This is a genomic window from Halorientalis sp. LT38 (assembly GCF_037031225.1).
GTDB lineage: Archaea > Halobacteriota > Halobacteria > Halobacteriales > Haloarculaceae > Halorientalis > Halorientalis halophila.
In genome coordinates this window covers 2439156-2550656 of sequence record NZ_JAYEZN010000001.1, presented here as the reverse complement: position 1 = coordinate 2550656, position 111501 = coordinate 2439156, and the positions used below count along the sequence as shown (strand labels likewise).

Sequence of the window (111501 nt, the reverse complement as noted above, 5' to 3'; positions counted from 1 at the left end):
CCTTACGACAGCACCAACACCGCACCCGCACACGATGTCTCAGTTGTCAGCTTCCGTCTACGACTCTATCGACGCGGTCGACGCCAACCAGTGGAATCAGGTCGTCGAGCAGTCCGACCGCGGCAGTATCTATCAGCGAACGGAGTGGGTCGAGGCGATCGAGCGAGGGCTACATCTCGAAGGAAAACACGTCGTCGTCGAGAAAGACGGGAATCCGGTCGGTGTGTTCCCGAACGTCGTCGCTCCCGTTCGTCTCCCGGGCGGCGTTCGAGATCGGATTCCGGACCCGCTGGTCGACCGGATCGGAGAACTCGCCTCGACGCGGCCAGGGTTCGGTGGCCCAGTCCTGACGGGTCCAGAGCAGGACGCGCTCGCACTCGCGCTCGATCGTCTCGAGGAAGCGTGTGGGGGAACGGTGCTCTCCCACTACGTCAGTGCGCCCGACGTAGACTACGTCCGCTACGCCGAGCAGTTCGAGGCACGAGGCTACACGCCGAACGTCTCGCGTTGTCGGCCGGTCGTCGATCTCGGTCGGGAGTACGACGACATCCTCGGCGACATGCACAAGGACCGTCGGTACAGCCTTCGGAAAGCCAGAGAGAACGACGCGGCGGTCGTCGTTCAGTCACCGACAGCAGACGTGCTCCGATCGTTTCATTCGACGTACGTGGAGACGATGGAGCGCGTTGGGGCCGAACCACAACCCGTCGAGATATTCCGTGAGATTGCGGATCGGCTGGAAGATGCGGTCCGGGTCGTCGCCGCCGAAATCGACGGCAATACCGTCGGCCAGCACCTGTACCTTCTCGACGAGTCACAGGCCACCGTTCGACACGAGTTCTCCGCAGTCAGCGCGGCCGACTTCGAGTACTATCCGTCGGAGCTCATCCACGAACACACGATGCAGTGGGCACAGGAGGAAGGATTTCGAACGTACGACTTCGGACCGACACCCTCGAATCTCGAGGACGGACTGTTCTCGTACAAACACCAGTACGGCGGAACGGCCCTCCCGATCCTTACCTGGGAGCGTGGGCAATCGCCCCTCTGGTGGGTGTACAGCAACGCTCGGACGCTGTACAAGCGCTACGGATGAAGCCGGCGAATACGGCAGATTATAAACCACTGGTTCGAGAGACACGGATATGACCGAGGGTGACGTCCTGGCGGTCGCCATCGACGGGGCCTGCTGGCCGTTGGTCGACCAGTGGATCGACGACGGCCAGTTGCCCAACATCGCCCGGTTGCGAGACGAGGGCGTCTGGGGCGACCTCGAATCGTGCGTCCCGCCAGTCACCTGCCCGGCCTGGAAGTGCTACTCGACGGGAAAGAATCCCGGGAAGCTCGGCGTCTTCTGGTGGGAGAATCTGGATCTCGACCGGCAGGAGTCCACGATTCCGACCGCCAGGGATTTCACCGAACCTGAGCTGTGGGATCTGCTGAACGATCACGGAATTTCGACGGGCGTCGTCGGGATGCCGCTGACGTATCCACCGAAGTCCCTGGACGGATTCATGGTTGCGGGCGGTCCCGGCGTCCCAGACGAGGGGTTCGCACGCCCCCAGTCGGTAGAAAACGAGCTGAAGACGGAGTTCGATTACACGCCCCGGCCGACCTACCCCAGTACCGTCGAGGAGGGCTCGAAAGAACAGTTCGTCGAGGAGAGCATCGAACAGATCGATCGCGACTTCGCCGTCGCCGAGCACCTCTTCGAGGAGTACGAGGTCGACTTCCTGCAGGTGTGTACCTTCGAGATCAACGGTCCGCTCCAGCACCTCTTCTACGACGGCGAACCGACGAAGCGGGCCTGGCAGGTTATCGACGAACACGTGGGAACGCTCGCCGAACAGTTCGAGACCGTGGTCATCCACTCCGATCACGGGACCAGCGAGATGGACAAACAGTTCTACGTCAATAGCTGGTTGGATCGGGAGGGATACCTCAGCCGCAACCGATCACCGTTCGAGCGGCTGGCAGACTACGGGGTGACACGGGACAATATCCGTGGTGCACTGGATCGAGTCGGGCTCCGGAAACGGCTGAGCAACGTCGGGTTTCTCAGGTCGATTGCACAGCACATCCCCGACTCCTCGGGCCAGTTCGGTGAGACAGAGGGCACCGCGATCTTCGACAAGATCGACTGGGACGAGACCCGCGCGGTCGGTCTCGCACAGGGGCCGCTCTACGTCCACGATGCGGAGATGGACGCTGAGACCTACGAGGGGTTCCGCGAGGAGTTGATCAGAGAACTCGAAGCGCTCGAAGACGACGAAACCGGCCAGCATCCTGTCCAGCAGGTGTTCAAACGAGAAGAGATCTACGAGGGCCCCTATCTGGACGACGCGCCCGACCTGGTCGCACTCGACGCGCCCCGCTATCACAACAAAGGTGGGATCGGCAAACGGACGCTGTTCGGCGAGTCCGAGTGGCGCGGCAACAACGCTCGCCAGGGACTGTACGTCCTCGCTGACGACACCGAACGCGGAGCGCGGGTCGATGCCGAGATCTACGACCTCGCGCCGACGATCCTGCGATTGTTCGATCTGCCCGTTCCCGACGACATGGACGGAACGGTACTCGACCCCGTCGCTCAGACGTAGCCGAGGTCTTCGAGGTGTTCCCGGACTGCGTCTGCGTCACCGCCGCGGCCACCGGACGGTTCCACGATCCCGTACTCACGGAACTCGATCTCGCGGTCGTCCCGATAGGCAGGTTCGAAGGCGTCCTTGATAACATCGCCATCCATCCCGGTCGGGATCGGAACGTTCTGGGAATACAGGATGGTCGGTGCGATATCCAGCAGGGACGCCCTGGCACCGCTCCCTGAAGCGGCGCCCTCACCGGCGACGACGAAGATCCCATCCCGCTTGTGCCCGCCGCTACGCGACGGCGAAGGCGGTCGTTCGATCAGCACCTCGTCGGTCGGCGACCGGTTGGCCTGGAGCGCATACTCGAAGTCCTCGATGGTGTAGAGGATATCGGGCGCCAGGTCGATCGCCGGCCCCGCGTAGAGGTCCTCGGGCGCGAATATTTCGTACTCGAGGTCGTGATCCTCGAACAGCCCGCCGAGTGCGTCGACGACCCGCTCCCGGTCGGCCGGGTCGTCCGAGAGCATATGGATGAACCCCTTGTCGGTCGCACAGGCGATGCTGCGGTCGATATCGACGGTTTCGGTCGGTGTCGGTTTCATCGACCGGCCGACGGACGTCGCTAGGTCGTTCAGGACCGGAACGCGTTCGACGACCGGCTCGGCGATTCGGCGCACGTGCGGGAACAGCAGGTCCCGCGCCCGGCCGAGCTTTGACTGTTTGGCCGGGACGCGAAAACCCTCGGCTTCGAGCCAGTCGTTCACGTAGAAGGTCCCGTCGAAGGGACCGAAACCGTGATCGGAGATGAGCAGTAGCGTCGCATTGCGCTCTCGTGCGATCCGGTGGACCGTCCCGACGAGGTCGTCGACCCGTCGCCAGAGTTCGCGGTAGTGTGACTCGCCGTCGATTCCCTCTGGGTCGTGCAGGACGTGTCGATCGTCGGCGTACTTCCAGTAGTAGTGTTGCATCCAGTCGGTGACGCTGACGACCCCACAGAACACGTCAGTTCGCCGTTCGGTCAGCAGGTGATCGATCACCGCTTCCCGACCGTCGAGGTGCTCGAGCAGCGTCGTCGCCAGCTCCCCCGGGCGACCGGCGTACTTCGGATCGGAGAAGGGGATCTTGATCTCGTACTCGCCGGCGACAACTTCGAGCTCCGCGGCGAGGTCCGACGGGTAAGTGAACTCCTCTTTCGGCGCGCCGAAGCCACTCACCATGTACCCCTCCATCTCGTAGGGTGGGTGGAGCATCGGGAAGTTGAACACGCCCGTCGACTTTCCCTCTCGGCCGAGTACGTCCCAGAAACTCCGCCCCTCGAAATCGCGGCTACTCATCGATTCGAACTCGAAGGAGTCGGGATCGGTCCGGTTCAGAAAGTAGAAGACACCGGTCTTCCCCGGGTTCATCCCGGTCGCCATCGAAGCCCACGCCGGTCCGCTCGTCGGCGGGTATACGCTTTCGAGTGCGCCCGAGTATCCCTCGTCCCGGACGGCGGCGATGTTGGGCAACTCGCCACCCTCGATGAGGGGATCCAACACGTCCCAGGTCGCACCATCGAGACCCAGGACAATCGTCTCGGTCATTGCCGTCGATAACAGGTGCTACATGTTATCTTTACTGTTCGAGCGGAACGACAGCTTCATACACGCTCCGGTCGCCCCTCTCGATATAACGCCGCCTTGCAATAGATGACCGACGATGGGATCTGCGTGCTGGTCGTCCTGAACGAAGCCGGAGAGGCTTCGATCCCACTCGAGGTCGCGGCCAACATGGACGCATCCGACATCTCACTGGAGGTCTGTGCATTCTTCGAACCCGACGAAGAAACTTTCGGCGTCGACGTACACTCCCTCGATGCGTCATCACAGCTAGATCCGCGTCCCTACGTGCGGCTCCTTCAGCTGATCCAGGAGCGTGATCCCGACCTCGTCCACGTCCACCCGAACGCCACCGGCTCGATCGTCAGAGTCCTCGTGAAAATACTCGGGATTCCACTCCTCTCCACACAGCATCATCCACACGAGGACTTCGGACTCGCCAAAAACGTCGTCAACGGGAGTACCAACTGGCTCAACGACGTCATCGTCTGCCCGTCGAACGTGACGGCAGCGAGCTTCCATGACCTCGAATCGGCGTTGATACGCCTCTCCGGGACGGAGAAGCTCGTCATCCCGAACGGCGTGGACCTTGCCGAGATACGACGCGCGCGAGAGGTAACGCCACCGGATCTCCCGGACGGGCCTCTCGTCGGCACGGCGAGTCGACTGGTCCCACACAAACAGGTTCACGAACTGCTCCGGGCGGCCAGGAGGCTCGAGGACTCGGACGTCGACGCCAAGTTCGTCGTCGTGGGTGACGGACCCGAACGGGAACGACTGGAGGGGCTCGCGGAGCGACTAGAGATCCGTGATCGCGTCCTCTTCACCGGCTTTCTGCCGACGCGAGCCGAGGTTCACGCCGTGATGGATCGACTCGACGTCTTCGCCTTCCCGACTTGCTCGGAAGGATTCGGCGTCGCCGTCGCGGAGGCGATGGCACTGGGGACGACGGTCGTCGTCAACGATATCCCGATACTCCACGAGGTGGTCGGCGACGCCGGCGTCTTCGTCGACGCCACGGATACCGACGAGTTTGCGAACGCTCTACAGTCACTGCTCGAGGATGAACCGCGACGTGTCGAACTCGGAGCAGAGGGAGCGACCCGTATCGAGGAACAGTTCAGTCTCGAACACACCACGACGGAGTATGTCGACCTGTACCGTCGTATGACAGCCGAGCAGTGAAACAGCACACTCGATGAACCATTCCGAATCGGAACAACCCCGCGGGACCGTCGAAGAGTCGGATCCGACCCCGGTGTTGGCTGCACTGGCACTCGTCGTCGGAACGAGTGCGCTGCCGTTCACCGGATATCTGCCGTCGTCGGTATCCTACATCGTCGTCCTCGCCGCGTATCTGGTCTTTGCTTGCGTCGTCGTCGCGAGCGGCCAGCAACTGCGACTCGCCGTCCCGGGGTGGGCCCTTCTCATGCTCGGGTCCGTCTGGCTGATCTACCTCGGCCACCTGTTCGTCGACATCGTTCAGGGACCGATAAACACCGAGGCGCTGGTCCGTGTTCCACCGTTCGTTCTGCTGACCGGGGTGAACCTATTTTTCATCCCGCAGGTCGTGACTCGCCGGGGCTTCTTTGCAATCATCGCGAGAATATCTGCGGCGCTGGTCGTTATCGGCCTCCCTACCCTGTTCGTCGATAGTTACACACTCCTGGTGATCGACGTCGTGAGCATCAGGGGCGAGTCGATCCCGTTCACGTCGGCCGGACGCAACGTCGTCAGTTCGATCTTTCTGAACCCGAACACGATGTCGTACGTGACGCTGCTGGGATTTTTGACTGCCCTCGGGGAATTCGTCGAAACTCATCGACGAGTGCCAGCGATGCTGACGGTGATCAACGGGTCAGGACTGTATCTGGCACACGGTCGATCGAGTATGCTCGCTGGCGTCGCCGGCGTTTGCCTGTTTGGCCTGTACATGTTGGGCACGAAACGAACGTTCAGAGCCGGATACATTCTAGGCGGGATCAGTGGTATCTACGTGATACTAGCCGTGTTCGGGTACATTCCGGGCCCGAGTTTCATCACGAATGTAAACGTCACCGGACGGCCCGTGATCTGGGCTGGGGGAGTGCGCGCCATCCTCGAACAGCCAACGTTCGGGTACGGTGCTGGCGAAACTGGAGAGTTCTTGGCCCCATTTATTTCGGGGAAGTATTCGGGATACACACCCCACAATTCGTATCTCAGAGTGTTCGTAGAGACGGGGGTCGTCGGAGGTATCGCGTACCTCATGCTCGTCGGGCGAACACTCTTCTCTCGGCTGTTCGGAGAGCTTTCGGTGAGTGATCTGACGACACTCGTGCTTTGCTCTGCGATCGCCGTTTCGATGATCTTTCGAGGATACACGCTGTTCGGTTTCAGTATCGCATCGCTGATCGCGGCCATCACCTTCGGATACGGTATCAAGCCGACCGACTCCGGTGAAGATCAAGGCATCGGAACCGACGAGGTGAGCACCGGTTCGACGAGGACACCTCATGCAGAGTAGAGCGGGGCCGGGATGTAGACGGTCACGATAGGAGTCTTCATGTGTCCCGTCCGATCAAAAAGAGGCATGTACTCTCTCACGCAACTTCGACGGGGAATACAGAACCCGACGCTTTTCTTTCGGGAGTTCAACCGACTCTACCATCGTCGACTGTATCGACGATCGTATAACACCGACGGTGTCGATATTTTCGCGGAAGACTGGGACAGCCTCCTCATCCTCGACGCGTGCCGCTACGACATGTTCGCGAACCACGCGACCCTGCCAGGGACGCTGGAACATCGAATATCGAGAGGGTCGAGTACCACCGAGTTTCTCCTCGCGAACTTCGACGGCCGCGATTTACTCGACACCGTTTACGTAACGGCAAACCCGCAACTGTACCGGAATCGAGACCGCATCGACGCACAGTTCCACGAGGTGATCAACGTCTGGAGTGAGACCGACTGGGATGCGGAAACGGGGACCGTCCGTCCCGAGACGATGACCGAATACGCACTCGAGGCCGCCAGAAAGTACCCCGACAAGCGGATCCTCGCACACTACGTCCAACCACACTACCCGTTTCTCGGTGCCGAGACCGACTTCGACAAGGATCACCTGGACAACCCAGACGACGCGGGACTCAACCTCTGGAATCGACTGATGACCGGTGACCTGTCGATTGATCGAGCGGAGGTGTGGGAACTCTACACTGACAACCTGACACGGGCGCTCCCTCACGTCGAGCAGTACCTGAACGAAATAGACGGGAAGACGGTCGTCACGGCCGACCACGGAAACATGGTCGGCGAACGCTCGTTCCCGATCCCGGTTCGCGAGTGGGGCCATCCACGTGCGACCTACACCGAACACCTCGTGAAGGTCCCGTGGCACGTCCACGAATCCGGGGAGCGACGAGCGATTGTCGCCGAAGAGCCGACCGGCGAGCGCGAGTCGGTCGCGAGTGAGGTCGTTTCTGACCGACTGGAGCAACTCGGCTACGCGGACTGACCGACCCGAAGTCGGCGCGAGATCTTCCGGATGCTCTCGTAGCCCCAGGGACCGAGACAGGAAGCGAACAGGTAGAGGGCGGTCTTCACCTGGAATCCGTTCGAGAGGGACGTCGAAAAGTGGGATCGAGCCTGGGCCGTCTTCCCAGCCTTCGCGTATCGCCGGCCAAGGATGAAGTGGTTGTTTCGCTTGAACTTCCGCGTCAGTTCCGCGTCGTACTTTTCACGGTGCTTCTCGTGGATTTTCATGATGTACCGCTCGGCGAGCTCAACGTTTCTGGACAGCCCTTCCGGGTTGTACTCTTTCGTCACCAGCGGCTCGGGAACTGCCGCAGCTTCGGTCACCTGTAGGAGCCGAACGTAGAACTCCCAGTCCTCGCGCACGGGGAACGCTTCGTCGAAGCCCCCGACGGCTTCGGCGTCTTCACGACGAACGAGAACAGCCGATGGCGATCCGATACCGTCGTTTACGAGGATCGATTTCGCGTCCGGAGCAGCGGTCGGACACGATCGGTTCGTGACGGTTCCGTCGAGCCGGACGTTCTCGATACCACAGAAGATCAGTCCAGCACCGAGTCGATCGTACGCGTCCAGTTGAGTTTCGAGTTTCTTCGGATGCCAATGATCGTCGTCGTCGAGGAAGGCGACTAATTCGGCGTCAGTGGCTTCGATACCGATGTTTCGAGCTTCAGAGGGGCCACCGTCGCCATCTTGGAGAGTGTAGGTACAATCAAAAGGGAGATTCTGATCTGAGACGAGCGGCTTTGCTGCCCCGTCGTCGGATCCGTCGACGACGATCATCGAATCGGGGAGCACGGTCTGCGCTGTAACGCTCTCGATAGCGCGACGAAGGCGTTCGGTCCGACCCAACGTCGGAATGACGACACTGACAGAGACCATGAACAGTCCTAGAAGCGGACGGTTAAAATAGAGCGGTTGGTCGGACGACGTGCCGGGACAAAAGTGTACCATCACGAACACGAACTGACGCACAACCACAGCAGTTGCCCGATCCGGAGCTAGTTACGAATTCGACGAGTAGGGGATCATTTATATTCGCACCCGAAGTCACACAGAACATGTTGCAGAAACTCCCCGGTTTTCTCTCCCGGACGGGGTCTAGAATACGGACTGACGGCCTCTCTGGCCTCTCATGGGCCGGCGTAATGCTCTACGATCGGTTGCTCCTCGGAAGTCGGTTCGGTGACCGATTCGGACCAGACGTGACGCCGGTTTTCACTGCTGACTGGGACGTTCTCGTGCTAATGGATGCGTGTCGCGTGGATTTACTGGACGAGGTTCGACATGACTACGATTTTCTCGCCGACTTCGACACGATCTACTCGACTAATGGGACCTCGAAGGCCTGGATGGAGACGAACTTCGCCAACCAGTATCGGGACGAGATGGCCGAAACAGCGTACGTCACCGGAAACCCGTTCTCGTCCGAGTGTGCCGACGAAACAACGTTCGGCCATCTCGACGAGGTGTGGCGGTACGCCTGGGACGACGAACTCGGAACTATCCCTGCGCGCCCGATCACGGATCGAGCAATTTCGACCGCCAGAGAACTCGATCCCGAACGGATGATCGTCCACTATATGCAACCACACTTCCCATCGGTGCCCGTTCCCGATATCGGATCCGCGATTGATCTGGACGACGTCGGGGGCGAATGGACCGATTCGATTTGGCACCAACTACGAGCGGGTTCGGTATCGAAATCCGAAGTCTGGCAGGCTTACAAAGCCAACCTTGAATACGTCCTCAAAGACGTTGAGCTGTTGCTCAAGAACATCTCCGCGGAGACAGTCATGGTGAGTGCGGATCACGGGAACGCGATGGGGGAGTACGGGTTCTACGGCCATGGACGGTATCCGCTCCGGTGCGTCCGGGAGGTCCCTTGGTGTACGACGAGCGCCGACGATTCGGGCAACTACGAACCGAATACCGATTTCAGCTCCGGGGACGGTGATATAATAAAACGGTTACAGGCACTCGGATACCGTTCGTAGGCTATATGGCAAAACGACGTGATGCAAATCCAACGACGACTGTGAGATCGTATGGTTTCAGCTAATTCAGACGGATCTGGCGTTCTTCGGGTTGCAGTTGATCCCGAAGATCTATCCGACGACGTCTCGACGCGGTTCGTCATATCAGACGAACTAGCCGACGTTTCGATGGCCGATTGGGACAAGTACTACTATCCGCTCGCAGCCTACGAACCGGAGACGGACTCTCCGATTCCACTCTACCGAACGATGTGGCGACACTTCGTCGTTCCACATCTTACGGAGGGTGATAGTTCACTGATGCGGGTTGCGTTTCTTCACAGCCGACTCAGTGACCGGGTGAAATCGGAGGATGTAGAGACGATTCGTTGTCACGAAAACGTTCCAGAAACGGATCGGAAAATAGTCGCAGACGTGGCATCACAGTACGATATCTCAACCCAGTTGACGCCGGATTCCCGAGATAGAACGGATTTACTCGCGTTCTGTTGGATGATCGCCGGACTCGTTCCGTTCTTTCTCGATCAGGTCCTGTCTATGTTACTTCGCCCCCTCGTTGCGCTTCCAGAACAAGCTGACACGATTTTCGTTCCAGCCGTTGGCCGGTTCGAGAGTATGCAACCGGTAATCGACCGCTTCGACAGGGACCACGTGGTACTCGCGACGCCACTAACGATCGTCTGGTACCTGAAGAATCCGACGCCAGAGATGAATGCCTACGATCCGATCCCGGCAAATCTACTCTCGACGCCGCGTAACATCGTTCGACAACTCACCTTTCTGAAACGGGTCTGGACCCAGGAAGTTCGGGGCCGGGAGTTGGCTACTGATCTGAATGACTTCTTTCAGCGAGAGTGGGGGATCAATTCACCCCGGGCGATTCAGCACACTGTCTCGCAAATTTACCAGGCAGACGTCTTTCGGCGTATCCTCGTCGGAATTCAAATCGAGAATTCGATCGAACGGTTCGGTTCCAAACAGGTCACTACCGGCACGGGATCGATGCTGGGACGTGCAATCCTCAACGCTGCCGAACGCCGAGGATGTACTCCGTATTACATCCCACACAGTGTAACAGCAGGTCACTTCGCTCCGATCCAATCGGAGCGAATCCGGTTCTTCCCAGGGACCCTCGCTGAACATCATCTCCGAAAGTCGGTCCCCGATGTTGGATCGCAGGAGGAATTCGACAACATGAAGCCAGCGGGCCGGCCGTACCTGACAGACTTGCGATCGTGGGTGGATTCCAATAACCCAGGTGAAGATATCGACGACCGACTGCGCGTCGTAATTGGAACGCAAACTTACGACGATTCCGTCCGAGAACGCTTCGTTTCGCTCGCGATCGCGGGCCTCGGTAGGCTCGATGTGCCAGTGCGGGCGATCATTAAAGTACACCCCGGAGAGGATCCGGAGTTCTACAGTGACGTAAAGGGGACCGATTCGGTAACTGTGACTGTAACTGATGCGAACCTCTGGGCAGAACTCGGCGCCGCCGATCTCCTCTTGACGGTCAACTCGAACATCGGTATCGAAGCCGTGCTCGCCGGGACACCGTGCGTGTGTATCAACCTCTGGGAGCCCTTCATTCTCGATATGCTGTACGCCAGACACGGCCCGTTCCCGGTTCTCGAGTCCGAGGAGAGTGTCGAGACGTTCTTCTCCGAGTTACGAGTCGAGGACCTCGATTCGATCCTAAACGACGAGAAAGCGTTTGTGAACAAATATTTCGTCCTGGAAGAGGACACGGTCCAAAACGTCGTCGACGAGATGTATCGCGATTTAGACGAAAGGGCACACTGAGCCTCCTTACGGCCAGGAAGGAGTCGACGATCGTGGACTACTGCGGGGTAACAAAGTACAGAATTTCGGCCGCTGGGTCGTCCCTCTCCAGCTCGAACATCGGTTCACAGAGTGGTTCTAAGAGTTCCTCCCACAGGTCGATCCACTCCGACTTGATTTTTCGTCGTTGGCTGTTTCCTAGCGCGTTCGCCATTTTGATCGTGAGGGGCGAGATCGGCCGAAGCCCGACATCCCAGATCCCGGCGTGCGTCGTACTGATGACGGACCGCTTCTCGCTGATTTCGAGCCCGGCCGCTTCGAGTTTCCTGTCCCACCCTTCTTCAGTGTGGAGACTCGGATAGTGTTCCGACCGGCCCCGGTCGATCATGTCGACGAATTCTTCGCCGAGGACGTCTTCACGAGCGTGAAGATAGTCCAGAAACTGATGGACGTGTGGGGTACGTAGCACGAGGAGTGCTTCGCCAGAATCGTCGAGGACGCGAGATATCTCTTCGAGATGGAGGTCCACGTTCTCGACCCAGTACACGGCGTTGCTGAAAATAGTCCTGAACTCGCCGTCGTCAAACGGGAGTGGCTCGTTGTTGTCGTGTTGGAGTAGTTCATCGTAGAAATCCAGTTTGGCGGCTTTGTCCAGGAGAGCCTGTTTGTGATCCAGCCCGACAGAGATAGAATAATTGGGACGCTGAGATATATCCGGATCGTACGTGTCCGGTGCGGCGTCGTAGATGTCCTCGTCCTCGAAGAATTCGTCGAGATTCCCGACCCCGGTAAAGATGTCGAACGACGTTTCAAAATCGCCGCCCGCCCGAATGAAACTCGTTATTCCGTCACCGCATCCCAGGTCAAGTGAGGGTTCTTCGTACTCGAAGTCACTCATCGCACGAGAACTGACCGTTCGCCACATGACGTTTTCCGGGCGGAGCCACCGAACGTTGAGGTAGCGGCGGAGGTAATCGATTGCCATAGTATGTCCGCCCTCCCATCTACGGGATAGACTTTTCGGTCTATAAACCCGAAAACGGAGCACAGTACGCAAGTTAGTTACACTCGATTCGCGGATAGGATGATGTCGGCGAGCCGAAGTTCTTCCTCCGTGTCGATGTCGAGATGGTACCGAGGGTCCATTTCGTAGAGTACGGGCTCACCGGCCTGCAGATCCATCTCGGAGCGAAACCGGTCGACGTCAACGATATAGACCGCACCCACTTCGACGAATTCGGCGTCTGTTGTCAGACGGCGCGCACTCCCCCCGGTTTCAGTCCATCGGGGCTGCCGAGATTGGCACACAGATACCAGAGAGTCGGCGCCTGTTCTGTGATAGCGTACCACCGCTTCGTCGATATGAAACGGCCGCCGAAGCGGTGTCGGCGGTTGTAGCAAGATCAGTTGATCGTAATTTTCACCTGCCGCCCGGAGCGTTTCGATTGCGTGCCTAACGACGGGCACCATGGGTGTGTCGTCCGCAGCGAGCGGTCGCGGCCGTGAAAACGGAACTCGGGCACCATATTGAGTGGCGATCGCCTGTATTTGCTGGTCTTCAGTGGAAACGACGACGGAATCGACTGTATCGGCCTCGCGGGCGGCATCGATCGAGTGCGCGATGAGTGGTTTTCCACCGACGTCACGGACGTTTTTATTGTATACTCCTTTCGATCCCCCCCGCGCCGGAATCAGTGCCACCGCATTCCCGTCACATTCCTGGGGACTCGTCACACGACACCACCCGAAGCCTCACCGTGTGGGAACTCATTGCAATCGTAGCGTGGGAGTTCGTTTCTGAAGTTCGTCAAGTCATCGTCGGTAACGTCCCGAGATTCAACGCTGAACGCGAACTCACAGTCTGCGTCGCTGAGGAGTGACAGCGTCGTATCGTCGTACGTGTGGTCGCCGCCATACGGGTAGCAGAAGGTGCGTAAATCCAACCGACCGAAGGCCGATCCGAGGAGAGAAAACGAATCGAAAATCTCCCGTTTCTGCTCCGTTCGATCCAGTTTTGAGAACACTCGATGAGTAACCGAATGTGAACCGATAATCATGCCGTTGTTTTGCATTTCTTCGAACTGACTGAGTGATGCGTAGACGTCCGGAACGTCACGAGTAGAACCGGACAAGCGATTTTCGAGTGTATTCAGGACCGAAGAGCGATGCTCGTAAGAGATATAGTAATTGAGTATCCGTTTTACTTTGGTCGTCGCTTCGGTATTGTCCTGGGATTCGTACGTGTATGTCCGGAAATCCTGACGGCGTTGATCTGGAATCATGTCAGATGTAACGATATCTTTCAGTTCGTCGAGAACCTCCGAGCCGAGAAACTGGCCGAGTAACCCATGAATCCTGTGAACATCTAGGACAGACCCCGTTTCGTATGGCCCGGTCGGAACGTAGAAAATACCCCATAACCCACGTTTTCGGAGTTCTGGATAGACCCAGTCGAAATGGTCCCGGAGGCCATCATCGAACGTCAATACGATATCGTTTCCGGGATCGGTACCCGTCCGGATAGCTTCGACGAAGGACTCGCGGTCCAAAAACCCGTAATTAGATTCGAAGTAGTCGAGTTGGCGACGGAAATCCGAGAGATCGAGGTAGTAGTAATTCCCGTCACTCGAGGGGGGCCGGACGTAGTGATACATTATCGCCTTCATTGAGCCAGAACCGGATTTTCGACGATTGGAGCGGCTTCGATCCGTTCTTCGCGCTCCGCTAGGTACTCCGGGATGAGGCCGGAGTCGAAGTTCTCGTACAGTTTTCGCGTCGCCTCGGTGGAGTAGTCTGACTTCTCATAATATTTCGCCTCGTCGGGTTCCGGGACGTTTTCGACCGGTTCTAGCTCGTCGAATTTTCTGATTACTTCCGGATAGACAGTCGCGACATCGCTAATGAGCCGATTTCCGATTTCGTGTGGCGAATCTCGGGGATGAATCCGTGCTCTCAGTTGGTGGATCACCTCTCCTGTGTCGATCCCATCGTCGAGATGCATGAACGTCGCACCGACGAACTCCGGTTCACCGTTAACCAGCGGCCAAAAATTCGTTCCCGTTCCCCGGTAATACGGTGACAACCCGAGGTGTACGTTGAGAAACCGACCTTCAAAGGCCGAGAGGAGTGGATCCTCGACGATTGAACAGCCATAGGCGACCAGCAGATCCGGATCGAGGCTCGTGATCTCCTCGAAGACATCCGAATCGTTGATCGCACCTCTGTCGACTGATTTGGGATTGGATTCGTCTGGAGCCAAATCTACGAACGGGCCGAAAAAGTCACGTTCCGACCGATCACGTGCTTCAAGATGTCGAACCTGAATCTCGTCGCCCTCCTGCTTCACCTTGTCCAGTGTGGTCCCGGAGAGCCCTTCACAGTACGTTCGAACGACATCGATTCCATCCGCAAGTGCGATAGCTTTGCGAAGAAAGTCGTGTCGCAGCTCCGAGCTAGTGAGAACGACTATTCGTTTCACCTTTGCTGGTAGCTCCCGTGATCCTATTAACGCTTATCCGCCTCACTTATATCCGAGCGCAGCAAGTTTCTCTTCGACGTTCCCGCGGCTTTCCACGTCGTATTCCGGCGGCTCATACTCCCCGGTGTCGGTCGCTGAGGTAATACACCACGGAACCTCCCGGAGGGCTCTGATCGGGATGTGGCCCGGGTGTCGGTAGAAGCCGTGTTCACCGAACGCGTTGCCGTGGTCTGCAGAGATCGCGACTCGTTCGGCGTCGATGTTCTCTAGCAGGAGTGCCACGTCATCAAGGACGTATCGGAGGTTCTCGACGTGTGCTCCCCATGCTTCGTCGATCGATATCTCACCGTTCTGGACGTGTTTCCAGGCGTCCAACCACCGGTCATCGATGGGTTCGTCTTCGCCGTGGTTTCCGGACACGTACGGGATTGGGGGCATGTGAGGTTGCATGTAGTGGACGATCAGACGGTCCGGGTCATGGTTCCTTGCTGCAGTGATCGCGCGATCGGTAATAGGCCTCGCTGGCATGACCCCATACTCGTCGTCCCAGGCGTACTCCCAGACACGATCGAGCTGGAGAAAGTCCTCATCGGATAATACTCTCCCCGAGAACGTGTTCCCGCTCACGAGAACCGTTCGTGCCATCTCGTCGCTGTAAACGGAGTTGAAGTTACGCTCGTGCCAGAGTCGTGAATTGCTCGCATTCGAGATAGTGGAGTTTTCAGACACGAACGGGTAGTCGCCTTTGACCTCAGACATGAAATCCGCACGACAGGCGTCGAGGATAATCAGTACGTCCCAGTCGCGCTCGTAAATCGGCCTACCTCTGAAATTGAATACCCCATCGGAGACTCGCTTCATGAAAAACTTCCCGTAGAACTTAATGACCGCCCAATAAAGTCCGTCGAGACCGTCTTCTTTGATTCGATCTATCGCCTTACGCGTCCAGTTCGCTATCTTTCCGAGTGCGCCATTGCCCATCCTTACGGCGGTAGCAATGGAAATTATTTGGATGTTTGGGTTATGCAGACCGACGGATTCCGTTTCTCTGACTCAAAAATATCCTAGATCCTGTAACTGTTGGACTGTCTCATCGTCAACGTCACCATCGAGGTCGATACAGAGCCCGGCGTCCTCGAACATTTCGAGGAAGCGATTCACTCGATCGTCCCCTCTAGAAGACAGTTTGAAGGGCCAGAACCCGTCCGGGAGCGAAATCGTCGCCGCGTCATCGCCCCACGTTGCGTGTTTCTGTATGGAGTTGTCAACCTTCGTATAAATCGCGTGAGCCCAATCTTCGAACTTCTCGAAGTCATTTATACCAATTTCCTTGAGTTCACGCTTGTCCTTATAATCGATGTTCGTCGAGGTAGCGAGGACAGGACCGTCTGGACAGAACCGCTCCCGATCTCCCTCGCCTTCAACCGCCGAACGAACCGCCGCCGGGAATGCCGTCAAAGTGGACAGATCCTCGATCACGGCTCCCTCAGTTTGATTGGGATGTTTCGTGACGAGTGGAACGTGCAGTAACGTTTCGTGGATGCCGATTCCGTGTGTCGTCAATCTGACCCCAGGTCGAACGAGACTTTGTTCCCCGAACGTTTCCCCGTGGTCACTCGTGATCACGACGAGCGTCTCATCGAGATTGCCTCGGTTCTCCAATTCAGTTAGCAACCGCTCTAATTGGGCATCGACCTGATGTATCGCGCCATCGTACATTGCCTCCAAGGCCGCCACTTCCGACCAGGCCTCCGTGTCTGTATAACACGTCCAAGAATCGTACTGGCGAGCTTTCTGGCGAACCCATTCATTCCCCCACTTGTCGTGTTTAGCTTTGGGTAGGTATCGCGCGTGAGCGTCCATGAAGTTGAGACAGGCAGCCCACTGCTGATCTCGATCGTCGTGCCAGTCGAGGAAATAATCGGTGTAGACGTCCGCAGTATTACCGCGTCTGGCTTTCGCTCCGTCAGGAAGATACTGGGAGGGTACCACCGTCGCGACCCCATTCAGGAGTGAGCGTACGGGATGGTTACTCGTCACGGCCTTGCGGAAGGAGCCGGCATAATTGCCACCACTGATACCCCTGAAGTCGAGTGCTTCCGGGAAGGGGAGATCGTCTGGGAGTGGTGGTCCGTTGTTCCTCGTTTCAAACCCCGATGCAAGGCCAAACGCCTCATCAGTAATGAACGTATTTTGTGAAAAGACACCAGTCTCGTATCCGTATTCATTCCGGAGTTCGTCCCAAATGGTGTGGCCAGGTTCCAGACCGTATTTCCTGCTTGGGACGCGATGTTCTACGACATGATGTCCTGTAAACATGCTCGCGTGACTCGTCAATGAGAACGTCCCTGGGGCGCGAGCCTGTGTATAAACCGTCGCGCGATCGCTGAATTCGCGAAGAAACGGAGTCGTGTCGTGCTCGTGACCGTAGAGACTTAGATTGTGGGCGCGGACACTATCCATAACGATCAGCAGAATATTCGGTTTCATTAACTGATAAGAGAGGAGAGTCAGCTATTAAAAGCACCGCATATTCTCGCAATACCGGCGTTTAGAAACACGTTCAAGGGATCTAACAACTGGAACAATTCATCGCTCGCTAGCTACATTCCCGGGTTCGTTGATAATAAATAGGAGTTATGAACTCGTTGTCCAAGTCGTTACCAGTATCGTATGCCAAGACATACATTCAGCCATCTGATCGTTCTGTGCCAACGATGTGTTCCTCCAGTCGATTACGGAGGACCGAGGATTTGAGCGAAATGGAGCCAATTCAACGGATTGGTTAAGTGAAACGTGTTCTGTCCCTATTAAGAGAGAGCGTGGGCTTAAATACATACAATCTCTAGCAGATTCGTCGACGGAAACGGACCTGATCGTTGTTTCTCGGGATGAGGTCCGTAGATTCGAACGGTGGCTCGGTGCACCAGCGTGGCCGGCGAGCTCTTTTCCCGAATGTGGAGTGTGTAGCGTCTGGCGCTACGGCGCCAGTGATACATCCGAGTCGATAGCGATCATCAACTGCTCCATCACTACTGCGATCGCCGTGCGAGAACGTGTTTCTCGTTGTCTCGGTCAGTGATCGACAACTCGTATCCGTGCGTCCGTAGCGTCCGTTTCAATTCGTCGAACGATCCCCCGAAGTCTTCGATCGACGGCCGATCACTCGACGAGAGGTGTACTTCACAGTAAATTGTCCGACAGTTGCCGCTCGATAGCGTCTCCGCCAGACCGTCCAAGACGTCCAGTTCCGCACCTTCGACGTCTATCTTCAGCACGTCGGGTGGAGCGATGCCGTCGTCGTGAACGAGCGAGTCACCAGGGACGACCTCGCACGGCGATTCGGCACCGCTATCGACAGCGGCGGACCCGTCGACCCCTTCTTCGGAGGTGATGTCGAATCCGATCGTGCCACGAGTGTCGCCGAGTGCTTTCTCTACGACGGTCGCTGAGATATCGTTGTAGTCGAGATTACGCCGGAGTGAGGCAGCGTTCGGTGGGTACGGTTCGAAACTCACCACAGACACGTCCGCCGAGTTCGTCCCAGCCAACAGCGAATATATTCCGATGTTCGCACCGACGTCCCAGAACACGTCACCGGATTGCAGTTCGTCCTCGATGGCGTCGAGAATCCACGCTTCGTTTCGAGTGCAGTACGTGATCTCGGTCATCTCCGCAGTTGATGGGGTCGTAAGCGAATACGAAGAGTCCCCAATACGCACCGGCCAAGAGCCCCTGAGAGAGTAGTACCTGAACAGAACGTGCGTTCGAATCAGATATCGCAGATGCCGGTAAGTTCGTGAAACCAATTGCCAAAAGCCGTTTTCGTCGTATATTGTCAGTGCTTTCGACAGCTTCTCTACGGCCATCTGGGAGTTGTACTGTTCGAGTTCGTATATGACTTTGGGCTGATGGTAGGGAGTATTCCGAAATGAGTGAATAACGACGGTCGTTATTGTTGGCGTTTAATCGATAGAGGGCCTCGGGTAGTGATGATTATTCGCGACGCAGATCGTCAGGCTGGAGTACCGTGTCCGGTTCGATATCCCGAATTACCGTCTTACCGAGTACGTCGAAGAACTCCGACGCAGGAATACCCGTCCCGGGGCGTTTCGTCGTGACGTTCCGTTCGGTCAGTTCGTCCCCTTCTTCGATTCGTTCAGTCGCGACGACGCTGTGGTTGGCCCACTCCTTGATAGAGCGTTCCTCGGGAAGCAGCCCTTCGTCCAGACCGCGCGTCTCGTCTACGAGGTCGGCGTAGTCCACGAGCGCCGCCAGTTCGTCTGGCTCGATGGACACCTCCTGATCACCGCCGGGGAGTCGTCTGTCGATGGTGAAGTGTTTCTCGACGATGTCCGCACCGCGAGCCATTGCCACGGCGGCTGCCTCGATACCAGTCGAATGGTCGGAGAAGCCGACGGGCACCCCGAACTCCGACTGCATCTCCTCGATCTGGTCGAGATTCAGGTCCGACGTCGCCGTCGGATACGCCGAAACGCAGTAGAAGAGGGCAAACTGGTCGGTTCGGTCGGCGACGAACGAACAGGCATCGCGGACCTCGTCCGAATCGCTCATTCCCGTAGAGATCAGGAGCGGTTTTCCTGTTGCCGCCGCCGCATCCAGCAGATGGTAGTTCGTCAATTCACCTGACCCAATCTTGACCGCTGGTGGCTCAAGTTCGGCCAGCCTCGATACGCCCTCGACCGAGAACGGCGTCGAGAGGAAGTCGACACCGTTGTCTGCACAGTGGGCCTGAAGCTCGCGATGCTCGTCAAGACTCAGCTCCTGTTCTCGCAGCCGTTCGTAGAGATCGCCGAATCCGAGTTCCTGCATGCCGGGCTCGGACATCTCCGCGTCCCGGATGTGTGTCTGGAACTTGACTGCATCTGCGCCCGCTTTCGCCGCTTCTTCGATGAATCGCTTTCCGAGTGTTACGTCGCCACGGAAGTTCGTCCCTGCTTCCGCAATAATGTAGGGCCGAGCGTCGCCACCGATCGTCAGTCCGTTGATGTCGAGCGTCGTCATCTCACTTGTCCTCGTACTCCAGTAATCGTTCCGCGAGCCAGAAGTCGAACTCGGTGTCGATGTCGACGGATGACCGTTGGTCCATCACGTACAGTTCCGTCGTCCCGACCTGTAAATCGGCCGTCCTGCGGAACCCGTCGCAATCGGCGATGTATATTGCACCGTTTTCGACGTACTCCGGCTGCTTATCCTGTCGTCGTTTTCGGTCACCGGCGTAGTTCTTCCTGACTGCACCGTCACTGGTTCGTTCCCAGCGATAACTGTGGTCTTCGTAAGTCGAGACCAATGAGTTGGCGTCTGTGTCCCGATATCGATCGAGGGCCCCATTGATATCCGCAGCGGTCCGCAACGGCGACGTCGGCTGTAAGAGCACAACCGTATCGGGATCACATTTCCGCTCCCACTCGGACGTCACGAACTCGATCGCATGCTCAATAACAGGCTCCATCGCGGCCTCATCTGTCGCGAGGTGGTCCGGTCGTAGAAACGGTACCTCGGCTCCGTAGTCCTCTGCGACACCTTCGGTTTCCTCGTCGTCGGTCGAGACGACTACGGCGTCTAGCCGTGAGTTGCGTGCTGCGCGGATGGTGTGCGCGATCAGCGGGTCCCCGGCAAGCTCTTTGACGTTCTTTCCTGGGACACCCTTCGATCCACCACGGGCGGGAATCAGACCGAGGGCGGTGTCACTAGACATTCTCACTGGTAAGGGAGAGCCGGTTCGGAAACTCCGAGGAGATTGGGATCCATCGACCCCTTCATTTCGAGGTCGATCTCCTTGATCCGTTTGCAAATCTTTTCGCCAGCGTCACCGGTACCGTACAGAGAAGATGAAGAGTACTCGTCGACAGCAATCTGTTCCCGGACCGCTTCCCGAATAGCGTCCGTCTCACAATCGACATCGGTGACGTTTTCAGCACGTTCACGATGTTTCTGACGGTCGCCGATATTGACCGACGGCTGCCCGAGGAACGAGCATTCTCGAATACCGACGCTCGAGTTGCCGACCAGACACGCTGAATTGTTTACCAACGTCAGATAGTCTCGCGGTCGAAGGTTGATGAAGAACCGGACGTCGTCGGGGTCGCGAATGTTCCGATACTCCCGGATTGCTTTGGAGACCTGATCCGTCCCAGCGTCCATGTTGGGCCAGAACCAGAATGCTTGCACCTCAAGTTCGTCTATCGCGTTGATCAGTTCCCACGTCTTGTCGTATTCGGACTCGTACTCCGTGACAACGGGGTGATACTGTACAACGAGGTAATCATCTGTGACATCTACATCGGAACCGACACCACCGTATTGATCCTGTGGGTCGTACATCGAATCGCCGATGTCCTGGATTTCCGCTGCGAGATCCATAGACGGACAACCAGTATTGAATATGCGCTCCTCGTATTCTCCCAGTCTATTGACGATCTCGGCGCTACGTTCGGTAGAGACGAAATGATAATCGGCGAACTTCGTCGTCGCGTGGCGGACACGTTCGTCGATAGACCCAGTAATCTCTCCGCCTTGCGTGTGAAGCACGGGAATGTTGAGATACGATGCAGATAGTGTGATTGCCATCGTCTCGTACCTGTCGGCAATCGTGACGACACCATCTGGATCGATGTTACTCAGGACGTTCGTGAACTCCACAATCCCAAGCCCTGTCGTCTTCGCCGAACTGACCGGATTACCACCTTCGATGACGTTATAGAGTTCTTGAGATATTTCGAGTCCATCTTCGCGAAGAATTTCGGAGAGCGTCCCGTACTTTCGCAGCATCGACGCCCCTGCGACGACAATGTCCAGATCGATTTCTGGATCAGCTTCCAGTTCGTGGAGAACAGTCCCAATACGAGCGTAATTTCCACGGCTAGTGAGACATACAACTATATTACGGGTCATCATTTCGACACCTAGGCAGCACCTTACTTAAATTCACGCTCTCCTTTTATGATGTGTTTTTGACTTGATTCGGCTCACTCGCTTCGGGATTGTAACGCGTACAACTTGGCGTACTGTCCGTCATTTGTGATGAGTTCCTCATGATCTCCTGTCTCTATAATCGTTCCCTGGTCGACGGTGTAGATACGGTCGGCGTTCTGCACCGTCGAGAGCCGATGCGCAATGCCAACCATCGCGTAATCTCGGTCCATACTCTCGATAGACTCTTGAACCTCTTTTTCCAGACTCGAGTCGAGGTCACTTGTGGCTTCGTCTAAAACAAGCACATCGGCGTCTTTCAGTAACGCCCGCGCAAGGGCGACACGTTGTCTCTGCCCTCCAGAGAGACGAACGCCGTCGTCGCCGAGCTGTGTGTCGTATCCGTTCGGAAGATCGTCGAAGAACTCGTCGACTTTGGCGATACGGCAGACCCGGCCGAGTTTCTGTTGCGAGACAGCCCGGTTTCCGATGGTAAGGTTGTACCGGAGCGTATCGTTGAAGATGAACGGATCTTGTCTGACGACGGCGATCCGCGACCGCCAATCATCAATGTCCATCTCGTGAATCGATCGACCGTTAGCTCGGATCTCTCCGGATTCCAGTTCGTACATCCGAGCCAGCATCGAGACGATTGTCGACTTGCCGGCGCCAGACTGGCCAACAAAGCCGATGAACTCACCCTTCTCAAACCTAAAGGACACACCTGCTAATGCGGTCTCCTCCTGACCCCGGTAAGAGAACCGAACCTCATCGAACTCAACCTCCCGGACTTCGTCGGGTACGGGTTCGGAATCAGCTACCGATTCGCTATTACGCTCAAGTTCATCGATAAATTCCTGTGTCCTGACTAAGTGGGGAAGGTTGTTCTCGATCTGATACAACTTCGAGTTCAGGCCACTCGCCTTCGGGCCAAGTCTAAACATCGCGAACAAAAAGATACCGAGCGCCCCAAGAGACATTTGGGCGAACGTGATTGCCATATAGATGAGTATGAATACGGAGACTGCTGTCAAGAGATTGTAGAAGTTTTGGATAGCTTGCTGATTGCGTTGTTGTCTAATCCCCGCTTGGGCGTATTGGTCTACGGCGTCTAGAAAGTCGTCGAATAACTCCTGCTTCAAGCCGAAGAGTTTCGTATCCCGAATCCCTTGGGTCCCTGCCTGAGCAGCCTGCTGGACTCGTTCGTTCGCGTCCGCGACTTTGTCGCCGAGTTCGTATCCCGGCTCGACGACGTACCGGAACAGGACCGAGAATCCACCGAGAAACACGAGCGCGAACAGCGTAAGAACGGGAGCCAACACGAACGCGATTCCGAGATACATTAGTACCAGAAATCCCTGTTCGACGAAATTAACCACGAATCGGATCACCCGTCCGGCATATTCTGCCTGTGTGACGATGGCATTGAGTATGTCGTCAGAACCCTCACGGTCGAAATACTCTATTTTCGCATCGAGCGCGTTATCGAACGACTGCGTCTGAATTTCACGTGTGTAGTCCACTACGAGCGCTTCCCGCAGCCATCGGACCACAAACGTCAGCGTCCACCTGACTGTAAGGACGAGACTGACACCGATGACGACAGAGCCAAGCGTAAACGGAATCCCGAGAATCTGGTAGGCCGATACGAACAGACCCATCACGCCATCTGCCTGCTGGGCCGGATCACCAGGAGATTGTACGATATCGACGATCGGCAAGATAAAACTCAGGCCGACGCCTTCTAGCAGCGCAGCGAAGACACCGCCGACGATAATTGCCACAGTAAGAACCGGTCTGTATCTGGCAACTCGTATCAGCGCACGGAGTTGCTGTCGACGACCGATTTCCTCGGTCTCACTCATTGTCTGTCCTTGTACCGGCGCCGTTCATAAACACTGCGAGGTGAGCAGACAGAAGCTCATCAGTTACTGTATCAACACCATCAATATCCCCCTTTCGGGAGTGAAATTAAGCAACGGGGGAAGGTGATTTTGGCTCAAGAGACTAGACTTACGGCCCTTTACTCAGCAGGCGAATCGACGGAGGCGTCTGCTCAAGAACAAACCAAATTAGAGGGGAAAACTGCCGACCTACCGATACACCCGGACCAGATGTCGGGACGGCCGTACATCGGGATCCGTCCGATAAAGGCGCCACTGGTACCAAAATCGGTCAACCGAGTGACGGACATGCTTGTGACGGGCTTTCAGGACGCCACGCAGAACAGACTGCGACACAATCTCACCGGCTCGGTCCAACAACCCGTCGTGGGGTAAGTTCTCGTCAGTAACGGGCGACCGAATATGTCGACCCGCAATCTCGTCGGCGCTGGGAAAACCAAAGTCTTGCCGGACGTCGAAACCGTCCTGCGGACCGCACTACAGGACACCTACGAACCTCGGGAGACCGTGTGGCATCCGTGCTGGATCCACGAGAATGTATCTGTCCAGACTAACGAAGAAACAGTCACGTCCCACCCGTCGATCACCGCCAGCGCGCCGTACGTCGCCGGTGTCGAGTACCGGGGCTACACCAAACGCCGCTCCGATTGGCAGGCTCCAGTAAAAAGCTTGTTGAGGATATTTAAACTGGAAATCAAGTAGCTGCTTGCCCCCTGGCGCCGAGGGTACACCTGCTCTCATCGGAACCGCCGCTCGTGGTGCGGCGAGCCGTCGTCGATCACCGACCATCCACCCACGCCGCCGATCAATCACCCACACACCGCTCACCAGCTAGCCACTCACACAGCCGCCTGACCAATTCAGACCCTGGCGGACTGAACGGGCGAGGGGCGCTTGCGGCGACCGCAGGAAGCGCATGTGCTCGACACCCCCTCCCGTGAGCGCTGCGAACGGGATGGTGGCGAGCGTGCGCGAGCGCCCCGAGGGCGTTCGCCCTCTCCACCGATTCTCCATCACGGCCACCCCGCTCGTACCACCGCTCAAAAACAGATCAGTTGTGACCGGGCCGAACAAAAGTCCCGCAAAACCACCCGACATGAAGGTCGTAGTGAATACGCAACACGTCTGTGTGGACGACGCCTCGCGACGAAGTACATTCGCCACGCGCAATTTGACGAAATCGAGCTCGCGATTCCAGCTCTGTGACCAGAATCGCTGTGTGCGGGGCCAAGACAGGATTTAGGCCAAAGTCACCCTCGTTTCCGGAGAAAGGTACCCATCAACAGAGATCGGCGTGTGGTCGGACCGGCTGTCATCCACTACGGTCCCGAGCAGCCTCGATTTTCGGTTTTCGTCGGAAGTGATGCCAGTCAGCCCGAAATGACGTCTGAAGCAGTCCCATTGATCACCACAGCCGGTTTCTGGCCGCAAGTATGGAGCACAAAGACAGTCTGCGGGACGTGTGGTGACCCGATCTAGTCGTGGAGACCGACCCCGGATCACTCCCCGGATGGGACACAGTGCCGATAGATGGGCTCTAAAGCCAAATTTGGCGTGTGGAGAACGAGAGCGCTTGTGCAGCGTGATTGGTGCAATTTCGACGATGAGTGAAACCACGAGAGGTCGGCGCTGTGTGGACAGCGACTCGGCCAGATCCGAGTGTCAGCAGTGCGCGTTTCCATTTCCAGTTCCGTCACCAGATGCCGCTATAAGCGTCGTTGAAGCGTGATTCCCACCGGTTCGAGGCGATAGTCGACAGCCAAGAGTGCAATTGCTCGTCCCCCAGTTCCAGTCGAGATGGCCCACAATGGGTATTCTAGCGGCCGAAAACCGGCTGTGTGGAGATCCGAACACGGTCTGAGCGCTTCGAAACGGTTCGTATCCCGCCGTTAAGCTCGCTATTCGCTCTGTGGACCGAGTGATGAGTAGCCCCCGTCAGACGACGGAATCCACAGAGCTGGTAGCGCGGGTATCTCGCGATCGTCAGTCACACCGCATCGACCAACCGAAGCCATAAGTGCCTTCTCCGGCCATCACTACCGAGGATACGAGCGGGACACCGCAATCGAAACTCAGCGGATACGCAAACGTCCCGACCAGTCCCACCCGCTGGCCGTCGACACAGGAGGGGATGGAACACAACGAGGACGAGAAGCAGGATCGACCTGGTGGAGTGACTCAGAGTATCGTACCAGGAACGAATCTCGATTGAAGGCGGTGGTTTCATAATCGATTTGCTACCGAGAGAACGCGGTATATGGATCCTCGTGCCGTCTCAGGTCGTCAAGCGAAGTGTATAATCGGCTTCAGAGTCCGCTAGAATGTGTGTGAAACGGGCATGAAGACTGGATAGAACACCGACAGCATCGAATCGCGGGAACGGCGTCACTCGTCAACGTCGAGCAGGACTCTCGCCCCGGATTCAGGTCCGGTATGCGGTAAATGTAAATTTCCAGATAAGAAGTATAATCGGACCTAATCGCATTACTGAATCCAATTATACAATTTAATGCCCGGACGATAATACGCTTCTTTGATACGAACGTCGTCCCCAGTTGCAGAAACAGGTGGATCACGCCATCTCTATGCCGAGTCTATCACGCCTCGAGCGACTCTCGCAGTTCTAGTTCCGATTCGATTCCATCGAACCCGTTACTTGCGGACGTTCGATGCCGGTTATAACCGTCTGTGACCAGCAGAGCTAGTTCTAGCACACGGCTGGGCCACAATAAACGCCCGAAGCCGATTATACATCTTGTCCCAACACGGACTGGTTAGTCACAGCGATGCCGTCAGCCGACCTGTATCATCATCTGGAACATCAGTGAGAGAACCAGCGTGGTCGCCGCCCTCGTCATGGACGCAACGTGATATCCAGATCATGCGGTCGAGCTACCTCCTGGAAGTGGAAATCTCATAATTGGGCCACGGATCGCTAATCTCTGTAGCGCCTGCCTCGGAGAACGAGCGGGCGTCACGTGGCGATCATAACCAGTCTTCAGCCCCGCAAGAACAGCAGAAAACGAGCTATGAAGACTGCAGATCCAACGGTCGCGATCCGCGTGGGAGATCCCGTGTGCGAATAGCCGCGAGCGCGTTCAGGTCCAGGGATCCGTATCGAACGATAGACATCCCTCGAGCGTCCGAGACAATTCATAATCGGATCCAATCACCATACGGAAACCGATTATGAAAATACGCGTTTGCCTTACCACTCGAAATTCCGATGCAACCAAGTATCGCGTCGGCTAGACTGGCGTCTGCACGTCGCTCCCGCTCGATTCCAGAACACGGCGATAACCAATGGGCTTCCTAGTTCCGAATCAAACCACTATCACCACTACCTTGCGGATGCTCGTATCGATTATGACTCGTCAGGACGACCCTAGAGAGTCCGAGAGCGCCGTTACAACCACGAAGACCAACAACACCGATTCTGACGATGCAACCTGCGTCCAGCAACGGGTCCGGTAAGGGAGACGGCAACCCCCGAAAACTCAGAACTCGATCGTCGCGTCGTTGTCGTCGCCGGTCGGGAGCGCGCCGGCGATGGCGTCGACGAACGAGTCCAGTCCGCGGGTCTGGTACCAGACGGATCCGGGGCCGGTGAACTCCATGACGAGGCCCTCGCCGCTGAGCAACGTCGACTTGAGGTCGCCCACGCGTCGGGCGTCGAAGTCGACGGTGCCCTCCCAGGCGACGACGTTCTCGTTGTCGACGACGTAGGACTCGCCGTGATCCAGGTCGACGGTCTCGATGCCGCCGAAGGCCTCGAGGAAGACGCGACCCGAACCCGACAGGGCCAGCGGCGTGATGCTCGCGCCGGCCAGCAGCGACTTCAGGCCGCCGAACTCCGAGTCGATGTCGACCGGCGGTTCGGCCGCCAGGAACGCGCCGTCGACGGCGTAGAGCGTCTCCTCGGAGAGGTCGTACTCGCGGACGTCGCCGGGCTTGGGCGGCGCCAGCGTGATCGTCCCCGGTTCGCCTTCGGCGGTGAACTCGTTCGCGAACAGCGACTCGCCGCCGAGCATGGACTTGGCGGAACTCAACAGGCCGTCTCGCGTCGACGACGTCTCGATACTGACCGAGGGCGTGTGACTGACCATCGCGCCCGGTTCGGCGAGGACGGTTTCGCCCGCTTCGAGCGAGACGACGAGGTGCGCGTAGGAGGGTCGGTGTGTGATTTCGGTTTCCATATTCGTTCAGGACGGAAGGTCCAGATCGTACTGTGTCTCCGATCCCCTTAGAGGTGGAGGGAACAGGGTGTCCGCGGGTGCACGCGTCGTGACCGGTCCAAGGAGGAGTTCTGACTCAGGCGACGTTGGTGAACTCGAAGCGGGCGCCGCCGGTCTCGCCGTCGGTGATCTTCGTTTCCCAGCCGTGTGCGAGCGCGATCTGCTGGATGCTCGGCAGTCCCATCCCGTTCCCGTCCGCCTTCGAGGTGAATCCAGGCTCGAACGCCTGGTCTCGGTCCGCGTTCGGAATGCCCGGGCCGTCGTCCTCGACGTAGAACCCGTTGGCGAGTACGCCGACGCGGACCGTCGGTGACTCCGGACTGTGTTCGAGGGCGTTTCTGATCAGGTTCTCGAAGATGCGTAACAGCGCCGTCTCGTCGGCCTCGATTCGGATCTCGTCCGCGATGTCTTTCCTCGCGTCGGTGGTCTCCTGGGTCTCCCACGCCCGAGCGAAGATCGCGCCGGCGTCGACCGTGGTGATCCCGTCCACGACGCTCCTGGCCTCGATGGCGTTCGTGAGGTCGGTCAGCATATCGATCGCCCGTTCGAGCGAGTCGTGGACTTCCGTGAGATGGTCATCGGAACCCGTCTCACGCGCCAACTCGAGGCGGCCCAGTGCGATCTGTAGCGCGTTCCCCAGGTCGTGTGAGAGGACCCGTCCCAGCCCCTCCAGTTGCCGGATCGTCTCCGCTTCGTGGTGTTCCTTGAGCTTTCGATTCGACTCGTCCGAGAGGACGGCGACGACTTGCTCCGTCGGCCCGTCCTCGCTCCGGAGCGGGGCGGCGTTGATCGAGAGCCAGACGATCTCGCCGTCCGGTCGTTCGATGCCGTGTTCGACGTCGTAGAGGGGTTTGCCGGTGGCAGCGACCCGTTTGAACGGGACCGCATCGTCCGAAACTGGATCACCGTCCTCGTCGACGATCGTCCACGCCGTGTCGTCGAACGTCCGGTCAGCGATCTCCGCCTTCGAGAGTCCGAGCGTGGTCTCGGCGAGTTTGTTCGACCGGACGATGCTCCCCTCGCCATCGAGGACGACGACGGCAGATGGACTCAGGTCCAGTACGCAGTCCAGAAACGCGCGGCTTCGCTCGAGTTCGTGTTCGGTTCGGTAGCTCTGCACGCTGTTGCGGATCCGGTTTCCCAGCACCTCGTACTGGTCCGTCCCGACTCCTTTCTGCAGGTAATCGGTCACGCCCCGACTGATCGCTTCGCTCGCGATCTCCTCGCTTCCCTTCCCCGTGAAGAGCAAAAACGGGATGTCGGGGTGTGACCCCCGTACCGTCTCCAGAAACTCGAGCCCGTCCATCGGGGGCATCTCGTAATCGCTGACGATACAATCGATGTCGTCGGTCTCGAGCCGCCTGAGACCGTCACGCGCCTTCGTTTCCGTGACGACCTCGAAGCGATCGTAATCCCGTTCGAGAAAGAGCTTCACGACGTCTCCCAGCGCGGCGTCGTCGTCGACGTGTAGAATCCGGATGTGACGGGTCGTCCCGTCGCCCTCGGAATCGATATCCATACGTTCTCATCCCGCCAAACCGGGATAGCTCTATGGGAAGAATCATATTATTTATCCTATATATTCCAGACCATCTCGATAGGGCGCCCGTCCCGCTGATGTCTCGATATGCAGTATAGAGGCGTCAGAGACGGAGAATTCGGGGCCAGTATGTGGTGTGAGAAGTCGTATCGAGGAGCGTCGAGGAACGGTAGCACACCGAACACGAGAGGTTGTGTCGTGATTTTGACACTGTAATCTTCCGATATCCATCGGAAGAAAGGGAGTTCGACGTCGAGCGTGCCGTGCGACGCAGTCCGCGCTCCGATCCATCGGGAGAAACGATTACCATCCGGGCGAGAGAAGTGGAGACGTGAAGCAGTTCCCGTCGATTCCACGGGTCGCGAACGCCCCTGCAGAGCTCTTCGACAGCGGGCACCTCTGGCTCCTCGAGAAGGTCGACGGGGCGAACGTCCGGTTCCAACTCCGCCAGTCCGGGCGACTCAGATTCGGCGATCGGAGTCGCGTGTACGACGACCCGGATGAAGTCCCCGAGCCCTATAACCACGCCGTTCGACACGTCCAGCGGAATCTGGACCGCGACGCACTCCGCGAGGCGGTCGACGACGTCGAGACGGTCGTGTTCTTCGGCGAGGCGATGCACCGGCACGCGATCGACTACGACTGGGAGCGGACCCCGTCGGTTCTCGGGTTCGACGTGTGGTCAGCGACCGAGGAGCGCTTCCTGCAACCGGACGCCGCCGAGCGGATTTTCGACCGGCTCGGACTCGACCCGGTCCCAGTGATCGAGCGAGAGCGAAACGCGCGGGATTTCGATCCCGACTCGTACACCATCCCCCAATCGGCGTTCTACGACGGCCCGGCGGAGGGCGTGGTCGTCCGGAACAAGCGAGGCCAGCGCGCGAAGATCGTCCACCCAGACTTTCGCGAAGTCGACGATACGGTCCCGGTCGACGGGTCGGCGCCGGAACTGGCGCGGACGTTCGCGACCGACCGCCGCCTCCGGAAACTGGCGGCCAGACTCGAGGACCGCGACCGCACCGTCACGTTCCAGGCGCTCTACGAGCGGGTCCTCGAAGACATCGTCAGGGAGGAACACAAGCGACTGTATCACGGCGACGCGTCCGTCGACAGGAGCGAGTTCCGGTCCGAAGTCGCCGCACGGACGCGGGCCTTTCTCGACGAGTACGATCGCGAGTAAGCGGATCTTAGATACTCCAAATAATCGTACTTCAAAGTACGATACTCTAGAGTATCATACTCTGGAGTATCATCCTTTGCCACTGACGTCGAGACCGACCACGATCGATGGGGAGACCTGGCTGTCATGCAAAGGGAGCTACGACCGCGTCAGACACGTCCGTCTCGAGAAAGAGCGGTCCAGTACCTCGTTCTCGACGACGGGAAAACTGTCGATACCTCTTAGTGTCGCGATTGAACTCGTGCTACCATGGACGAGGAGTCGGCTGACGCACACGTCTCGTACTGGGAACGGTGGACCGACGACCGCGGCCCCTTCTATCGCTCCTGTGCGGTGATCCCGTTCGATTCCGTCTCGGAACCGAACAACGGCGAGCGCCCGGAGATCACCTTTTCGACCGGAGTCCCGCGACTCATGCTCCGGAACCTGCCGACCCTCCTGCTCGCGGTGCTCGTTGTGTGGACCCCGACCACCCTCGCCGCCCAGCTGACGGCTGGCCGACTCTCGCTGGCCGTGCCCCGACCGGGGCTCGAAACGGTCGCCCTCCTGCTCCCGGCCGTCGCGATCGGCGGGCTCTGGATCTACCTGTTGTATCGGCTCCTGACGGGGACGCTCGACAGCACGGGCGTCCACCGGAGCCTCGTCTTCTTCGCCACGCTCGTCCCGCTGGCGGCTGGGACTGCCTACACCGTCTACGAGGCCTGGGCGAACCCCGGCACGGCGCCGGCGGTCACCGTCCAGGCCGGCTACTTCCTCTTCGTCCTCGTCGCCGGCCACCTGGTCTACGACGGCCTCGTCCTGCGGACGGAGAACCTGCTCGCCGAACTCGGCGACTCCGAAATCGTCGACCGGGCGGCCTACGCGACGTTCCGCGAGGAGCGGCTGAGCAGGATGGGAGCGACCGTCGACGTCGGCCCGATCACCGTGTCCCGGTCGGTCGCCTTCACGGCAGCGCTGTCGTTCGTCCCGCTCGCGCTCCCGTATCTGACCCTCGGCTGGAACGTCTGGACCATGATCGCTTTCGTCCCGTACTCGGTAGTGACGGTGCTGATCGTCGCCGTCGCCTACGACGCGTTCGTCCTGATCTACACCTTCATGGAGCTCCTGCGGCGGGATATCCTCGTCTACAAGCCCTTCCACCCGGACGACCACGGCGGGTTCCGTGATCTGGGCCGGTTCGCGACCCGGCTGAACGTCGTGCTGGCCGTCACGGGCGGCTACGTCGCCTACCGGTTCGTCGTCGAGGGGCTCTACTACTTCTCCGCTCAGGCATCGCCCCTGGAGATGGTCACCTGGATCGTCTCCTACGTCGGGCCAGTGGTCGCCTACGTCTGTTTCACGCTGTTCTGGCTGTACCACTCCTTCTGGAAACTCCACCGGAAGATGGAGGAGGGGCGCAGGAAGCAGGTGGAGCTGCTCCAGCGACGAGAGCGCGACCGACACGACGACCCCGACGGCCGGACCGAAGCGTTCGCGGACCTGAACGTCGACGCGCCGGCCTGGGAGTCGCTGCAGGGGGCCCCGACCTGGCCGATCAAGCGACAGAGCCTCTTCGGCATCGTCGTGCTGGACTCGGTGCCCGTCCTGGCGACGTTCGTGTTGTGAGCGCCGAGAATCGACTGCGTCGATTCTCCTGCTCCCATTTTCGCTTCGCGAAAAGTGGGACCGCCGAGTACTGAAGCCCGTCGGCGACCCCGCTAACCCCCCAGTCGCTGTTTCCGAGCCGGAAAATCACCGTCCCCATTTATCCCTGTCCGCCGTGCTGACACGAACATGGCGGCAATCGAAGCGAACGAGGTATCGAAGCGGTTCGGGACCCTGATCGCACTGGACAGGGTCGACCTCAGCGTGCCGGAGGGAGAGATCTTCGGCTTCCTCGGGCCGAACGGGGCGGGCAAGTCGACGTTCATCAACCTTCTACTCGACTTCGTCACGCCGACGCACGGCTCGGTCGAGCTGTTCGGCCACGACTGCCACGCAGAGGGCGTCGCGGCCCGCGAACGCATCGGCGTCCTCCCGGAGGGCTACTCGGTGTTCGAGCGGCTCACGGGTCGCCAGCACGTCGAGTTCGCGATCGAGTCCAAGGACGCCGACGACGACCCCATCGAGATCCTGGAGCGGGTGGGGATCCGCGACGACGCGGACCGGCAGGCCAGCGACTACTCGAAGGGGATGGCCCAGCGCCTCGTCCTCGGGATGGCCCTCGTGGGCGAGCCGGACCTGCTCCTGCTTGACGAACCGACCACCGGCCTCGACCCCAACGGCGCAGCGGACATGCGCCAGATCATCCGCGAGGAGAACGAGCGGGGCGCGACGGTCTTCTTCTCCAGCCACATCCTCGAACAGGTCGAGGCGGTCTGCGATAGGGTGGGAATCCTCCAGGACGGCGAACTCGTCGCCGTCGACACCATCGAGGGCCTCCGGGAGTCCCTCGGTGGCGGGACGAAGCTCGTGATCGACGTCGATCACCTGGAGAACGGGACCCTCGAAGCCGTCCGGGGCGTCGAGGGCGTCGAGACGGCGGTCGAACAGGACGAGGGGACGATCGAGGTCACCTGCCGGAACGACGCGAAGATGGACATCCTGGTCGAACTCCACGGGGAGGGCGTCGACGTGCTGAACTTCCGGACGGAGGAGGCGTCCCTCGAGGACATGTTCATCGAGTACACCGGGGCCGGCCGGCGATGACCTGGGACGTCATCGCGCGCCAGGACTGGCGGCGCACGGTCGCCGAGCGCTCGACGAAGTTCCTGCTCGGCCTGCTCGCGTTCGCGATCGTGATCGCGGCGTACGTCTACCCGATGGCGGGACAGGAACCGTACACCACCGGCCGGTTCGCCGGCTTCGTCGAGGGGAGTCTCACGACGCTGGTCCCCATCGCCGGCGTCCTGCTGGGGTACAACGCGGTCGTGAGCGAGCGGGCCTCGGGCGCGCTCAGGCTCTCGCTGTCGCTTCCCCACAGTCGCCGAGATCTGGTTTTCGGGAAGTTCCTCGGCCGGGCAGGGGCGGTTGCGGCGACCGTCGTCGCGTCGATGGCGGTTGCCGGCTTCCTCGTCGTCTACCCCTTCGGCTCGCTGGAACCGCTCCGCTTTCTCGCGCTCGTGGGGCTGACGGTCTGGTTCGCCGGGATCTGGACGGGGCTGGGCGTCGCCGCCTCCATCGCCGCCTCGACGAAGCGCCGGGCGCTCCTGCTCGCGCTCACCCTCTTCTTCCTGTTCGTGATGGTCTGGGAGACGATGGAGAACGGTCTCCAGTTGGCGTTGAGCTTCCTCGGGTTGATAGAGGGCGACCTGCCCGACCCCCTGCAGTTCGTCTTCGGGCTCGAACCGGGGGCCGTCTTCGGCCGCCTGACGGACGGGTTCGTCGACCCCAGCGCGAGCCTCGGCGGCCCGTGGTACCTCGGGAAGTGGGTCGCGCTGGTCCTGTTCGTCCTCTGGCTGGTCGGCCCGCTCGGGCTCGCCTACCGGCGCTTCGCGGAGAGTGATCTGGCGTGAGCTGGCGCACTTTGGCGGCGAAGGACGTCCGGGACGCGGGCCGGTCGAAGATCACCGTGCTGCTGACCGCGCTGTCGGGGGTCCTCTATCTCGGGACCGTCGTGGTACACGATTACATCGGCGATCCGAGCTTCCCCGCCTTCGTCGAGGCACTGGCCGGCGTCGTCGCCGTGGTCCTGCCGGCCGTCGCCATCCTGCTCGCCTACAAGTCAGTCGTCGACGAACGCGAGTCCGGCGCCCTGTCCCTCACGCTCTCGATGCCCCACTCCCGAAAGGACGTGGCGCTGGGGACGTTCGTCGGGCGAACGGTCGTCACCGTCGTCCCGACGCTGGCGGCGCTCGCCGTCGCGGGCGTCGTCGGCGCCGTCCGCTTCGACACGGCGGGGGCGCTCTGGTTCCCGTGGTTCCTCCTCGCGACCGCGCTCTACGGCACCGCGTTCGTCGGTATCGCGGTCGGGCTCTCCCTGTCCACGACGGTCGACCGCTGGATCACCGTCGGCGGGCTGGGCGGCTACCTCCTGCTGGTCTCCTTCTGGGACAGCCTGCACTCGCTCGTGCTCGTCGTCTTGCACCGCTTCGACCTGCGCGTCCTCCGGGACGTGCCGGACTGGGCGCTTTTCTTCCGGCTGCTGCAACCCAGCGAGTCCTACGACCGGCTGGTCAGATCCGGGTTCGACGTGGACCTCGCCGGGCTCTACGTCGCCGACGGCGCGCCCGTCTACGTGGGCTGGTGGGCCGCCCTCCTCGTCCTCTGCCTGTGGATCCTGGCGCCCCTGGCCGTCGGCTACCGCCGGTTCCGGACCGCGGACCTCTGAGCCCGACGCGGCACTGCGCCGGCCGGAGGCGCGACGCTTTTGCGCGTCCCGCTCCTGCCTTCCCTCGTGCGCGAGTTCGCGTTCGAGGTGGCGCTGTGTGCGCACCTGGAGAGCGAACGCGACGCCGTCATCGCCCGCCAGCTCGGGACCGGCCTCCACGGCAACCGGGTCATGGACGTCGTCCTCGTCGACCCCGGCCCGGATCTGGCCGAGCGAGCCGCGATCACCCCCGAGCGGATTCCCGCACCGGCCATCGAGAGCGCGGTCGGCCCGGGCCGGACCCGCTACTGGAAGGACGCCTTCGAGATCCACCCCGACCGCGCGGAGTCGGTGGTCGAGCGCGCGGTCGAACTGGGCTTCTTCGAGCGAAAGCGGCGCAACGGTCGGACCTACGTCCGCCAGACCACCCGGTACCCCGAGCGCTGGTTCGGCGAGCTCGTGGGCATCGAGAACAAGCCCGATCTCGGCCGCCCCGGCGATCTGGAGACCCAGCTCCGGAAGGACGTGAGCCTGGGCCTCCTCGACGCGGTGATCCTCGCGACGGAGTCACACGTCACCCGCGCCCACCTCAACCGCATCCCCGAGGAGATCGGCGTCTGGCGCTTCCACCCCGACACCGCCGAGCGCGAGGTCGTCCGGGAGCCGGAACCGCTCTCGCCCGACGAACCGGGAATCGACGTCCTCGAACGCCGGCCCGCGAGGGCGGACGTCGCGGTCGTCTCCGCCGCCGAGAAGCACCGCCACCGCCGTCGGATCGCCGAACGCGCCTACGGCAAGGGCTGGCGAACCTACGACTTCCCGGGCTGTGAGGCGATCGAGGCGGTCGAGCGTTCGGGACGCGACGGCCTCCCTTACTGCGAATGGAAGGGCCGACTCGTCGATCCGGCGCGCGAGTGCGGGCCCGACTGTGCGGGGCACGACCCTGCGGATCCGCCCGAGTTCGATCGGGAGGGGGCGCGGGCTACGGGACAGCCCTGGGAGCCGGATCCCGAGGGCCGACAGCGTCGGCAGTCCGGGCTGGATCGGTGGGGCTGAAGAGTGCAGATTCGACTGCTCAGAGTTCGTACCGCTCGCCGTCGACGGCCAGTCCGTCGCCGAAGGCCTGGTCGGCCGAGATGTAGTGTGAGACGTGGACCACGCGCGTCCGGTCGGCTCCGAGGTCCTCGCCCAGCGATTTCGCGCCTTCGACGGTCATGTGCTTGGTCCCGAACGTCCGCGGGACGCCGTCGGCGTCCTCGTGGGCCCCGCCCAGCGGGTGGTGCTGGCACAGGTCCGCGGTGACGATCCCGTCCGCGAGCAGGAGGGCCGGATCGGCCAGGACCTCGCGTGACCGTTCGGGGACGTCGTAGCTCGTATCGCCCGAAAGCGAGAGCTTCGCGCCGGTTTCGGGGTCTTCGATAGCCAGCCCGTAACAGACCAGCGGCGGGTGATCGACGGGGACCAGCGTCACCTCGAAGCCGCAGGTCTCGAACGACTCGAAGGGGGACTGGGCCGAGACCGTGACGGCGTCGAGGTAGTCGTAGTCGCTCCGGATCGTCTCGGCGACGCTCTCGCCTGTGGCGGGGTCGGTCTCGTCGGCGGCGTACACGGGCAGGTCGGAGAAGAGGCGGTAGGCGTTCCCGAGGCCGTCGAGGTGGTCGAAGTGGATGTGGCTGATCACGGCCGCGTCGGGGAGGTCGACGTCGCGTTCGAGGAACTGGTAGCGAAAGTCCGGGCTGGCGTCGACGAGGAGGGACTCACCGGTGCGCTCGTTGCGGACGTGAACGGAGTAGCGCGTCCGTTCGACGCCGCGCTCCCGGGCCGCCTCGCAGGTGTCACAGGAACAGCCGGGCGTCGGCGTCCCCGTCGTGTCGCCGGTCCCCAGCAGCGTGACCTCCATCGCCGGAGGAAAGAACCGCCGACTGCCTAAATCCCGCGATTACCGATCGGGCCGTTCAATCGTGGCTGTGGTCGTGGTCGTGGTCGTGACCGTGGCCGTCGGCCTCGACTTCCTCGTCGTCGCCGCCGGAGATGTCGCCGCCGGCGACGAGCGCGTCGGCGTCGCCGTCGATCATGTCCAGGTTCTTCAGGTTGTCACGCTCCTCGAAGCCGGCGACTGCGTCCTCGAGGTCCTGCTGGGTCAGGGTGGTCCGTTCCTCCGTCAGCGCCTCGAGGACGGCCTCCCGGAGCACGAGGCGGAGGTCGCTCCCGGTGAGGCCCTCGGTCATCTCCGCGAGGGTGTCGGGGTCGAAGTCGGCGATGTCCATCTGGCGGGTGACGACCCGGAGGATGTCCGAGCGCATCGTCCGGTCGGGCTTGGGGAAGTTGACGATCTCGTCGAAGCGGCGCCAGGCCGCGGCGTCCAGCTGGTCGGGGTGGTTGGTCGCGCCGATGAGCAGGACGTCGTCGTCGATGAGGCTGATGTCGTCGATCGACTTCAGGAGGGTGTTGACCGCGCGCTTGATCGCGGCGTGTTCGTCCGACGAACGGGTCTTGGCCACGAAGTCGAACTCGTCCATGAAGAAGATACAGGGGGAGAGCCGGCGGGCCACCTCGAAGGACTTCTCGACGTTCTTGGCCGTCTCGCCGAGGTACTGGCTGGTGATCATCGACAGCTTCACCTCGACGAACGGGAGGTCGAGTTCGCGGGCGAGCGCTCGCGCGACGGAGGTCTTCCCGGTGCCCGGCGGGCCGACGAACAGGAGCTTCCCGATCTCGCGCAGGCCGATCTGGGCGAGGTAGTCGCGGTGTTCGATGGCCTTGACGATCTTGTGGATCTCCCCCTCCTGGTCCTCGGTGAGGACGAGATCGTCCATCGTCATCTCGACTTCCTCGGGAGCGCGGATGTCGACGAGGTCGAGCATCTCCTCTTCCTCCTCGTCGTCGAAGTACTCGTCGAGCAGGCTGTCGATCCAGGCGCGGTCGGCGCGCGCGGGCCGGTTCAGCTCGCGGGCTTGCTCGTAGTCGACCTCGAACTCGTCGCCGTAGGCGGCCGCTAGCGTCGGGTTCGTGCGGAGCCGCTCGGCGTCGACGCGGTCGAGGAACCACTCCTCTGCCATCTCGCGGTCGGTGAACTCGATGTCGCCCGAGAAGTCGTCGCGGTCCGTGAACATCAGCCCCGAGATGGCGTCCCAGGGGCCCTCGACGCCGGTCGCCTCCTCGGCGGTCGTCGCCGTCACGGAGAGGGGCCGCTCGATGCTACCGTCCGTCCAGAACACACCCCGATAGGTCGGCGGGAGATCGTCCGCTTCCAGGTCGCGGTCGCCGTTGTACACTGTCGCTGTCAACAGGAACTCGACGACGTCCAGCTCCGGGTCACTCATTCCCGGCAGATTTGGTCCGCGACCGATATAAGCCCCCCGAAGTCCGGCGAGCGAGCGTCCCCGACGGCGCCCCGATCCGACCCGAACGCGACGGGGCCGTCACCCCAATCGTTCACCGATCCCCGTGGTGGATTTTCAGCTGTAAGCCTTCTATACGAGGGAGTTAACAACCGAATACCGTTCCCGTGGCGGCGGCGACAACTGGTAGTGCCGGTGCTGGGAGTTCGACGGGATTTAACACTATCGACCCTGATGGGTCTGACATGGCAGCCAACACGCCAGTCGTTGTCAAAGCGTACCGTACACCGCAGGGGAAGGAGGGCGGCGTCTTCTCGGACGTCCGTAGCGAGGACCTCTCGATCCCGCTGATCAACGAGATGCTCGCCGAGACCGGCCTGGCGGGCGACGACGTCGACGACCTGATCTGGGGCTGTGCCCAGCAGCGCGACGAGCAGGGCAACAACATGGCCCGCGTCATCTCGCTGCTGTCGGACCTGGGCGAGAGCGTCCCCGCGACCACCGTCAACCGCTGGTGTGCGTCCTCCGCGCAGGCGATCATCTCCGCGGCCGACGCCATCCGCGCCGGCCAGCGCGACGTCATGATCGCCGGCGGCGTCGAGAACATGTCCCGCGTCGAGATGGGGGCAAACACCGCCAACGTCCACCCGCGGCTCAACGACCACTACAACGTCATGGACCTGCAGATGGGCATGACCGCCGAGAAGGTCGCCGAGGAGTACGACATCTCCCGGCAGGAGCAGGACGAGTACGCCGCCCGCAGCCAGCAGCGCGCCTGCGAAGCCACCGACGAGGGCCGCTTCGACGACGAGATCATCCCGATCCAGGGCACCGACGACGAGGGCGAGGAGATCACCGTCGAGGAAGACGAGGGCCTCCGCCGCGGCACCACGGCCGAGAAGCTCGAGGGCCTCCCGACCGTGTTCAAGGCCGACGGGACGGTCACCCCCGGCAACTCCAGCCAGATCTCCGACGGCGCGGCCGCGACGATGCTCACCAGCAAGGCCTTCGCCGAGGACCAGGGCCTGGACATCCTCGCCGAGGTCGGCGGCAACAACGTCGCCGGCGTCGACCCGACGGTCATGGGCATCGGCCCGATCCCCGCGGTCGAGGGCCTCTGTGAGCGCACCGGCCGCGACCCCGAGGACTACGACCTCGTGGAACTCAACGAGGCCTTCGCCTCGCAGTGTTACTACTGCCAGCAGCAGCTCGGCTTCGACGACGACATCTACAACGTCAACGGCGGCGCCATCGCCATCGGCCACCCGCTCGGGGCCTCCGGCGCACGCCTGCCCGTGACGCTCGTCCACGAGATGAACAAGCGCGACGCCGAACTCGGCCTCGCGACCGAGTGCGTCGGCTTCGGTCAGGGTGCGGCCATCGAGTTCGAGCTGGCCTAGATCCGTCGCACCGGACACGTTCCTTTCTTTGAGTCGGCATCGAGTAGGAAACCCGTAGCCCGCCGTAGCCAGCCGTTTCGGCGCTCACCCGTCGCGACAGGGTGGCCTTACGAGCAGCCGGGGCGACCGTATCGGAAAAAATAGCCCCATAACTACGGGAGAACTGGCCGAACCGACGGCTGGAGGTGGCCGCTGGCGACATCGTCGGCGCCCCAGCCGGTCACGGTGGCGGTACGCATCACCTCCCGCGGCGTCTCCAGCCGTCGACCCCGACCCGTCCTCGGTCTCCCGGGGACCATCCTCTCCCACTTTCCTTCCGGACGACCGCGCCACGCCGGTCACAGCGCGAAAAGGAAATCGAGTTCCTGAGGGCCCCGACTGCGCCGGGAGGTGTACGCGGGGTCCAGACGACCGGATCGGACGGCGGTTGGCCCGTCCCCCGCTTGATTTCACGATCGCGAGGCTTCGTTCAACCGGCGCGTCACTATACCCCTCCCCGGCGCTACGAACCCCTCATAGCAACGGCTTACGCACTGGCCGGGGACGGTCGAGCCGATGCACGAGACACCCACCAGTGCGTTCCGGGCCGAGTTCGGCGCGGTCGCTGCGGCGTACCTCGACCGGGTCGCGGACTGTACCGGGAGCGTCCGCCCGGGTATCGAGTACTATCAGTGCGACGACACGGAAGCGTTCTGTGGCGAACTCGAACGCGTCCGCCGGATCGAATCGGAGTGCGACGAGCGGCTCGCGACGGTGCGCCACACTATCGGCCGGTCGATGGAACCGAACTTCACGCCGATGTACTTCCGTCCGGGGAGCGTCCTCGATCTGTTCGCCCGCACCGACGAGGCCCCGAACCACGTCGAGGCGTTCCTCGGCGGACTGGCGGCCACGAAGCCGTCGCTGTCGGCGACCCTCGCGGCCGATCTCGTCCGAATGGGCGATCTGATCGTCGATGCGGTCGATGTGCTCGCCGCGGCCGTCTCGGACCTGTTCGCCGGGCCGGACGACAGGCGAGTCGACGCGGTCCACGAGGCGCGCGACACCGTCGCGGACCTCGAGTCGCGGTGCGACACCGTCCGCCGGAAACTGGTCTCGGAGGCTTTCGCCGAGCAGTCCACCGCCGACGCGCTGGTCGTCAGGGGACTCGCCGTGACCCTCGATCGCGCCATGGACGCCGTCGAGGACGCCGCCGAACGGGCCGTCTACCTCGACATCGCCGCGGTGTCGGCGGACGAGTTCGCCGACACCGACTAGCGGGGCGCGCTCGGGATCACGGAGTAGGCTGGCGGACGCGAGCAGCTCTGACTCGATCGTTCGACGGCCTCGTCGCTACCGGAGCGGGCGCGAAAGAAAAGTCGGAGTCGATGATGGCCTCGCGGCTGACGCCGCTCGGCTTAAACGAGGACTCGCTCCGCTCGTCCTCGCTCTAGTCGTCCGCAGGCGCGTCCGAACCGCTGGCGGCCTTCTTCTTCGTGTGGGAGAGCTTCCCACCGTCGGCGAGGATCTGTCGCTCGCGCTCGGAGGCGTCCAGCGAGGCGGTGAGTTCCCAGTCGTCGTTGACACGGACCGTGAACTCTTCCTGCCCGGTGCGGACGGCCTCGGCGACGTCGTCGACGATCTCGATGTCGTCGCCCTGCTCGATCTGCTCGTAGTCCTCGGCGCTGATCTCCAGCGGCAGGAGGCCGAAGTTGAACAGGTTCGCCTTGTGGATGCGGGCGAAGCTCTGTGCGAGGACGCCCTCGATACCGAGGTACATCGGACAGAGGGCCGCGTGTTCGCGCGAGGAGCCCTGGCCGTAGTTCTCGCCGGCGACGAGGAAGCCGCCGTCCGAGTCCAGCGAGCGCTGGGCGAACGTGTCGTCGACACGCGAGAGGGTGAACTCGGAGAGCTTGGGGATGTTCGACCGGTACATCAGGATGTCCTGCGTGGCAGGGATGATGTGGTCGGTCGTGATGTTGTCCCCCATCTTCAGGAGGGCCTCCCCGTGCAGCTCGGCGTCGAGTTCGTCCTTCAGCGGAACGTCGCCGATGTTCGGCCCCTTGACGAGCGAGTCGTCGACGGGGTCGTCCGGCGTGATGATGTCGTTCTCGGCACCCTCGTACTGGTCGGGAAGCTCGAAACCGGGCGCTTCCATGTCGCCGAGTTCGTCGGCGAGGGTGCGTGGGTCGACGATCTCGCCCTTGATGGCCGCCGCGGTGGCGACTTCCGGCGAGCAGAGGTAGACGTTGTCGTCCTCGATGCCCGAGCGGCCCTCGAAGTTGCGGTTGAACGTCCGCAGCGAGACCGAATCCGAGCCGGGGACGTGGCCGATGCCGATACAGGCACCACACGTCGCCTCGGAGTAGTTGACGCCGGCCGCCATCATCTCGGCGGTCCAGCCCTCACGGGCGAGCATCTCGCTCGCCTTCTTGGAACCGGGGGCGACGATCATCTCGGTGTCCGGCTGGATCGAACGGCCTTCCAGCATCTTCGCGGCCGGGAGGATGTCCTCGTAGCCACCGTTCGTACAGGAGCCGATCATGACCTGGTCGACGTCGACGCCCTCGACCTCGCTGACGGGGACGACGTTGTCCGGCATCGACGGCTCGGCGATGAGCGGTTCGAGATCCGAGAGGTCGATGACGAGTTCGTCGTCGTACTCGGCGTCCTCGTCGGGCTGGAGCTCGACGTACTCGTCGTCGCGGCCCTGGCGCGCGAGGTAATCCTCGGTCTTCTCGTCGGTCGGGAAGATCGAGGAGGTCGCGCCCAGTTCCGTCCCCATGTTGGTGATGGTCGTCCGCTCGGGGACGCTGAGGCTCTCGACACCGGGTCCGGTGTACTCGAAGATCTTGTTGACCCCGCCCTTCACGCTGAGGCGGCGCAGCATCTCGAGGATGACGTCCTTGGCGGTCGCCCACTCGGGCAGTTCGCCCTCGAGACGGACGTTGACGACCTCGGGCATGTCGATGTAGTACGCGCCGCCGCCCATCGCGACGGCCACGTCCAGCCCACCGGAGCCGATGGCCAGCTGGCCCAGCCCGCCTGGGGTCGGCGTGTGGGAGTCCGAACCAAGCAGCGTCTTGCCGGGCGCGGCGAAGTTCTCCTTGTGGACGTTGTGGCAGATACCGTTGCCCGGACGCGAGAAGTACGCGCCGAAGGTTCCGGCGGCCGAACGCAGGAAGCGGTGATCGTCCGTGTTCTTGAAGTCGAACTGGTAGGTCTGGTGGTCACAGTACTGGGCGGCCAGTTCCGTCTGGACTTCGTCGAGGCCGAGCGCCTCGAACTGCAGCCATACCAGCGTCCCGGTCGTGTCCTGTGTCAGGACCTGATCGATCTCGATCCCGATCTCCTCGCCCGTCTCCAGCTCGCCTTCGACGAGGTGATCGTCGAGAATTTTCTCCGTAAGCGTCTGTCCCATAACGTCTGTCCGTCGCGGGTCCGCGGACATAAATCATGCGAGTTTCTGATTACAGGGTTACCACAGTACTAGTACCCCTTTGAGACCCTCCCATGCGGTATGGAAGCGAGGAACGTGCGCCAACGACCCTCCTCGGCGGACCGCCAGCGTTTTGCGAGTCCTCCGCGCGCCCCCTCTATGTTCAGAAGCGGCGCGTTCCTCGCCGATCGACTCGGCGAGCTCCGCGAATCGCAGGTACAGCCCAACGGCGTCGACCTCACGCTCGACGCGGTCTTCGAGCAGACGAGTGCGGGACGGATCGAGCGCGAGGGCAAGACCGTCGGCGACCGCCGGGAACTCGACCCCGACGACGACGGCGTCTACCACCTCGACGAGGGCGGCTACGTCGTCCGCTACGCCGAGCGCATCGTCATTCCCGAGGACCACGTCGGCTTCCTCTACCCCCGCTCCTCGCTCCTGCGTAACTCCTGCATGCTCGACACGGCCGTCTGGGACGCCGGCTACGAGGGCCGCGGGGAGGGCTTGCTGGAGGTTCACCACCCGATCGAACTCCAGCAGGGAGCCCGGATCGCCCAGTTGACGCTCGCCCGGGCCGAGCACGAGGACACCTACGACGGCTCCTACCAGGGCGAGAACCTGTAGCCGGCTCCGCTCCGGTGGCCACATCGCCGCCCAACCCGTCCACAGCACTGAAATACTCGCTCGTGGAACTGGTGTGGTAGATGCTACCCCGTCGGTCGATAGCCGCCGCGACACCGCCCCTGTTGGTGTTCGTCGCCGCGCTCGCGCTCGTCGCGACGGCCGGTGTCGCGGCCGGCACGACGACCGGCGGGACGAGTGCACAGGCCGCCGCCCCGAACGTGACCACGTTCGTCGCGCCGGGGGACGCGCTCACCGCGCTCTGGGCGGGTCAGGCCGACGACCAGTTGACGCGACGACCGCGCGTGACGCCCGCGGACGCGCTCGTGGTACGCGTCTCGACGCCCGGACTGGGCTCGGCGGTCGCGGCCCAGCCCGGCAACACCACGACCGAGCGGTTCCGCGCACTCCTGTCGAGCGACCGCGCGTCACTGACCGGCGTCGAGATGGGGACCACCGACCGGCCCCCGCGCGTCATCGACCCCACGAGCGGCGATCTCGCGGTTCGAGAGGCGGGTGCGGACACCTACGACCTGATCTACGACGCCGGCGCGTTGCGGGCGACGGACGACCAGAACGGCAACGACCGCGCCGACGACGGCGGTGCCACCACCGTCTCGCCGACCAAAGTCTTCCGGCTGACCTTCACCCTCGACGGCACGAGTGGGAGCAGCAACCTCGGCGTCTTCCCCGCCTCGATCGCGTTCTCGACCCCGACGAGCGACGACGTGGAGCTGTCGCCACTGCCCGACCAGAAACTCGTCGGGCGAACGCCGCTGGCCCCCGGCACCACGCTGTCGATCGCGCTCGACGCCGTCGGCCACCCCTTCGCGATCGAGCGAACCGCTACGGTGAGAGACCGCCGGCGACCCTACGCCAACCTCACGCTCGACCTCAGCGACGCGCCGGAGGGCGTCCCGGTCACGGTCACCGCCCGCCTGAACGGAGTCGTCGTCCGCGAGACGGAGGGGCGCATCCGTCGTCTCGGCGCCTCGTTCACGACCGGGACGACGACCGATCCGCGGAACGAACTCGTCCTCCGGAACGTCTCAGCCGCCGTCGACGGTTTCCTCGTCGTTCGGGACGGCCCCGACGGGCCGCTGATCGCGAACCAGCGCCTCGCGGCCGGCGAGGGCCAGTCGGTGACCGTGCCGTTCAGGGAGTCGGCGACGGCCGACTCGATCACCGTGACAGCCTACGTCGACGTGGACGACGACGGCGTCCTCGACCGCGGCGGACCCGACCGCCCCTTCCGCCGCGACGGCGACCCACTCTCGCGGACCGTCGCCATCACCGACCTCACCGCGGAGACGCCCTCGACGCCGACGCAGACGCCCACCCCCACCACCGAGCCGCCGACGACCGCACCGGCGACGGCATCCGGCGCCACGGCAGACACCCCGGCGACCGCCTATCAGGTGACCGACGCCAGCGGCGACGGGTTCGGACCGCTGCTCGCGCTCGTCGCGCTGGCCGCGTTCGCGGTGGCGGGACACCGCCGGCGAGCATAGACCGCAACGCCTTCCGGACGACCCCCGCCGGATGGGCACCCTGCTCGCCCGCGCCACATACATACGGATCGGTCCCCTAACCCGGGACATGACAGAGACAGCGACCCTCGGCGGCGGGTGCTTCTGGTGCGTCGAGGCGGCCTTCGAGGAACTCGCGGGCGTCGAGTCGGTGACCTCCGGATACGCCGGCGGCCACGCCGACGACCCCAGCTATCGCGAGGTCTGCGCCGGCACCACCGGCCACGCCGAAGTCGTGCAGGTCGAGTACGACCCCGCAGCCATGGACTACGAGGACGTGCTCGAGGTGTTCTTCACCGTCCACGACCCGACCCAGAAAAACCGACAGGGCCCCGACGTGGGGACCCAGTATCGCTCGATCATCCTCACCCACGACGACGACCAGCACGCCACCGCCGAGCGATACGTCGCGGCCCTCGACGAGGACGGCGGGTACGACGACCCTGTCGTGACCGAGATCGAGCCCCTGGAGACCTTCTACCGCGCCGAGGAGAAACACCAGAACTACTTCGAGAAGAACCCCCGCGACGCCTACTGCCGGATGCACGCCCAGCCCAAAGTCGAGAAGGTCCGCGAGAAGTTCCGCGAGAACGTCGAAGCCTGACCGACGGCGACGACCCGACGGTCGGCCATGCCGCCGGACCGCGCCATTGATCCTTCGTCGCGACCTACCGCGCGGTGATCGAGCATGTCCGACCCAGAGGCCCCCGACGAGGCCGAGCGCACGACCATCCGCACCGGCCGCGCCTTCGAGCAGACCTACCGGCTCGACGCCGCCGAGGCCGGTCGCTTCCTGATCGACCTGGGCGAGCAGTTGCGCGACGGCGACGACCTCACCATCGCGACCGACGAGTGGGAACTCCCCTTCGCCTTCGGCGAGCCCGTCGAGCTCGAAGTCGACTTCGACGGCGTCGGCGACCCCGAACTCGAGATCGAACTGGAACTCCCCGGCCGCCCCGACGAGCGCGCACCGGACGTGGAGTGAGCTCCCGCGTTTCGATTTCGATACGCACGTCAGTTCGTCACAGAAATGCGCTCACGGCTCCCGTCGGTCGCCGTTCACAAAATCGAGACGCTCACTGGCGTTCGCGTCTCGCATGCACCGGCCGGGATTCCCGTGAGCGAAGCGAACGGGAAGTCGGCCGGCAAACGACCGCAGGGAGTGCGCCGGCCGGGAATTGAACCAGAGCCAGACGTGCTCGCTCCGGGAGAGCAAGCTCTCCCGTGCTCCCGTTCGCTCCGCTCACGGGAACTCCGCTGCGCGCGACTGGCAGGGCTACAATTCCCGGAACCGCAGTCGGGACTCACGAATAGTTCGTCCCAACATGCGCCGGCCGGGAATTGAACCCGGGCTATGAGCTTGGGAAGCTCATGTCCTACCACTAGACCACCGGCGCTCGCTCGTTCCACTCGCTCTCGCCGAGCCCTGCGTCACTTCGTTCCGCAGGACACCGGCGCACTCACTTCGTTCGTGCCCCGAGCTCCACCTCGCTCCGCTCGGTGGAACACCGGCGCTCGACTCGTCGTACCTCGTCCCGGCACTTGAACGTAGCGCTTCCGTCGACTGGTCCGCCGACCGACCGTTGCACGTCGAGTAAGCCCGGGCAAACCGAACCCCCACCGATCTGTCCCCCGGACAACTGTTGCACGGCGTCGCTACGCCATAAATAACGAAGCGGACCAGGCCCCTGGGCTCGGTGCATGCAAGCAACCAGGTTACGCAGCGCCGCCAGCGTCGTCCTGCTGGCCGTCCTCCTCGGCGGGTTGGTCCTCGCCGGCTCGACGGCCGCCGCCGCACAGGACGGCAACGAGACGAACGAAACCGAGGAACTGCCGGTCACAGTCCAGAACGAGACGGAAGAAGACGGCACTGCCGACGTCCGGGTCGTCCACGCCTCCCCCGACGCGCCGCCGGTCGACGTACTGATCGACGGTGAGGCCGTCCTCGAGAACGTCTCCTTCGGGACCGTGAGCGACTACCTGGCGGTCGACGCGGGCGAGCGGAACGTGACCGTGACCGCCGCCGACGACCCCGACACGGTCGTCTACGAGGAGACGCTCCCGATCCAGGCCGGCGCGTACACCGTCGTCGCCGCAGGTGAAGTGAGCGAGGACGCCGAGGAACCGTTCAGGCCCGTGCTCCTCCTCGACGGCGCGGCCGAACCGGACTCGAACGAGTCGCTCGTCCGCCTCGCACACCTCGTCCCCGACGCGCCCGCCGTCGACGTGACCGTCGCCGAGACCAACACCACCCTCTTCGAGAACGTGAGCTTCGGCAACAGCTCCGACTACGAGGCCGTGCCCGCCGGTGACTACACCCTGGAAGTGCGGCCCGCCGACGCCGAAGCCGACGCCGACCCGGTGGCGACGGTGAACGTCACGCTCGACAACGCCACCGCCGTCACCGCGTTCGCGGTCGGCTACCTCGACCCCGAAGCGGCGCCCGGTGACGAGCCCTTCGACGTGTTGCTCGAACCCGACCTGCTCTCCGAACCGACCGCGGAGGCAAACGCCACCGTGACCCCGGACATCCCCGTCGCGCCCGGTGGAGAGGAGACGCCGAACGAAACGACGCCGGGCACGTAGGTGACGCGCCGCGGCGGCTCGGCCGGGACGCCCCCGGGCCGTTCGCTTTCGGACCGCCGAATTCGACGAACGTCCGGAATCCGAGCGACAGCGGGACGTATTAGTCGCGCCCGGCCCAAAGAAGGGGTATGGCAGAAACGGACGCGATCGCGCGGGCCGGGCGGCCGCTCGACCTCTCCCTGTCGGACGCCGAACTGGAAGCGCGACGCGAACACGTCACCTCGTTCATCGACGAGCAACTCGACGCCGCGGGCGTGGACGACGCCATCATCGCCCTCTCCGGCGGCATCGACAGCACCACGACTGCGTACCTCGCCGTCGACGCGCTCGGTGCCGACAGCGTCTTCGGCCTGGTGATGCCCAGCGAGGTCAACCGCGAGGAGAACATGAGCGACGCCGAACGCGTCGCCGAGACGCTGGGTATCGACTACGACGTGGTCCCGGTCGAACCCGTCGTCGACTCGATCCTGAACGTGTTGCCGGGCATCGAGCCGGACGTCAACACCGAGACCGAACCGCTCCGGATGGCGGTCGGCAACCTCCGGGTCCGCGCGCGGACGGTCGTCAACTACTTCTACGCCAACCAGCGCGACGCCCTCGTCCTCGGGACGGGCAACCGGAGCGAGGCGCTAGTGGGGTACTTCACCAAGTACGGCGACGGCGCGGTCGACTGCCACCCCATCGCGAACCTCTACAAGGGACAGGTCCGCCAGCTCGCCAAACACCTCGGGGTCGAGGACGACCTCGCGGAGAAGACCGCCAGCGCGGAGATGTGGTCGGGCCAGACCGACGAGCAGGAACTCGGGCTGACCTACGAGACGCTCGACTCGATCCTGGCGCTCCACGTCGACGGCCCGCTGTCGAAGGCCGCGACGGCCCGCGAGATCGAGGTCGAGCCCGCAGTCATCGACCGGGTCCGTGACCTGCACGCGAAGAGTGCGCACAAGCGTCGGCAGCCGCCGGGGCCCGAACCGCTGTTCTAACTCGACTGTTCGGCGACGATCCGGATGGAGTCACCCTCCTGCAGGACGTACGAGGACGGATCGACGTCGTTCCCGTTGACGGTGACGGTGACGTTGTCCTGGCCCGCCTCGTAGGTCGTCCCGTCGAAGGTGACGGAGTCGTCCGTGACGCCGATGCCCAGGGTGGACATGGCGTACTCCAGGGTCACGTCCTGTGCGTGTTTGTGCCACTGCTGGCCGTTCCCGTTCTCGAAGTGGAACGGATCGGCCGCCAGCTGGTACTGCTGCTGGCTGAAGTCGAGCTGCTGGCCGTCGATGGTCACGGCGATGGTCCCGTGCTCGTGGACCGAACCCACGCCGTACGGCGTCTTTTCGACGTCCCCGACGTCTCCGCTCGCGGCCGCCGGCCCGCTGGCGCCGCCGCCGTCGTTGACGAAGAACATCACGTACGCCAGCACCACCACGGTCAGCAGGACGACACCGCCGAGGATGACCGGTCCCGTCGGGAACTCGCCGTCCTCCTCGGCCCCGACGTGATCGGCGACACGACGGCGATCGATGCGGCTCAACTCCGATTCGTCGTGGTCCGCGTGCAGGTGCTCGAGATAGTCCCCCTCCGCCTCGAACGACGCGTCACAGTAGTTACACTCCGGCATGATCTCCCCGTTACCTATCGACCGGCTATGAGGGGCGCCGGTTCAACCTTTTCGGTCCGACTGGTCGCGCGGCCGCTACGCGCGGTCGAAGTCGACGGTCGAGTGCAGGTCGGCGAATGCAGCCGCCTCACGCCGTTCCTGTTCGGTCGCGGCGTCGTCGTCCCGCAGCCGTCGCTTGATCGCCGCCAGCGCGCCGTGATCGTTGGCCGCCAGTTCCGTCGCCACCGCCCGGGGATCGGCCGTGATCCGCGAGAGCAGGCCCATCCGGAGGGCGGCTTCGGCGTCGACGACCCGGCCCGAGAGGGCCAGGTCCATCGCTTCGCCCTCGCCGACGACCCGCGGGAGCCTGACGGTCCCGCCCCAGGCACCGAACAGGCCGAATTCCACGGCGGGTTCGGCGAACGTGGCGCGGTCGGTGCCGACCCGGACGTCACACGCCAGCGCGAGTTCGACGCCACCGCCCCGCGCCGGACCGTCGATCCCCGCGACGACCGCACTCGAACTCTCCTCGATGGCGCGTGCGACGACCTGCCCGTGGACGGCGAACTCGCGGGCCTCGTCCCCCTCCAGGTCGGCGACCACGTCGAGATCGGCGCCGGCGCAGAAGGCGTCGCCAGCGCCCCGGAGGTAGACGACAGGGGCGTCGGTCTCGGTGACGGCCGCCTCCAGCGCGTCGAGCCCGTCGATCGTCAGGGCGTTGCGGCGCTCGGGCCGGTCGAGCGTGACGACGCGGACGTCACCGTCCCGCTGGGTCCGTATCATGGCCAGGCCGTGGTCGGTCGTTTCCAAAGGTCTTTGCCTTTCGCCCCGCTAGCCCGGCGTAATGGAGGAAGCCGCTGCGGTCCGACGCGCGGCTCTGGACGCCGTCGACGACGTCGATCCCGAGCGCCTGTTCGAACGCATGGCCGAGCGGATCGAGGCGGGGTCGATGGCACCGGGGGCGCTGACGCTGTGCTGTGCGGCGGCCGTCGACGAGGCCGCCACGACGGAGGGGGTGGCCGATCGCGCCGCGGGGGTGCAACTGATCTACGAGGGCCTGCGCCTCACCCGCTCGCTCGCCCAGGCCGAACCGTGGGCCGGCGACGCCCCGGCGGACTGGACCGCCTCGGACCTCGCCGCCGAGCGCCCGGACGACGCCGACGGAAAGACCGGTGACGCCGCCGCGGCCGATCTGGACGTCCTCGTCGCGGACATCCTCGTGGCTCGCGGATTCTACCTGCTCGCGCGAACCGAGGCTGCCGACGCCGCCGTCACCGTGGTCCGGTCGTTCGGCCAGGACCAGACCGTCCGCCGCGAGACCGACGACGAGGCACTCGACGGCAACCTGGAGGCCGACGTGCTCGAACTGGCCGTCGTCGCGGGCACCACCGCCGCCGGCGGGAGCGCCTCGCGGCGCCTCCGCGAGTTCGCGACCGGCCTCGCGACCGGGGCCGCCACGTTCGAGACCGCCGAGGCCGTCGTCACGCCAGAGGCCCGCGAGCGCCTGGCCGCGATCGTGGGGAGCGACCCCTCGCCCGCTGGCGGTGCGCGGACCTCCGCCGACCACTAAATCGAAACGCATAAAGACAATCTCCTGCAACTCACGAGTGCGATACGCGCCTGGGTAGCTTAGCGGTAAAGCGCGTCCTTGGTAAGGACGAGACCCCGGATTCAAATTCCGGCCTAGGCTCTTTTCACGACGCAACGACGGAGGAGCGACAGCGACGATGGAGTTCGGGAGTGAGAAGAGCCGGCAGCGAAATTTGAATCCCTGCCAGTCCCGCGAGCAACGCGAGCGGGACGCTGTCAGAGCATCGCTCTGACAGCAGTCGCAGCGCGAACGGAGTTCCCGTGAGCGCAGCGAACGGGAGCACGGGAGAGCTTGCTCTCCCGGAGTGAGCGACCGTCTGACTCTGGATTCAAATTCCGGCCTAGGCTTTCTCCGAGCGCCTCACCTCAGAGCGTCAGCGCCCGGTTCGGCAGGTTGCGGGCCCGGTTTCGAACGGATCCGTGGCAGGAACCTAACCTCTCGAAACCCGCGCAGAGAACGCCCCAAACGGCTTCCCAATCGATAATAGAGACACGTTTATCAGATCGGCGACGCTCGGAACGCGTATGAAACGACGTGCCTTGCTGACGGCGGCAGGAGTGGTGCTCACCGGGGGCATCGCCGGTTGCTCGGAAGAGCGCGAGTACGAACCCGGATCCGGTGACGGGTCGAACGGTGGCGACGGCGGGAACGGATCCGAGCCGATTCCGACCCCGGAGGCGACGCCGGAAGATCGGCCACCGGCCGAGTCGCTCACGATTCTGGAGCACTCGGTCGTGCGCACCGAAGAGGGGACCGACTGGGAGACGCTGTCGGTCGAGGGACGTGTGCGAAACGACAGCGACCGACAGTTCGGCTACGCCGAGATCCGCGTCCGGTTCTACAACGCCGACGGCGATCTGCTCGACTCGATGATCGACAACGTCAACGACCTCGACCCCGGCCAGGTGTGGCAGTTCTCGGTCCCCTTCCTCGGGTGGGGCGCGGAGGCGCAGGCGGTCGACGACTACGACATCGCGGTCGGGACGACGTTCTAGGGGCGTCGGTCCGTACCGGTGGGGGAGCACACCGTATCTTTATCCGGCTCGTGGCCGTCTGTAGAGACATGGGACGCATCAAGCGCGCGCTGAGTCGTGCACGGTACGCAGCAATGGGCGGCGCGGTCGGCGGGGCGGTCGGCGGCCTGTTCAGTCGCAACGCAGCGAGTACGGGGGCGGCGATGGGTGCGCTGATCGGGGCGACGCTCGGCGAGAAGCGACCGGGCGTCGAGGCGGCCGTCGAGCGCGTCACAGAGAGAACAGAGCGGGCGACGGCCGAGCAGTAGCGAGTTTTCCACCGGGTCGGGACGTCTAATCGGAGACGGCCGATTCGGTGCTTTCGGCGGCCTGTTCCTCGGCATCGTCGACGATCTCGTAGAGGTTCTGCCGGGCGTCGGCGAAGTAGACGTCTTCGTCGACGGCACCGACCTCTTCGAGGCGTTCCAGGGCGTACCGGACGGTCCGCGCGGACAACATCGACTCCTCCACGATCCCCTTCTGGGTGAGCGGCCCGTTGTACTCCAGCACCTTGTACACGAGCTTCGCGCTCGGCGGAAGGTCCGCCAGAGTCTCCCCATCGGATTCTGCCATCGCGTAGACGGTGGCGCGCCGGGTCCATAAAGATTGATGCATGGCAGTCTCGGGCGCTCCAGTCCCGATTTCAGCGGTGGGGAGTGGATCCCCGGGCCGCCGACGGCGGGTCGTCGATGGCGCGCCGCGAGCGCGCGACGCCGAGCCAGCGGGCCGACAACGAACGGTTTTTGGGGCCCGATAGCGGAGTGAGGGGTATGGCAACGGACACGGCCGAGCGGCGGGCCTCACACGTCCGCGGGCTGAAAGTGACGACGCTGTCGGCGTTCGCCGGGCTGGCGGCAGCCGTCGGCTCGTCGGTGGTCACCGCAGGCCTCGACCCCGCGACGGCCGCGACCACCGACACCGCCTTGCTGGTCGTCCTCGGAGCGATCCTCGTCCAGTTTCCGCTACTGAAGCTGCTGGGCGTCGACGTCGACGACTTCTCGGCGAAGGACTACCTCTACGTCGGGTTCATGACCTTCTCCCTGTGGTTCGTCTCCTGGGGCGTCCTGCTCAGCGCCAACACGACGATCTAACAATGGCCGAAGACAGCATCGCCGTCGTCGACCTCGACAGGTGCCAGCCCGACCGCTGCAACTACGAGTGCGCGAACTTCTGCCCGCCCAACCGGACGGGCAAGGAGTGCATCGTCACCCGCGACGAGCGCTACGAGGACGCCGACATGTACGAGGGCGGCCCCGATCAGATCTCCATCAGCGAGGAGATCTGTCTGGGCGAATCCTGTGGTATCTGCGTCGAGAAGTGCCCCTTCGACGCCATCGAGATCATCAACCTGCCCCAGGAACTCGACGAAGAACCGGTCCACCGCTACGGCGAGAACGCCTTCGCCCTCTACGGACTGCCCGCCCCAGAGGAGGGGCAGGTGACCGGCATCCTTGGCCCCAACGGCATCGGGAAGACCACCGCCGTTCACATCCTCGCCGACGAGATGATGCCCAACCTCGGGGAGTTCAACACCGACCCCGACTGGGACCGCGTCCTCGAGGAGTACCGCGGGACCGAACTCCAGGACTACCTCGAAGAACTCCGCGACGGCGACGTGACCGTCGCGCGCAAGCCCCAGTACGTCGACCAGATCCCCGACCAGTTCGACGGAAAGACCCGAGAACTGCTCGAGCGGACCGACGAACGCGGGGCGCTGGACGACCTCGTCGAGCGGTTCGGGATCGAAGCGGTCCTCGATCAGGACATCGACTCCATCTCCGGCGGCGAACTCCAGCGCGTGGCCATGACCGCCACGCTGGCCCGCGACGCCGACTTCTACTTCCTCGACGAGATCACGCCCTACCTCGACATCGGCCAGCGCGTGACGGCGGCACGGATCGTCCGGGAACTCGCCGAGGAGGAGAATCGTTCGATGCTCGTCGTCGAGCACGACCTCGCCATCCTCGATCTCCTGGCGGACAACGTCCACCTGGCCTACGGGAGCCCGGGCGCCTTCGGGATCATCACGCCCCCGAAGTCCGTGCGCAACGGGATCAACGAGTACCTCTCTGGCTACCTGGAGAACGAGAACATGCGCATCCGCCAGGAGGAGATCGAGTTCGAGGAACACGCGCCCCGCACGGTGACGAGCGGCGAGGTGGTGGCGACCTACCCCGACCTCACGAAGTCCTACGGCGACGGCGAGTTCGGCCTCGACGTCGCGGGCGGCCAGATCCACGAGGGCGAGGTGCTGGGCGTCGTCGGCCCGAACGGGATCGGGAAGTCGACGTTCGCGCAGTTGCTCGCCGGCCGCCTGGATCCGGACGAGGGCGAGGTCGACGCCGACCTCGATATCTCCTACAAACCGCAGTACATCGAGATCGACCAGCACATGCGGGTCGACGCCTTCCTCCGGTCGATCACCGACGACTTCGGGTCGTCCTACTGGCAGACCGAGATCGCCCAGCCCCTCCAGTTAGAGCGGGTGATGGAGCAGAACCTCACCGACCTCTCGGGCGGGGAGCGCCAGCGGGTCGCCATCGCGGCCTGCCTCTCGAAGGACGCCGACCTCTACCTGCTGGACGAGCCGTCGGCCCACCTCGACGTCGAACAGCGCGTGCTGGCGACCGACGCCATCCGCCGCTACACCGAGATCCACGACGCCACGGCGCTGGTGATCGACCACGACATCTACATGATCGACCTGCTGGCCGACCGCCTGCTCGTCTTCGACGGCGAACCCGCCGAGTACGGGCACGCCTCCCCACCCAAGGGGATGCGCGAGGGGATGAACGAGTTCCTCGCAAACCTCGACGTCACCTTCCGCCGCGACGAGCGGACCAGTCGCCCGCGGGTCAACAAGCCCGGCAGTCAGCTCGACCGCCAGCAGAAATCCGACGGCGAGTACTACTACACCGACTGATCGTCGAAGTGGGGGAGCCGAACGTCGCCTTCCCCGCGGAAAGGTGTCCAACGAATTTAACACCCTCCGCGACCAAGGGAGGGTATGTCGAGTCAGGAGACCGAGGATAGCGGAAAGCCGGGACTGGCGGAACTCCGGGACGAGTACCCGAGCGGGTGGCGCGTCCTCACCCAGCACGACAGCGTCGGCTACATGGTCGACGCGCTAATGGACGCCCCCGACTATCACTTCAGCAAGTCGAAGCTGGCGGAAAAGGCCGGCGTGAGTCGCCAGTCCGTACACACGCATCTCGACCTGCTTCTCCGTCTGGATATCGTCGAGACAGTCGACGACACGTCCCCCGAGAAGTACAGACTCAACTCTGAGGACGAACTCGTCAGAGAACTTCACCGGCTGAACGGACTGGTCAACGAGAAGCTCGACCCCGCGCAGGGATGGACGGACGGGCCCGAATCGTCTGGAAGTTAGCCCGAAATCACACGTGGGGGACACCGATGGACGCTGATACGTTGATCCGGGTGACTGCGACCGACGAAGACCACGACGAAATGCGTGGCCACCTCGAGGACGCGCTCGATCTACCGTTTGTGTCCCGCGGGGCGGACGGGATCTACATCCCGAACGGCCAACGAGCGCACGTCGAGGCAGGGAACTGGCTCCGAGAACACACGGAGCGACAGGACTTCGTTATCGCGAACACCCTCTCTCGCCTCCCGCCCGAGTGGCCGGACGATGGCGACGATTCGTGATACCGGGGACGACCAACGTCACTCCCCGTGCGTGTACCCGCGATCCGGCAGCGGCGCGCCGTCGAGCGTGACCGTCCCCTCGTCGTCGGTCACGGTCCCGATCTCCGTTATCGACACGTCACACACGTCCCGGAGCCCCGGCAGCGCCTCCGGCGGGGCGGTGAAGACGAGTTCGAAGTCCTCGCCGAAGAAGACGCCGAGTTCGCGGCGGTCGGCGGCGTCCTCGGCCACCTCGTCGACGGCCTCGTCGATCGGGAGCGGTGTCTCGACGGCGAACCCGCAGTCGCTCGCCTCGGCCACCTGGTGGAGCGAGCGCGACAGCCCGTCGCTGGAGTCGATCATCGCCGTAGCGCTGGCGGAGATGGCCAGGCCGGGGACGACGCGAGGGGTGAACCGGAAGAGGTCGTTGGCCCACTCGTGATCACCGCGGCGGAACAGGCGGATCGCGGCGGCGCTGCGGCCGAGGGTTCCGGTCACGCAGACGGCGTCGCCAGGCCGGGCCCCGGAGCGGCGGACGGGGTCGCTCGTCCGGCCGAGGGCGGTGGTGGCGACGGTGAACTCCTGGTGGCTGTCGAGGTCGCCGCCGACGTACTCGGCCTCGACGTAGCCGCAGACGTCGCGCGCACCGTCGACGAAGGCGGTCAGCTCCTCGGCGTCGAAGGCGGGGGCGGCGTAGACGGCGACGGCGGCGGTCGCCTCGGCGCCCATCGCGGCCACGTCGGACAGCGACGCGGCGACGGCGCGCCAGCCGGCGGTGTACCTGGTCGTGCCGTCGGGGAAGTCGGTGGTCTCGTGGAGCATGTCCGTGGTGAGGACCTGCTCGCCGACGACGGCCGCGTCGTCGCCCGCGGTCGGGAGGGCTTCGGCGAGCATCGAGAGCGCCGCCGATTCGTCCATACCGACCCCCTTCGGACCCGTCCCTAAAGAACCTCCCTCTCGGCGGGAGTCGGAGGCTTCAAGCGGCGACCGGTACAGGTGGCGCGTATGGACGGGGAGCGAGGCGCGACGGTACTGGGCTTTGCCGTCGCAATCGTCGTCCTCGGAGCGCTGTTCTGGGCCGCCGGGATCGACGAGGTGCTGGCGGCGCTCGGATCCGCGACGCTCTCCCTCACCGCCCTCGTGATCCCCGTGGCCCTCGTCTGGCTCACGGCCTGGGGCATGGCGCTGCACACGGTGCTCGGCGCGCTCGAGACGCCAGTCGGGGCCCCGACGGCCGTCCTGGTGTTCGCCTCGGCGATGTTCGCCAACAACGTCACGCCGTTCGGACAGGCCGGCGGCGAGCCGCTGTCGGCCCTGTTGATCTCCGAGGCCGCCGACACCGAGTACGAGACGGGCCTGGCCGCCATCGCGTCGGTCGACGCGTTGCACTTCCTGCCCTCGATCGGCCTGGCGACGGTCGGGCTGGCCTTCTTCGGCGTCCAGACCGTGTCGCTCGGGCGGAACCTGCTGCTGGCGGCCGGTGCCGTCGCGACGCTCGCCGTGGTCGTCCCGGTGGCGGCCGTCCTCGGCTGGCGGTACCGGTACGGGCTCGAATCGGCCGTCGTCAGCGTTCTCACACCGGTGATCCGCACCGTCGGGCGCGTGTTGCCGCGGCGGGAGCCGCTCGATCCCGCGGTGATCGAGACGCGCATCGAGGGCTTTTTCGGTGCGATCGACCGCGTGGCCGCCAGCCGACAGACGATCCTGCTGGCGCTGGGGTTCTCGCTCGCTGGCTGGATTACCCTTGCCGGGTCGCTGTGGCTGTCGGTGTACGCGCTCGGGATCACGATCCCCTTCGCGGCCGCGCTGGTCGTGATCCCGGTCGGGTCGATCGCAGGCGTGACGCCGCTGCCGGGCGGGCTCGGTGGGATCGAGGTCGCCTTCGTCGCGCTGTTGATCTCGACGACGGGGATCCCCGCGGCGACGGCGAGCGCCGCGGTGGTGATCCACCGGGCGGCGACCTATTGGCTGCCGACGCTGCTCGGGGGCGGGACGGCGGCGGCGCTCTGGGCCCGTCGGAGTGCCCAGCGCCGCGCCGGGTGAGCGGCGACGGGACGCTAACGATGCGCTTTTATGACGCCACGGGGAACCAGTGAGCAATGACGACGCTCTACGACGTGCCCGCCGAGGATCTCATCGAGGCGGTCGCCGAGCGACTCGAGGAGGAAGACGCCGTAACCGAACCCGACTGGGCCCGCTACACGAAGACCGGGGCCGGGCGCGAACTCCCGCCCGAGCAGGAGGACTTCTGGGCGCGCCGCGCCGCCAGCCTCCTGCGGAAGGTGGCCGTCGAGCAGCCCATCGGCGTCGAGCGCCTGCGCAGCGAGTACGGCGACTCCGTCAACGGCTCGACCCGCTACCGGGTCCGCCCGAAGAACAACACCGACGCGTCCGGGAACATCATCCGGACCGCCCTCCAGCAGCTCGAGGAGGCCGGCTACGTCGACATCGCGAAGGGCGAGGGCCGCAAGGTTTCCCCCGAGGGCAAGAGCCTCCTCGACGACACGGCCGGGCAGGTCCTCCAGGACCTCGATCGTCCGGAACTCGAACGCTACGCCTGAGGCGGTCTTTCTTTCGTTTTCGCCAGTCGGGTAGCTGCGGTGCTGTCGCGGTAGCGGAGGAGGTAGCTGTCGCGGTGGCGGTAGCTGTCGCGGTCGGCGGCCAGCATCCGGCGCGCAGCGCGCGCCGGTTCACTCCGCGCGACCGGAGGGAGCGCGGAGAGGTTTTTCGCCCACGTTTTTGCAGAGGGGGTGCGCGAACGGAGTGAGCGCATCCCCCTGCAGTAAAAAGGTGGTCCGTTAGGGTTTTGCGACTGACGCGACAACGTTGGGGTAGTCATGAGTGGCGAGCCAGACGACGAGGAACTCGAACGGCTGCGACAGGAGAAAATGGAGAAGCTCCGCGAGCAGAAACAGGGCCAGGGCGGCGGCGAGGCCCAGGAGGCACAGCGCCAGCAGGCCGAGGCCCAGAAGAAGGCGCTGCTCCGCCAGCACCTGACCGACGGAGCGCGAAAGCGGCTGAACACGGTCAAGATGTCCAAGCCGCAGTTCGGCGAGCAGGTCGAACAGCAGGTGATCGCGCTGGCCCGGAGCGGCCGGATCCAGGGCAAGATCGACGAGGAGAAGATGAAAGAGCTGCTCTCGGAACTCAAGCCCGACTCGCAGAGCTTCGACATCCAGCGCCGGTAGATGGACGTCGGCGTCCTCTACAGCGGCGGGAAAGACTCGACGCTCGCCGCCCTGGTCCTGGATCCGTTCTACGAGGTGACGCTCGTCTCGGCGACGTTCGGGATCACCGACGCCGCCGAGCAGGCTCGCGAGTCCGCAGAGGCGGTCGGCTTTCCGCTGGAGACGATCGAGCTGGACGAGGACGTGGCGCGTGAGGCCGCCGCGCAGATGGTGGAGGACGGCTTCCCGCGCAACGGCATCCAGCACGTCCACGATCACGTCCTCGAGATCGTGGCCGCGGAGTCGTTTTCGGCCGTCGCCGACGGGACTCGCAGGGACGACCGCGTGCCGACGGTCTCGCGGGCACAGGCCCAGAGCCTCGAGGATCGCCACGACGTCGACTACATCGCGCCGCTGTCGGGGTTCGGTCGCGGGGCGGTCGACGACCTGGTCGACGCGCAACTGCTCGTCGAGGAGGGCCCGAGCGAGGAGATCCCCAAAGGGGATTACGAGGCGGAGTTGCGGGAGCTGATCCGCGAGGAGTACGACGAGGGGACGGTCGGCGAGGTGTTCCCCGCCCACGATCAGACGCGCGTGGTGGGGCTGCGGGAGTAACGGACAGATTCAAGCGCGCGGTGGGCAAAGCGGGGGACATGTACGACGGCCTGAAGGGCTTTCGCGATTTCTACCCCGCGGAGATGGGGCCCCGGCGAGAGGTCATCGACACGCTGGAGCGGACCGCTCGGCGCTACGGCTTCCGGGAGATCGGCACCCCCGCGATGGAGCGGACGGAGATGTACGTCGACAAGAGCGGCGAGGAGATCGTCGAGGAACTGTACGCCTTCGAGGACAAGGGCGGCCGCGAGGTGTCGCTGACGCCCGAACTCACGCCGACGGTCGCGCGGATGGTCGTCGGGAAACAGAAGGAACTCTCCAAGCCGATCAAGTGGGTCTCGACGCGGCCGTTCTGGCGGTACGAGCAGGTGCAGCAGGGCCGCTTCCGCGAGTTCTACCAGACCAACGTCGACATCTTCGGCTCCTCGGAGCCGGAAGCGGACGCGGAGGTACTCGCCTTCGCCGCCGACGCGCTGACGGACCTCGGGCTCACCGGGGAGGAGTTCGAGTTCCGCGTCTCCCACCGCGACATCCTGGGCGGGCTGCTGGAGGGGTTCGACGCCGACGTCGACACGCGCGCGGCGATCCGGGCGGTCGACAAGTCCGCGAAGATCGACGAGGAGGAGTACCACGGTCTGCTCCACGACGCGGGCCTCTCCTACGAGCAGGCTGCCGAGTTCGACGAGCTACTGGCCGTCGGGGAGGAGGACCTCGACGAGTTGATCGCGTTCGCGGGGACCGATCGGATCGAGGCGGCGGTGACGAACCTCCAGAACGTCCTCGACGCCGCGGCTGACTTCGGCGCCCGGGAGTACTGCACGCTCTCGCTCGAGACCGCGCGCGGGCTGGACTACTACACGGGCGTCGTCTTCGAGTGTTTCGACGCGACGGGCGAGGTCTCCCGGTCCGTCTTCGGCGGCGGTCGCTACGACGACCTCATCGAGAGCTTCGGCGGGCAGCCGACGCCGGCCGTGGGGGTCGCACCCGGCCTCGCGCCGCTCTCACTCTTGCTCCAGCGCGCGGGCGTCTGGCCCGACGAGTCGTTCACGACCGACTACTACGTCCTGAAGGTGGGGGACACCCGCACGGAGGCCGCGGAGATCACCCGCGAGTTGCGCGAGCGGGGGCACGTCGTCGAGACCGACCTCTCCGATCGGAGCTTCGGCGGCCAGCTGGACTACGCCGACTCGATGAACGCCGAGACGGTCGTCATCGTCGGCGAACAGGACCTCGAGGACGACGCGGTGACGGTCAAGGACATGGCCTCGGGCGACCAGCAGCAGGTGCCGCTGGCAGAGTTCCCCGGCGAGCACGACCGGCCGACGCTCGACGACTTCGAGTAAGGAGCGGCGGGTCGGTCGCCGACTGGTCGCCGGCTCAGTCCTTCACGGCCTCGGGACGGACGCGGAATCGGTTGTAGCCGCCGTGTGAGAGTTCGAGCGAGTCGAGCCACCAGTTCCACCGCTCGGCGAGGTCGTACTCGTCGGGGGCGTCCTCGAGGTTGTCGATCACGGCGTCGACGGTCAGCTCGAAGCCGAGTTCGGCCTCGATCTTCCCCGCGTCGGCGAGGTCGCGGGCCTGCCTGGCGACGACGCGCTGCGCTCGGTCGGTCCCCCCGAACGCCGCACCCAGTTCACGTTCCAGCGAATCTCGGTCCACACGCAGACTCGGCTCCGGACCCACTTGACGTTCTCGAACCCGACCGGCCGGGTGGGCCGGGCCCGTTCCGACGGGCTTTTTATCCGGGACGGTCTGAATCGACCAATGGCAGATTTCACCGTCGTCGTCGCGGATCCCGAGACCGGCGACACCTACCAGCTCGACGTGGACGGACAGGACGCCAACCGATTCATGGGCCGCGACCTCGGCGACGAGGTCGACGGGGGCGCGCTCGGCCTCGACGGCTACACCGTCGAACTCACCGGCGGCTCGGACAACGCCGGCCGCCCGATGCGCTCGGACGTGCGTGGGCCGGACCTGACCTCCCTGCTCTCGGACGGCGGGACCGGGTTCACCCCCAGCCGCAACGGTGAGCGCAAGCGCGTAACCGTCCGCGGCCGCGAGATCAGCGACGAGGTCCGACAGATCAACGCCAAGATCACCGAACGCGGCTCCGAGGACGTCGCCGACCTCCTGAGCGACGACGAGTAACGTGCCCGACCGTCTCCCGAGCGATCACGATGCCGTCGCGACCCACCGGGCGAGCCTCGAACGCGTCGGTCGCACCGACCGCCCGAAAGTCGTCGCGCCGGCCGACGCCGCCCTCCCGGCCGACGAGATCGTCCGCCTCGTTCTCGACGGGTCGACCTACCACGCGCGCGTCGAGACGAGTCTCGACGGCGACCCCGAGATCTCCGGGGCCTACGACACGCCGACCCTGGCCCGTGAGCCGGGCAGCGGCGAGAACCGCCTGGCCGAGTGGGTCGCCGAGGCCGACGTCTCGGTCGGCGGGTCGGTCCTGCTCGACGAGGTCACGTCGGAGTTCCAGTACGGGCTGCGGGCGCCCGGCGAGCGGACCGTCTACGAGGCTACCGAGAAGCCAAGCGACAGCCTCGCCGCCATCGCCGAGGACCTCACCGAGTGAGCGAACTCCCCGAACGCTCCGGGTTCGATACGCGCACAAACGTTTTGGGTGTCGACGCAGTGGTACGTGTACGGAAGACGCGCGCTAACTCACCACGGCCGGGGAGCGCGTACGCCACATAGACTCTCTAGCATGTCGGAATCAGTGATCGCGGATTTCGTGGGGAAATTCAACGCCAGCGCCTCCGATCGGGGGCAGCCGGCGACCGGCCGGATCCTCCTGAGCCAGAAGCGACTGGTGCTCGCGGGCGAGGGCGGCAAGACCACGATCCCGCTGTCCGACATCTTCGACGTGGCCGTCGGGCACGTCCCGCCGGACCTGGGCGATTTCTTCGACTCGACGGTGACCATCGCGTTTCGGCGGGGCGACAGACGCCACGTCGCGGCCGTCGAGGCCGACGACGGGAAGATCGGGAAGTTCTCGACCGTCCTGTTCAAGGCCCTGCTCAACGGGACCCGGACGACGGTCAAACACCCGGCCCGGGTGGGGGGCCGGGTCACCGACGAGACCTTTCACCCGGCGAAGCTCTATCTCGAACCCAAAACGGTCCGGTTCAAAGGTCCCGACTCGACGTTCGCCGTCGACCTCTCGACGGTGACCGACTTCGAGCGCGGCCGGCGGGACGTGAACGGCACCAAACAGGAGGTGCTGTCGGTCCGGCACATGCAGGACGGGCAGGCGATGACCTCGCTGGCCGCACTGGACAGTGCCCGGGAGATGAGCATCCTCGGGCGCTATCTCCGACTCGAGTACAGCGACATCGTCGCCGACCTCGCCGACATCTCGCTGTCCGAGCAGGAGACGGAACTGCTGGTCGCGGTCTACTCCACCGGGCCGGGCGTCTCGCTGGCCAACGTCGTCGACGTGGAACCGAGCCAGCTCGAGATGCTGCTGGCCGACATGCGCGAGAAGGAACTGATCGAGGACGGAGACGAGACGACGACGCTCACCGCCAAGGGGCGGATCGTGGTCAGCGACAAGCTGGAAGCCGTCAACTCCTGAGCGACCGGCGCGGTCGCTGTGGGGGCTGAAAACGAGCAAGTACCCGGCCCGACGAGCGGGCCGAAATGCGAGGGGTCAGGCCACGTTGAAGCCTTTCTCGCGGAGGAAATCCTCGACGCGTCCGGTGTGGTTGCCCTGGAGCTCGATGGAGCCGTCCTCGACCGTGCCACCGCAGGCGAACTTGGACTTCAGATCCGAAGACAGGCTGTCCATGTCCACGTCGCTGGGATCGAACCCTTCGATGACCGTTACCTCTTTTCCGTATCGGCGCTCGTCGATGCGAATGCTGATCTCCTGGGACTCTTTGGCGACGTCCTCGCAGACGCAGAGCTCCTCGGGCAGCCCGCACGTCGAGCAGACTTCCGACATTACAGGTCGAGGTAGGAAAGCGACGTATTAAACACCTTCGGGACCCGCGAAAGCATCCGCCAGCAAGCGGATTTCCGGGCTCATCCGAAGCGACCCCACCGCTCCCCGACGATCTCTCCTGCGGTGGCGACCGCGTCGTCCGCCTCGTCCGCCGTGACCCGGCCGGCATACTGGGCTCGCTCGTGGAGCCGGTAGAGTCGCGCCGTGGCCTCGTCGGCGTCGATGGCAGCCAGGTACTGCCGCGGCGTCTCGCCGGGCCGGCGCGGCCGCTCGGCCCGCGCGAGGACGTACTCGACCCGCTCGAACGCTCGCTGCACGTCGCGTTCCGGATCCCGGCGGGGTTGCCAGCGGAGCCATACCGCCCGGTAGGCGCGGTCGGTCAGACCGGTCCGGCGCGCGCCCGCGACGGCCCCGCCGAGGACGACCAGCACGAGCGCCGCTTCCTCGCGCGAGGGGAGGTCCGGGAGCCCGCCGCCGCCGCGGGCGTCGTGGGTCGTCGGAACCGCCGACGCGTCGATTTCCTGTGCGGCGGTCGTGTTCCGCCCGTCGTCGTCGGCGCTCGTGGTCGGTTCGGTCGTCGTTTCCGGCTCGTCCGGAATCGGTGGGGCCGTCGTCTCCAGTTCGTCGTCGTCCTCGTCGCCGAAGTCACCACTGCCGCTGCCGTCGAGGGCATCTTGCTCGGCGTCCCGGCGGGGATCGGCCGGCGTCGGGTCGAACTGCACCCAGCCCACGTCGGGGACGTAGACCTCGACCCAGGCGTGTGAGTCCAGTCCGCGGACGACGTACTCGTCGTCGTCGACCTGCTCGCCGGGCGTGTAGCCGACGACGAACCGCGCGGGGACGTCCTGGGTCCGCAGCATCGTCACCATCGTCGTCGCGAAGTAGGTGCAGTAACCCTCGTCCATCTCGAACAGGAAGGTCGCGGCCACGTCCTCCTCGGGGCGCGCTACCTCGAGGGAGTAGCTCTTCTGGCTCTGGAGGTGCGACTGGATCGCCCGCGCCGTCTCGTAAGGGGAGTCCGCGCCGGCCGCGGCCGTGACCCGCTCCGTGCGCCGCGCGACGCGGTCGGGCGTGCTCGCCGGCAGATTCGTGTAGCGGTCTTCGATCGCCGGTGGGTAGTCCCTGCCGGCCCGACGGAGTCGGTCGGGCGACGCGACCGGCTGGCGGCTGACGACCGTGTAGCTGTCGCCGGGGGTGAGCCCCTGGGTCGGCCGGAGGCCGCCCATCGACGTCACCTCGGTCTCGTCGGCGCGGCTCTCGCTGACGGCGACCGGTTTCCAGGCCGCCGGGAGCACGTCGATCCGTGATTCGGCGGTGACCCGCTGCTGGATCACGCGCGACTCGCCCGGCGGCCCGGGCATCTCCCCGGGATAGTCGGCTTTCCCGCCGGTCCGCACCCAGCCGTCGCCCGTGTAGCGGTCGTAGGCCGCCGTCCGCCAGTAGGCCTCCTCGTCGCTCTCGACCCGGAAGCGGACCGCAGACGAGAGGCTGATCTCGCCCTGGATCGAGACGCGCTCGTCGGCGGTGATGAGACTGCCCTCGATGGTGTCGGTGCCGGCGTCGTCGAAGATCCCGAACGGCTGGTCGCTCCCCCCGGGGACGACGCTGACCGTCAGCGTCACGACTACGATGGCGGCGAGGACGATCGCCAGCGTCTCGACGGCGCGCGCGTCGCCGCCGAACCGTTCGAGCCGCCCGAACCCGACCGTCCCGACCGCGCCGAGCGCGCCCAGCAGCGCGACCAGCGTGCCGACGTCCCCCGTCAGGACGAAGAAGGAAAGCGCCGCGCCGCCGACGAAGGCGGTCGCCACGTATCGCCGCCGGAGAGCCAGGAACCAGGTCAGAAAGACCGGCGCCGGCGTGTACGCCAGTACGAACAGCTCGATCATCTGGAGGCGCAACACCGAGAGTCCCGTGAGCAGCGAGAACACGTCCCTCGCGATGCGCCCCTGCTGGGCGAAGACGTCCGCCGGCAGCGCCGACGCGTAGCTCCAGAGCCCCAGGACTAACAATCCGATCCCGACCGTCAGCGCGGTCCGCGCCCGCAGCACCTGCGAGAGCCCCGTCGCGACCACGAGCGTGGCGGCCACCACCAGGAGGAACGTATCGGGGTCGCCCACCACGTCGATGATCCCGTACAGCGGGAACGTGAACGAAAACAGCAACAGTCCCGCCGAGAGCAGCGCGAGGGCGCGCGGCCCGACCGCCGACTCCCGGTCGAGCCCCGTCGGGACGCCGCGGAGACCCCGCTCGCCCGGCTCGGTACTCATCGCCCCACCTCCCCGCGCGGGCGCTCGTCCCGGCCGACCGGGGCGGCGTGGGCGTCGTCGGCCCCCGGTGTCTCCTGTTCCGTCGGTTCGGGCGGCGTCCGAGCGATCGAGAGCGGGTGGTCCCGGCCGTCGACGGTCGCCGTCACGCCGTCCCCGTCGGCGTCGAGGACGACGTCGGCGCGCTTCCGGGCCGACTCGGACAGCCGGCCCGCGTCGGTCCGGGCGAGCAGTTCGAGGAGGTGCCGGCGGTGGGCCCTGCCGCGCCCGGGCGGCACCTCGCCGGCCGGACAGGAGACGCCGACCGAGAGGCCCGCCTCCAGGGCCAGCACCGCGAGACTGGCCACGCCGCTGGCCATCGCGTCGGTGTGGCCGGTCGCCGCCCCCGCCGCGAGGTGAAGGGTCGACTCCCGGCGCTCGCTGACGAACTGTTTGACCACGAGGTCGTCACCGCTGCGCTTGGCGCTCGACTTCCAGTGCACGTCGCGGAGCGGGTCGCCCGGCGCGTACTCGCGGATGCTGTCGAAGGCCTGTCGGTCGGTCGCGGTGTCGATACCCAGCAGCCGGGCGATGGCGTCGGTCTCCCGCAGGTCCACGAGTTGCGGGTAGACCAGCGCCGTGGCCGTCGCCTCGGGTTCGAAGGTGCGCACGAACAGCCCGAGCGCGTCGGTGACGATCACGCGCGGCGGGCCGAGTTCCCACTCGCCCCGCGCCCCGAGTTCGATCTCGTACTCGACCGTCGCGGGGAGCGTGACCCGGGCGTCGTACCCCGTCCCCGCCACGCCGGGCGCAATCGCGTCCGTCACCCGGGCGAGCGCCCCGCCGTCGACGGACAGGGCGACCGTCCTGGACTCGCCCGGGTGGCCCGGCGTCGGGTCGCTGCGCGTCACTTCGGGCGTGCCCGCGTGGTACACCTGGACCGCCCCCACCAGGAGCGTGAGCAGCGCCGGCGCCGCGAGGGCGTTCAGCGCGCGAGCGCCTGAGGCAGCGGCCATGGCGATGGCGGCAGCCGCGACCCCGGCGACCCCGAGGCTGCGGAGCGTCGGTCTCATTCGACCGCGACGGCGTCGAGGGCTTCGGCGACGATCTCCGCGCCCGTCCGGTCGGCCGTCGCCGTCCGCACCCGATGGGGCATGATCGCCGGCGCTTCGACCTGCACGTCGTCGGGGATCACGTAGTCCCGGTCCGCGAGGGCCGCCCGCGCCTGCGCGGCCCGGAGGAGGGCGATCGAGCCGCGGGGGCTCACACCCAGCTGGGCGTGCTCGCGGGTGTACCCCGCCAGGCGCGTGACGTAGGTCCGGATCGGTTCCTCGACGGTGATCTCGCCGACCGCCGCCCGGGCCGCCTCCAGGTCGGCGAGCGTCGCCACTGGCTCTAAGTCCTCGATCGGGTGGTTCCCCACGACGCGGCCGAGCATCGCCGCCTCCTCGGCCGCCTCCGGGTAGCCCAGGTGGAGTTTCTTCATGAACCGGTCGAGTTCGGCCATCGGGAGCTCGTAGGTCCGGTCGCGCTCGACGGTGTTCTGGGTCGCGATCACCGTGAACGGGTCGGGCATCTCGTGGGTGTCCCCGTCGACGGTGACCTGCTGTTCCTCCATGGCCTCGAGCAGCGCGCTCTGGGTCTTGGGCGGGGCGCGGTTGATCTCGTCGCCGAGGACGACGTTCGCGAAGACCGGGCCCGGCCGGAACTCGAACTCGCCGGTCTGCTGGTTGTAGACGTTGACGCCGGTGATGTCGGAGGGAAGCAGGTCCGGCGTGAACTGCACGCGTTTAAAAGAGCCGTCGAAGGAAGCCGCGATGGAGCGGGCGAGCATCGTCTTCCCGACGCCGGGGACGTCCTCCAGCAGAACGTGTCCCCGGCCGAGCACCGCGGTGAGGATGTGTTCGATCTCCTCGTCGTGGCCGACGATCACCTGGCCGACGTTGTCGGCGACCCGGCGCGCGAGTGCGCCGGCCGCCTCGACGGCGTCGGCCGTCTCCTGTCCGAGTGTCGTTGTGTCTGCGTCAGTCATAGCTGGGTAGCGGGGTACCCGGCAGGCGAGCGGGCGAGTCCCGCCTGCCGGAGGCGTCATCTTGCTCGACCCGACGAACTCCGGGTTCGTGCGTCGCCCGCGCGAAACCCCGTCCGCCGGTGTCTCTCACGTGCGTCGTTGGGACCGGTCCCACGTAATGTTGCTGTATCAGACGACTGACTGGTTACCACGCCTTGCAGTCGGCACAGACCAGGTCGTCGCCGTCGCGCCACCGACGGTCGGCCGATTCGCCACAGGCCGCACAGGCGGCCGGTTCGCCGCTCAACGCGTACGTCGAGACGGCCGGCGACGCCGCGTCGCTCCCGGTCGCCACCGTCTCCCCCGTCTCGTCCTCGGTCGCCGCGTCGGCATCGGTCTCGTCCGTTTCCTCGCTGGCGCCGTCGCCCTGCTCGGCTTCGTCATTCGGGTCAGAGTCGTCGCCCGGGTCAGTGTCGTCGCCCGGGTCGGCCTCGTCGCCCGGGTCGGCCTCGTCACCGCCCGCGTCCAGGAACTCGTCGAGCGAGGCGTCGTCCATGCCAGTCACTGGGGAGCGGGTCCCCTTAGAGGTTCGCGAAAACCACGACACACAAGTACCAGCCCTCGCTACCCGACGGTATGGCAGGACTCGTCGACATCGTCACCAGTCTCCCGGACCTGGCCCGGTTCATGACCGACGTCGCACTCAGCGACCCGATCAGCGCCGTCTTGCTGGCGCTCGGGACGCTCTTCTTCGCCGTGACCATCGGCTTCACGGGCTATCTCGCGCTCGGGGCCACCATTTCGGGCATCCTCCCGGACCTCAGCGGAGGACAGCCCCCGCGAGCTCGATAGCCCGCTCGAGATCCGGCCCCAGCGGCGCACCGACGACGAACCCGTCCGCGTACTCCAGTACGGCTTCGATCTCTGACTCGACCTTCGCGGGCGTGCCGGCGATGCAGAAGGCGTCGATCATCTCCTCGGTCACCAGCCCGAACGCCTCCGAGAACGAGCCGTTCTCGATGGCCGCGCCGATCTCGTCCGCCCGCTCGCGGTCCAGATCGTGTCTGTCGAGCACCGGCGGGGCCGCGCCGCCGGCGATGAACGCCACCGGCGGCCGGGCGGCCTCGCGGGCGGCGGCTTCGTCCTCGGCGATACTGACGCTCGCGTAGACGGCGAACTCGAACTGGCCCCGCTCGTCAGGGCGGTCGACGAGCCCCTGCTCGACCTGGTCGGCGGCCCACGCCACGTCGCGCGGGTGCGACCCGTTGTAGAGGACGCCGTCGGCGTGTTTCGCCGCCATCCGGATCATGTGCGGACCCTGCGCGCCGACGTACACCGGGATCTCGCCGGGGACCTCGTACTCCAGGTCGGCGTCGGCCGCGCGGAAGGTGCCGTCGACGTCGACGGACTCGCCCGCCCAGAGGTCCCGTGCGGTCTTGAACGTCTCCAGCACTCTCCGGAGGGGGCTGTCGCGCTCGACGCCCAGCGCCGACAGCGTCGAGCGGTCGCCCGGGCCGATCCCGAACACCGCTCGCCCGTCGCTGACCTCCTGGATCGTGGCGACCCGGGAGGCGAGTGCGACCGGGTGGGTATCGTAGGGGTTCGCCGCTGCCGGACCGAGCGCCACCTCGTCGGTGGCGTCGGCGATCCGGGAGAGCGCGACGTAGGGGTCGCGGTTGAAGTAGTGACACGACGCCAGGACGGTGTCGAAGCCGACCTGCTCCGCAGCGACGGCGAGATCGGTGACCTGTTCGATCGGATGCTCGGGGGTGAGTTCGATGCCTCTCATGAGTCGTCCTCGTACGTCCAGTCCTCCAGTGCCTGCCGGACCAGGTCGGCCTCGCGGTCCCGGAACAGTTCGTCGCTGCCCGCGTGGTCGCCGAACGACCAGTCCCGGATCACCGTGACGGGCGTGCCGCCGCCGCCCTCGCCGGCGACCAGATTGCTCGCCGCCGCGAGTTCGTCGACGACCGCCTGCACCGTGACGCCCAGTTCTCGGCCATCGCGGTCGGCCTCGCCCCGCCAGTCGCGGCTGGCGGGCATCCCGGCCCAGCCGACGGCGACGCCGCGCTGGCCGTGCCGGAATGGCCGTCCGGACGTGTCCGAGACGATCACCGGGACGTCGAGGGCTTCGTGGAGCGCCTGCGCGCTGGCGCCCGGGTCCTCCGGGAGCAAGAGCAGGTCTGCCTCGGGCACGTTCGAGCGGTCGATGCCCGCGTTGACGGTGACGTGGCCGAAGCGGGTCTTCGCGAGGAGGAACGGGGCATCGAGCACCAGGGCCTCGCTCTCCTCGATGACCGCCTGGGCGAACCGCGGGTCCTTCGCCTCGCCGGTCAGGGCCGTGATGCGGTCGGCGATCTCGCGGGCGCGCTCGCCCGGCTCGAAGTCCGACAGCGACGCCGTCCGACCCGCCGCCTTCGAGACGACCGTGCTGGCGACCACCACCACGTCGTCCGGGCGGAGGTCGATCCGGTCCGCGACGAGGGCGGCCAGGTCGTCGCCCGGCCGGATCTCGGGCAGCCCCGGGACCGCGATCACTTCCATACCCCCACTGGGGGGTGGGTCACAAAAAGGCACCCGCTACGAGCAAGGTCGGCCACCATCGCGGACGCGTCGCCCCGCCCCGCTCACCGACCGCGGCACGCGCGCGACCGACCACGCACGAGGCGTCCACCCACCGACCGCGGCAACGGCACCGCCACCCCCTTGCCATCGCACCGCGGAAAAACGGCCGGCTCTGTCCGGCCGACCTACCAGAATCCCATCATTCCCGAATAGCCGGCAGTTTTTAAGTATAGTATATAAAGTACCGGCTGTCGTGGCGGGCTATTATATCACTATTCAACGAACAATTCAAGTGCCGACGCGGCCGATAGTCAGGTAGGTGATCGAGATGGCGACTGCAACTCGTGGGCGGCGGCTCCCGGACGTGGACCTGAAAGTGCTCGTCCCGACGCTCGCCTTGATCGGGGTCGAACTGTGGTTCCTGGCGACCCAGACGCGGGCGCTGTTAGTACCGCTGATCTGGATGGCGCCGATGAACCTGCTGCTGGTGATGTACGCCGTCGAGGAGTCGCTCGCGCTGTCGATGGTCGCGATGGTGTTGTTCGTGGCGCGCTTTCTCTACCTCCCCTTCCTCCTCTTTGCCCCCATGAACAGCTTCCTGGTGTTCTACGCGCTGTTCATGGCCCCCGTCGACGTGGTGATCGTGGGGTACATGATCACCGCCGCCGGCCGACGGTTCCGCGGGACCGCGTCCACGGCCTGACGCCAGCTGTTCGCCGAAATCAGTCCTTCTCGGTCGGTTTCGACGGGTCGAAGGCATCCGGCGGGGGTTCGGCCTCCGGGAACTCTGGCCGGTCGGCCTCGCGCTCGTCCGGGGTGACGGGCGTCTCGTAGACGCCGGCGGCCGTCTCGACGACCACCTCGACGGGGAGCACCTCCCGGCAAAAGTCCACGCCGAAGGGCGTCAGGTGGATGCTCCGGCGGATGATCCGCGCCCGGCGGGCCTCCTCGATGGCCTCGTCGACCTCGGGCTGGGCCTGCAACACCTGGTAGTCGTTGACGTCCTCGACCGGTTCGTCGGAGAACCAGATCAGGCCCAGGCGCTTGAGGTTGTTCAGGTAGGCGTGGGTCCGGTCGCCGTGCTGGCAGCCCGCCTCGTCGCCGATCATCGTCAGCCCGGCCGCGATCAGTTCCGAAGACAGCGGGACGAAGCCGACGTCGCGGACGTCGATGGAGGGTTGGCGGCCCTCCGTCGCCAGCAGCCGCAGGATGCGCACCTCGTCGGGCGCCACCTGGTCGAGGATCGACGCGTAGGCCGGGTGAACCTCCTCGACGTAGTCCACGTCGGCCGACGCCTCCATCAGCCGCGCGCCCTTCCGTCGGAGGCGATCGCGGTCCGCCGGCAACGTGTCCGTCTCGCGCTCGACGTCCGCGTCGTCGGGCTCGAAGCCCGTATCGATGCCCATTCGGTCCAGTTCGCCCAGCGTGATCGACCGCACCTCCTCGACGAGGTCGACCATCGACTCCGACGTGACGGCTGCCCTGACCAGTCGCGGCCCGGTCCGGACCCCCGACCGCACGGAGTAGCCCGACGACCGCTGGAGGGCGGCCGCGCCGATCCGGGCGACCCGGAACGAGTCGTCGATGTCGCCCGCCTTGTCTTGCAGCGACGACCGGTCCACGTCTGCGATGTCCGGTGGCGAGAACACGTCCTCGTCGACGGAGGGGTCGAGCAGGTGCGACATGACCGAGTCGACCGACGAGAGCGGATCGCTGGAGTCGCTGGCCGGATCGGCCAGGTCCGCGACGGCCGCGTCGAGCGAGGAGACCAGTTCGTCCGTGTCGGTCGAGGGGTCGAACAGCTTGGTGACCGTCGAGTCCAGCGTCGAGAACACCTCCTCCGAGTCGCTCGACGGGTCCGTCAGCGTCGCCAGGGCGGCGTCGAACAGCGTGAACGCCTCCTCGATCCCCTGCTCGGGCGCCGTCGGGTCCGCCATCGCCGACTCGATCACCGAGAGGACCCCCGTCGTCTCCGTCGCCGCCGACCCCGTCGGATCGACGATGGCCGTGTTAAGCACCGAGAGGACGTCCTCCGTGGCCGCCGGCTCGACCGGATTCACCACAGTGTCCTCCAGGACGGAGAGCAGCCGCTCGGTCTCGGTCGGGTCGACCGGTGTCGGCGTCACGATGGACTGCTCTAACACCGACAGGACCTGGTCGACCTGGTCCGGACCGAGATCGCCGCCCCGGTCGCCGACCGCCCCGTCGAGGACGTCGAACACCTGGGTGACCGTCGTGGGATCGAGGGGTTCGACGTCCTCGGCCACGTCGCCGGTCGCGATCCCGTCCAGTGGACCGGCCGAGTCGCCGGTGTCTGCGCTCCGGGCGGCCCCGCGGTCGGCCCGGGCTGTCGAGGGCTCGTCCGCAGCGGTATCGTCCGCAGCGGTATCGTCCGCGGCGGTATCGTCCGTGGCCGACCCCCTGGTCGTGCCACCGGCGGTCTCCCGTTCGATCTCGTCGACCCAGTCGTCGTTGACGGCCCCCTCCGTCTCGAACTCCTCGGTCGGGCTGTCGTCGTCGAAGTCGCTCATATCGTGGTCACCACCAGTAGCTGGATCCACCCCGCGACGAACCCGAGCGCCGCCCCGATGCCGATGAGCAGCCACTCGTCTTCCTTGAAAGCAGAACGCAGCGTCATGGTAAAGTCTTGTGGGGGTAACTCCTGCATCCGGCTCGAGATCAGGTGCTGGATCGCGACGCTCCGTTCCCGGTTGAAGTCGCTGTCCTTGAGCGGTTCGAGCCCGTACTCGACGCCCTCGGTCGCCAGCGCCTCCCGGATCTCCTCGTAGCGACGGTCGCCCGTCGCGATCCGGACGACCGGAGCCACCATCCCGAGGGCCTCGTCGAGCGAGGGCCGGATCGCCTCCTCGATCAACTGCCGGGTCCGGTCCGAACGCTTCCCGTACAGCAGGTTCTCCGTGACGTTGCCGATCGTGATGATCTCCTCGGCGACGATCTCGGCGTAGCGCTCGGAGACCTCCTCCTGGCGCTGGATGAACAGTCCCTGGATCGTGAACGGCCCGATCTCGATCGGCTCTTGCGGGTTGAAGATGGCCTTGATCGCGATGTAGTTCGTGAAGTAGCCCACGAACACCCCCGAGACCGGGAGCACCCACCACGCGCCCCCGAAGAACACGAAGAGGGGGATCGAGAACACGCCCAAAAGCGTCCCGAAGTAGAAGCCGGAGTTGACCAGGAACTGCAGTTCCTCCTCGCCGACCTCCAGGAACAGTCGGTTGAGCAGTTCGGGGTGCTCGTCCAGGTAGTCGATCACCATCAGTTTCAGGCTCAGCAGTTCGTCGATGTGCTCGGCCGTCGCCTGGACGATCCGGTCGGTGACTGCCGGAAGCTGGTCTTCGATCTGCGAGTGGACGAACTTCCGGGAGCCGTCCGGGATACTGCTCCAGACCACTGGCTGCTCCCGGCTCATCAGGTCGTCGACGTAGGCGTGGACGTTGTCCCTGGACTCGGTGACGATGTGCTGGGCGATCCGGTCGGGGTCGAACCGCTCGTAGAACTCCCGCTGGCTCGCGAGTTTGGCGATGGAGGTGTCGTATGCGATGCTCCCCATCTTCGCCGATCTGGAGGGAATGATCCCCTGCCAGCCGATCTTGCCCTCCATCACCCCCGGGATCTGCTGGATCTTCATCGGGAGCATCGGCGCCAGTTGCTTCAGGCCGGGCATCTTGAACCCGTGGAAATCCAGCGGGTGAAAGAGGAGTCGGATTCCGACCCAGTTGGTGACGTACCCGATGATCCCGGTGATCGGCGGGATCAACACCAGCGTCCAGTCGATCGAGGGGACCATCTCGGCTCAGTCACCCCTCGCGGGACGCGGTGGCCGGTCGCCGTCGGTCCGGTCACCGTCGTCGCTTCGCCGTCGCTCCCCCCGGTGCTCGTTGTGCCCCCACATCCGTCTCGTGACTGTACTGTCTCGGTCGTCGCATGTGAAACCCCCTCATCCGAAACGCCCGGTACGACAGGAACCGGCGCGGCGCGGTGCCGCGGGCCGGAGCCGTTACGCTTCCGCGGTGTCGCCGTCGTCGTCGGAGCCGATCTCCTCGGGCAGCTCCTCGAACTGCTCCTGCAGGTCGTCGACCTGCTCACGGTAGCGGTCGATCTGGTCGCCGAGCGCTTCCTCGAACTCCTCGGCCTGCTCCTCGAAGCGGCCGCCGAGGTCCTCTGCCTGCTCGCTGACCTCTTCCTGGAGCTCCTCGAACTGCTGGACGAGTTCGTCGAGGGCGTCGACGGTCTGCTCCTCGACGGTCTCGTTGGCCTCGAGCAGGACCTCGAACTGCTTGTCGATGATCTCGAGGGTCTGGTCGAGCTGCTCCTCGTAGAGGTCGAGGCTGTCCTCGTAGGTATCGTCGAGCTGGTCGAGGGCCTCCTCGTGCTGTTCGAGGATCTCCTCGAAGCCCTCGTCGACGGCCTCGCGGATGTCCTGGACCGTCTCCTCGCCCTGCTCGGGCGTGGCGGACTCGAGCGTGTCCAGCAGCTGGTCGATCGTGTCCTGGACGAACTTGACCGTGTCCTGCTGGGCCTGTTTCTGGTCGCCGATGGTGCCGTGGAGCGACTCGTTGGCCGCCTTCGGGACCTTGAGCGTCTGCTCGATGACGTCCTGCCCGGTTTCGATCGTCCGACGCTGCACCTCGAAGATCGTGCTGATCGGTGAGTTGCTGTCTTCGCTCATTGTGTTACCTCCGTCGTGTCGCTGGTTGCTACCGGCATGTCGGACTGGCGAAACCGACGGTCTCGTCGCCGGCTACGATGGCCGTCTCCGTCCCCCCACAGGGACCTGGAGCGGTGACGGACGCCGCGGTCCGCCGTCGCCCCCACGTCGACTCGCGGGTCCGCTCCGAACGAGACGGACCCGACGCGATCCCCTCGACCGGGTCCAACATACCCTGTACACGAATACCTACGAGCGAATCCCGTATTTAATTTCTGCCATAGATCTGAGTACCATTAAGTACCTTGTGACGTGCCAGCAAACCTCTGCAGCCCTTCGATTTCCGTCGTAGGAATTCGGCCCGATCACCGGTCGCGTTCGTGACGCTCGACCGATAGGTCCCCGTCCGCGACCGTCGCGGTCAGCATCGTGACGGTCGTGGCCGGGGGCGCGCCCGTCGCGCTCCCCGGGTTGAGCAGTCGGACGCCCCCGACCGTCTCGTCGAGGACCCGGTGGGTGTGGCCGGCGACGCCGACTGTCGGACCGGGGCCGGCCTCCTCCCGGACAGTCTCCGCGACCCGGTCCTCGTACCCGACCGGACTGCCAGTCCCGTGCGTGACGACGAACTCGACCCCGCCGAGCGTCGTGGTCGCGACCCCTGGCAGTCCGAGTCCGGCATCGGTGTTCCCCGAGACGGCGGTGAGGCCGCTGGCGAGGTCCTCGACGGTGGCCAGCGCCGCCGCGGAGTCGAAGTCCCCGGCGTGGATCACGTGGTCGGCCTCCCGTAGCCGGTCGCGAACCCAGTCGGGGATGCGCGCGATCCGGGACGGGACGTGCGTGTCGCTGACGATGGCCACTTCCATACGCCTCCTTCCGACCGCGGCGGCAAAAGCCGTCCCCCGCCGCTCGCTCGTCCAGCCCCCGGCCCGCGGATTTTTGCCCGTCCCCGTCGAGCCCCGACCATGGACGAGACGCCCGTCGTCACCTGCTTTCTTCGCAACCGTGGGGCCGTCCTCCTCCTCCGGCGGAGCGAGACCGTGGGGTCCTACAGGGGAAGATGGGGCGGGGTCGCCGGTCACGTCGCCCGCGAGTCGGAAACGGCGACCGATCCCGACTCGACGCCCGAGGCGGCCGCTCGCCGGGAGATCGCCGAGGAGACTGGGCTGGCCGACGCCGTCACGCTCGTCCGCCGCGGCGACCCCTTCCCCGTCGAAGACGCGGATCTGGACCGGCGCTGGCTGGTCCACCCCTTCCTCTTCGACTGCGCGTCCCGCAACGTGACACTAGACGCAGAGACGACCGAGTGCGAGTGGGTCCCGCCGACGGCCATCCTGCGCCGCCAGACGGTCCCGAAACTCTGGACATCCTACGACCGGGTGCGCCCGACAGTCGACACCGTCGCCGACGACCGCGACCACGGTGCCGCGTATCTCTCCGTGCGCGCGCTCGAAGTGCTCCGCGACGACGCCGCTCTCGCGGTCGAACGCGATGCTGGCGACTGGGCCACCCTCGCCGACCGCGCCCGCGCCCTGCTGGCCGCCCGGCCGTCGATGACCGTCGTCCGCAACCGCGTCAACCGGGTCATGCAGGCGGCCGGTGATCGGACCGCGTCCGCGGTCGAAAGCTCTGCCCACGAGGGAATCGAGGCGGCGCTGGCCGCCGACGACGCCGCCGCGGACCGCGCCGCAGAGCGGGTGGCGGGGGAGAGCCTGGTGACGCTCTCGCGGTCGGGCACCGTCGAGCGCGTCCTGTCGTCGGCCGATCCCGATCGCCTGCTGGTCGGCGAGTCCCGGCCCGGCGGGGAGGGCGTCGGCGTCGCGGAGCGCCGCGCCGAGGCCGGCGACGACGTGACGCTGGCTCCGGACGCGGCGCTCCCGTGGCTCCTGGCCGAGGGGGCTTACGACGCCGCGCTCGTCGGCGCCGACACCGTCCTCGCGGACGGGAGCGTGGTGAACAAGGTCGGGACGCGCGCGCTCGCGCTCGCCGCCGCCCGTGAAGCCGTTCCCCTCTACGTCGTCGCGGCCCGGGACAAGGTGAGTCCCGAGGCCGACCCCCACCTCGAATCGGCCGACCCGGCGACGGTCTACGACGGCGACGCGGCTCTCTCGGTGGCGGCCCCGCTGTTCGACGTGACGCCGCCGGACCTCGTCGCCGGCCTCGTCACCGAGGACGGCCTGCTCGACGGAGACGAGATCGGGTCGGTCGCCGAGGCCCACCGCGACCTCGCCGACTGGAACGCAAAGGCTTAGCCGAACGGTCGGGTACCAAAAGCGGGCGGCAGTGACGAAGGGTTACCCCCTCCGAGCCCCGTGTGACGAGAGCTTTTCCCCGAGCCGCCCCTTCAGCGACGCCGAGCCACCGCCGCGTCTCGACCCGGGACCGTCTTTGTATGTGTTTAAGGAGCTACGGCCGCCCCACCCACGTCCGGCGATTTCGCACGTAAAAGGGGCTATCGCTATATGGGAGTCCGACGTAGAACGAGGGAGGGAGCGACGGTCTGCGCGAGGGGCCACCGGGTCCGGGCGCGGACGGCGGTGGACGAGGGGCCACCGCGTCGCCGCGAGCGCGAACCGTCGACCGGAGTGAACCATGCACCTACAGCACAAACCGACGACGGCGGAGGACTGGTTCGGGAGCGAACGCTACACGGTATCGACACACGAGGCCGACTGTCCGGCGTGCGACGAGCGGGTCGTCGACGGCCAGGGCGTCCTGGCCTGCACGGACTGCGACTGGGCCGGAATCGTCGCCTGACGCTCAGGCAGACTGCCGGCGGAACTTTTCCAGAACGATCGCCACGCCGTCACCGCCGAGATCGCGGACCGCGTAGCGTGTCGGATACCAGCCGTCCTGCGGGTAGACCCCGGGCTGGGCGATCTCTCGGCCGTCGACGCCGGAAAGTTCCGACAGGTAGTCGACGGTCACCATCGGCTCGACGAACGTGAGTTCGCCCGCGTCGTCGCCGTCGACGTCGTGGGCGCCCCAGATGAGCGTGTTCTCGAAGGTCTCACCCTGCATCTCCGGGGCGTCGGGATCGCCCAGGTGTTCGCCCATGTGGATCACCCTGTCGAACTCCCCAGCGGGGTTGGGGAGGCGCGTGTACCCCTCCGGCATCCGCTCGTCGGGGATCGGGTACTCGGCGACGCCCGGGTCGATGTCCGCCACGACCGACTCTGGCTGGAAGTGAAAGTGCACGTCGAAGTGGGGCAGGTCGTAGACGCCCGGCGGGACGTGTCCCTCCGGGTTCCAGTAGAACCCGAGGAACGTGAACGGGTCGGGCGCGGCCTCGGGGAAGGGCACGAAGAACTCCTGCGACTGGGCCCCGTGGACGGTCAGCCCCTCGTCGCTCTCCGCGAGTTCGCTCGCCGACGGCAGCCCCGAGAGCGCATCCCGCGTCAGGTGGACGCCCAGGTACTTCGGCCGACCCGAGGGCGTGACCGACGCGAACGTCGAGAGTTCGCCGTCGCCGAGCGTCCGCTCGATGCGGTCGCCGTCGTCGTCTTCCGCCCAGGTCGTGATTCCCGCCGGCGGAAACCCGGATCCGCCCCCGCGACCGCGTCCCCGTCCGGGGGTCGCGCCCGCGACGCCGGTCAGTGTGAGACAGCCCAGTCCGGCGAGAACCGTTCGCCGTGACCGCGCGGTGCTGCGTCGAGTGTCGTTCGACTCCATGGAGGGTGGATCGCACTCTCGGACATAATTGTTGGGATAGGACAGCCGAAATTTACTGGCCGGTCAGTCCATCGAGGCGTGGATGATCTGGGACTCGATGCGGTTGAGGTGTTCGCCGACGGTGCCGACGGTGCAGTCACAGACCTCGGCGATCTCCTCGTAGGTTGCCTCGCGGGGGACCTGGTAGTAGCCCAGTTCGACGGCGGCCTCGAGGACTTCGCGCTGGCGCTTGGTGAGGCCCGCGATGGCGCGCTCGTCGTCGGGGTTGTACTCGCCCATCTGGGTGGCCTGGGCGTCGATGGCCTCCGGGACGTTCTGGAGCGCCTCCTGGATGTGGTCGTCGGTGCCGATGACCGTCACCCGCAGGTAGCCCTCGCTGGTGAATCGGAGTGGGAGTTCGAGCACGAGTCGGTACTCGTCGAGTAGTTTCAACAGTCCGACCGCCGGTTCGCGGCCGGTGAAGTGGATGTAGGCGTAGAAGCCGTCGTTGCCGGGGATCAGCTCCCAGTCGATGACGTCGTCGTTGTCCTGCATGACCGCCGCGGCCGCGGACTCGTCGCCACGGCCCCCGAGCAGGACGATGCCTGTCTCGTCTTCGAACAGATTGATGTACTTCATCTGTTCGAGGGTGATGTCCGGTTGATCCCTGGCCTCCGCCAGCGCCGGGTGGAAGTAGCGGTCCTCCAGCGGGACGAACGTGAACGTGAAGTATCGCATCACGGGCGATCACCCCCGGGCTGGCGCGGTACCGGTCCGGCGTGAGCCGTCACCGGTGCCTCGGACTGGTCGGCGAGCGATCGGGCGTCGTGAGTCGAGTGTTGCGTGATCATCTCTCGGCACTGGCCCCCTCCGGGACACGGTCGCGCGGCCCCGACCGCGGTACGTCGCGGCAGTTTGTCTTCTGAACCCTTATTTTGCGGTGGTGGTATGGAGGCGTATGGACGTAACAGAAATCTTCTCGTACATGCCATTTACGAACCTGGTCGGCATCGAGCTGACCGAGGCCGACGACGGCTACGCCGAAGGCCGGGTCGAGATGCGCGAGGAACTCGCCTCCGTCCCCGGCGGCGACGTCGCCCACGGCGGCGTCACCTACTCGCTGGCCGACACCGTCGGCGGCGCCGCTGTCATCTCGCTGGCCCACGACGTCACCCCCACCGTCGACATGCGCATGGACTACCTCGCGCCCGCGACCGACGACCTCCACGCCGAGGCCGAGGTCATGCGCATGGGCGGCAGCGTCGCCGTCACCGACATCGACGTCTGGGACGCCGACGAGCACCACGTCGCCTCCGCTCGCGGCGTCTACAAGACCGGCGGCGACAGCGAAGGCACCCCCTGGGTCCGCAACGGCGGCGAACCCGAGAAATCGGACTACACCGAAGAGTAGCTATTCAGTCTCCGGCCGCTTCGGCGCCCTCGACGTTCTCGTCGGGCACCGTGCCGTCCTGGTTCCAGTCGCGCTGCTCGTAGTAGCTGTCCAGTTCGTCCGACAGCCCCTCCAGGTCGAAGGGCAGGGCCTCGTCGTCGCTGCGGTCCTTCCCGCGCTCGTTGTGGAAGTGTCGCTCCATCTCGACGATCCGGCTGCCCAGGTCCATCAACTGGTCGTAGTCGGCCTGGAACACCTTCTCGTAGCGTTCCTCCTCGGTGTAGGACGAAGAGAACTGACAGAGGACGCCGCTGTCCCTGACGGCCTTGATGTTCTCGAGTTCGATGATCTTCTCGGACTTGCCGTCGACGCCCTCCTTGTCCATGGCCTCCGTCGGCGCGACCAGCGGGTACTCGTAGTCGTAGGCGACCGAGTACATGTGGTCGGCCCCGCGGTTCGAGGTGGCGTAGGAGAGGCCCTGGCCGTTGAGCGTGCGGCCGTCGTGGGCGGCGAACTCCATGCCCTTCATCGTCCAGTTGTCGACGCCGAGTTCGTCGTGGATGCGGTCGATCCCCTCGGCCAGGAGGTCGCCCTCGTCCTCGCGGTAGGCGATCTTCTCGACCAGTTCGAGCATGAGTTCCTCGTTGCCGAACTCGTCTTCGGCCGCGAGGTACGCCGAGATGGTGTCGCCACAGGAGATGGTGTCCATCCCGAGCGTGTCGCACATGTCGTTTGCCTCCATGATCGTCCGGAAGTCGTCCACGAGGGCGTTCGACCCGAAGGCCATCACCGTCTCCCACTCCGGGCCCTCAGTCGTGAACCCGTCGGACTCGTCCTTGGTCGGGAGTTTGCAGGCGAAGGCACACGACGAACAGGTGCCCTTCTTGTACTTGTGGTCGATGACCGCGGTCGACCCGATCTCGTCGAGTTTGTCGTAGGACAGTTCCTCGAAGTACTTCGTCGGCACCGCCTCGACGGCGTTGGCGAACGACGAGACCGAGACCGTCCCGGCGTCTTTCATCGGGCTGTCGGAGGTGGCGGCGTCCTGGTGGATCGCCTGCGTGACCTCCTCGTCCAGGTCGATCTCCGGCCGGGAGTCGCCGTCGAAGGTGAGGAACTTCACGTTCTTCGAACCCAGCACCGCGCCGAGGCCGCCGCGGCCGAACGCCCGGTGTTCGGAGGTGATGATGGCCGCGAACCGGACCTCGTTCTCGCCGGCCGGCCCGGCGATGGCCGCGTGTTCGTCGCCGAGGCCGTGTTCCGAATCGAGGTACTCGATCGTCTCGTCGACGGTCGCCTCCTCGAGGTCGCCGACTGCCTCGAAGGTGACGCCCTCGTCGGTGACGTGGACACCCACCAGCTCGTCGCTCGCGCCCGTGATCTCGACCGCGCCGTAGCCCGTGTCAGCGAACGGCCGGGACATGAACCCGCCGGCGTTCGAGGAGAGCAGGCCGTCGGTCAGCGGCGACAATCCCGTGCAGTTCATCCGCCCGGTGAAACTCATCGACGAGGTCTGGAGCGGCCCCGTCGCGAAGAAGAGGCTGTTCTCCGGCCCGAACGGATCCGCGTCGAAGGGGATCCGCTCGTGGGCGAGTCGCGTCCCCACACCCCGGCCGCCGACGAAGGTCTCCAGCACGTCGTCGATGTCTTCGGTCGTCGTCTCCTGTGTACCCACGTCCACCGTCAGCAGTGGACCCTTCCCGTGTATCATGTCAGGTGCAACGACCGGGAGGCACATAAATCAACAGCCACTGGAGGGAGCCCTTATTAATAGGGCTTCAAGCTGGAAAGCGCCGCCATCGATCCGGCTAACGACGGTGTCCCCAACTTACGAATCCGTCACTGCGTCCATCGTCAGTTCCTTTTGCTCCTGGCTCATGCCGGAGACGAAGCCCACCCGGACGGCGTCGACGCCGTCGACGGCGGCGAAGTCCTCGACCTTGTCGCGGACCTCCTCGGGCGTGCCGGTGGCGGCGACGGCGTCGAGCAACTCGTCGGGGAGCGCCGCGGCCATCGCCGCCGTGTCGCGGTCCTCCCAGGCGGCGCGGATCTCCTCGACCTCCTCCTCGTACCCCTGCTCGGCGATCGAATCGCCGTAGAAGGGGCCGTACGCGCCGATCAGGAAGGCGATCATCCCCCGGGCGATCGAGCGGGCGGTGTCGCCGTCCTCGGCCGCACAGCAGCGGACGAGGGGGCTGACCCGCAACTCGGCGGGGTCGCGATCGCCCAGTTCCGCGCCGCGCCGGAGGTCCTCCATCCGCTCCTCGAGCCCCTCGGTCGTGAACAGTTGCGGGACCCAGCCGTCGGCGAACCGGCCGGCCAGTTCCACGGTCTTGGGGCCGAGGGCAGCGACGTCGACCGCCGGCGGCTCGTCGGGGACGCGGCCCTCGAAGGCCATCCCGCCGAGGTCGTAGATCTCGCCGTCGTAGTCGACCGAATCGCCGGTGCAGACCTGCCGGACCACGTCGATGGTCTCCCGGAGCCGACGGAGCGGGCGGTCGAACGACTGCCCGTGCCAGCGCTCGGCGATGGCGGGCGAGCTCGTCCCGAGGCCGAGGCGGAAGCGCCCGTCGGTCACGTCGTCCATCGTGAGCGCGGTCTGGCCCAGCACCGTCGGCGCCCGGGAGTACGGGGAGATCACGTCGTCGGTGATGCCGATCTCGTCGGTTCGTTCGGCGATCACGGTGAGGACGGGCACGATGTTGTGGCCGGTCGTCTCGCCCATCGTGACGTGGCTGAAGCCGTACTCCTCGGCCAGTTGCGCCTGGTCGGCGAGCGAGTCGACGTCGTCGTGGTCGCGGCCCAATAACACGAGGTCACAGGTCGGGGCTGTCATGGGCCGACAGAACAGGGGGGCGGACTTAAGTGTGGGCAGCGTGGCAGGCGACCGCACTCACCGCACGTCCGGGAGCGGGACGAAGCAGTCGGACTGGATCCACCTGGCGGTGTCCTCGCGGTCGTAGACGACGATGCCGTCGCCCGCGTCGAACTGGCCGTATCTGCGCCGCGGTTCCTCGGAGCCGGCTGTGAGATCGGCGTCTGACTCGGTCATCCTCACCCGTCGCTTCGGACCGCGCCCACGTATTAACCCGAGATCGTATCGGTCGTTACACGCCGTTTAACGACAGCTCAGTCCGGTCTCGCAGGTGGAGGGTTCGAACGAACGTGAAACGGCGCAAAACGTCGGCGGCGCGGTCACTCGGGATGGACCATGTCCATCGCCTCCCGGACGGCGTCGCGGTCGCCCAGCAACGTCACCCGGTCGCCGATCTCGATGACGTACTCCGGGCCGGGGACCTCGACCTGGCCGTCGCGGTCGACCAGCGCGAGCAGACAGGTCTCGGGCAGTTCCGGGCCGAGTTCCCGGACGGGGCGACCCGCGAAGGAGTCGGCGGTGACCTCGATCTCCTGGACGTCGCCCTTGCGGCCCACGTCGGTCATCCAGTGGGCCAGCGCCGGGCGCTCGATCTGGTTGTCCATCGCCCAGGCGGTCGCCATCGCCGAGGAGATGGTGCGGACGCCCAGGTCCTCGAACGCCTCGACGTTGTCCGGGTTGTTCGCGCGGGCGATCACCCGCTCGGGGCCGAACTTCGAGCTCGACAGCTGGGCGATCAGCAGGTTCGCATCGTCGTCCCCGGTGGCGGCGACGACGGTCTTCGCGTTCGCGGCGCCGGCCTCCCGGAGCACGTCCGTGTCGGTCCCGTCGCCCATGACGACCGAGTAGCCGTCGTTGCGGTTGCGTTCGACTGCCTGTTCGTCCTCCTCGACGATCACGACGTTCTCGCCGCGATCCTCGAGGCGTTCGGCGAGCGCGCGGCCCACCTGTCCGCCGCCGACGATGATGACTCGCATTGGTATCACGTCCAGTTGTTCCGCGATGTAACGGGCGAACCCGCCCTGCACCGCCACCGTCACGAAGATTACCAGAAAGACCGTCCCGACGAGGACCTGGGCCTGCTCGTCGAGCCCCTGGGCCTGCATCTGGACGGCGAAGAGCGTCGCGACCGACGCCGGGATGATCCCGCGTGGCCCGACGAAACTGACGAACAGCTTCTCGCCGCTCGTGAACCGATCCCCGCGGGTCGAGACGAAGACCAGCAGCGGGCGGATCACCAGCATGATCACCGCCGCGACCGCGAGCCCGCGGAGCCCCAGCCGAAGCAGGTCCCCGAACTGCAGGAGTGCGGCCAGCGCGATGAACACGAACGAGAGCACGATCAGCGTCACGTCGCCCTTGAACGACTCGATCTCGTCCTCGTAAGGGATGTCGAGATTGCCCAGCAGGAGGCCGGCGGTCGCGACGGCCGCGACGCCGGCTTCGCTCGCGAGGGAGTCCGCCGCCCCGTAGGCGACCAGTGCGCCCGCGAATGTGAGCAGTCGCGCGTTCCGCGGCGCGTTCCCCGGCGACAGGTCGACGTACCTGAGCAGGCCGTAGACGACCGCGGCGACGATGACGCCGATCAGCAGCCCGATCCCGAGCCGGGAGAACAGCTCCTCGAGGAAGGTCCCGCCGGTCTCGTCCTGGATGACGATGACCTTGAAGATCACCACGGCGATGATCGCCGCCGACACGTCGTTGACGATCCCCTCGGTCTCCAGCGCCGCGGCCACCCGGTCCCGGACCGGGACCACGTCCAGGATGGGCGTGATCACGGTCGGACCGGTGGCGACCAGCAGCGCGCCGATCAGGAAGGACAGGTCCCAGGGCTGTTGCAGCACGTACTTGACGGTGATCGCCGTCCCGAACAGCGCGATCGCGGCCCCGACTGTTACCAGCCGTACCGCAGCGGCCGGGGCCTCCCTGATGCGTTCGAGTCTCAGGTGGAAGGCCCCCTCGAAGACGATGATCGCCACCGACAGGCCGACGATCGCCGGGAGCGCGTCGCCGAACGTCGCCGCCGAGAGGATCCGCTCACCGAACAGGAACCCCGACAGGGGCCCGAGCACCAGTCCCGCAGAGATGAGAAAGATGATGCTCGGGACCCGGAACCGGGCCGCCAGGAGCTGCGCGCCCACGCCCAGGCCGATGATGGCGGCGACGAGCGGGATTATCTCGCCTGACGCCACACGCGATCCTCCATACACCCGTCCCGAAGAATGGACGACGCTTAAACGTCCGTACTTCGCGGCGGCGGCGGCCGGCAGTATCGGTACCGATAATCACACCCGCACCTATTTACGTAGTACCGTGGCACCAAGGCACAATGAGCCTCTCGAGTCGCGTTTCGAAGCTCCTGCGGGCCGTCCGCACGGGCTCCGGCGGTCTGGCCGACGCCGATCGAGGAGCCGACGGCCAAACGGGCGACGGGACAGGGACCCGGCGGGCGACAGGCGAGTCGAACGAGATCGAGCACCGGGGCGACGACGCGAGAGCCCCCGTCGCCGGGGACCACCAGCCGACGGCCGACGAGGCGGGGGTCGAGACCGACGGTGGCGCCCGGGCGAAGGACGGCGATCCGGACGGCGCGGTGGCCGAGACGGCGGCCGACGACGAGGGAGACGAGGCTGACGACGACGTGGAAACCGCTGCCGACCAGGGGGACGCCGCTGCCGACGACGCGGAAATCCCCGACGACGGCGGCGACGCGGATGTACCCGACGACGGCGGAGCCCCTGACGGCGGCGACGATCAGGAGGACGCCGCTGACGGCAGTGAGGCCGCCGACCAGGTTCTCGAGGCGACGGCGCGGGAGTTCCGGGACGCGATGGCAGCGGCCGCCGAGGGCGACCTCAACCAGCGGCTCGACACGGACCGTGAGAACGAGGCGATAGCCGACGCCGCGGTCGCCTTCAACGACCTGCTCGCGGACCTCGCGGACACCGTCGGCGAGCTGGACGAGTTCGCCGACGACGTCGACGACAAGACCGAGGAGATGAGCGCAGCGACCCGCGAGGTGCGCGACGCGAGCGAGGACGTCGACACGTCCGTCGGCGAGATCGCCGACAACGCGGCCCGACAGGAGGAGCTCCTCGGTCGGGTCACCGACGAGATGACCGACCTCTCGGCGACGGTCGAGGAGATCGCCTCTTCGGCCGACGAGGTGGCGAGCATCTCCCAGGACGCGGCCGAACACGGCCGCGAGGGCCGGGACGCCGCCACCGGCGCGCTCGAGGAGATGCGCGACGTCGAGAACCACGCGGACACGACTATCGAGCAGGTCACCTCGCTCGAGGAGCGCATCGAGGAGATCAGTGGCGTCGTGGACGTGATCGACGACATCGCCGAGCAGACCTCGATCCTCGCGTTGAACGCCTCGATCGAGGCCGCCCGCGCCGGCGAGGCCGGCAGCGGCTTCGCGGTCGTCGCCGACGAGGTCAAACAGCTCGCAGAGGAGTCCGGGCAGGCGACCGAGGAGATCAGCGCGATGATCGACGAGGTCCAGACCGAGACCACCGAGGCCGTCGACGAGGTCCGCGAGATGGGCGAGCGAGTCTCGAGCGGCACCGAGACCGTCGAGGACGCGCTCGAATCGCTCGAGGTGATCGCCGACCGGGTCGAGGAAGCCAACGACGGCGTCCAGTCGATCAACGACGCGACCGACGAACAGGCCGCGAGCACCGAGGAAGTCGTCGCGATGGTCGAGGACGTCGCCGAGTTGAGCCAGGAGACCGCGAGCGAAGTCGAGGCGGTCTCGAAGGCCACCGGGACGCAGACGACGATGCTCTCCGAGGTCGCCGTCCAGATGGACCGGCTGGCCGATCAGGCCAGCACGCTCGGTGACCTCCTGGCCGGCTACGAGGACGAGGCTGGGGACGGCGACGACGACCTCTCCTGGGACGACGCCGTCGTTCACGACGGTGCCGACGACGACAGCGCGGACGACGATGGCGACGCTGGCGACGACCTGTCGTGGGACGACGCGAAGGTCCACGACGGTGCGGACGACGATGACGCTGACGGGGACGACGACCTGTCGTGGGACGACGCGCAGGTTCACGACGGGAAGTGAACCGACCCCCTAAGATTTTGAAATTGATAATCGGACGGTAATGTTCAATAATAACATGCCCCGTACTCGTGGGCATGGGAGACTGGAACGTCCGAGCCGACGAATCAGCGAACCGACTGTACATCGACCTGAGCGCACACTTCGACGCGGAGGAGGCCGAGGAGGCCAACGAGGAGGTCAAGAAGGCGGCCGCGAAACTGGACCCGGGCTTCGAGGTCATCACGAACCTCTCGGGGTTCGTCCCGGGCGATCAGGACGCAGTCAAGTACATCGAGGAGGGCAAGCAGATCGTTCGTGACGAGGGCGCGTCAGCGGCCGTGCGCGTGATGGGCGAGGGCTCGACGACGGGCCAGATGCACTTCGAGCGCGTCGGTGAAGAGGAGGAAGAGTACGCCGTCGCGATGGCAGACACCGTCGAACAGGCCGAGAAACTGCTCGACAAGCGAGCGGCCTCCCAGTAACGCACCCGTCTTTCTACCCTGCCGTCCCGGCTATCAACAGTGAGAACCGTTCGGTAATTCTTATTGTGTATAGATACCGTCTCACATCCATGGCGAACTGGGACGTGACAGTCGACGAGGCGAAACAGCGTGTCTACCTGAAACTGGGCAGCGGACTCACGGTCGAGGAGCAGGCGGCGGCGTCCGACGCCTGCATCGAGGCGGCGAAGCGGCTCGACGACGGGTTCGACCTGGTCAACGATATGCGGACGTTCGAGCCGACGAGCGAGGAGGCACTGGAGGAAGTCGAACGCGGCAAGCGAGGCCTCGCGGAGAACGGCATGGGTGCCGCAGTACGCGTCGTGGCCGAGTCGACGGTCACGCAACTGCAGTTCGACCGGGCCGGCGAAGACGTCGAGGAGTACGAACTCGCGAAGGCCGAGTCCGTCGAAGCCGCCGAGAAACTGCTCGACAAGCGCCGCGAGCAGGCCTCACAGTAGCCGGTCACCGGTCGCGCTCGCGCTGCTATCGATGCCGAAAACGCCGCGGTGATTCTTAAGCGACAGGGTGGTAACGACAGACATGGCTCATTGGGACATGGAGATCGACGAAGCGAATCAGCGCGCCTACCTCACACTGGCCGGTGATCTCGACGCGGAGCAACACGCCGCGGCCGCGGACGCCTGCGAGCGCGCGGCCGAAAAACTGGACGAGGGGTTCGATCTGATCAACGACATGCGGACCTTCAAACCCGGCGGCGAGGAGGCGATGCGCGAGACCGAGCGCGGAAAACGAGCGCTCGCCAGGGGCGGCATGGCGGCGGCGGTCCGGGTCACCTCAGAGTCGACGACGGGCCAGATGCAGTTCGACCGGGCCGGGCAGGGCGCTGAGGAGTACGCGGTCGCGAAAGCGGAGTCCGTCGAGGAAGCGGAAAAACTCCTGGACAGCCGGTAGCTCACCGCGCGTCCGCACGTCGGTCGAGGTACGTCAGGACGCCGCGGACGTTCGTCTGTTCGTCCGCCCGGGATCGACCGCGTCGGGTCGTGGTAACGCGCCCCTCGCCACCTTTATCCCTCCCTCGCCACTGTGTCCAAGAGCAATGGCAAACGGTACGGTTGATTTCTTCAACGACACTGGCGGCTACGGTTTCATCGAGACTGACGACGCGGACGAGGACGTGTTCTTCCACATGGAAGACGTCGGCGGCCCGGATCTCGAAGAGGGACAGGAAGTCGAATTCGACATCGAACAGGCCGACAAGGGCCCCCGCGCGACGAACCTCGTTCGTAACTGAGCGACGTTTCGGAACGCGATTTTTCAGCACGCAAACCGGCGAGCGGCGGCGCTGCTCGGTCGCCGAGAGCGACACGGTTTTGCCACGGCACGGAAAAGGTCGGAGCAAATGATCAGCAGGCAGTTCCTCCGGGAAGAGTCCGAGACGGTCCGGGACGCCCTCGAGAAGAAGGGCGTCGACGACGTCGACCTCGACCGAATCCTCGAGATCGACGAGGAGTGGCGCGATCTCAAAGCCGAAGGCGACGATCTGCGCCACGAGCGCAACGAGGTCTCCTCGAAGATCGGAGAGCTCAAACAGGAGGGCAAGGAGGAAGCGGCCCAGGAGGCCATCGAGCGCTCGGGGGAACTGAAGGCGGAACTCGAGGAGGTCGAGGCCCGCGCCGACGACCTGGAGGCCGAACTGGAAGCGGCCCTGCTGGAACTCCCGCAGATCCCCCACGAGGACGCCCCCGTCGGCGACGACGAGAGCGACAACGTCGAGGTCGACCGCGAGGGCTTTTCCGACCTGCGTAACCTGCCCGCCGACGTGATCCCCCACTACGACCTGGGCGAGGACCTCGACATCCTGGACTTCGAGCGCGGCGCCAAGGTCTCCGGCGGCGGCTTCTACTTCCTTCGCGGGGACGGCGCGCGCCTGGAACACGCCCTCATCCAGTTCATGCTCGACGTGCACCGCGAGCAGGGGTACACCGACGTGTTCCCGCCGATTCCGGTCAACAGCGCCTCCATGGAGGGGACCGGCCAGTTCCCCAAGTTCGTCGAGGACGCCTACCGCGTCGGCGACGACAACGACGAACCCTACCACGACGAGGACCTCTGGCTGCTCCCGACCGCGGAGGTCCCCGTCACCAACATGTACCGCGACGAGATCCTGCTGGACGACGACCTCCCGCTCAAGCACCAGGCCTACTCCCCGAACTTCCGCCGGGAGGCAGGCGAACACGGGACGGAAACCAGGGGCATCGTCCGCGTCCACCAGTTCAACAAGGTGGAACTCGTCAACTTCGTCCGCCCCGAGGAGAGCTACGAGAGACTGGAAGACCTCCGGAGCGAGGCCGAGGAAGTCCTGCGACGGCTCGACCTGCCCTACCGCGTGCTGGAGATGTGTACCGGCGACATGGGCTTCACGCAAGCGAAGAAGTACGACATCGAGGTGTGGGCACCCGGCGACGACATGGAGGAGGGTCCCGACGAGGGCGGTCGCTGGCTGGAGGTCTCATCGGTGTCGAACTTCGAGGACTTCCAGGCCCGGCGGGCGGGCATCCGCTACCGGCCCGAGCGCCACGAGTCCGCCGAGTACCTGCACACCCTGAACGGCTCCGGCCTCGCCGTTCCGCGGACGATGGTCGCCATCATGGAGTACTACCAGAACGACGACGGGACGATCACCGTCCCCGAACCCCTCCGGGAATACATGGGCGGCCAGGACGTCATCGAGGGCCACGACCCCGTCGGCGAGAGCGCCCTCGGCGCGGGCGAGAAAGACTGATCGGCGACTGGAACTTTCGCCCGTTCGCCAGGTCCGAACCACTTTCCTCGCTGCTGCGGTACTGTTCCTATGTCGTTCACACTACTCACCCGATCGGCGTCGAAGGCGACCGACCAGCCCGCGGCGGTCGAACGGGAATCGACACCGGGCGGCCGCGCGCTCGCGCGGAAGGCGGCGATGATCGCGGCCATCGGCCTCCTCGCGTATCTCGCGTATCGACGGTCCAGCGAGGAGGTGCGTCCGACCGAGACCGTGAGGAATCGCGTCTTAGCGAGCGGCGGCCGGCCGGCGACGGGCGAGGAGGCCGTGACCGACGAGGACCCGACCGACGAGACCACCGATTCCGACGAGGGGGACCTGCCCGACGAGCTCGCCGGGGACGAGGTCGCCGGAACGACGGACGCGAACGGAGAGCCCACCGAACCGGGAACGACGGACGCGGACGAGGACGTCTCCGAGGAGACCGGCACCGTCGAACACGACACGGGATACGAGGGCATGGGGCAGAACGACACCGCGACCATCGACCCCGAGTCCAGGGAATCCGAGCCGACCGGATCGGGCCAGGAGGACGTCGCGGGCGGAGAACCGGAGCGCGAGACTGCACCGGACGAGGGCTCGAACGACGAAGACGCGGCGGGCGGAGACACGGAGGGCGGAGACGCAGCAAACGAGGACGCGAACTGAGCCCTGTTTCCGCCCGGGCCGAACGCTACCGGGTGTACGTGCGGATCGCCGCGACGTCGGCTCCCTCGAAGGCAAACACGTCGACGAACGAGACGATCGGCTCGTCGTCGGAATCCAGCAGGCGGCCCCTGACGGCAACCTCGCCCGCGTCGCTCACCTCACCGTCGCTTTCGTACACGGCGTCAAGCGGGTGGCTCGTCTCCGTCATGGGTCGCTCGTCGCGCATGAAGTCCACGAACCGCTCGCGGCCCTCGATGGTGCGGTCGGGCCGGTAGTGGACGAACCCGGGGGCCAGCATGTCGGCCAGCGCCTCGTAGTCGTGGTCGTCGAGAGCCCGGTAGTACGCCCGGGCGGTCGCCTCCTGATCCATACCCGACCATGGCGACCGGGGACCGAGAAACCGGCGGTCCCCCGCGTCCGGCGGTGGCCGGTCACTCCGTGGGGTCCGTCAGGTCCAGTTCGATGTCATCCTCGTCGTCATCGTCGGCGTCGTCCGCGCCGGTCGTCTCACCCTCCGCGTCGGCTCCCGTCTCGGCAGGTGGCTCCTCGGGGTCGTCCTCGGCGTCGGCCGGCGGATCGGAGCGGTCGCCGTCCCCGTCGCTCGTGGCGTCGCCGTCCGTCATCTCGAACTCGACGGCGCTGGACACGCCGTCGGGGTCGACGTCCTCCACGGCGGCGTCGACGTCGTCCTGTTCGCCGGGGTCGCCGCTGGCGTCCCCGCCGGGTTCGGACGACCGGTCGTCCTCGGCGGGGTCGGTCGGCGCGTCGAGGTCGTCGGCCGGCTCCTGCTCCCGCGTCCGGGCCGTGCCGTCCTCGTCGAGCGTGAAGTCGTCGGGGTCGGGCGGTTCGCCGATGTCGCGAGCCGTCTCGAGTGGCGTCTCGGCGTCCTGTCTGAGTTCGTCGGCCTCCTTCCCGTCGCCGCTGGCGTACTCGCTCGCCGAGTCGGCCAGCCACTCGGCGGCCTGCCAGAGCGCGGTGGCTTTCTCCTGGGCGCGCTCGAATCCCTCCTCGAGGGGTTCGGACTCGGCGAAGCGGACGGCGCTCTGGAACTGGTCGGCCGACTCCTGGAACTCCTCCATCGCCCGCTGGAAGTCGCCCTGCGCGATCAGCCAGTCGCGCTCCTCGTAGCTCTTCATCGCGCTGGTGAACGCGCGGCGGGCCTCGATGTAGTGGGCGTGACCGACCCGGTAGCGACCGACCGCCGTCGAGTCCCCGCCGATCGAGGAGACGGCCTCGCGGACCGCATCCACGTCCGGTCGTTCTTCCAGATCCGCCGTCGACCAGGCGTACTGGACGACGCCCTCCTGGTCGATGACGAACACGGCCCGCTCGGCGAGCAACTGGTCGCTCTCCAGGGCCACGTCGTAGGCCGCGACGGCCTCGCCGTGGGTGTCGCTCAGAAGCGGGATCGAGAGCGAGTACTCCTCGGCGAACGCCCGGTGGCTGAACACGCTGTCGGTGCTGACGGCGAAGATGTCCACGTCGCGCTGCATGGTGAACAGGTCCAGTTCCGTCAGGTCACACGAATCCTCGTCGCAGGCCGGGTTGAAGTCGGCGGGATAGAAGGCCAGCACGACGATACCCCGCCCCACGTAATCGTCGAGGTCGACGTCTCTCGGCGCCCCATCGACGACGCCGGGTAACGTGAACGTCGGTGCCTCCGCCCCTTCCTGTAGCACAATCGAACCTTGATTGCAAGGGTCTTAAAGCCTGACCGCGTTCGTCCAGTCGATGGGCGCATACGACCTTCACGTCCGCTACGAAGGCAACGACGATCCCGACAAGTGCAGCGCCCGCAAACTCGCGCGGTTCGACCTCGCGGAGCTCCACAAGGCCACCCGCTCGACCCCGCCGGGGATCGTCCTCAACCCCTTCGCGGATCGGGTCCTCTCGCCCGAGGACGGCGTCGGCCGCGGCGCGCGCCACGACCGCCTGACCGCCCTCGACTGCTCGTGGGAGACCGCCGAACGCGAGGCCTTCGACCTCGAGGGGATCCACCGGGCGCTTCCCTTCCTCGTCGCGGCCAACCCCGTCAACTACGGGACGCCCTTCGAGTTGAACACCGTCGAGGCCTTCGCCGGCGCGCTCTGTCTCCTCGGCGAGCGCGAGCAGGCAGAAGAGATCCTCTCGAAGTTCACATGGGGCCACACCTTCCTCGAACTCAACGAGGAACCGCTCCGCCGCTACGCCGACTGCGTCGACGCCGACGAGATCCTCGCGGTGCAGGACGACTACCTCGAGACGCAGTGACCGACGCCGGGCGGTGACCCCGCACGCTCACTCCCAGCGGAACCCGGCCGGGTCGGCGGGCGGATCGAGCGGGCTCGCGGGGAGGTCCCCCTCCAGTTCTGGATCGTTGTACGCGCCGGGAGCCACGTCGTTCGGCCCATCGGGGTAGAACAGCGAGGCGAGCGCCTGGATCTGGCCGCGACCCACGCCGAGTTCGAACTGGCCGCCGCCGTACATCCGAACGTCGCGATCCAGACAGTACTCGATCGTCTCGAACAGCGACCGCACGCTCCCGAACCTGGAGGGTTTGATATTGAGCCAGTCGGGCTCGAAGGGGAGCGCCTCGACGCTCTCCAGCCCGGTGATCGGCGCGTCCCAGGAGACGCGACCCTCGCGGCCCTCGAAGAGCGGGCGCGTCTCGTCGGTGAGCCGCGGGTCCTCGATCACGGCCTCGGGGAACGAGTCGAGGACCAGTTCGTAGAGGTCGGGGTCGGCCGGCGCGTCCACCTCGGTCCCCTCGTACTGCCCTTTGAGGTCACAGATCCGAACCGGGGCGAGGTCGGCCACCGCGGCGGTCAGGTCGGGGGTCCAGTCGGTCGTCGGGTCGAGTTTGAACTGCAGGTCTGGCCGGAGGTCGAGCAGGCGCTCGAGCCGGTCGGTCGTCGGCGGGTCGCCCAGTCGCGTGCTCACGACGAAGGTGACGGGGTCGTAGCTGCGGTCGAGAACGGTCGCCAGATCGGTCCCCTGCTGCCGGAGCGCCAGGTCGAGCCCGGCGCTCTCGACGGCCCACCGGCGGTAGTGCCGGAAGTCCTCGCGCTCGGGCGGCGACGGGAACAGGTCCAGGTCGCCGACCAGGTCCGAGAACTCCCGAAAGGTGTACTCGCCGGTCAGGTCCGGCAGTCCCGATTCGACCAGTTCGCGCTGGTCGGCGGTCTCGTAGGTGACGTCCTCCCCCAGCCCCGTCTCGCCGTTCCCCGAGAGCGCGACGGTGGTCGTGGCGCGGGCGAATCCGCTCGAGGTGTCCCGCTCCCTGAGCCGAAGGTCGACCTCTTCGACGGCGAGGGGCAGGTCGGCGACGCGGTCGAAGTCCATATCTCCCGTACTGTCGGGGCGGACAAAAAGCCCGTCCGCGTGGGTCTCGGAACACTTAACCGCGACGACCGGAAACGGACGCGCATGGCTACGTTCGAGAAAGCGGAAGGGCGCGTGCTGGACAAGATGATCTGCATGCGGTGTAACGCCCGCAACCCGAAGGGCGGGGACCGCTGCCGGAAGTGCGGCTACGGGAACCTCCGACCGAAGAACCGCGAACGCAACGCGGCCTAGAGTTCTCGCAGCGCTTCTCTCGCGGCGTCGCTCACGGTCGGATCGGAGTGGCGTCGCAGTCGCTCCAGCAGCGGTTCCGCGTCGTCGATCCCGGCCGCCGCGGCCGCGTGACTGAGCCCCTGGGCTTTCTCCGGGTCGACGTAGACGTCCCGCCCCGCGGCTCTGTCGGCCTCGAGTTCGGCCTCCAGCGAGTCGAGCAGCGCCCCTGCCGCCGCCGCGACCGCGTCGGGATCCTGCCTGGCGACGTGCTCGATCGCCCGCGCGAACGCGCCGCGCTGCTTCGATCCGATTCCCTCGAGCACCGCCGTCGCCTCCAGCAGGTCGGCGACGTGCGGGTGCAACAGCGTGGGTCGCCGTTCGGCCAGCGCTACGACCCCGTCGGCAGCCGCGCGCGACACCGCGTGGTCCTCCGGGTCGATCGCGAGCGCCACGAGCGCGTCGACGTCGACCTCTTCGGGGGCCGTCTTGGCCGTGCCGCGGAGTCTGTTGGCCGCCTCCAGGGGCGTCTCGCCGCCGAAGACCCAGTCACGCAGTCCCACGATCGTTCGCTTCGAGGTGAGTCACGGGACCGTAATAATCTGTTCGCATACGAACGCCCCGCCCTTTTTAGCCCCCAGCCGTGGTCGGGTCCCTACTCGTTGGGGTACTTCGGCTCGCGCTTCTCCGCGCGCTCGAGTGCTGTTTCGACGACGTCGCGCACGTCACCGTGGAAGGTCCCGCCGTGGCCGGCGTACATGTGTTCGACCCCCTCCGGGAGCCGGTCGAGCAGGTCCTCGATGCTCTCGATCAGGCGCTCACGCGACTGGCCGGCCATGTCGGTCCGGCCGAAGGAGCCGTAGTCGAACGCGCCGTCGTCGTGGACGACGACGTCGCCGCTGAACAGGCTCGACTCGCTCACCAGAGAGACGTGGTCGTCTGCGTGGCCGGGCGTGTAGACCACGTCGAAGGCCTCGTCGCCGATCAGCACCTGATCGCCGTCCTCGAGTTCGACGCTGCGCCGGTCGTGGTCGGCGTAGGCGTAGCACTCGGCGTCGAACTCGTCGAGGACGGCGTCGAGTTGTGCCACGTGGTCGCCGTGCTGGTGTGTGAGCACGACGGCGGCCAGGTCGCGAGTGTGGTCACGGATCCGGTCGACGACGCCGTCCATCGCGCCGGCGTCGACGAGGACCGGCCGCTCGCCCGTCGCCAGGTAGGCGTTACAGGTGAAGGTCTCAGCACCCTCCGTGACGTTGTACACGTCCATGTCAGTGTGGTCTACCGGGAGCGGTTTCAGCGTACCGACCGGCGGGATACTTTTTACGCTGCAGGTGTTATTAACACACATGGGTTTTGGGAGCTACGACGAGTCCGAACAGGACAATCAGGACTACGATACTGATTTCGAAGACGAAGACGGCGTATCGACATCGGAGAACACACACGACGGCGACGTGGAATACGAGTTCAAGGCCTCGAACGACGAGCTACTCGACAAGCTGAAACACATCAAAGAAGAGGAAGACGAGAACACGTGAAACCCGGGGTCCGCGCGCTCGGGATCGCCGAGTCCTTCCGCGCGGACCGGAGCACGCTCGCTGCCGCCGTCGTCCGCGCCAGCCGCGTCGTCGACGGGTTCGCGTTCGAGACCTGCACCGTCGGCGGGACCGACGCCACAGACGCCGTCTGTGCCCTGTTCGACGACCTGGGCCGCGAGGATCTCCGATACGTTCTCCTCTCCGGGATCGCGCCTGCCTGGTTCAACCTCCTCGACCTGCACCGCCTCGCCGACCACGTCGACCCGCCGGTTCTCTCCGTGACGTACGAGGAGAGCGACGGCCTCGAACCCGCCCTGCGCGAGCAGTTCGAGGGCGACGCCCTGGAGCGCCGGCTGGAGACCTACCGCGCCCAGCCCGCCCGTGAACGCGTCACCCTCGGCGGAGACAGTGACGGCGACGACGAGACCGTCTTCGTCCGGAGCGTCGGGCTGGACGGCGACGAGGACGCGGCAGCCATAGTCCGCGCGTTCACGCCCGAGGGCGGCCGCCCGGAACCGCTCCGGGTCGCGCGCCTGGCCGCCCGCGGGGCCGACGACTTCCGCCATCGGTGCTGACCCCGCGGCGACTCGCCGTCGCGGGCGACTCACTTTTGGTTCCGCCTGCCGGAGCGACTCCATGGGCGAGATGGAGGACCTCGACGTGATCGAGTGCACGCGCTGTCCCGACCTGGCCGCGTGTCGCAGTCGGATCGTCAACGGCGTCGGCCCGGCGGACGCCGACCTGCTGTTCGTCGGCGAGGGACCCGGCGCGAACGAGGACGAACAGGGCGAACCGTTCGTCGGCCGGAGCGGCACGGTGCTGGACGACGCGCTCCGCGACGCCGGGCTGGCACGGAGCGACGTGCGGATCACCAACTGCGTGCGCTGTCGACCGCCGGAGAACCGCGACCCCAGCAAGGAGGAACTCGAGAACTGCCGGGAGTACCTGGAGCGGGAGATCGACCTGATCGATCCGACGGCGATCGTCACCCTCGGCAAAGTCCCCAGCGAGCACCTGCTGGAGCGCGACGTCGCGGTGACGGGGGAGGCCGGCAACACCGTCGACTGCGAACTGGGCGGCCAGACCCGGACCGTGTTGCTCTCGGTCCACCCGGCCGCGACGCTGTACGACCGGAGTCAGGAGGAAGCCTTCGAGGCGACGATCCAGCGGGCCGCCGACCTCGCCGGATCGGGCGGGCAGTCGACGCTGGGCTCGTTTTGAGCACCCCTGTTCGCTTCGCTCACAGGAACACCGGGAGAGCAAGCTCCCCCGAGCTCCAGCCTCACAGGTTCGGCTGGAACGGAACTGACTTGGCCGGGACCGGTCTACCCCGACACATGAACGCGACGCAGACGGCCGCAGAGGTGGTCGTCGTCGACTACGGCCTGGGGAACCTCCGGAGCGTCACCCGCGGACTCGAACGCGCGGGCGCGAGCGTCGATATCGTGGAGGATCCGGGCGCCTTCTCCCGCGCCGACGGGATCGTCCTCCCCGGCGTCGGCGCGTTCAGCGAGGGCATGGAGAACGCCGGCCCGTTCCGGGATGCGCTCGCCGACGCCGCCGCCGACGGGACACCGCTGTTCGGCATCTGTCTCGGGATGCAGATGCTGCTCACCACGAGCGAGGAGGCCGAGCACGCGGGCCAGGGTGGCGCAGAGGGGCTGGACCTGATCCCCGGCACCAACCGCCGGTTCACCGGCGACCTGAAGGTCCCACACATGGGCTGGAACGAACTCGAAGTCCAGCGTGACCACCCGCTGGTCGAAGGAGTCGACGGGGAGTACGCCTACTTCGTCCACTCCTACTACGCCGAACCCGAGGCCGATCACGCGGTGGTCGCGACGACCGATTACGACCGCGACTTCCCCAGCATCATCGCCGACGAGGCCGGGAACGTCTTCGGGACGCAGTTCCACCCGGAGAAGTCCGGGGAGACGGGGCTGCGGATCCTGCAGAACTTCGTCGAGATCTGCGCCGAGGCGTGACCCCGGTACTGACCCGGCCGCGAGCGTGAGCGAGCGGCCGGATCAATCGAGTTGATCGACGGCCTCGGCTGCGAGCGGCAGCGACACGGTGACCGTGTTCCCGCCCTCGGGGCTGGTCTCGAAGGCGATGTGGCCGTCCGAGAGGTCGACCATCCAGTAGACCAGCCAGAGGCCGAGGCCGCTGGTGTGGGTGACGCCGTTCATCTCCTGTTCGCCGGTCAGGATGCGGTACTCGTACTCCGGGATCGGCGGGCAGGCGTCCTGGATCTCGACGACGGCGCGGTCGGCCGTCCGGTCGGCCGTGATCCGGATCCACGGGGCCGATCCCTCGGCGTGCCTGGCGGCGTTGTCCAGCAGTTCCCGGATCGCCCGCCCGATATCCTCGAGCGCGTGGGCGGCGAGGGCACTCGGCAGGACCGTCTCGACCGTCGCGTCGGGGTACCGGTCGGTCAGCGCCGCCACGGCGCTCTCGATCGCGGGCACGAGGTCGACCCGACAGGGCGCGACCGGCCCGGTGAGCAACTCGATGGTTCGGCGCTGTTTCTCGGCCTTGTGGAGCAACTCCGTCGTCGACCGCTCGATGGCGTCGGCGTGTCTCTCCGGTTCGTCGTCGGGATGTTCCCCCATGTACTCCGCGTGGCCGAGGACCGTGTTGAGGTCGTTGCGGAGGTTGTGCCGGAGGATCGTGTCGATCACGCGTAGCTGCTGTTCCCGCCGTCGCCGGTCGGTGACGTCCCGCGTGAAGCCGACGATCCGGACCACGTCGCCGTCGTCGTCGAAGATTGGCTCGGCCTGGACCCAGGCCCAGCGGTTGTAGTCCTGGTTCGGGTTGACGCGAAACTCGAAGTCGACCGACTCGCCAGCGGAGAGGCGGTCCATCGCGTCTCTGACCGTCGCCCTGTCTTCCGGGTGGATCACGTCTATCAGCCGGCTCGGGTCGTCCTCGATCACCGATGCGGGCTGGCCGTAGATCGGTTCGTAGGCCTCGTTCAGGAAGAGCACCTCCTCCCAGTCCGCCGAGAACATCCACAGCACGTCGGTCGACTTGGCAGCCAGTTCCTCGAGTCGGACAGTGGTCTCGTCGCGCTGGCGCTGGGCCGCGACGCGTTCGGTGATGTCGCGCGAACTGACGACGTAGCGCTCGCCGTCGGTCGACGGATCGGCGAGTGCCGCGAACCGGCTCTCCAGCCAGACGTACTCCCCGTCGCTGGTCCGGTGGCGGTACTCGATCGTCCCGCCCCCGCCCTCGGGCCCGTCGACCACCGCCGCAAACCTGGCCGTGACCCGGTCGCGGTCGTCCGGGTGAATATAGTCGAAGGCCTCTTCGCCACGGAGTTGCTCCGGGTCGAAGCCGAGAATGTCCTCGGTCGCCCGGTTGAGGTAGCGGAACACCCCCTGCTCGTCCAGCACGACGATCTTGTCCTGGGCGTGGTCGAGCAACGCCGTGGCAGGGCCTGACCACTCCATCGTTTAGTCCAGTTCCCGCGCGGGCAAAAGGCTGCTGGGCGATACCACGTCGCAGATCCCGGAAGAAACCGCCCGCGACCCTCAGTAGAAGGCGATGGGGCCCGTCTCGGATCCGTCCGCGTCGGTGACCTTCTCGCGGGCCTCCTCGAAGTCGGCCATCCGGACCTCGGTGCGGCCGTCGCGGATGGCGAACATCCCGGCCTCGGTCGTGAGGCTGGCCAGTTCGGCGCCGCTGAACCCGTCGGTCTCGGCGGCGATGGCGGCCAGGTCCAGGTCCGCCGCGAGGTTGAGGTCCTTCGTGTGAATCTCGAGGATGCGCTCGCGACCCTCGGCGTCCGGTTCGGGCACCTCGATGAGGCGGTCGAACCGGCCTGGGCGGAGGATGGCGCGGTCGAGCATGTCGAAGCGGTTCGTCGCGGCGATGATGCGGATCTCGCCGCGGTCCTCGAAGCCGTCCATCTCCGAGAGCAACTGCATCATCGTCCGCTGGACCTCGGCGTCGCCGGAGGTCTTCGATTCGGTCCGCTTGGCAGCGATGGCGTCGATCTCGTCGATGAAGATGATGGCCGGTTCGCGCTCGGAGGCGAGTTCGAACAGGTCCCGGACCAGCCGTGCGCCCTCGCCGATGAACTTCCGGACGAGTTCGGAGCCGGCCATCTTGATGAAGGTGGCGTCGGTCTCGTTGGCGACCGCTTTGGCGAGCATCGTCTTCCCCGTGCCGGGCGGGCCGTGCAGGAGCACGCCGCTGGGCGGATCGATGCCGACCTCGCGGAACTGTTCGGCGTTGATCAGCGGTTCCTCGACGGCCTCGCGGACCTCGCGGATCTGCTCTTCGAGCCCGCCGATGTCGGCGTAGGTGACGTCGGGGCTGTGGTCGACCTGCATCGCCTGCGCCCGGGCGTCGGTCTCGGCGTCGAGCAGCGTCTGGACGGCGAAGGAGTCGTTGATGGCGACCCGGTCGCCGGCCTCCAGTTCCTCGCGGAGGTTGGGCGACACCTCGGTGAGGACCTCCTGGTTGTTGCCGTGCTGTTTGACGACGACGCCCTCGTCGGTGACTTCTTCGGCGGTGGCGATGTACAGCGAGGAGGTCTTGAGCGTCTCGTTTTCCCGTTCGAGGCGGTCGACCTCGCCGCTGAGGTCCTCCCGGCGCTCCTGGGCCGCGTCGAGTTGACTCGTCAGCTCCTCGTTGACCTGTTCCAGCTTGATAAAGTGCTCCCGTAACGCATCCAGCCGCTCGTCCGGAGACATCTCCGGATCGAGATCGAGTCGCGGCCGGTCCGGAAGCGACGGACTCCGGGACATCTGAGTGTCGGTGCTAACGGGTGCTCGTAAAAGGGCCTTTGGGTCGCGGCCATCCCCGACGGATCGCCGCGATCGGCCCGCTCGCCCCGTCTCAGGACAGCTCGGCGAACTCGTCGAGGTAGTCGCCGTAGACGGAGAGTGCGGACTCCACCGGCTCCGGCGAGGCCATGTCGACGCCGGCCCCCCGGAGCAGTTCGAGGGGATATTCACGGGAGCCCCGGCGCAGGAAGTCGACGTACTGCTCGGCGGCCGTATCGCCGTTTTCGAGGATCTCATCGACCAGCGCCACGGCCGCACTGATGCCCGTCGCGTACTGGTAGACGTAGAAGGCCCGGTAGAAGTGCGGGATGCGCATCCACTCGCGTTCGATCCGGTCGTCGAGTTCGGCGGGTGCGTAGTAGTCGCCCTTCAGGTCGCGATAGAGTTCGTCCAGGCGGTCCGGCGTGAGCGCCTCGCCGGCCTCCGAGAGCTCGTGCGCGCGGTGTTCGAACTCGGCGAACATGGTCTGGCGGTAGAGCGTCGACCGGAACCGCTCGAGGTACTCGTTGAGGACGTGCCGGCGCAGCCGTTCGTCGTCGACGGTGTCGAGCAGGTGGTGGGTGAGCAGCGTCTCGTTGACCGTCGAGGCCACCTCGGCGACGAAGATCTCGTAGCCCGAGTAGACGTAGGGCTGTTCCTCGCTCGTCAGCTGTGAGTGCAGCGAGTGGCCGAGTTCGTGGGCCAGCGTGTACATCGAGGAGACGTCGTCCTGGTAGTTCATGAGGATGTACGGCTGGGAGTCGTAGGTCCCGCCGCTGTAGGCGCCCGACTGCTTCCCGTCGGTCTCGTAGACGTCCACCCAGCGCGACTCCAGACCCTCCGCGAGCCGCGACTGGTACTCTTCGCCCAGCGGCGCGACGGCCTCGGTGACGTACTCGCGGGCCTCCTCATAGGTGACCTCGGGGCTCTCGCCCTCGACCATCGGGACGTAGAGGTCCCACATCCGCAACTCGTCCGCCCCGATCGACTCGCGCTTGAGGTCGGCGTGGCGATGGAGCTGGTCGAGGTTCGATCGAACGGTGTCGACCAGGTTGTCGTACACCTCGACGGGGACGTTCGGACCGTCCAGCGCGGCCTCGCGTGCGGTGTCGTAATTGCGCGCCCGGGCCAGTTTCCCGTCCGTCTTGACGCTGTTCTTGTAGGCCGCTCCGACCGCGTTGCGGACCGTCGCCCACTCGTCGTAGAACTGCTCGTAGACCTCCCGGCGGAACGCCCGGTCCGGATTCTTCTGGAGGGTGGTGAAGTTGTTGAGCGTGATCCGCCGGGTCTCGCCCTCCGGATCTTCGACGGCCGGGAACTCCATGTCGGCGTTGGCGAGCGTGTTGTACACCTCGCCGGCCGCGCCGGTGACCTCGCCCAGTTCGGCCAGCAGGTTCTCGATCTCGGCCGAGCGGGTGTGGTCTTTCATCCGCAGGACGTCGTCGAAGTAGTGCTCGTAGGTCTCGAGGTCCGGTTCGGCGTCGACCATCTCGTCGACGTCGTCGCGGTCCAGTGCCTGCAGTTCGGGCTCGATAAAGGAGGCGGCGCTCTGGGCCTCCGAGGACAGCGACTGCGACCGCGCGAGCAGCGCCTGGTAGTGGCTATCCGTCGTGTCCTCGTCGCGGCGCATCCGCGCGTAGGAGGTCACGTTCGACACGCTCCGCATGATCTCCTCGCGCAGTTCCAGCACGTCGAGCAGCGTCCCGGCGTCCTCGGTCACCCGGCCCTCGTAGGCCTCCAGGTCGGACAGCCGTTCCTGGACGGACTCGAAGGCGTCCTCCCACGCCTCGTCGTCGGCGTAGAGGGCTTCGAGGTCCCACTTGTACTGCTCGTCGATGTCGCTGCGCTCGGGAACCGAACTCATGCGGTGGCGTAGGAAGGGGGCGCGGTAAGCCTTTACGCGTCGTCCGGGGCCCCCTCGACCCCTGCCGCGAGATCGACGGCCACCCGCTCCCGCGTCGCGTGCCTGACCCGGCGCTCGCGGAACACCGCCCGCGCGCTCGCCGCCGCGTCGGGATCGCGCTCGAAATCCAGGTCCGGGTAGGACACGGCCGCGAGCACCAGCGGTTCGGCCGGCGCGGGCGACACGCCGGCGGGACCCGGCAACGGCTCTGGTGCCAGGACCCGATCGACGGCGCCCGGATCGCGTTCGTCCCGACCGACGGCCGCGACGAGCGAGACGAGCCGGCGCACCAGCTGACGGGCGAACCCCCCGGCGCCGACCCGGACGATCAGGAAGTCGCCGTCACGTCGTATCGAGCCGTCGAGGTCCCGCACCGTCCCGGTCTCGTCGGGCGTCAGGTTGTGGAAGTCGTGCTCGCCGGAGAGCGCGTCGAGGGCGTCCCTCGCGCGGTCGTCGTCGACGGTCGCCGGCGGCGCGTGGAGGTGGTAGACGTACTCGCGACGGGTGGCGTCGTGGGTCGCGTGAAAGTCGGCGGGCGCGTCGGCGACCGCCCAGGCTCGCACCCCGGCCGGGAGTTCGCCGTTGAACGCCGCCGGGGAGAGCCAGTCGGGCGCGTCGAAGGCGACGGTCTGGGCGACCGCGGAGACGCCGGCGTCGGTCCGCCCGGCGGCCGCGTACCCCGGCGGCGTGTCGGCGTCGGTTCCCAGCACGTCGAGGTCCCGGAGCGCAGACAGAATAATGTCCTCGACGGTCGCCACGTCGGGCTGGCGCTGGAAGCCGTGGAACGGCCGCCCGTCGTAGGCGATCCGGTAGGCGCGCATGGGTCCAGCGTGACCTGCGAGGGCGATGAGGGTTTCGACGCGATGCCGGCGGCTCCGGACTGCGCTGGTCCGCCGAACTAAGTACCGGCCGCTCTAACGAGTAGCTATGTATCACGTGTTACTCGCGACCGAGGACCATCCGTCGGCGCTCGTCGAGACGATCACCGATCTCCCGTCGGGCGCCGAAGACGTCGAAGTCACCGTCCTGAACGTCTTCGAGGAGTTCGAGGTCCACGACGAGGGGCAGTCGGTCTCCTCCGAGGACCTCTACGAAGAAGAACGCGTGCCCGACGGCGTCACCGAGGCCGTCGACGCCCTGGAGGCTGCCGGCATCACCGCGCGGATCCGCCACGAACACGGCGACCCGGCGACCGTCATCCTGGAGACGGCAAGGGACCTCGACGTCGACGCCATCGCGGTCCACGGCCGAAAACGCTCGCCCGTCGGGAAGGCCCTCTTCGGGAGCGTCACGCAGGCCGTCCTGCTCGACGCCGACCGACCGGTCTTCGTCGCGACCGGCGACGACTGACACCCTATTTATACCTTTCGACCGTTCAACGGCGTCGTTCGGTGTCGTTGAACGAAACCGCGTGACGTGAACGGTCTCGGAATCGCTGCAATCGGCTGCCAACGTGGCCAAACCGGCGCCAGCGCCATCCCTTTATATACACCTCCCGGCTCAAGCGAGGGATGCAATGCGCCTGAACACCCGCATCGGTTCGCTGCTGCTGGCGCTCGCGGTGGTCCTCACCGCGACGGTGCCCGTGGCGGCGGCCGCGAACACGGACGCGACGCACAGTATGGAGAACGAGACGGCCGGCGACGCCGAGGCCCAGGCCGGGGCCGACGTCGCGGTCACCGCGTCGGTCGCGGGGAGCGCGAACGGCTCCGCTGACGGCGACGCCTCGGTGAGCGCCGACGCGTCGGCGAACGCTGCGGCCGACGGTGACGCCCGCGCGGACCGCGGCGAGGCCGCCGCGAACGGCTCCGCCGACGTGTCGGGTGACGGCGAGGTCACCCTGCCCTTCGGCGTCGTGATCGACCTGCCGTTCCAGGGCGACGCTGACGCCGAGGCCGACGCCGAGAGCGAGGCCGACGCCAACGCGTCCCAGAAGGACGGCGACGGCAAGCCCGACTTCGTCGCGAAGCTGCTCGGCGCCCTCGGCGTCGAGACCGGCGCTGACGCGTCGAGCGACGCAGACTCCAGCGAGAACGACGCAGACTCCAGCGAGAACGACGCGGAGGCCGACGAGAACGATTCCGAGGCCGACGGCGAAACCCGTGCCGACGCCGAGGCCAGCGCTGACGTCAGCGTCGACGCCGAGGTCAGCGGCGAGGCCAGTGGCGAACTCGACGACGCACGCGAGGACGCGAGCGACGCGCTCGAGACGGTAGACGACGAGACCAGCGAGGAGCTGAGCGACGCAAACGAGGAGCTGAGTGAGGAGGTCGACGATCTCCAGTCCGAGCTCGCGGAGTAATCGACTCCCTCAGGTCGAGCGCGGGATCCACCCATCTGCCCCTCCCCACACCCCCAACGCTCCCAACACCCCCACACTCCCCCACCCGAACCCCCAGACCCCAATCCCCCACACTCCCACCCCATGACGTCCGATTCCCCCGCTGACGCTTCGCTGCTGGGCGTTTCCGCGCCACGTTTCACAACCGAAGATAGAATACCGATACCCGATCTATCACGTTACAGACGGAATGAGACGAGTTTCCCGGTGGCTGCTTGCGAGCGCGATCCTCGTCGCCGCCTGCCTGCTCGGCGTCGGTTCGGCGACGGCGACCAAGGCCCAGACCGCGGGCACGGACAACGAGTCGCTGTCGGCCGACAGCACGCTCATCCGGGTCGATACCGCCGCCGACGGTGACGCCACGTGGGAGATCCAGTACCAGTACTACCTGACCGAGGCGGGCGAGGAGGAGGCCTTCGCCTCCTACCGACAGGACGTCGAGGAGAACCGCTCGACCTACACCGACGACTTCGGCGCGGACCTCCGACCGACAGTCCGGGCCGCCGAGAACGAGACCGGCCGCGAGATGGCGCTCTCGAACGTCACCGTGACGGTCCGGCGACAGCGACTGGCCCAGCCGACCGGCATCGTTACCTACAGCTTCGGCTGGTCGGCCTTCGCCGGCACGGACGGTTCGACGCTCCGGATCGGCGACGCCATCGGCGGGTTCTACCTCGGCCCCGACACGCGGCTCACCGTTACCTGGCCCGACGGCTACGAGGCGACGAGCGTCACCCCGGAACCGGACGACCGGCGCAGCGATCGGGTCGCTTGGGACGGGGAGCTGGGATTCGCCGCGACGGAACCACGCGTCGTGGCCGAGGAGAGCACCGATCCCGATCCCGATCCCGCCGGCGCGGGCGGGTCCCCGTGGCTCGCGGTCGGACTCGTCGGTCTGCTGCTGGCCGGCCTCGGCGCCAGCGGCGTGCTGTACGTCCGTCGCCGCTCGACGGACGACGGCGCACCACCCGCCGTGGGTCCGGCGGCCGCGGAGACTGCGGCGGGAGACGACGATCGACCCCCGGCCGAACTCCTCAGCGACGGGGAACGCGCGCTGGCCGCGCTGGACGACAGCGGCGGGCGGATGAAACAGCAGGAACTGGCCGACGCCTGCGACTGGGGCGACTCGAAGACCAGCAGAGTCGTGAGCCGACTCCGGGACGACGGCGAGATCGAGGTGTTCCGGCTCGGCCGCGAGAACGTCATTGCAAGACCGGAGGAGACCGATGACTGACCGACCCACCCACCCAGAGACCCGGACGCACGCCGAGCCAGCGACCGCGTCCCCGCGCGAACTCGATAGAATCGACTGCAAACCGGCGCACGCGACCTGCGGATACAAGTCCACGAGGGCCCTCTCATGAATCCCATGCGAACCACCGTCGTCGCCGCGCTCGTCGCCTGCCTCGTCGTCGGCGCCGCCATCCCCGCCGCGGGCTACCTCGCCGATGCGGGCCCGGCCGTGACCGACGACGCCGCGACCGACGGGTCGGCCCAGGCGGCGTCCGCGACGACGAACCACGACGCCAGCGGGACGCAGGGCGCGACCGCCAACGTCACCCACACGTCGGGGAGCCGGCTCGCCGGCACAGTCGGGAGTCAGCAAGCCGACATCGCCGCCGAGATCGACACGCGGACGCTACTCGTCAGGCTCGGCCGCGCCGACTCCGCCAGCGAACGCGCTGCGGTCCTCTCCCTGCTCGAGGCCCGGACCGACGAGCGACTCGGCGCCCTCTCCGACCGCCGCGAGCGCATCCGGGCGGCGGCCGAGAACCGGTCGATCTCCGCCGGCGAGTACGCCTACGTCGCCGCCTCGGTCTCGGTCGAAGCCGCCGCGAGCGAGCGACTGGCCGAACGCGGCGAGCGCGCCGCGACAGACCTCCCCGAGAGCGTCGCCGCCGAGTACGGCGTCTCCGCGACCGCGTTCGAGGCCCTCGGCGACCGCTCCCGGTCCGTGACCGCGTCGCTCGAAAGCGACGTCCGGGCGTTCGCAGGTGCCCGCGTCGCCGCGAATCTGACCGGCGAGGCCGCACTCGACGCGAACCTCGACGCCAGCGACCTGCTCGACCGTCTCAACGAGACCGTCGATCCGGGGAACCGGACGGACTGGTCGCCCGACGACGAGACGCTCGAAGACGTCCTCGGCGGCCTCGACGAGGGCGACAGCTCCGACGGCGAGAACGAGTCACTCGACGGGATCGTCGGTAACCAGTCCGACGGCGGACTGCTCGATGGCACCGACGAGAGCGAGACGACCGACGGCGGGCTGCTCGACGGGATCGAGAACGAGACGACGACCGACGGCGGACTCCTAGAGGGTTCCGACGGGGATTCGGAGACGGATACCAGCGGCGGGCTGCTGGGGTAACGGCCGAAACCGGCGAGTGATTTCGACTGCGGGGACCGTCAGCAGTCCACCGGTTCGACCCAGATCGTCGCCGGTTCTCCGTCGGGGATGCCGAGGAAGACCGCGTACGCACGCGCCCCTTCGTCCTCGCTCAGATTGTCGGCGTTGTGGATCACGCCGGGATCGAAGAACCCCTCGCCTTCCGCGTAGGTCCGGGGGACGCAGTCTCGCTCCCAGGTGACTTCGACGTCGCCTTCGAGCACGCTGACGAAAACCACCCCGGGGTGGCGGTGCCAGCCGGACGTGCCACCCGGCTCCCACGTCACCTCGGCGACGATCATCGTCGAATCGTCGTCGAGGTGCGCGTGCGCGCCGATCGGTGGGCCCTCGTCCTCGCCCCCAGTGCCGGTAAAGGAGAGCGAGAACGTCGCCGCCAGTTCGTCCGGGAACGGCGTGTGCCCCTGGAGGACCTCGATCTCGAAGCCATCGGGTTGGTCGACGGCGGAATCCCCCTCGGGTGTGCCCCCGTTCTCGTCCTCCTGGCCACTGCTCGCGGACGCGGATCCACCCAGCGCGAGCAGCCCTGCCCCCACCGTGCCTGCTTTCAGGAGCGTTCGACGCATGATACTGTCAGATAGAGTGCCTTTCCTGGTCATTGCTCCCACCTCGGGCGCCTTCCATGAGCATTGGTAACACGATAAGTCCGGTCGATCGTTTCGCCGGTAACAGCACCCAAGTCGGGTTTTCCGTGCCCTACCGCCGGCAGACGAGCCCTGGTGGGCAGCGATCACATCAAGGATTTTCAAATTCGCGACCGGTGTCACACCACCCGGGTCGCCGCCTCGCGGACTCCCCGCCGGGTGCTGCACGCTCGTCCTGTACGTTCACGGACGACGGCACGTCTGCCCATGGGTAATCCTACGATGGCGTCCGGCGCACAGGGCGCGCCGGTTCGTGAAAAGCGGGCGGCGAGGGATTCGTCCTGGCAGTGCGTGATCGGCTACAGGTATAGAACGATAGCAGCCCCGATCAGGAACAGAACGATCATCAGTAACACCAGCCAGTCAGGCAGTCCCTGAAGCGGGTCCTGCTCGGCCATCAGTGTACTCCCCCGTGGTAACAGATGGTTTCATCAGTAGCGTCCATATTCAGATACCCGGAATACCGCCGAAACCGCCGCCACTACCCAGGTCGTGGTCATCGCCGAAATTCTCTCGACGCTTGATAATGAACGAGAACTGCGTCTGGTCAATTCCCATTCCGCGCCCTCCCGAGAATTTGTTCTCTAGTTCACGCCACCCATCCATGTCGTCGATACCACAGGCGAGAGCGATCACATAGGGGTAATTGTCGGCGTAGTCCTCCAACTGTCCCCGGAGTTTCTTCTTCTGGCTGTTCGAGAAATGCCGTTTCATCTCGATTCCGACTAGGTCATCAATGACGACATCACCGCGGGAGTTCCCACGTTCACGGCTGACTACGTGATTATCGCCATTCCCGCCCATAATCCCTCCCGTTTGCCTGTTCAGTTCCTCGTCCAGAAATTCGGACAACTCCTTCTGAAATTTGCTTTCGTGACCGTAATTCTGTGATGGCCGCCACGCATCAACCAGCTCCACTACTTGCTGATACGTTTGATTCCCTTCACCAAACATGACTCAGCGTTTGTATCAGACGATGATAAAGATGCGCACAGTATTATAAAATCGTGATCGGTAACCTCAAACTGGCATCTAAAATTGAGGGACGGGGGCCGGTACCTGCGGTGAAGAATTTCAAACAGGCATCCGGCGCGCTCTGCGCGCCGGTTCACCGAGTGCGAACGAAGTGAGCACTCGGCTTTTTTCGCCCACGTTTTTCGAGGAGTGGTGACGAGCGAAGCGAGTCACCCGACGAAGAAAAAGGTGGACGGGCGGCGAGGGATTCGAACCCCCGACCATCTGGTCCGGAACCAGGCGTTCTGTCCACTGAACTAGCCGCCCACGATAATCGATAGCGGAGGTGTCGGTTTAACCGTTGTGAACCGAAAAGCGTCAGGGCTGCTCGCCGGTCTCCAGCGTGAAGTCCGCAGTCGGGTACGCCGTACAGGTCAGACAGTAGCCGTTCTCCATCTCCTCCTCGTTGAGCGTGTCGTTGTTGCTGTGCCGGATGTACTCCTCGGCCGGGCCCTCCTCTATGTGGCCGGCACAGGAGAGACACGAGCCCTCGCGACAGGCGTAGGGCAGGTCCCAGCCCTGGTCCTCGCCAATATCGAGGATGTTCTCGTTGTTCGCGATCTCGATGGTCTCGCCTTCCTTGGCGAACTCGATCTCGTACGTCTCGATCTCGTCGTCCGGGATCGCGTCGGGGTCGAAGCCGTCGTCTTCCGCTTCTTCGCCCTCGGCGAGTTCGCCCTCCGAACCGCCGGCGACCGCGCCCGCGGCGACGCCGCCACCGCCGATCGAGCGGTTCATCGGCTCCGGGAACTCCGTCTCCGGGACCGTCGCCGCCCGCTTCTCGAGGACCTCCTGGGAGATGTCGTCGTTGGTCTCCCAGCCGGTCCCCTTCGAGTAGTGGAGAGCGACGGCCACGAGCGTCAGAACCGCACCGAGCGCGATTCCCACAGTGCTAACCATGCCCGGCGGTACGGAATACGGGTTTATCTAACTGACGAACTCCCGCCCCAAAGCTGACCCACAGCTACTCCTCGCGCCGCGCGACCTCGTGCCGTCGGGACCACCTTTTGCCACGTTCGCTCGCGCGGCTCACGGCTTCGCCGTTCGCCATCGAGATACTCACTTCGTTCGTATCTCGCACCGCTCACTCGCAAAAGCTGGACCAAAATCCTGCGCTCCTCCCGATGGTCGGAGCTTGGCCCGTGAGCGCGACGAGCGCGCTCACGGTACAATGACCTACTCCTCCCGCCGCGCGACCTCGTGCCGGCCGAACCCGTACCGCAGTCGATTGGCGAGCCGTCGGGAGAACCGCCCCGGCGCTTCGTCGGTCGCGCGCGATCCGAACCGCTCGGAGAGGGCCTGATAGATCAGCGGCACCGGCACCTCCTGTTCGAGCGCCTCCTGTACGGTCCAGGTGCCCGTCGAGCCGCCGGCGACGTGGTCCGCGACCGTCCCGAGGTCGCTGCCCTCCTCGCGGAAGGCCTCCTCGCAGAGTTCCAGCAGCCACGAGCGGATCACTGCGCCGTTGTTCCAGGTGCGCGCGACGGCTTCGAGGTCCAGGTCGTATCGGCCGTCCGCCAGCAGTTCGAACCCCTCGCCGTAAGCCTGCATCAGCGCGTACTCGACGCCGTTGTGGACCATCTTCACGTAATGGCCCGAGCCGGCGGGCCCCATGCGGTCGTGGCCCTCGGGTCCGGTCGCCACGGCGTCGAAGACGGGCACCAGTTCCTCGTAGGCCCACTCGGGGCCGCCGATCATCAGGGAGAAACCCAGTTCCGCGCCCGCGGGGCCGCCCGACGTCCCACAGTCGAGGAAGGCCGCCTCGGTGGACTCGGCCCGGCGGACCGAATCGTGGAAGTTCGAGTTCCCGCCGTCGACGATGACGTCGTCGCCGTCGACGTGGGGCGCGAGTTCCTCCAGTGCGGCATCGATCGGGTCGCCGGCCGGGACCATCAGCCAGATCCGTTTCTCCTCGCCGAGTCGCTGTGCGAGGTCGGGGATCGAGTCGGCGGGGGTCGCGCCCGCCTCGGCCGCGTCCGCGACGGCTTCCTCGTCGATGTCGAAGGCCGTCACGTCGTGGCCGGCCGCAAGCGTGCGGTCGACCACGATGCGGCCCATCCGCCCGAGTCCGATGACGCCGAGTTCCATACCTGGGAGTCCGAGGGGAGGGAAGTATGGGTTGTGGTTCGGCCGGCCGAGCCGTTCGCCCGGCTCAGGGCGAGACGGCGTCGACCGGGCCGCCGTAGACGTTGGCCCGGTGGGTCTCGCCGGCGATCTCGACCATCTCCTCGCCGGTCTTCGCGAAGTGGCTGGCGTAGAACGCGTTGCCCACCTCGTTTTCCGCGAGGACCTCGTCGCTGACCCGCTCGACGCCCAGCTCGTCGAGGTGGTCGACTGCCCGGGCCAGCAGCGCGGACCCGACGCCCTCGCCCCAGTAGTCGGGATCGACGTAGACGCTGACCTCGCCGTCGCCGCCACCGACGGGTTCGCCGTTAGCGTA

General features: G+C 65.5%; 113 protein-coding genes and 3 tRNA genes (1 of these 116 cut by a window edge). 60 read left to right on the top strand and 56 right to left on the bottom strand.

All coding sequences use genetic code 11. The annotated features are described in order from the left end of the window. The first annotated feature begins 34 nt into the window (after window positions 1-34). Window positions 35-1096, top strand: coding sequence for a lipid II:glycine glycyltransferase FemX (locus U5918_RS13130; protein WP_336001805.1), 1062 nt, complete (start codon window positions 35-37; stop codon window positions 1094-1096). Between the two features lie 49 nt (window positions 1097-1145). After that, window positions 1146-2600 (top strand): alkaline phosphatase family protein, encoded by a 1455-nt coding sequence (locus U5918_RS13125; protein WP_336001804.1) that lies wholly within the window; start codon window positions 1146-1148, stop codon window positions 2598-2600. Here the strand turns inward: U5918_RS13125 and U5918_RS13120 are convergent. Next, window positions 2591-4171: an alkaline phosphatase family protein gene (locus U5918_RS13120; RefSeq protein ID WP_336001803.1), complete on the bottom strand. Its 1581-nt coding sequence runs from the start codon at window positions 4169-4171 to the stop codon at window positions 2591-2593. The genes U5918_RS13125 and U5918_RS13120 overlap by 10 nt on opposite strands. 126 nt (window positions 4172-4297) lie before the next feature. Here U5918_RS13120 and U5918_RS13115 point away from each other — a divergent pair, with 126 nt between their 5' ends. The 3 genes from U5918_RS13115 (at window position 4298) to U5918_RS13105 (ending at window position 7685) form a co-directional block, all read left to right on the top strand. Further along, entirely contained in the window at window positions 4298-5371 is a 1074-nt protein-coding gene (locus U5918_RS13115; protein WP_336001802.1) for a glycosyltransferase family 4 protein, read from the top strand. Window positions 5372-5384: 13 nt separating this feature from the next. Continuing rightward, a complete protein-coding gene (locus U5918_RS13110) occupies window positions 5385-6692 on the top strand; it encodes an O-antigen ligase family protein (RefSeq protein WP_336001801.1) in 1308 nt (435 codons plus the stop codon). Window positions 6693-6758: 66 nt separating this feature from the next. Then, the gene (locus U5918_RS13105) at window positions 6759-7685 is read left to right on the top strand and encodes a hypothetical protein (protein WP_418771258.1); all 927 of its coding nucleotides are present in this window, start codon (window positions 6759-6761) and stop codon (window positions 7683-7685) included. Here the strand turns inward: U5918_RS13105 and U5918_RS13100 are convergent. Beyond that, entirely contained in the window at window positions 7673-8584 is a 912-nt protein-coding gene (locus tag U5918_RS13100) for a glycosyltransferase family 2 protein (protein WP_336003331.1), read from the bottom strand. The two genes, U5918_RS13105 and U5918_RS13100, sit on opposite strands and share 13 nt — an antisense overlap. 179 nt (window positions 8585-8763) lie before the next feature. On the opposite strand from U5918_RS13100, the gene U5918_RS13095 reads away from it, so the two are divergent. Then, on the top strand, window positions 8764-9699 hold the full coding sequence (locus U5918_RS13095; protein ID WP_336001799.1) for a hypothetical protein: 936 nt from the start codon (window positions 8764-8766) through the stop codon (window positions 9697-9699). A 51-nt stretch (window positions 9700-9750) separates the two neighbouring features. Continuing rightward, a complete protein-coding gene (locus tag U5918_RS13090) occupies window positions 9751-11502 on the top strand; it encodes a hypothetical protein (protein ID WP_336001798.1) in 1752 nt (583 codons plus the stop codon). A gap of 37 nt (window positions 11503-11539) precedes the next feature. Here the strand turns inward: U5918_RS13090 and U5918_RS13085 are convergent, their stop codons facing one another. The 11 genes from U5918_RS13085 to U5918_RS13035 form a co-directional block, all read right to left on the bottom strand. After that, a complete protein-coding gene (locus U5918_RS13085) occupies window positions 11540-12466 on the bottom strand; it encodes a class I SAM-dependent methyltransferase (RefSeq protein ID WP_336001797.1) in 927 nt (308 codons plus the stop codon). A gap of 77 nt (window positions 12467-12543) precedes the next feature. After that, entirely contained in the window at window positions 12544-13215 is a 672-nt protein-coding gene (locus U5918_RS13080; protein ID WP_336001796.1) for an acylneuraminate cytidylyltransferase family protein, read from the bottom strand. Further along, entirely contained in the window at window positions 13212-14135 is a 924-nt protein-coding gene (locus U5918_RS13075) for a polysaccharide deacetylase family protein (RefSeq protein ID WP_336001795.1), read from the bottom strand. Before U5918_RS13075 ends, U5918_RS13080 begins: the two co-directional genes overlap by 4 nt. An 8-nt stretch (window positions 14136-14143) precedes the next feature. Next, the gene (locus tag U5918_RS13070; RefSeq protein WP_336001794.1) at window positions 14144-14959 is read right to left on the bottom strand and encodes a formyltransferase family protein; all 816 of its coding nucleotides are present in this window, start codon (window positions 14957-14959) and stop codon (window positions 14144-14146) included. A 42-nt stretch (window positions 14960-15001) separates the two neighbouring features. Next, entirely contained in the window at window positions 15002-15940 is a 939-nt protein-coding gene (locus U5918_RS13065) for a hypothetical protein (protein WP_336001793.1), read from the bottom strand. A gap of 72 nt (window positions 15941-16012) precedes the next feature. After that, complete coding sequence (locus tag U5918_RS13060) at window positions 16013-17449, bottom strand: sulfatase (RefSeq protein WP_336001792.1); 1437 nt, start codon at window positions 17447-17449, stop codon at window positions 16013-16015. Between the two features lie 542 nt (window positions 17450-17991). Beyond that, window positions 17992-18828: an FkbM family methyltransferase gene (locus U5918_RS13055; RefSeq protein WP_336001791.1), complete on the bottom strand. Its 837-nt coding sequence runs from the start codon at window positions 18826-18828 to the stop codon at window positions 17992-17994. Window positions 18829-18955: 127 nt separating this feature from the next. Beyond that, entirely contained in the window at window positions 18956-19984 is a 1029-nt protein-coding gene (locus U5918_RS13050) for an N-acetylneuraminate synthase family protein (RefSeq protein WP_336001790.1), read from the bottom strand. 1 nt (window position 19985) lies between these two features. Then, window positions 19986-20678 (bottom strand): acylneuraminate cytidylyltransferase family protein, encoded by a 693-nt coding sequence (locus tag U5918_RS13045; RefSeq protein WP_336001789.1) that lies wholly within the window; start codon window positions 20676-20678, stop codon window positions 19986-19988. Window positions 20679-20680: 2 nt separating this feature from the next. Beyond that, the gene (gene neuC / locus U5918_RS13040; protein ID WP_336003330.1) at window positions 20681-21874 is read right to left on the bottom strand and encodes a UDP-N-acetylglucosamine 2-epimerase; all 1194 of its coding nucleotides are present in this window, start codon (window positions 21872-21874) and stop codon (window positions 20681-20683) included. Between the two features lie 74 nt (window positions 21875-21948). Beyond that, window positions 21949-23757, bottom strand: coding sequence for an ABC transporter ATP-binding protein (locus U5918_RS13035; protein ID WP_336001788.1), 1809 nt, complete (start codon window positions 23755-23757; stop codon window positions 21949-21951). Between the two features lie 441 nt (window positions 23758-24198). Here U5918_RS13035 and U5918_RS13030 point away from each other — a divergent pair, with 441 nt between their 5' ends. Further along, entirely contained in the window at window positions 24199-24498 is a 300-nt protein-coding gene (locus U5918_RS13030; protein WP_336001787.1) for a hypothetical protein, read from the top strand. 2795 nt (window positions 24499-27293) lie between these two features. Here U5918_RS13030 and U5918_RS13025 read toward each other — a convergent pair. After that, window positions 27294-27992 (bottom strand): TIGR00266 family protein, encoded by a 699-nt coding sequence (locus U5918_RS13025; RefSeq protein ID WP_336001786.1) that lies wholly within the window; start codon window positions 27990-27992, stop codon window positions 27294-27296. A 115-nt stretch (window positions 27993-28107) separates the two neighbouring features. Beyond that, entirely contained in the window at window positions 28108-29550 is a 1443-nt protein-coding gene (locus tag U5918_RS13020; protein WP_336001785.1) for a response regulator, read from the bottom strand. 352 nt (window positions 29551-29902) lie between these two features. Between U5918_RS13020 and U5918_RS13015 the strand changes: the two genes are divergently transcribed. The 6 genes from U5918_RS13015 to U5918_RS12990 all read left to right on the top strand — a co-directional run bounded on the left by U5918_RS13015 (window position 29903) and on the right by U5918_RS12990 (window position 36095). After that, entirely contained in the window at window positions 29903-30751 is an 849-nt protein-coding gene (locus U5918_RS13015) for an RNA ligase family protein (RefSeq protein WP_336001784.1), read from the top strand. Window positions 30752-31000: 249 nt separating this feature from the next. Beyond that, a complete protein-coding gene (locus U5918_RS13010) occupies window positions 31001-32356 on the top strand; it encodes a hypothetical protein (RefSeq protein ID WP_336001783.1) in 1356 nt (451 codons plus the stop codon). A gap of 168 nt (window positions 32357-32524) precedes the next feature. Then, window positions 32525-33439 carry an ABC transporter ATP-binding protein gene (locus U5918_RS13005; protein WP_336001782.1) on the top strand — a complete coding sequence of 305 codons (915 nt, stop codon included), beginning with the start codon at window positions 32525-32527 and terminating at the stop codon, window positions 33437-33439. Continuing rightward, complete coding sequence (locus U5918_RS13000) at window positions 33436-34245, top strand: ABC transporter permease subunit (protein WP_336001781.1); 810 nt, start codon at window positions 33436-33438, stop codon at window positions 34243-34245. Before U5918_RS13005 ends, U5918_RS13000 begins: the two co-directional genes overlap by 4 nt. Continuing rightward, a complete protein-coding gene (locus U5918_RS12995) occupies window positions 34242-35060 on the top strand; it encodes an ABC transporter permease subunit (RefSeq protein WP_336001780.1) in 819 nt (272 codons plus the stop codon). Before U5918_RS13000 ends, U5918_RS12995 begins: the two co-directional genes overlap by 4 nt. A 66-nt stretch (window positions 35061-35126) precedes the next feature. Beyond that, complete coding sequence (locus U5918_RS12990) at window positions 35127-36095, top strand: DUF5787 family protein (RefSeq protein ID WP_336001779.1); 969 nt, start codon at window positions 35127-35129, stop codon at window positions 36093-36095. Window positions 36096-36114: 19 nt separating this feature from the next. Here U5918_RS12990 and U5918_RS12985 read toward each other — a convergent pair whose 3' ends face one another. Together U5918_RS12985 and U5918_RS12980 are read right to left on the bottom strand one after the other, a co-directional pair. Next, window positions 36115-36939 (bottom strand): MBL fold metallo-hydrolase, encoded by an 825-nt coding sequence (locus tag U5918_RS12985; protein WP_336001778.1) that lies wholly within the window; start codon window positions 36937-36939, stop codon window positions 36115-36117. 55 nt (window positions 36940-36994) lie between these two features. Next, window positions 36995-38362: an ATP-binding protein gene (locus U5918_RS12980; RefSeq protein ID WP_336001777.1), complete on the bottom strand. Its 1368-nt coding sequence runs from the start codon at window positions 38360-38362 to the stop codon at window positions 36995-36997. Window positions 38363-38625: 263 nt separating this feature from the next. Here U5918_RS12980 and U5918_RS12975 point away from each other — a divergent pair, with 263 nt between their 5' ends. Both U5918_RS12975 and U5918_RS12970 read left to right on the top strand, forming a co-directional pair. Continuing rightward, window positions 38626-39780, top strand: coding sequence for a thiolase family protein (locus U5918_RS12975; protein ID WP_336001776.1), 1155 nt, complete (start codon window positions 38626-38628; stop codon window positions 39778-39780). 555 nt (window positions 39781-40335) lie between these two features. After that, a complete protein-coding gene (locus tag U5918_RS12970; protein ID WP_336001775.1) occupies window positions 40336-41037 on the top strand; it encodes a DUF47 family protein in 702 nt (233 codons plus the stop codon). Window positions 41038-41209: 172 nt separating this feature from the next. On the opposite strand, the gene U5918_RS12965 is transcribed toward U5918_RS12970, so the two are convergent. Continuing rightward, window positions 41210-43180 (bottom strand): aconitate hydratase, encoded by a 1971-nt coding sequence (locus tag U5918_RS12965; protein ID WP_336001774.1) that lies wholly within the window; start codon window positions 43178-43180, stop codon window positions 41210-41212. Between the two features lie 177 nt (window positions 43181-43357). On the opposite strand from U5918_RS12965, the gene U5918_RS12960 reads away from it, so the two are divergent. From U5918_RS12960 to U5918_RS12945, 4 genes are all read left to right on the top strand, one after another. Further along, window positions 43358-43822 carry a deoxyuridine 5'-triphosphate nucleotidohydrolase gene (locus U5918_RS12960; protein ID WP_336001773.1) on the top strand — a complete coding sequence of 155 codons (465 nt, stop codon included), beginning with the start codon at window positions 43358-43360 and terminating at the stop codon, window positions 43820-43822. Window positions 43823-43902: 80 nt separating this feature from the next. Continuing rightward, window positions 43903-45330: a DUF7282 domain-containing protein gene (locus U5918_RS12955; RefSeq protein WP_336001772.1), complete on the top strand. Its 1428-nt coding sequence runs from the start codon at window positions 43903-43905 to the stop codon at window positions 45328-45330. An 88-nt stretch (window positions 45331-45418) separates the two neighbouring features. After that, window positions 45419-45952, top strand: coding sequence for a peptide-methionine (S)-S-oxide reductase MsrA (gene msrA / locus U5918_RS12950; RefSeq protein WP_336001771.1), 534 nt, complete (start codon window positions 45419-45421; stop codon window positions 45950-45952). Window positions 45953-46036: 84 nt separating this feature from the next. After that, window positions 46037-46333: an amphi-Trp domain-containing protein gene (locus U5918_RS12945; protein WP_336001770.1), complete on the top strand. Its 297-nt coding sequence runs from the start codon at window positions 46037-46039 to the stop codon at window positions 46331-46333. 341 nt (window positions 46334-46674) lie between these two features. On the opposite strand, the gene U5918_RS12940 is transcribed toward U5918_RS12945, so the two are convergent. Next, a tRNA-Gly gene (locus tag U5918_RS12940) sits at window positions 46675-46745 on the bottom strand. A gap of 304 nt (window positions 46746-47049) precedes the next feature. Here U5918_RS12940 and U5918_RS12935 point away from each other — a divergent pair. Both U5918_RS12935 and U5918_RS12930 read left to right on the top strand, forming a co-directional pair. Continuing rightward, window positions 47050-47934, top strand: a complete 885-nt coding sequence (locus tag U5918_RS12935; protein ID WP_336001769.1) for a DUF4397 domain-containing protein — start codon at window positions 47050-47052, stop codon at window positions 47932-47934. 128 nt (window positions 47935-48062) lie between these two features. Beyond that, window positions 48063-48917, top strand: coding sequence for an NAD+ synthase (locus U5918_RS12930; RefSeq protein ID WP_336001768.1), 855 nt, complete (start codon window positions 48063-48065; stop codon window positions 48915-48917). Here U5918_RS12930 and U5918_RS12925 read toward each other — a convergent pair. Beyond that, window positions 48914-49552 carry a hypothetical protein gene (locus U5918_RS12925; RefSeq protein ID WP_336001767.1) on the bottom strand — a complete coding sequence of 213 codons (639 nt, stop codon included), beginning with the start codon at window positions 49550-49552 and terminating at the stop codon, window positions 48914-48916. The two genes, U5918_RS12930 and U5918_RS12925, sit on opposite strands and share 4 nt — an antisense overlap. A 75-nt stretch (window positions 49553-49627) precedes the next feature. Next, the gene (locus tag U5918_RS12920) at window positions 49628-50314 is read right to left on the bottom strand and encodes an enoyl-CoA hydratase/isomerase family protein (protein WP_336001766.1); all 687 of its coding nucleotides are present in this window, start codon (window positions 50312-50314) and stop codon (window positions 49628-49630) included. 61 nt (window positions 50315-50375) lie between these two features. Here U5918_RS12920 and U5918_RS12915 point away from each other — a divergent pair, with 61 nt between their 5' ends. From U5918_RS12915 to U5918_RS12900, 4 genes are all read left to right on the top strand, one after another. Then, the gene (locus U5918_RS12915) at window positions 50376-51101 is read left to right on the top strand and encodes a DUF7114 family protein (RefSeq protein ID WP_336001765.1); all 726 of its coding nucleotides are present in this window, start codon (window positions 50376-50378) and stop codon (window positions 51099-51101) included. Between the two features lie 48 nt (window positions 51102-51149). Continuing rightward, window positions 51150-51221: transfer RNA gene (locus U5918_RS12910), tRNA-Thr, on the top strand. Between the two features lie 425 nt (window positions 51222-51646). Further along, complete coding sequence (locus U5918_RS12905; RefSeq protein WP_336001764.1) at window positions 51647-52117, top strand: FxLYD domain-containing protein; 471 nt, start codon at window positions 51647-51649, stop codon at window positions 52115-52117. Between the two features lie 68 nt (window positions 52118-52185). Further along, window positions 52186-52404 carry a glycine zipper 2TM domain-containing protein gene (locus U5918_RS12900; RefSeq protein WP_336001763.1) on the top strand — a complete coding sequence of 73 codons (219 nt, stop codon included), beginning with the start codon at window positions 52186-52188 and terminating at the stop codon, window positions 52402-52404. Between the two features lie 25 nt (window positions 52405-52429). On the opposite strand, the gene U5918_RS12895 is transcribed toward U5918_RS12900, so the two are convergent. Beyond that, on the bottom strand, window positions 52430-52708 hold the full coding sequence (locus tag U5918_RS12895) for a helix-turn-helix domain-containing protein (RefSeq protein WP_336001762.1): 279 nt from the start codon (window positions 52706-52708) through the stop codon (window positions 52430-52432). Between the two features lie 197 nt (window positions 52709-52905). Between U5918_RS12895 and U5918_RS12890 the strand changes: the two genes are divergently transcribed. The 4 genes from U5918_RS12890 (at window position 52906) to U5918_RS12875 (ending at window position 55807) form a co-directional block, all read left to right on the top strand. Next, window positions 52906-53226: an EMC6-like membrane protein gene (locus U5918_RS12890; RefSeq protein WP_336001761.1), complete on the top strand. Its 321-nt coding sequence runs from the start codon at window positions 52906-52908 to the stop codon at window positions 53224-53226. Between the two features lie 2 nt (window positions 53227-53228). Next, window positions 53229-55058, top strand: a complete 1830-nt coding sequence (locus U5918_RS12885) for a ribosome biogenesis/translation initiation ATPase RLI (RefSeq protein WP_336001760.1) — start codon at window positions 53229-53231, stop codon at window positions 55056-55058. An 84-nt stretch (window positions 55059-55142) separates the two neighbouring features. Further along, on the top strand, window positions 55143-55526 hold the full coding sequence (locus tag U5918_RS12880; protein ID WP_336001759.1) for a winged helix-turn-helix domain-containing protein: 384 nt from the start codon (window positions 55143-55145) through the stop codon (window positions 55524-55526). Window positions 55527-55552: 26 nt separating this feature from the next. After that, entirely contained in the window at window positions 55553-55807 is a 255-nt protein-coding gene (locus U5918_RS12875) for a hypothetical protein (RefSeq protein ID WP_336001758.1), read from the top strand. An 18-nt stretch (window positions 55808-55825) separates the two neighbouring features. Here the strand turns inward: U5918_RS12875 and thiL are convergent, their stop codons facing one another. Beyond that, the gene (gene thiL / locus U5918_RS12870; RefSeq protein WP_336001757.1) at window positions 55826-56704 is read right to left on the bottom strand and encodes a thiamine-phosphate kinase; all 879 of its coding nucleotides are present in this window, start codon (window positions 56702-56704) and stop codon (window positions 55826-55828) included. 87 nt (window positions 56705-56791) lie between these two features. Between thiL and U5918_RS12865 the strand changes: the two genes are divergently transcribed. From U5918_RS12865 to hisS, 5 genes are all read left to right on the top strand, one after another. Continuing rightward, on the top strand, window positions 56792-57829 hold the full coding sequence (locus tag U5918_RS12865) for a lysylphosphatidylglycerol synthase transmembrane domain-containing protein (protein WP_336001756.1): 1038 nt from the start codon (window positions 56792-56794) through the stop codon (window positions 57827-57829). A gap of 56 nt (window positions 57830-57885) precedes the next feature. Continuing rightward, window positions 57886-58347 carry a 30S ribosomal protein S19e gene (locus U5918_RS12860; RefSeq protein ID WP_336001755.1) on the top strand — a complete coding sequence of 154 codons (462 nt, stop codon included), beginning with the start codon at window positions 57886-57888 and terminating at the stop codon, window positions 58345-58347. A gap of 276 nt (window positions 58348-58623) precedes the next feature. Further along, window positions 58624-58974, top strand: coding sequence for a DNA-binding protein (locus U5918_RS12855; RefSeq protein WP_336001754.1), 351 nt, complete (start codon window positions 58624-58626; stop codon window positions 58972-58974). Then, window positions 58975-59568: a DUF7411 family protein gene (locus tag U5918_RS12850; RefSeq protein ID WP_336001753.1), complete on the top strand. Its 594-nt coding sequence runs from the start codon at window positions 58975-58977 to the stop codon at window positions 59566-59568. 38 nt (window positions 59569-59606) lie between these two features. Further along, window positions 59607-60911 (top strand): histidine--tRNA ligase, encoded by a 1305-nt coding sequence (gene hisS, locus U5918_RS12845; RefSeq protein WP_336001752.1) that lies wholly within the window; start codon window positions 59607-59609, stop codon window positions 60909-60911. A gap of 34 nt (window positions 60912-60945) precedes the next feature. Here hisS and U5918_RS12840 read toward each other — a convergent pair whose 3' ends face one another. Next, window positions 60946-61227, bottom strand: coding sequence for a WNWW family protein (locus U5918_RS12840; protein WP_336001751.1), 282 nt, complete (start codon window positions 61225-61227; stop codon window positions 60946-60948). 105 nt (window positions 61228-61332) lie between these two features. Between U5918_RS12840 and U5918_RS12835 the strand changes: the two genes are divergently transcribed. The 3 genes from U5918_RS12835 (at window position 61333) to U5918_RS12825 (ending at window position 63154) form a co-directional block, all read left to right on the top strand. Beyond that, complete coding sequence (locus tag U5918_RS12835) at window positions 61333-61719, top strand: 30S ribosomal protein S6e (RefSeq protein ID WP_336001750.1); 387 nt, start codon at window positions 61333-61335, stop codon at window positions 61717-61719. 1 nt (window position 61720) lies between these two features. Continuing rightward, window positions 61721-62152, top strand: a complete 432-nt coding sequence (locus tag U5918_RS12830; RefSeq protein WP_336001749.1) for a DUF7112 family protein — start codon at window positions 61721-61723, stop codon at window positions 62150-62152. Between the two features lie 132 nt (window positions 62153-62284). Further along, on the top strand, window positions 62285-63154 hold the full coding sequence (locus tag U5918_RS12825; RefSeq protein WP_336001748.1) for a CheF family chemotaxis protein: 870 nt from the start codon (window positions 62285-62287) through the stop codon (window positions 63152-63154). 75 nt (window positions 63155-63229) lie between these two features. Here the strand turns inward: U5918_RS12825 and yciH are convergent, their stop codons facing one another. The 5 genes from yciH to U5918_RS12800 all read right to left on the bottom strand — a co-directional run bounded on the left by yciH (window position 63230) and on the right by U5918_RS12800 (window position 68336). After that, entirely contained in the window at window positions 63230-63523 is a 294-nt protein-coding gene (gene yciH, locus U5918_RS12820; protein ID WP_247005958.1) for a stress response translation initiation inhibitor YciH, read from the bottom strand. A gap of 80 nt (window positions 63524-63603) precedes the next feature. Further along, entirely contained in the window at window positions 63604-65793 is a 2190-nt protein-coding gene (locus U5918_RS12815; protein WP_336001747.1) for a transglutaminase TgpA family protein, read from the bottom strand. Then, window positions 65790-66842 carry a DUF58 domain-containing protein gene (locus tag U5918_RS12810; protein ID WP_336001746.1) on the bottom strand — a complete coding sequence of 351 codons (1053 nt, stop codon included), beginning with the start codon at window positions 66840-66842 and terminating at the stop codon, window positions 65790-65792. The genes U5918_RS12815 and U5918_RS12810 overlap by 4 nt, the downstream gene beginning before the upstream one ends. Beyond that, complete coding sequence (locus tag U5918_RS12805; protein ID WP_336001745.1) at window positions 66839-67801, bottom strand: AAA family ATPase; 963 nt, start codon at window positions 67799-67801, stop codon at window positions 66839-66841. The genes U5918_RS12810 and U5918_RS12805 overlap by 4 nt, the downstream gene beginning before the upstream one ends. Before the next feature lie 184 nt (window positions 67802-67985). Beyond that, the gene (locus tag U5918_RS12800; RefSeq protein ID WP_336001744.1) at window positions 67986-68336 is read right to left on the bottom strand and encodes a DUF7573 domain-containing protein; all 351 of its coding nucleotides are present in this window, start codon (window positions 68334-68336) and stop codon (window positions 67986-67988) included. A gap of 80 nt (window positions 68337-68416) precedes the next feature. On the opposite strand from U5918_RS12800, the gene U5918_RS12795 reads away from it, so the two are divergent. Further along, window positions 68417-68632 (top strand): DUF8024 family protein, encoded by a 216-nt coding sequence (locus U5918_RS12795; RefSeq protein ID WP_336001743.1) that lies wholly within the window; start codon window positions 68417-68419, stop codon window positions 68630-68632. Here U5918_RS12795 and U5918_RS12790 read toward each other — a convergent pair. Beyond that, window positions 68601-69569, bottom strand: coding sequence for a 5,10-methylenetetrahydromethanopterin reductase (locus tag U5918_RS12790; protein ID WP_336001742.1), 969 nt, complete (start codon window positions 69567-69569; stop codon window positions 68601-68603). The two genes, U5918_RS12795 and U5918_RS12790, sit on opposite strands and share 32 nt — an antisense overlap. Further along, window positions 69566-70324: a coenzyme F420-0:L-glutamate ligase gene (locus U5918_RS12785; protein WP_336001741.1), complete on the bottom strand. Its 759-nt coding sequence runs from the start codon at window positions 70322-70324 to the stop codon at window positions 69566-69568. Before U5918_RS12785 ends, U5918_RS12790 begins: the two co-directional genes overlap by 4 nt. Window positions 70325-70673: 349 nt before the next feature. Between U5918_RS12785 and U5918_RS12780 the strand changes: the two genes are divergently transcribed. Next, complete coding sequence (locus U5918_RS12780) at window positions 70674-71048, top strand: hypothetical protein (protein ID WP_336001740.1); 375 nt, start codon at window positions 70674-70676, stop codon at window positions 71046-71048. A 19-nt stretch (window positions 71049-71067) separates the two neighbouring features. On the opposite strand, the gene U5918_RS12775 is transcribed toward U5918_RS12780, so the two are convergent. The 4 genes from U5918_RS12775 to U5918_RS12760 all read right to left on the bottom strand — a co-directional run bounded on the left by U5918_RS12775 (window position 71068) and on the right by U5918_RS12760 (window position 75877). After that, the gene (locus U5918_RS12775; protein WP_336001739.1) at window positions 71068-72876 is read right to left on the bottom strand and encodes an Abi-alpha family protein; all 1809 of its coding nucleotides are present in this window, start codon (window positions 72874-72876) and stop codon (window positions 71068-71070) included. Continuing rightward, entirely contained in the window at window positions 72873-74153 is a 1281-nt protein-coding gene (locus U5918_RS12770; protein ID WP_336001738.1) for a DUF445 domain-containing protein, read from the bottom strand. The genes U5918_RS12775 and U5918_RS12770 overlap by 4 nt, the downstream gene beginning before the upstream one ends. Window positions 74154-74363: 210 nt before the next feature. Then, window positions 74364-75035 (bottom strand): hypothetical protein, encoded by a 672-nt coding sequence (locus U5918_RS12765; RefSeq protein WP_336001737.1) that lies wholly within the window; start codon window positions 75033-75035, stop codon window positions 74364-74366. A gap of 344 nt (window positions 75036-75379) precedes the next feature. Then, a complete protein-coding gene (locus tag U5918_RS12760) occupies window positions 75380-75877 on the bottom strand; it encodes a metallophosphoesterase family protein (RefSeq protein ID WP_336001736.1) in 498 nt (165 codons plus the stop codon). A 99-nt stretch (window positions 75878-75976) separates the two neighbouring features. On the opposite strand from U5918_RS12760, the gene U5918_RS12755 reads away from it, so the two are divergent. Both U5918_RS12755 and U5918_RS12750 read left to right on the top strand, forming a co-directional pair. Then, the gene (locus U5918_RS12755; RefSeq protein WP_336001735.1) at window positions 75977-77263 is read left to right on the top strand and encodes an eIF2B alpha/beta/delta subunit family protein; all 1287 of its coding nucleotides are present in this window, start codon (window positions 75977-75979) and stop codon (window positions 77261-77263) included. A 340-nt stretch (window positions 77264-77603) separates the two neighbouring features. After that, window positions 77604-77768, top strand: coding sequence for a hypothetical protein (locus U5918_RS12750; RefSeq protein ID WP_336001734.1), 165 nt, complete (start codon window positions 77604-77606; stop codon window positions 77766-77768). A 3-nt stretch (window positions 77769-77771) separates the two neighbouring features. On the opposite strand, the gene U5918_RS12745 is transcribed toward U5918_RS12750, so the two are convergent. Further along, window positions 77772-78683, bottom strand: a complete 912-nt coding sequence (locus U5918_RS12745; protein WP_336001733.1) for a hypothetical protein — start codon at window positions 78681-78683, stop codon at window positions 77772-77774. Between the two features lie 63 nt (window positions 78684-78746). Further along, window positions 78747-79400 carry a helix-turn-helix domain-containing protein gene (locus U5918_RS12740; protein WP_336001732.1) on the bottom strand — a complete coding sequence of 218 codons (654 nt, stop codon included), beginning with the start codon at window positions 79398-79400 and terminating at the stop codon, window positions 78747-78749. Window positions 79401-79620: 220 nt separating this feature from the next. Here U5918_RS12740 and U5918_RS12735 point away from each other — a divergent pair, with 220 nt between their 5' ends. Then, a complete protein-coding gene (locus U5918_RS12735) occupies window positions 79621-80073 on the top strand; it encodes a PaaI family thioesterase (RefSeq protein ID WP_336001731.1) in 453 nt (150 codons plus the stop codon). A gap of 4 nt (window positions 80074-80077) precedes the next feature. Here the strand turns inward: U5918_RS12735 and U5918_RS12730 are convergent, their stop codons facing one another. From U5918_RS12730 to U5918_RS12715, 4 genes are all read right to left on the bottom strand, one after another. Next, window positions 80078-81763 (bottom strand): aldehyde ferredoxin oxidoreductase C-terminal domain-containing protein, encoded by a 1686-nt coding sequence (locus tag U5918_RS12730; protein WP_336001730.1) that lies wholly within the window; start codon window positions 81761-81763, stop codon window positions 80078-80080. A 117-nt stretch (window positions 81764-81880) separates the two neighbouring features. Further along, window positions 81881-82888 carry a TIGR04024 family LLM class F420-dependent oxidoreductase gene (locus tag U5918_RS12725; RefSeq protein ID WP_336001729.1) on the bottom strand — a complete coding sequence of 336 codons (1008 nt, stop codon included), beginning with the start codon at window positions 82886-82888 and terminating at the stop codon, window positions 81881-81883. A 57-nt stretch (window positions 82889-82945) separates the two neighbouring features. Continuing rightward, the gene (locus tag U5918_RS12720) at window positions 82946-83104 is read right to left on the bottom strand and encodes a DUF7331 family protein (protein WP_336001728.1); all 159 of its coding nucleotides are present in this window, start codon (window positions 83102-83104) and stop codon (window positions 82946-82948) included. A 143-nt stretch (window positions 83105-83247) separates the two neighbouring features. Continuing rightward, window positions 83248-85119, bottom strand: coding sequence for a cation:proton antiporter domain-containing protein (locus U5918_RS12715; protein ID WP_336001727.1), 1872 nt, complete (start codon window positions 85117-85119; stop codon window positions 83248-83250). 137 nt (window positions 85120-85256) lie between these two features. On the opposite strand from U5918_RS12715, the gene U5918_RS12710 reads away from it, so the two are divergent. The 7 genes from U5918_RS12710 to U5918_RS12680 all read left to right on the top strand — a co-directional run bounded on the left by U5918_RS12710 (window position 85257) and on the right by U5918_RS12680 (window position 90914). Next, a complete protein-coding gene (locus tag U5918_RS12710; RefSeq protein ID WP_336001726.1) occupies window positions 85257-87002 on the top strand; it encodes a methyl-accepting chemotaxis protein in 1746 nt (581 codons plus the stop codon). Between the two features lie 74 nt (window positions 87003-87076). Continuing rightward, window positions 87077-87463: a hypothetical protein gene (locus U5918_RS12705; RefSeq protein ID WP_336001725.1), complete on the top strand. Its 387-nt coding sequence runs from the start codon at window positions 87077-87079 to the stop codon at window positions 87461-87463. A gap of 89 nt (window positions 87464-87552) precedes the next feature. Further along, window positions 87553-87942, top strand: coding sequence for a hypothetical protein (locus U5918_RS12700; RefSeq protein ID WP_336001724.1), 390 nt, complete (start codon window positions 87553-87555; stop codon window positions 87940-87942). Window positions 87943-88024: 82 nt separating this feature from the next. Then, window positions 88025-88396: a hypothetical protein gene (locus U5918_RS12695; protein ID WP_336001723.1), complete on the top strand. Its 372-nt coding sequence runs from the start codon at window positions 88025-88027 to the stop codon at window positions 88394-88396. 145 nt (window positions 88397-88541) lie between these two features. Next, complete coding sequence (locus U5918_RS12690) at window positions 88542-88736, top strand: cold-shock protein (protein ID WP_077206686.1); 195 nt, start codon at window positions 88542-88544, stop codon at window positions 88734-88736. Between the two features lie 108 nt (window positions 88737-88844). Beyond that, window positions 88845-90227 (top strand): serine--tRNA ligase, encoded by a 1383-nt coding sequence (gene serS / locus U5918_RS12685; protein ID WP_336001722.1) that lies wholly within the window; start codon window positions 88845-88847, stop codon window positions 90225-90227. Between the two features lie 69 nt (window positions 90228-90296). Next, window positions 90297-90914, top strand: a complete 618-nt coding sequence (locus tag U5918_RS12680; protein ID WP_336001721.1) for a hypothetical protein — start codon at window positions 90297-90299, stop codon at window positions 90912-90914. Between the two features lie 25 nt (window positions 90915-90939). Here U5918_RS12680 and U5918_RS12675 read toward each other — a convergent pair whose 3' ends face one another. Then, window positions 90940-91284, bottom strand: coding sequence for a nuclear transport factor 2 family protein (locus U5918_RS12675; protein WP_336001720.1), 345 nt, complete (start codon window positions 91282-91284; stop codon window positions 90940-90942). A gap of 61 nt (window positions 91285-91345) precedes the next feature. Next, window positions 91346-92593, bottom strand: a complete 1248-nt coding sequence (locus U5918_RS12670) for a redoxin domain-containing protein (protein ID WP_336001719.1) — start codon at window positions 92591-92593, stop codon at window positions 91346-91348. Window positions 92594-92645: 52 nt separating this feature from the next. On the opposite strand from U5918_RS12670, the gene U5918_RS12665 reads away from it, so the two are divergent. Next, the gene (locus U5918_RS12665) at window positions 92646-93164 is read left to right on the top strand and encodes a DUF367 family protein (RefSeq protein ID WP_336001718.1); all 519 of its coding nucleotides are present in this window, start codon (window positions 92646-92648) and stop codon (window positions 93162-93164) included. Window positions 93165-93191: 27 nt separating this feature from the next. On the opposite strand, the gene U5918_RS12660 is transcribed toward U5918_RS12665, so the two are convergent. Beyond that, complete coding sequence (locus tag U5918_RS12660; protein WP_336001717.1) at window positions 93192-94235, bottom strand: enolase-like domain-containing protein; 1044 nt, start codon at window positions 94233-94235, stop codon at window positions 93192-93194. Between the two features lie 84 nt (window positions 94236-94319). Between U5918_RS12660 and U5918_RS12655 the strand changes: the two genes are divergently transcribed. After that, a complete protein-coding gene (locus tag U5918_RS12655) occupies window positions 94320-94469 on the top strand; it encodes a 50S ribosomal protein L40e (protein WP_336001716.1) in 150 nt (49 codons plus the stop codon). Here the strand turns inward: U5918_RS12655 and U5918_RS12650 are convergent. Both U5918_RS12650 and U5918_RS12645 read right to left on the bottom strand, forming a co-directional pair. Beyond that, on the bottom strand, window positions 94466-95008 hold the full coding sequence (locus tag U5918_RS12650; RefSeq protein ID WP_336001715.1) for a hypothetical protein: 543 nt from the start codon (window positions 95006-95008) through the stop codon (window positions 94466-94468). The two genes, U5918_RS12655 and U5918_RS12650, sit on opposite strands and share 4 nt — an antisense overlap. Before the next feature lie 92 nt (window positions 95009-95100). Next, complete coding sequence (locus U5918_RS12645; RefSeq protein WP_336001714.1) at window positions 95101-95712, bottom strand: MBL fold metallo-hydrolase; 612 nt, start codon at window positions 95710-95712, stop codon at window positions 95101-95103. Window positions 95713-95791: 79 nt separating this feature from the next. Between U5918_RS12645 and U5918_RS12640 the strand changes: the two genes are divergently transcribed. The 4 genes from U5918_RS12640 (at window position 95792) to hisH (ending at window position 97968) form a co-directional block, all read left to right on the top strand. Beyond that, on the top strand, window positions 95792-95983 hold the full coding sequence (locus U5918_RS12640) for a DUF5786 family protein (protein WP_336001713.1): 192 nt from the start codon (window positions 95792-95794) through the stop codon (window positions 95981-95983). Then, window positions 95980-96558: an endonuclease dU gene (locus tag U5918_RS12635; protein WP_336001712.1), complete on the top strand. Its 579-nt coding sequence runs from the start codon at window positions 95980-95982 to the stop codon at window positions 96556-96558. The genes U5918_RS12640 and U5918_RS12635 overlap by 4 nt, the downstream gene beginning before the upstream one ends. Before the next feature lie 61 nt (window positions 96559-96619). Further along, window positions 96620-97204 carry a uracil-DNA glycosylase gene (locus tag U5918_RS12630; protein ID WP_336001711.1) on the top strand — a complete coding sequence of 195 codons (585 nt, stop codon included), beginning with the start codon at window positions 96620-96622 and terminating at the stop codon, window positions 97202-97204. Between the two features lie 116 nt (window positions 97205-97320). Continuing rightward, window positions 97321-97968, top strand: a complete 648-nt coding sequence (gene hisH / locus U5918_RS12625) for an imidazole glycerol phosphate synthase subunit HisH (protein WP_336001710.1) — start codon at window positions 97321-97323, stop codon at window positions 97966-97968. Window positions 97969-98010: 42 nt separating this feature from the next. Here the strand turns inward: hisH and U5918_RS12620 are convergent, their stop codons facing one another. The 4 genes from U5918_RS12620 to truA form a co-directional block, all read right to left on the bottom strand. Further along, on the bottom strand, window positions 98011-99435 hold the full coding sequence (locus tag U5918_RS12620; RefSeq protein ID WP_336001709.1) for a PAS domain-containing sensor histidine kinase: 1425 nt from the start codon (window positions 99433-99435) through the stop codon (window positions 98011-98013). An 81-nt stretch (window positions 99436-99516) separates the two neighbouring features. After that, entirely contained in the window at window positions 99517-100737 is a 1221-nt protein-coding gene (gene pan2, locus U5918_RS12615) for a proteasome-activating nucleotidase Pan2 (protein WP_336001708.1), read from the bottom strand. Window positions 100738-100828: 91 nt separating this feature from the next. After that, window positions 100829-102619, bottom strand: a complete 1791-nt coding sequence (pepF, locus tag U5918_RS12610) for an oligoendopeptidase F (RefSeq protein WP_336001707.1) — start codon at window positions 102617-102619, stop codon at window positions 100829-100831. 32 nt (window positions 102620-102651) lie between these two features. Further along, entirely contained in the window at window positions 102652-103479 is an 828-nt protein-coding gene (gene truA / locus U5918_RS12605) for a tRNA pseudouridine(38-40) synthase TruA (RefSeq protein ID WP_336001706.1), read from the bottom strand. A gap of 106 nt (window positions 103480-103585) precedes the next feature. On the opposite strand from truA, the gene U5918_RS12600 reads away from it, so the two are divergent. The 4 genes from U5918_RS12600 to U5918_RS12585 all read left to right on the top strand — a co-directional run bounded on the left by U5918_RS12600 (window position 103586) and on the right by U5918_RS12585 (window position 107367). Then, entirely contained in the window at window positions 103586-104008 is a 423-nt protein-coding gene (locus U5918_RS12600) for a universal stress protein (protein ID WP_336001705.1), read from the top strand. Window positions 104009-104174: 166 nt separating this feature from the next. After that, complete coding sequence (locus U5918_RS12595; RefSeq protein ID WP_336001704.1) at window positions 104175-104960, top strand: hypothetical protein; 786 nt, start codon at window positions 104175-104177, stop codon at window positions 104958-104960. A gap of 229 nt (window positions 104961-105189) precedes the next feature. Further along, on the top strand, window positions 105190-106233 hold the full coding sequence (locus U5918_RS12590) for a helix-turn-helix transcriptional regulator (RefSeq protein ID WP_336001703.1): 1044 nt from the start codon (window positions 105190-105192) through the stop codon (window positions 106231-106233). Between the two features lie 135 nt (window positions 106234-106368). After that, on the top strand, window positions 106369-107367 hold the full coding sequence (locus U5918_RS12585) for a hypothetical protein (protein ID WP_336001702.1): 999 nt from the start codon (window positions 106369-106371) through the stop codon (window positions 107365-107367). Between the two features lie 38 nt (window positions 107368-107405). On the opposite strand, the gene U5918_RS12580 is transcribed toward U5918_RS12585, so the two are convergent. From U5918_RS12580 to U5918_RS12555, 6 genes are all read right to left on the bottom strand, one after another. Beyond that, on the bottom strand, window positions 107406-107969 hold the full coding sequence (locus U5918_RS12580) for a cupin domain-containing protein (protein WP_336001701.1): 564 nt from the start codon (window positions 107967-107969) through the stop codon (window positions 107406-107408). A 525-nt stretch (window positions 107970-108494) separates the two neighbouring features. Continuing rightward, a complete protein-coding gene (locus U5918_RS12575) occupies window positions 108495-109001 on the bottom strand; it encodes a hypothetical protein (protein ID WP_336001700.1) in 507 nt (168 codons plus the stop codon). Between the two features lie 254 nt (window positions 109002-109255). Next, window positions 109256-109328 (bottom strand) — tRNA-Arg (locus tag U5918_RS12570). A 51-nt stretch (window positions 109329-109379) separates the two neighbouring features. Then, entirely contained in the window at window positions 109380-109961 is a 582-nt protein-coding gene (locus U5918_RS12565) for a 2Fe-2S iron-sulfur cluster-binding protein (protein ID WP_336001699.1), read from the bottom strand. A 276-nt stretch (window positions 109962-110237) separates the two neighbouring features. Beyond that, complete coding sequence (locus U5918_RS12560; RefSeq protein WP_336001698.1) at window positions 110238-111149, bottom strand: decarboxylating 6-phosphogluconate dehydrogenase; 912 nt, start codon at window positions 111147-111149, stop codon at window positions 110238-110240. A gap of 64 nt (window positions 111150-111213) precedes the next feature. Further along, a protein-coding gene (locus U5918_RS12555; RefSeq protein WP_336001697.1) for a GNAT family N-acetyltransferase crosses the window boundary here: on the bottom strand, window positions 111214-111501 show its 3' portion. The gene runs 225 nt beyond the window's last position; the window shows 288 of its 513 coding nt (coding positions 226-513); its start codon lies beyond the right edge, outside the window; it ends in the stop codon at window positions 111214-111216.

Excerpts from the sequence above, each read along its gene's own strand:
- yciH (WP_247005958.1), bottom strand. The coding sequence starts at position 63,523 with ATGTCGGAAGTCTGCTCGACGTGCGGGCTGCCCGAGGAGCTCTGCGTC.
- U5918_RS12975 (WP_336001776.1), top strand. The coding sequence starts at position 38,626 with ATGGCAGCCAACACGCCAGTCGTTGTCAAAGCGTACCGTACACCGCAG.
- U5918_RS12930 (WP_336001768.1), top strand. The coding sequence starts at position 48,063 with ATGGCAGAAACGGACGCGATCGCGCGGGCCGGGCGGCCGCTCGACCTC.
- U5918_RS12785 (WP_336001741.1), bottom strand. The coding sequence starts at position 70,324 with ATGGAAGTGATCGCGGTCCCGGGGCTGCCCGAGATCCGGCCGGGCGAC.
- U5918_RS13130 (WP_336001805.1), top strand. The coding sequence starts at position 35 with ATGTCTCAGTTGTCAGCTTCCGTCTACGACTCTATCGACGCGGTCGAC.
- hisS (WP_336001752.1), top strand. The coding sequence starts at position 59,607 with ATGTACGACGGCCTGAAGGGCTTTCGCGATTTCTACCCCGCGGAGATG.
- U5918_RS12860 (WP_336001755.1), top strand. The coding sequence starts at position 57,886 with ATGACGACGCTCTACGACGTGCCCGCCGAGGATCTCATCGAGGCGGTC.
- U5918_RS13125 (WP_336001804.1), top strand. The coding sequence starts at position 1,146 with ATGACCGAGGGTGACGTCCTGGCGGTCGCCATCGACGGGGCCTGCTGG.
- U5918_RS12885 (WP_336001760.1), top strand. The coding sequence starts at position 53,229 with ATGGCCGAAGACAGCATCGCCGTCGTCGACCTCGACAGGTGCCAGCCC.
- U5918_RS12645 (WP_336001714.1), bottom strand. The coding sequence starts at position 95,712 with ATGGACGTGTACAACGTCACGGAGGGTGCTGAGACCTTCACCTGTAAC.
- U5918_RS12875 (WP_336001758.1), top strand. The coding sequence starts at position 55,553 with ATGGACGCTGATACGTTGATCCGGGTGACTGCGACCGACGAAGACCAC.
- U5918_RS13065 (WP_336001793.1), bottom strand. The coding sequence starts at position 15,940 with ATGGGCAATGGCGCACTCGGAAAGATAGCGAACTGGACGCGTAAGGCG.
- pepF (WP_336001707.1), bottom strand. The coding sequence starts at position 102,619 with ATGAGTTCGGTTCCCGAGCGCAGCGACATCGACGAGCAGTACAAGTGG.
- U5918_RS13030 (WP_336001787.1), top strand. The coding sequence starts at position 24,199 with ATGTCGACCCGCAATCTCGTCGGCGCTGGGAAAACCAAAGTCTTGCCG.
- U5918_RS13090 (WP_336001798.1), top strand. The coding sequence starts at position 9,751 with ATGGTTTCAGCTAATTCAGACGGATCTGGCGTTCTTCGGGTTGCAGTT.
- U5918_RS13025 (WP_336001786.1), bottom strand. The coding sequence starts at position 27,992 with ATGGAAACCGAAATCACACACCGACCCTCCTACGCGCACCTCGTCGTC.
- U5918_RS12655 (WP_336001716.1), top strand. The coding sequence starts at position 94,320 with ATGGCTACGTTCGAGAAAGCGGAAGGGCGCGTGCTGGACAAGATGATC.
- U5918_RS12855 (WP_336001754.1), top strand. The coding sequence starts at position 58,624 with ATGAGTGGCGAGCCAGACGACGAGGAACTCGAACGGCTGCGACAGGAG.
- U5918_RS12880 (WP_336001759.1), top strand. The coding sequence starts at position 55,143 with ATGTCGAGTCAGGAGACCGAGGATAGCGGAAAGCCGGGACTGGCGGAA.
- U5918_RS12945 (WP_336001770.1), top strand. The coding sequence starts at position 46,037 with ATGTCCGACCCAGAGGCCCCCGACGAGGCCGAGCGCACGACCATCCGC.
- U5918_RS13035 (WP_336001788.1), bottom strand. The coding sequence starts at position 23,757 with ATGAGTGAGACCGAGGAAATCGGTCGTCGACAGCAACTCCGTGCGCTG.
- truA (WP_336001706.1), bottom strand. The coding sequence starts at position 103,479 with ATGCGCGCCTACCGGATCGCCTACGACGGGCGGCCGTTCCACGGCTTC.
- U5918_RS12980 (WP_336001777.1), bottom strand. The coding sequence starts at position 38,362 with ATGAGTGACCCGGAGCTGGACGTCGTCGAGTTCCTGTTGACAGCGACA.
- U5918_RS12755 (WP_336001735.1), top strand. The coding sequence starts at position 75,977 with ATGGACGAGACGCCCGTCGTCACCTGCTTTCTTCGCAACCGTGGGGCC.
- U5918_RS12915 (WP_336001765.1), top strand. The coding sequence starts at position 50,376 with ATGGAGGAAGCCGCTGCGGTCCGACGCGCGGCTCTGGACGCCGTCGAC.
- U5918_RS12985 (WP_336001778.1), bottom strand. The coding sequence starts at position 36,939 with ATGGAGGTCACGCTGCTGGGGACCGGCGACACGACGGGGACGCCGACG.
- U5918_RS12595 (WP_336001704.1), top strand. The coding sequence starts at position 104,175 with ATGCGCCTGAACACCCGCATCGGTTCGCTGCTGCTGGCGCTCGCGGTG.
- U5918_RS12760 (WP_336001736.1), bottom strand. The coding sequence starts at position 75,877 with ATGGAAGTGGCCATCGTCAGCGACACGCACGTCCCGTCCCGGATCGCG.
- U5918_RS12905 (WP_336001764.1), top strand. The coding sequence starts at position 51,647 with ATGAAACGACGTGCCTTGCTGACGGCGGCAGGAGTGGTGCTCACCGGG.
- U5918_RS12600 (WP_336001705.1), top strand. The coding sequence starts at position 103,586 with ATGTATCACGTGTTACTCGCGACCGAGGACCATCCGTCGGCGCTCGTC.
- U5918_RS12955 (WP_336001772.1), top strand. The coding sequence starts at position 43,903 with ATGCTACCCCGTCGGTCGATAGCCGCCGCGACACCGCCCCTGTTGGTG.
- pan2 (WP_336001708.1), bottom strand. The coding sequence starts at position 100,737 with ATGTCCCGGAGTCCGTCGCTTCCGGACCGGCCGCGACTCGATCTCGAT.
- U5918_RS13095 (WP_336001799.1), top strand. The coding sequence starts at position 8,764 with ATGTTGCAGAAACTCCCCGGTTTTCTCTCCCGGACGGGGTCTAGAATA.
- U5918_RS13005 (WP_336001782.1), top strand. The coding sequence starts at position 32,525 with ATGGCGGCAATCGAAGCGAACGAGGTATCGAAGCGGTTCGGGACCCTG.
- U5918_RS12770 (WP_336001738.1), bottom strand. The coding sequence starts at position 74,153 with ATGGTCCCCTCGATCGACTGGACGCTGGTGTTGATCCCGCCGATCACC.
- U5918_RS12740 (WP_336001732.1), bottom strand. The coding sequence starts at position 79,400 with ATGCGATACTTCACGTTCACGTTCGTCCCGCTGGAGGACCGCTACTTC.
- U5918_RS12725 (WP_336001729.1), bottom strand. The coding sequence starts at position 82,888 with ATGACAGCCCCGACCTGTGACCTCGTGTTATTGGGCCGCGACCACGAC.
- U5918_RS12960 (WP_336001773.1), top strand. The coding sequence starts at position 43,358 with ATGTTCAGAAGCGGCGCGTTCCTCGCCGATCGACTCGGCGAGCTCCGC.
- U5918_RS12695 (WP_336001723.1), top strand. The coding sequence starts at position 88,025 with ATGGCTCATTGGGACATGGAGATCGACGAAGCGAATCAGCGCGCCTAC.
- U5918_RS12795 (WP_336001743.1), top strand. The coding sequence starts at position 68,417 with ATGGCAGGACTCGTCGACATCGTCACCAGTCTCCCGGACCTGGCCCGG.
- U5918_RS12680 (WP_336001721.1), top strand. The coding sequence starts at position 90,297 with ATGTCGTTCACACTACTCACCCGATCGGCGTCGAAGGCGACCGACCAG.
- U5918_RS12825 (WP_336001748.1), top strand. The coding sequence starts at position 62,285 with ATGTCGGAATCAGTGATCGCGGATTTCGTGGGGAAATTCAACGCCAGC.
- U5918_RS13110 (WP_336001801.1), top strand. The coding sequence starts at position 5,385 with ATGAACCATTCCGAATCGGAACAACCCCGCGGGACCGTCGAAGAGTCG.
- U5918_RS12585 (WP_336001702.1), top strand. The coding sequence starts at position 106,369 with ATGCGAACCACCGTCGTCGCCGCGCTCGTCGCCTGCCTCGTCGTCGGC.
- U5918_RS13000 (WP_336001781.1), top strand. The coding sequence starts at position 33,436 with ATGACCTGGGACGTCATCGCGCGCCAGGACTGGCGGCGCACGGTCGCC.
- U5918_RS12640 (WP_336001713.1), top strand. The coding sequence starts at position 95,792 with ATGGGTTTTGGGAGCTACGACGAGTCCGAACAGGACAATCAGGACTAC.
- U5918_RS12700 (WP_336001724.1), top strand. The coding sequence starts at position 87,553 with ATGGCGAACTGGGACGTGACAGTCGACGAGGCGAAACAGCGTGTCTAC.
- U5918_RS12920 (WP_336001766.1), bottom strand. The coding sequence starts at position 50,314 with ATGATACGGACCCAGCGGGACGGTGACGTCCGCGTCGTCACGCTCGAC.
- U5918_RS12665 (WP_336001718.1), top strand. The coding sequence starts at position 92,646 with ATGGGCGCATACGACCTTCACGTCCGCTACGAAGGCAACGACGATCCC.
- U5918_RS12790 (WP_336001742.1), bottom strand. The coding sequence starts at position 69,569 with ATGAGAGGCATCGAACTCACCCCCGAGCATCCGATCGAACAGGTCACC.
- U5918_RS12935 (WP_336001769.1), top strand. The coding sequence starts at position 47,050 with ATGCAAGCAACCAGGTTACGCAGCGCCGCCAGCGTCGTCCTGCTGGCC.
- serS (WP_336001722.1), top strand. The coding sequence starts at position 88,845 with ATGATCAGCAGGCAGTTCCTCCGGGAAGAGTCCGAGACGGTCCGGGAC.
- U5918_RS12780 (WP_336001740.1), top strand. The coding sequence starts at position 70,674 with ATGGCGACTGCAACTCGTGGGCGGCGGCTCCCGGACGTGGACCTGAAA.
- U5918_RS13050 (WP_336001790.1), bottom strand. The coding sequence starts at position 19,984 with ATGACGACGCTCGACATCAACGGACTGACGATCGGTGGCGACGCTCGG.
- U5918_RS13010 (WP_336001783.1), top strand. The coding sequence starts at position 31,001 with ATGGACGAGGAGTCGGCTGACGCACACGTCTCGTACTGGGAACGGTGG.
- U5918_RS13085 (WP_336001797.1), bottom strand. The coding sequence starts at position 12,466 with ATGGCAATCGATTACCTCCGCCGCTACCTCAACGTTCGGTGGCTCCGC.
- U5918_RS13055 (WP_336001791.1), bottom strand. The coding sequence starts at position 18,828 with ATGGCCGTAGAGAAGCTGTCGAAAGCACTGACAATATACGACGAAAAC.
- U5918_RS12560 (WP_336001698.1), bottom strand. The coding sequence starts at position 111,149 with ATGGAACTCGGCGTCATCGGACTCGGGCGGATGGGCCGCATCGTGGTC.
- U5918_RS12710 (WP_336001726.1), top strand. The coding sequence starts at position 85,257 with ATGAGCCTCTCGAGTCGCGTTTCGAAGCTCCTGCGGGCCGTCCGCACG.
- U5918_RS12835 (WP_336001750.1), top strand. The coding sequence starts at position 61,333 with ATGGCAGATTTCACCGTCGTCGTCGCGGATCCCGAGACCGGCGACACC.
- U5918_RS12895 (WP_336001762.1), bottom strand. The coding sequence starts at position 52,708 with ATGGCAGAATCCGATGGGGAGACTCTGGCGGACCTTCCGCCGAGCGCG.
- U5918_RS12580 (WP_336001701.1), bottom strand. The coding sequence starts at position 107,969 with ATGCGTCGAACGCTCCTGAAAGCAGGCACGGTGGGGGCAGGGCTGCTC.
- hisH (WP_336001710.1), top strand. The coding sequence starts at position 97,321 with ATGAACGCGACGCAGACGGCCGCAGAGGTGGTCGTCGTCGACTACGGC.
- U5918_RS12810 (WP_336001746.1), bottom strand. The coding sequence starts at position 66,842 with ATGAGACCGACGCTCCGCAGCCTCGGGGTCGCCGGGGTCGCGGCTGCC.
- U5918_RS12750 (WP_336001734.1), top strand. The coding sequence starts at position 77,604 with ATGCACCTACAGCACAAACCGACGACGGCGGAGGACTGGTTCGGGAGC.
- U5918_RS12815 (WP_336001747.1), bottom strand. The coding sequence starts at position 65,793 with ATGAGTACCGAGCCGGGCGAGCGGGGTCTCCGCGGCGTCCCGACGGGG.
- U5918_RS12735 (WP_336001731.1), top strand. The coding sequence starts at position 79,621 with ATGGACGTAACAGAAATCTTCTCGTACATGCCATTTACGAACCTGGTC.
- thiL (WP_336001757.1), bottom strand. The coding sequence starts at position 56,704 with ATGGACGAATCGGCGGCGCTCTCGATGCTCGCCGAAGCCCTCCCGACC.
- U5918_RS12775 (WP_336001739.1), bottom strand. The coding sequence starts at position 72,876 with ATGAGCGACTTCGACGACGACAGCCCGACCGAGGAGTTCGAGACGGAG.
- U5918_RS13100 (WP_336003331.1), bottom strand. The coding sequence starts at position 8,584 with ATGGTCTCTGTCAGTGTCGTCATTCCGACGTTGGGTCGGACCGAACGC.
- U5918_RS12745 (WP_336001733.1), bottom strand. The coding sequence starts at position 78,683 with ATGGAGTCGAACGACACTCGACGCAGCACCGCGCGGTCACGGCGAACG.
- U5918_RS12720 (WP_336001728.1), bottom strand. The coding sequence starts at position 83,104 with ATGACCGAGTCAGACGCCGATCTCACAGCCGGCTCCGAGGAACCGCGG.
- U5918_RS12690 (WP_077206686.1), top strand. The coding sequence starts at position 88,542 with ATGGCAAACGGTACGGTTGATTTCTTCAACGACACTGGCGGCTACGGT.
- U5918_RS13045 (WP_336001789.1), bottom strand. The coding sequence starts at position 20,678 with ATGTCTAGTGACACCGCCCTCGGTCTGATTCCCGCCCGTGGTGGATCG.
- U5918_RS12675 (WP_336001720.1), bottom strand. The coding sequence starts at position 91,284 with ATGGATCAGGAGGCGACCGCCCGGGCGTACTACCGGGCTCTCGACGAC.
- neuC (WP_336003330.1), bottom strand. The coding sequence starts at position 21,874 with ATGACCCGTAATATAGTTGTATGTCTCACTAGCCGTGGAAATTACGCT.
- U5918_RS13120 (WP_336001803.1), bottom strand. The coding sequence starts at position 4,171 with ATGACCGAGACGATTGTCCTGGGTCTCGATGGTGCGACCTGGGACGTG.
- U5918_RS12865 (WP_336001756.1), top strand. The coding sequence starts at position 56,792 with ATGGACGGGGAGCGAGGCGCGACGGTACTGGGCTTTGCCGTCGCAATC.
- U5918_RS13020 (WP_336001785.1), bottom strand. The coding sequence starts at position 29,550 with ATGGATATCGATTCCGAGGGCGACGGGACGACCCGTCACATCCGGATT.
- U5918_RS12620 (WP_336001709.1), bottom strand. The coding sequence starts at position 99,435 with ATGGAGTGGTCAGGCCCTGCCACGGCGTTGCTCGACCACGCCCAGGAC.
- U5918_RS12900 (WP_336001763.1), top strand. The coding sequence starts at position 52,186 with ATGGGACGCATCAAGCGCGCGCTGAGTCGTGCACGGTACGCAGCAATG.
- U5918_RS12660 (WP_336001717.1), bottom strand. The coding sequence starts at position 94,235 with ATGGACTTCGACCGCGTCGCCGACCTGCCCCTCGCCGTCGAAGAGGTC.
- U5918_RS12970 (WP_336001775.1), top strand. The coding sequence starts at position 40,336 with ATGCACGAGACACCCACCAGTGCGTTCCGGGCCGAGTTCGGCGCGGTC.
- U5918_RS12965 (WP_336001774.1), bottom strand. The coding sequence starts at position 43,180 with ATGGGACAGACGCTTACGGAGAAAATTCTCGACGATCACCTCGTCGAA.
- U5918_RS12730 (WP_336001730.1), bottom strand. The coding sequence starts at position 81,763 with ATGATACACGGGAAGGGTCCACTGCTGACGGTGGACGTGGGTACACAG.
- U5918_RS13105 (WP_418771258.1), top strand. The coding sequence starts at position 6,759 with ATGTACTCTCTCACGCAACTTCGACGGGGAATACAGAACCCGACGCTT.
- U5918_RS12765 (WP_336001737.1), bottom strand. The coding sequence starts at position 75,035 with ATGAGCGAAGACAGCAACTCACCGATCAGCACGATCTTCGAGGTGCAG.
- msrA (WP_336001771.1), top strand. The coding sequence starts at position 45,419 with ATGACAGAGACAGCGACCCTCGGCGGCGGGTGCTTCTGGTGCGTCGAG.
- U5918_RS12705 (WP_336001725.1), top strand. The coding sequence starts at position 87,077 with ATGGGAGACTGGAACGTCCGAGCCGACGAATCAGCGAACCGACTGTAC.
- U5918_RS12850 (WP_336001753.1), top strand. The coding sequence starts at position 58,975 with ATGGACGTCGGCGTCCTCTACAGCGGCGGGAAAGACTCGACGCTCGCC.
- U5918_RS12590 (WP_336001703.1), top strand. The coding sequence starts at position 105,190 with ATGAGACGAGTTTCCCGGTGGCTGCTTGCGAGCGCGATCCTCGTCGCC.
- U5918_RS12890 (WP_336001761.1), top strand. The coding sequence starts at position 52,906 with ATGGCAACGGACACGGCCGAGCGGCGGGCCTCACACGTCCGCGGGCTG.
- U5918_RS12805 (WP_336001745.1), bottom strand. The coding sequence starts at position 67,801 with ATGACTGACGCAGACACAACGACACTCGGACAGGAGACGGCCGACGCC.
- U5918_RS13060 (WP_336001792.1), bottom strand. The coding sequence starts at position 17,449 with ATGAAACCGAATATTCTGCTGATCGTTATGGATAGTGTCCGCGCCCAC.
- U5918_RS12925 (WP_336001767.1), bottom strand. The coding sequence starts at position 49,552 with ATGCCGGAGTGTAACTACTGTGACGCGTCGTTCGAGGCGGAGGGGGAC.
- U5918_RS12800 (WP_336001744.1), bottom strand. The coding sequence starts at position 68,336 with ATGGACGACGCCTCGCTCGACGAGTTCCTGGACGCGGGCGGTGACGAG.
- U5918_RS12565 (WP_336001699.1), bottom strand. The coding sequence starts at position 109,961 with ATGGTTAGCACTGTGGGAATCGCGCTCGGTGCGGTTCTGACGCTCGTG.
- U5918_RS12630 (WP_336001711.1), top strand. The coding sequence starts at position 96,620 with ATGGGCGAGATGGAGGACCTCGACGTGATCGAGTGCACGCGCTGTCCC.
- U5918_RS13075 (WP_336001795.1), bottom strand. The coding sequence starts at position 14,135 with ATGTATCACTACGTCCGGCCCCCCTCGAGTGACGGGAATTACTACTAC.
- U5918_RS12575 (WP_336001700.1), bottom strand. The coding sequence starts at position 109,001 with ATGTTTGGTGAAGGGAATCAAACGTATCAGCAAGTAGTGGAGCTGGTT.